Genomic DNA, 105749 nt, shown 5'->3' on the forward strand with positions numbered 1-105749 from the left:
GATGCGCGACGGCGAACGCCTCCCTCTCCACCAGACAGACCGCGCGAGCGTCCGGCATTGCCAGCTCGATTCCGAGATCGAGCCCGGCGCCTCCGGTGCAAAGACTGATGATATTGGCGGAACGTACAGCCACATTACACCACGGCCCCCGCTTCATTCTCGGCGCGGCCCCGCCCCCTCAGATCGATGACATTGTCGGCTTCGACCGCCGGTGTGTCGCTGCAGGTTTCAATCTCGTCCGCGCGCGGCAGCGGCCATGGCATCGCGCTGACGGCGTCATCTTTCGCGCCGTGCGACCACAGCCGCGGCTTGCCGAGATCGGGATGCGGCGAGATCGCAGCAATCAGGCGATCGATCACCGACATCTTCCGCATGTCGAGTTTCAGCTTCGGCCCGACCACGATCTGGCGTTTCAGATTTTCGCAGAACTGGCGCATCAGCGCCGGCGAGGCGCTCTCGAAGGCTTCGCCCAGCTTGCGCAGCGCGGCCGCCGGCAATCCGAACGGCGAGAGATAGCGGGCAAGAATCCGCTCGCGTTCCTCCTGTCCCGGCAGCTCAAGCGCGATATGAATATCGAAACGCCGCCAGATCGCCTGATCGATATGATCGCCGTGGTTGGTCGCCGCGATCAGGAAACCGTCATGCTGCTCCATTCGCTGCAGCAGCGTGTTGACTTCCTCGTTGCGGCTGTCGTCGGAAGCCTGCTCGCCGCGCCGCCGCTGACGCGAGAGAGCGTCGAACTCGTCGATGAACAGCACCATCGGAACCGGTTCGGTCGCACCGTCCAGCATGATGCCGGCGCGGGCGCACTCAAACAGACGCCCGATATTGATTCCGGTCTCGCCGACATATTTGGAAATGACGCGTTCCGGCCGCACCGCCAGCATCGGAAGCCCGAGCCGCGCCGCAAGATGGTGCGCCAGCGTCGTCTTGCCGGTGCCAGGCGCGCCGCCGAACAATGCCTTTTTTCGAGGGCCGATTCCGAGCTCGCGCAACTCTTCTTCCGACCACAGTTCGGTCAGCCACTCCATCAACGCGGTGCGAACGCTGCGCGCGAGGATTGGCTGCTGCGCCTCCTCCGGCATGAAGAGGTCGCCGAATTCCTGCGGGTTGGACTTGCGATGAGACAGGGCGAACAGCATCAGTCGTCGCCCATCCCGTCATCGCCGCTTTCGTCGCGGTAGCCTTCGTCGCATCGCGCGCGGCGCGGGTCGCCATACGGAAACGGATTCTCCGTGACCGGCTTGTTCTGCCGGTACATAGAGCGGCCATATTCATAAGCGCCGTCCTCATCGACATCAGGCACTTCGCGCGCGCGGCCCGTCGACATGGTCGACGGCTTCGGCGCGGCGGCCGAAGCATGCGGTTGATCGACGTAAGGCTCCGCCTGCGGCCTGCCATCGAGATCGCGATAGATCCGGACGGGATCGCCGCCAACCTTGACGATGACCTCGCCCTTCGGCGGACACATCAGTTTGAAGTGCTCGATCAGCTTCTCGCGGGAGAGTTCGTCCTCCGCCATCTTCTGCATGGCGCGAAAAAGCGGCGGCTCCTCCGCCATGCCCATCGCGTGCATGTAGGTGTCGCGAATCGTCTCGGCTTCCTCTCGATCGTGCGGCTTCATCTTGCGCGCCTTGACAACGTAGCGGATGCCCGCCGGCGTCAGCCCTTCGGCCTTGGCGCGCGCCATGATCTCGCCCTTGCGGTCGCGCAGATCCTTCATCTGCTCTTCGACCTTCTCGATCTCTTCGACGATGCCGCGCAGCAGCTTCGATTGGATGGTGTTCTGGCCGACCGTCATGAAAGCCCCCGGGTTTGCGAAAAGTGCCGCCGTTGATCGAGCGCGCTGCGTCCGGGCGGCGGATCGCCGAACACGGCGGCGGTGATCGATTGCGGCGCTTGCCTCCACACCGGCGCCGCCGCTGCAGAAGGACCGGATGCTGACAAGTCACGGGGCTCAACCTCAGCCGGATCGTGCCGTGCGCCGCGACTGTGGAAGTATTGCTGCTTGCAGGCGGTCGGGGTGCGGCCGGGAAAATGCGTCCTGGCGATGACGCCCCACTCGCCCATTCCACGCGCGGTCGATCCGAGCCCAATCAGCCGCTCGATTTCCTCCTCAGTCCAGGGCGCGCCGGGATCGCACCGCCTGACCACGGCGATCTCGCTCTCCGAGTGCGCATGCGTGTTCTGACGGGCGCGCAGCTTGCCGATCTGTGCCGTAACCTGCTGACGCGTTTTGCGGAGGCGCTGGGCGATCTCCTCGCGCGGCAGTTTTTCCGCCTCGAGCTGCAGCAGCCTAGCGTTCTCGTCATCGCTCCAGGTGCGGGGCTTGACCATCAGTCGCACCCCGGACCGATCTCACCGGAATTACGGCTATTGACGAACTGTTGCCAGGGTCGCCAGCCGGCCGGACAATGGAATCCCCAATCGCGCAACCGAGGCCCGGTGATGAACAGCGTCCAGCACGGGCCGGCATGGAGTTCAATGCGATGAGCCGCCCGTGCGGCGCGCAGCTTGATATCTCCGGCGCGATAGACCTTCCGTCGGTTGACGCCGCCGGCGGCGATTGTGTGCTCCGCGTACTCGCCATCGAGCAGAATCGACATGTTCCACCAGGGATGATCGTGCAACGCGCGATCGTCGTCACTTCGAAGAAATTGGTGAAGGTAGACGTTGAACAGGCGATTGCGCGGAATGATCCACCAGCGTCGCAAATAATCGTCGCCGGGTTTGCCAATTACAAAGTCCGGTGACCGCAAGTCAGCCCTCAAGCGCAGAAAAATGCGTTCACGAAAACGCTCAGGCAACCGCATGTTCATTGCACCGTCTCCGACGACGGGAGTGTCTGGCCCGCACGTCCCAGCACCACATGCGCAAGGCATGGCAGATAGCTGTCGCCGTACGCGCCGCGGCCGTAATCGGCGACAACGGCGGCGGCGATGCAGACGATCTGGTCCATCTCCATGCCGCGTCCGCGCGCGGCGAAGATCGCGTCCGAGATCGCATTGGCGAGATCGGTCGAATGTCTGCCGGAGAGAAGATAGGTCTGGTTCATGCGGCCTCGCTGGCGTCGCGCGGCGGCAGCGAGTTGTCCGGCCGGCGCTTCAGGAATGCGGGAATCTCGAGAGGTTCGGGTTCGGGAGGCGCAGCGGGAGCTGGCACCGCGCCTCCCGCGGACGCTGCCGTACATCCGGGCGCGTCCGTGTCTTTTGAAAAAGTCGCCGGGGCTTGGCTGCAGCCAACCTCAACAGCGTCCGGGTCCGCTGGCGCACGCAAATCCGGAGACGACGCGGGCCGTGCGCTGACCGCTGCCGCCTCCCCCGATTGCTCGGGCTCGGGAATGGTTGTCGCGCCACCGTCGGACGCGGGACTGAAATGCGCGTCCAGCACGTCGAGCGCGCCCTGGCCGCGCGAGGTGAGGATGTAGCCGCAGTCGACCGCGCCGGTCATGATCAGACGGTCGCTTAGCAGCAGTTCGAGGATCGGTCCCTCGATGGTGACACCGGCATCGATCGCGGCGAGCGCCTTCCAGACGGCGCGCCTCTCTTCGCGAGAGACGACGAATTCGCCGGCGGGGAGTAACGCTGAGGTGCCATCACCCCCCGCCGTGTCCGACGTCCGCCCGTCGGCGAGCCTACTCGCGGCGCCGTCCCTACCTTCCGCAGCCGGCGCTTGCGCACCCTCCGTGGCCGCGAGATCAGCATCCGCTTTCGCTGGGGAATCCAGATCGCGCGCAAGCCCCCATTCGGTGCAGCGTTGTTCGATCCATTCAAGACCGGCCCTGGCGGCGCGGCGTTCGGCTTCCGACGTCACGCTGTCGGTCGCGTCGCGACGCGCGATCAGGAAGCGTTGGGCGTGCAGGATGGCCGCGCGAAGCGCAGCCTCGAAACTGGAGAAGTCACCGTGGAAAGGACCGCCGCTGCCCGATGTCGTGAACTGGAAATTGTAGTTGTAATCGAAACGTCCATCCTCGCGATGCCGGATCCCGAAGCGCGCAACGTTCTTCCGCAAGCCCCCGATCGAAAACTCCATCGGCTCGCCGATCCTTGGCGCTGCCGGAAAATCCCCCGTCACCTGCTGCGCCGGAGCCTCATAGCCCCAGGCATCCCAGCCGTCGCGGGAGCGGCGCGCGTTCAGTTCGATCTTCGGCAGGCTGGGGAAATGAAATTCGGCGTGCTCGTATTGCTGGTCCGGCTTTTCGCTGTGCTCACCGACAGGCGCGGAGAAGGCGCTCGGAAAATGCGCGGTCGACGGCGGCACCACCTTGCCGCGCACCGCGATCAGCAGCAGTTCGTGCTCGCCGGTGACCCAATAGCCGGGACCACGCCCCGCGCCCGGCCGCTGCTTGAACCAGGCGCGCTGCGAGACGTACTTGAAGCCGCGCAATTCCAGCACGCGATGCGCGATCGCCTCATGCGGGATCGTGGTCCACATGTAGAGAACGCAGTCGTCGGCGAGACATGCGAACCGCTCCGCCGTGCGCGCCACGATCTCTTCCGGCGTGTGCGCATCCGATGCGGTCGGATAGTGGTTCGAGGGATGGCGATCCATGCCGCTGTCGCGCGACCACGGCTCGTGATCCCATTCGAAGTCCTCGATCGCGACGCCGTATTTCTTCTCCGGCATCGCCATCAGCTTGCGGCCGAGATCGGCTTCGCGCTGCTCGCGCCGCTCTTTCTTTTCCGCCTGCTTCTCGGCGCGCATTTCCTTAACAACAGGTGCTAAAGCCTTCTTCGCCTCGGCCGTGAGCCGGCCGCGTTCGTCGCGCGGCAGATTCTTGATGATCTCGGCCTGATCCTGCTGCGGCAGGCGGGAAATGGTTTCCGCTGTCGACACCGCGATCCGGCCCTGTTCGACCGCGTGCTGCAGATCCCGTGTGCCGTCCTTGAGAACCTTGCGGGCGCGCTCCACGCTGGCGCGACCGACGTTCAACATCGCAGCAGCCGCCTGTGCGGAAATTCCCTCAATTGAGGGAATATAGTCGGGCGCGGGTTCAAACGAGGGATTGAGTGGCCTGCCGACTCCAAGGTTGGCGATCTTGCCGGCTGTAATAGCCCGCTGGCTTTCGTTCAGGTGTCGTCGTTTTAGATTTTTGCTGATGACCCAGGACAGCGGGTCGCCATCGATGTCGCGGTTGAACTTCCGGAACCAGGCGTTGTCGGCGTCGAGATGCTCGACATCGAGCGGCTCGCCGGCGCGATGACCCCAGCCGGAGCCAAGCACCTCGCCGCTTTCGACCAGATGTGTCAGCACGTTGAACCGGTTGCGACCGTCGAGGATCGCGCCGTCGAGCAGCACGATCTGATCAACGACGCCGTTGAGGCGGATATCCTCGGCGAAGGCGGAGAATTCCTCGCCATCGATCAGCGGAAACAGCTCGGCGAGCGGATGCACCGGCAGCGTCATGACGCCGCCTTTCCGTTCGCGCGATCGACCAGGCGAAAGCCCTTGCCGCGCACCGGTTCGACCGCGAAATCGACGAGTCTCAAGGTCTTCAAATCACGCAGCACCATGTCGAGCATGGCGGTTACGCCGGGCGGCCTGACCTCCCACAGCCGCAAGATGATCTCGGCGTCGCTGACGGGCTCGCCTTCGGCCTGCGCCAGCAGGCGCAACAACTTGAAGCCGCGCGGCGAAACTTCGATCCACTTGCCGGCGCGGCCGACGCGCTCCTTTCCGGGTGCTGGGTCGAAATCCATTCCCCAGATTGCGACGTAACGATGCGCCGCCGGTCTCCGCGGCGCGATCCCCGGCTCCGGCGTGGCTGGCGCGGTCGTCGCCGGCCGCGCCGCCGCGCTCGCATCCCAGGGCAGAGTGACGATGACCGCTCCGGCAACCACATCCGCGCGCGCGGCGGTGGGTTTCCGCAGGTCGTCGCCGAGGAATGCGGGCACCGGAAACGCCACACACAACGAGCCGGCGCGAAGCGTCCGGGGCGTGAAATAGCCGTCGGCATCCGCTTTCACGCGGATCTTGCCAGCGTCGGCGTCGCTGCCCACGGCGACATGCACCTTGCCGCCGGCGGCAGCGATGCCGAGGCTCTCGGCGAGACTTCGGCGCAGCGTCACGAAGCAGCACAGCTGCTTGCCGCGCCATTTCACCGAGGCGACGGCGGGCGCAACGAGATTTTGCGCCTTCGGCGGAATCAGGAGATCGAACGCCATCCGATCAGCCCCTCGCCTCGTCATCCACCGGCAGCTTGGCGGTGTTGCGCACGGCTTCCGCGAGCTGGCGCTGCATCTCCCCCTTGCTCATTTCCTTGTCGGCACGGCGCAGCCCGCTGTCGAGCCAGCCGCGACCGGCTTCCCGCTTCATCTTTTTCGACCGGCTGTCCCACCTGGTCATGAGCGCGCCCTCGCCTTCGGGCCGCCGTGCGGCCGCCGCAGCTTCGGCAGGCGGCCGGCCTCGCGCGCGCTGGCCCAGATGCGCTGCACGTCGCTCGCATGAAGGACATGGCCGAACGAGGAGAAGTTGCGCGCGATCGCCGCCGCCGAACCGCCCATGAAGAAGGATTGCTCGATCGCCAGCCGCAGCGCCTGGCGGGACTGCGATGTCGCTGCGGCGCGGCTCAGTGGTTCGGAAAGAAGCTGCTCAGGCATGGCGTCCTCCGGCAGCGCGGGTGCCCGCCGGCACCGAAGGCATCGGGGGATTGCACGCCGGCGGGCATCCGCATCCGGCGCTGGAGGCGGCGCCGGACTCGAAACCGGATTGAACAGGACGCCGCGCGATCGCCTCGAGCTGCTCGCGCGAATAGACGCGCTGCAGGTCGCGGCAATAGCGCGGGTCGGGCTGATGAGATTGACGACCGGCCGGCGGGCGACGTCGCCGGCCGATCCCGGGCTCGCGCGGCGCGCGCGATGCCCAGACCGCGCATGCGAGACCCAGCGCGGTGAAAACCAAAAGAATGATGAGAGCGACGTGAAACGCGGTCATTGCGCGCCGCCATTCGTCGGCCGCGGCAATGGCTCCGACAGAAGCGCCGCTAGATGGCGCGCCTGTGCCGAATCGAGATCGAATACGATATCGTGGCCGCCATCGCTGATCTCGATGCGGCGGCCATCCTCGCGAAGCGAGAACACCTGAAGCGTGGTAAAAGCCAGCCGATAGCGCGCCAGCGAATTGCCGCCGGCGTGGACCACATCGGGAGGCGGCATGATCGGCGTTTCAGTTTCGGACATCATCAAACTCCTCGAACAGGTACCCGGCTGGAAGGCCGTGGCCGGACTTCCCAAACGGCTTGCGGAGTTGGAAGCGCGGGTGAAGGTGCTGGAGACTGGCTGTGCCAGCGCGCCAAGCCCACCACCCGGAGCGAAGGACTGTCCACTCTGCGGAGCCGTGATGCGGGTGACGGCGGAGCGTCCGCATGTGCATTTCGGTCCGCAAGGTATGAAGACGCACACGATGCTGTGCGACGGCTGCGGTAACACAGCCGAGCGGATGTATTCGCCAGCCAAGGGCTACGTGTAATCCCGACGGCACACGCGAGACCCAGCGCGGTGAAAACTGCGAAGACGCAGACGACCAGGTGAACAGGGTCAGTCATCGGATACCCCTTTCCAGGGCTTCCAGCCGCCGGGCGGCGTCGGCCTGCTGCTGCCGAAGCTTTGCGATTTCACGGACGGCGCGGAGATTGTCGGCCCATGGCGATCTGACCGATGCGATCAACGCGGCATGGACCGCGTCGCCGACGTCGCTGCGCAACAGCGCGGCCAAAGCCTGACCGTCGGGAGCGCCCTTTCGCGCCAGCCAACGCTCGACAACCTTCACCGATCGGCCCGATCTGTGAGCGATCTCGGCGGCCGAATCCCGGGGAAAAAGTTTCTGCAATTCCAAGAGGATCGGAAAAAACCACCCGCAACCTTGAGGGTTTCTACCCTCATCGATAAGGGTCAGCTTTTTTGACAGGCGTCTAGTGGTTCCAGAAGTTCGGATCATGTGCATGCGCCCACGCCGTCACCTTCCGATCGCGGACCAACACCCACCCAATCGTTCGGAGTCACCAACCCGCCAGACAGTTCGAAGAGCTGAGCCATCACGACCTTGTCCGGCTCACGTTCGCCGACGCGATAGCGCCTGATGGTTTCGCCTGACTTCCCGAGCTTTTCCCCAACGCCAGCGTTGGAGTTGCCGGTCATGTTCATCCAGTCATCAAATGTCATGCGGCAATCTCAACACCATTATGGTGTTGATTCGCAAGATGCTGACACCGCTTTGGTGTTTGATGCTCACACCAAAATGGTGCCCGCTACCGAAATGAAGGGCAAATATCCAAATGGGCTAGCAGACGCCATGGCACGGCGGCCGAAGCTCACACAGAAGGACCTCGCGGAAGCGATCGGCACGAGTCAGCAGCAAATTGGCAAGCTCCTACACGGCGAGCGCGAAATGACAGCGCTTTGGGCCGAAAAGCTTGCCCCCGTCCTGCGAACCTCTCCAGAACTATTGGTCTTTCCGGCGCTCCGGCGATATCGCGTGCCGCTGATGTCATGGGTTAGCGCCGGTCGACTTGTCAGTCAGGACGGCGTCCGAAAGTCCGACGTCAAACGATATCTTCTTGCTGCCGACCTGCCACGCGGTGATTGGGTGGGGCTCGAAGTCGAGGGCGATTCCATGAACCTGGTTGCGCCGGAGGGCAGCTACATCTTTGTCAACCGCGACGACCACCGACTTGTTAACGATGCATTCTACGTGTTCGTAACCCCCGACGGCGATACGACCTTCAAGCGATACCGCGGCGGCGCCCGACCACGGCTACAGCCGTTTTCCACAAACCCAGATCACGAAACCATCCACCCGACCAACGAACTGCATGTGTTTGGCCGGGTAGGCCGCGTGATCCACGATCTTCTCTGATTCGGATTTGCAAGCGTGATTTCGATCATCGTCATACTGGCAATCGTTGGCGCGATACTGTTCGGCGCGGTCCGGATCATTCTCGGCTGGGTCCTACCGGTAACCACCATGCGACGAGTGGACGCCATCACCAACGCAACATTCGTCTTTGTTTTCAAGCTCTGGGTCGTAGCGATGGCCGGACTGATCGTTTGGATCATCTGGTACGCAACATCTAACCCTAGCCCAGTCTAACACCGCATTGGTGTTATTCATGTTGACTTAACACCGTTTTGGTGTTGTTTGTTTCCCGTGAAACATCGGGAGACTCAAGCGTGCCCCTCGAGCTTCAAACGTCAGTAACGCCGCAAAAGCTTGTCCGCTCGCTTGCGGCGGTTCGGGGACGTAGCACCGATCCGCTCGACGAATTCGCGGGTCACTATCGCCACCCTGCCCGCCGGAGACAGACGCGAAAGCACGCCGGCCGCGTTATCGAAGACCGGCCGCGTGAACATGATCCAGCGTTTCGCCACCTCGCGATTCCACGCGAAGTCGGCGGCCTTGGAGCCGATCTGACGGCGAGCGTCGATGTAGTCCAGCATAGTGTCAATCACGGCGTCATCGAGTTCGCCGTCGGCCCGCGCGACCCAGACCAGCGCCTGGAGACCGGGCTTTGCGCGCGACATCACGGCCTCGTGCGACAGGACGACTTCGTCATCATCGTCCTCATAGAAAACCGCAAAGAATTTGCCCGGGTCGCGGATTTGCTCACCGGTACGATGGTTACGAAGTTCAAGAATGCGATCGCTTCGAAACGTGCGTTCCGCTTGCGCGAGGTAACAATGCGCCCTGATATACGCGAAGCCGTTATCGCCAGTCACCTCGTTGACCCGGATGACGCGGTCCGTGATCACACCATCCGCATCGGCATAGGTTATCTCGAAGGAAGCCCCCGATACGCTTCCACGTGGCGGCATCGGCCGTTTCTCGCGCGGCATTTCAGACGTCGACATGCTGGCGACGATGCGAAACGATGGCCCATCTCCCGCCTCCAACTCATTCGCCTCGAACGCCGCGCTCAGGCGTTCGGCCTCAGTTCTTGCCCGCCTCAGCTTTTCCGCGCGCGCCAGACGAAATGCTTCGGCATCGCTCGCGACGTCAGGCTTGCTGAACCAAGCTTGGGGGCCGTCGCGGGACGGCCGCACCGCGTCTTCCAGATCGCGGGCGACCTTTCGGAGGCGCCGGGCATCCGCTCCGCGCCGCCAGATGATGAAGGCCAGCAGTCCCGCCAGCGCCACCAGCCACCAATAGCCGCCCATTGCCCCGCACTCCTCGTCCCCTTTCCCGGACGGGATGCTGGCATGCCGCAGGCGTCTTTTCCACTGACAAACCGGGGGTTTTCATGCGTCGTTCTCGCTGCAACGTGGTCAAATCCGGCCCTTCCTTTTTCCAACCCGCCCTCACCATTCCCGCTTTCATCGATTCCGCACTGACGAGGCCCCGCGCCGGTCTGAGCGGCGAGGCCGCGACCCGCGTCATGGCCGAGGACATGCGGCAGGCCGCACAGCGCGAGGGCGGCCTGTCGCGAGACGACATGCTGCTGCTCGGCTGGACCGCGGCGCAGATCGAAACGCTGGTGCCGGCCGCCCGCGAGCGCGCCCAGGCGCTGGCCGGATTGACGGCGTGACCGCCAATGAGCAACGTCATCGTTCTGCGCGCGCCGCTTTCCAAAACACCGAACGGGACTCTTTTGGTGCGGCCAAAAGAGATTCCAGACCCGCCGCCGGCTGCGGACCGGCGGCGGGTCGCCTGCTCGATCGTCGAGAGGCCAGGCCTCGAGCCGCTTTGCGTCGCGACCTATCTCGGTCTCGTCCCCGCGCTGTGGCTCGCGCCCCTGGTCTGGCTGTGGGGCCGGCTATGAGCGATATCGTCAGCCTCACCCACCCGGACCATCTCGCCACCGCGACCCAGCTCGAGGCGACGATCGCGCTGGCCGAATGGCAGCGTTACCGCGACCGCCCGCCTTCGCGACGTCTCGCCGAGTATGACGATGTCGCCGCCGAGCGGGCTTTCGAAGCCACGCTCGATATCGTCGCTACCGAAATGGCGAGGGCGTCATGAAACTCCGTCCCCGCCCCTCCTTCGTCGCCATGGTGCTGGACGCGATCCCGGACGACGGCACGCCGGTCTCGGCGCGCGGCGTCTTCATCGCGATCGGCAGCAAATCGACGCCGGCCTATGTCCGCACCGTGCTGCGGCAACTGCATCGCACCGGGCAGATCGTCGGCATCGGGCACCCGTCCGTGCGCGTCTACCGGCGCATTCCCGATTCCACATCGGTTGATCGCGTCCCGGCCGGCGGGCAGCCGGCAGTTTCCGAAGGACACGCCCTATGAATGCGCCTGAAACCTTTGCCGCGGCCGAGCGCGTGCCGACCATCGTCAAGCGGGACCCGCGATCGCCGGCATGGCTGGTGACCGGACGCGACAGCCTGGTCATCAGGGCCGGCACGACGATCGACGGCCAGCGCTTCAAGGCCGCGAGGCAGGTCGTGCTGCCGTCCGATGGACTGACCCCCGGCGCCGATTACGGCATCGTGCTGGCCGACGGCATCCCGCATGCGTTGCGAGCGTATCGCATCCCTGCCGGCGAAGGCTGCATCGGCGGCTTTCACTTTGCGCCAGGCGGCAATGCCCGCGCGGGCAACGGCGGCGACGCCATCCCCGCGATCAATCCCTGCTCGCTGTGGGACCTGAGCTTTCGTCCCGCCTGCCGGGATCCGCGCAGCATGGCGCTGGTCGAGGCCGAGGGCGCGCGGTTCTGGTGCGACATCTATCTCACCGGCGTCGATCACATCCGGCAGGGCACCAGCCGCTATGGGGCGGCAATCGCCGACGGCCGCAATTGCCCGATCGATCCCGCGACCGGCAAGCCGTTTCTCCGCTTCGACTATGCCGCCGCCAATGCGGTCATGGCGCATCACGGCAAACAACTGCTGACCCAGCGCGAGTTCGAGGCGGCCGCCGCCGGCGTCACGGAACATTCCGCGCACGGCGTTGATCCCGAAATCACGAAGCTGGACGCGCGGCGCACCAGCCGGGCCGGCCTCGTGCAGGCGACCGGCAACATGTGGGTGTGGGGCCGCAGCAACGACGTGCAGCCGCGCGCGTCCATCTTCGGCGGCTCCTGGCTCAGCGGCGGCGACGCGGGCTCGCGCTACGCGAACCTCGACTACTGGCCGGAGCTCTCGCACGACAATTTGGGCGCCCGCGGCCGCAGTGACCACCTGCAGCCTGGCTAGGCGCTGCGACAGCAGCGCCGCGACACAAATACGCGGGGGCATTCATGACCAGGCGACAGGCGGAAAACATATTCGCTTTTACGCGGGATGCGGTCGCTGAGTTCGACTGCACCGTTTGCGGCACGCACGTCTATCGATACGGCGATCGCGATTTCACCCACACAATCTGCCGTGTCTGCGAGTTCATTGGAGAGCACCCGCAGCTTTCCGACGAGGCCAAGGCGCTGCTACGAGGCGAGCACCCATGACCAGGACCTCGATCGAATGGACGCAGCACGTCTGGAATCCGTTCGCCGGCTGCTCGATCCTCTCGCCCGGCTGCACCAATTGCTACGCCATGCAGATGGCCAGCCGGATCGAGGCATGCAGCGCCGGCCTCTCGCCTGGTCACCGCGGCGCGCCGCATTACGCCGGCACCACGAAGATCGTGAACGGCAAGCCGGTCTGGACCGGCAAGATCGGCATCGCTTCGGATGAGGTCCTGACCGCGCCGCTCAGGCGCAAGAAGCCGACCACCTGGTTCGTCAATTCGATGTCGGATCTGTTTCACGAGAACGTCCCGGACGAAGCGATCGACAAGGTCTTTGCGGTGATGGCGCTGACGCCGCAGCACACCTACCAGGTGCTGACGAAACGCAGCGCGCGGATGCGGGACTACATCAACTCCTGTTGCGCAAAGCTTGGGCGGCAGTCTGAATTACGTATCCTGATTGATCGTTTCGAGCAGCGGCCGACCGAGAACGTCCAAGGGCGGCTACGGGTCTCAGGGACGCCGGAAAGCGGGTGGAAACCGCTACCCAACGTCTGGCTCGGTGTCTCGACCGAGCGGCAGCAGGAAGCCGACGAACGGATTCCGGATCTGCTGGCGACGCCGGCCGCGGTGCGCTTCATCAGCGCCGAGCCGCTGCTTGGGCCGATCGACCTTCGGCACATTGCGCCATCTGATACGGGCTATATCAACGCTCTGAGCAGCAGCACTGGTCCAAATCTCGACCAGGTCATCGTTGGCGGCGAAAACGGCGAGCGCCCGATGCATCCGGACTGGGCGCGGTCACTCCGCGACCAGTGCGCCGCAGCCGGGACGGCGTTCTTCTTCAAGCAGTGGGGAAGCTGGTACCCGACCATAGATCGCGACAGGGACGATCCGGACTGGCGTCGCGACTATGGCTGCGCCAACCGGCAACCGAACAAATACAAGATCCTGAACCTCGCCGGCGGCTGCGGTTTTCACGGCGAGCGCGTGCACCTGATGCAGCGCAACAACAGCAAATCCACTACCGGTCGGCTGCTCGACGGCGTAGAGCACAATGGAATGCCGGAGGCGGCCAGCCTATGAAGCTCAAGCCTGAAACTGTCGGGTTTGTCCGGGGCGGCATGCTCTTTCTCGAACCGCCAGAGCGTTGGCGGGTGTGGCAGCGAGATATTTGGACCTGCGATAGCGAAGGCCATCGGCCTCGCCGTTGCGATACCAATCTTTGCGACGCGGGCGGCAATTGCATCGCCTGTAACGCTATCCAAGGTGAAGCCTGTCAGCATCCGGAGGTCGCGCAATGATGCGCACCCTGCTGTGGAAACTGCGCTGGCAAGCGCGACGGATCAGCGATCCATTCATGTCGCGCTGCCGAGTGTGCGGCGGCCGCGAGAATGTCGTGAGCTTCGATCCTCGCGGTCTGTGGGCCTATCCTACCCGCCGCACCTGGTGCCCGGATCACTGCCCCGGCCACGACTACGTCTATTCGCGTTGGGACGGCCACTACTGCAACAACTGCGGCGATCTGCCCGACCTTCAATGGTACGACGACCGCGCGCAGGACGCCGCCGAATTCGAGGCCGAGGCGGCGCGATGAAGAAGCCACGCCCAACCGACGAAGAATTCGCCGATCTCAAATGCAAGCGCGATGCGGCAATTGAGGCCACAGTTCGCGAGATTTGCGAGAAGCAGGGCTGGGATTTCGACAAGGTGAGCGTTCATCGATCCGGCGCACACGGCTGCTACTGCGCTTGTCCGGACGGCCCCTGTCAACACATCTGGGACGGCCCCGACGTCCCGATCGGCCTCGAGAACGGCGAGGACGAAAGCCAGGCGCGCGGCTGGAGCATCACATGCTCGCTCTGCGGCCAGGACGCCATGTCGCACGATATCCGGTGCGCGCCATGAATCCCCCTGGCAGTATGTCTTTGCTGACCTTTGAGCAGGCCGCGGCCCTGCTCAATATATCCGGCCGGCAATTGCGCGGACACGTGAAAGCGGGGAATATCCCGTTCATCGACGTCGGTCTGAAATCCCGTCCCAGCTATCGATTCCGGCGGTCGGACCTTGTGTCATTCGAGACTTCGCGAGTTTGTTTATGCGCAACACAGTCCGTGGAATCTACCGCCGCAAAGGCAGCGAAGAGTGGTCGTACGACGTCGTCATACGAGGTCATCGATTTTGCGGCTCAACGGGTTGCACGGAGAAGCGGGCGGCCGAAAGGTGGATCACCCGATTTCGCACCGACAAAGCGGGGGCGATAAAGGAGCTTTCTGGCCGCGCGCCGATGACATTTGGCGCCGCGTCCACCCGCTGGTGGAGCGAGCGCGGCCAATACCGGAAGGACAAGGCGAGCCTCGAGGGTTATCTCGCCCTGCTGCAAACCCGCATCGGCATGAAAACGATGTTGGCGACCATCGACGACAACACGGTCTCTAATCTTGTCGCGATGCGGCGCGCTGACGGCGTCTCTCCATCGACCGTGAACCGCTCCATGACCGAACCGCTGCGCGCGATCATGCTGCGCGCCAGGCTCTGGAAACAGCCTGTGCAGGAGATCGACTGGAAGGCTCACAAGCTGAATGAACCGGAGGGAATCGTTCGTGAGGCGTCGATCGAGGAAGAGGTAAAGGCGTTCGCCGGGCTGCGGCCCAGCCTGCGCCCGATTGCCCGTTTCCTGCTGGTGGTAGGCTGGCGGCGGGCCGAGGCCTGCCGGCTGAAATGGTCCGATATCAATTTCGAAACCGGATTCGCCACCGTGACCGGCAAAGGCGGAATCGTGCATCGACGTCCTCTCCCCGCGGTCGCGATTGCGATCCTGCGTGCCGAGGAAGGCAAGCATCCGGAATACGTCTTCACCTATGAGGTGAAGCATCCGAACGGCGGCAAGAAGGGACAGCGGCAACCGATCCTGCCTGGAACGCTCTCCACGGCCTGGTGCCGAATGCGGGACGCTACAGGCCTCTCCGGCTTGCGGCTGCACGATCTGCGCCATACCACCGCCACGCGGATTCTGCGCAAGACAGGCAATCTGGTGGCCGTCCAGAAGGCTCTGGGACATACCCGAGTCTCGACGACGCAACGATACGCCCACATGCTGGCGGAAGATGTTCGGGCTGCTCTGGATGCCGCCGCTCCCGTGGCAACGCCGGTCGAGATACCCGACAAAGAGACACCGAAAACTAAGCAGGACAAAATCTGATGAAACGCATGATGCGGGTGCGGGACATCTGCAAGCAGGCGCAATTCCCAATTCGCGACGCGGAGGCAATGGCCCACAATGCTGGCATTGTTCTGCGCGGAGCCGAAGGATCGAGATACGTCACCACGGCTGATGCCAAGAAGTTATTCCCGCTACTCCAAGAGGAAGCAACCCGACGAAGAAACCAACGTCGGCCGCCGAAAGCTAGAAATCAGAAATTCAATCAGGTCTATTTCATCCGGTGCGGCGAGTTCGTGAAGATCGGCTTCACATACGACGTCCTTGTCAGACTTGAGACTCTGCAAGCGGCCACTCCATATACCCTGGAATTGCTGGATTCCTTCGCAGGCGGCGAGTCTGATGAAAAGGAACTTCATGCCAGATTTGCCGAACACCGGGTCCGCGGCGAGTGGTTCCATCTCGCCCCAGAGATCATGAACCATATTGATCTCCGCCGCGCGCGGCGCGCCGAAAGTCCCGTAAAAAGTCCCGATGAAGCCGAATTTTATGACGAAATAAGATCTGCTCTAGAGACTGGTACTACTGTTTATTCAATAACTTAGATGGATGCTAATGAAAGCGGTGTCAATTGGGTTGGAAGGCTGCTGCTCTACCATTGAGCTACACCCGCGCAACGCAACTAGCGTTCTGATTTTATTGCCATTTGCAAATGCTTTTCGCAAGGACTTTGCGGCAAAAGACGCATAAACGCGTTATTCCGCGCTGCATAGAACTTTTCCATTTGCAGGACGTTGTCCAGTATCACCGCGCGGCTCTCGGTATTTATCGGTGATGAGAACGCCGGTTGCGCTCCCGCCTCCCTCTGTCGGAAAGGAGCGCGCCATGTCCGAGCGACGTTTCAACCCCACGCAATCCTTGAAAGAGCGTCTCTGCGTATTTGCGAGGCTTATGCGAGAGAGGGCGGCGTTGATGCCCTTTGGCGCAGAGAAAACTGCGACACTGGCAAAGGCCGAGGACGCCGAGATTGCAGCGAATGTTGAACGATGGGCAAATTCCCCGGAACTCCGGCCCCCAAAATAAAGGCGTCACGGCGTGACCCCCGCGCAACCGTCCCTGGTTCTGGAGCCTGCAATCGGCTGTCGCGAGCGGAGTTTATGCGGCGCGCTGCGTCAATTCCCAATTCTGATGCAGGCCGCTGGTATGAGCGGCGGTCCCATGATCTGCCCTGTAAGCAGCAGAGAGCAGCGCACTGAAACCTATCAGGGTCCCGACGGCCAGAATTGCTACGAGGACAATTTTAGTTTTCATGTCGACTCTCCTTCACGTCGCTGAGAGACAGGACGCATGTGGCTATCCCAATATGCGTTGGCGTTCGGCAAGTTATAAGGCCGGCTGCAGCGGATTTTCAGAAAACGCGGGCAGATGGGATTGAGCCCGCCTCGCACCAAGCGTAGCCCGAACAGTGACAGCCCTTAAACATGGCGCGAATTCGTGCCTATGATCCAGGTTCCATCGACAATGGAAGGGACAATGGAAGGAGGGGCTCGGTGTCTTGGACCGAGCGCTGTCACCTTGCTGGAAGCGCCCGCCATAGCGTTTTCGAGCGTAGCACGTCCTCGGGCTTTTGACCCGAGAACGGAGACCGGTTCGCGTCAAGAAAACGCGTCAAAAACAAAATCATGGAGCCTTTGTTTTTGATTCAATCAGAAGCGAGGCTTGAGACCTTCGAGCCTGGCCAGAAGTGGTTCAGCGCCTGATTCAAGCGAGACCACATTGGAGATTGAGGCGCGGCGGATAGAAAACTCGCCCGCGCCTTCGCTTTCGACGGCGGGCCAATGCGATGCGGCAGCCGCGCCGACGCAATCCGTTCAAGCTTTCAGCGACGACGCGCCTGAACGCTTGTGCGGATCGCGGCGAAGAGGAACGTCACATCGGAGTTGATGAACCGGTCATCATCGCGCGTTGGCGTAGTGTTCACGACGATGGTAATGGCGACGGCTCGCATAATGCCGCCCTCCTCCGCTCCAGCCGCCAAGCTGGAAATGTCCGCTATCGGCATTCGCCCACTGCTTGCCGGAAATCAACCCGCAGGAGTTTGCCAGCGCGATCTCGTTGTGAGGCATCCGCGGACGCGTGACGTTGCGCGCGTATTGATTGATGTCGAGCGCCAGACCTGCCGGATGCAGCGAGGCCCGCACGCTGCCATGCGCCCGCCATCCGCCCATGAAGCGGATCGGATAACCCTGCCGGTCAAGAGCCGAAACAAGGCACTGGAAAGCACCGGTGGCGCGGCTGGCAACATGCGCCGTGGCGCCCGAGGACGAGCGGACCACGCCGGCCACCCTCCCCGCGCCTTCGGCCAGAACCCGCGCGAGCCCTTTGGAGATTTCGCGGTGCGATCTATGACTGGATCCATGTCTGACGGCCGAATGATGGGAACGTCCGGCGGCACGATCCTCGAAATCAAACAGCGGCGCGCCATCGCCAAAGCAGGGACGCATCACATCGCAGCCGGCGCCGACCTGAATTTTTTTATGAGAATGTCTGGCAGACGAAGGTGTGGCGGCAATGCAAAGCATCGCCGATGCAATAAGCAGTCGGATCATCATATCTCCGGGAAACGCTGGAGTGAGGGAACGCAGCAACGAAGGCCCTGCTTTGAAATATCCGGTATGGAACCCCTGGCCATGATACCGGCTACCTAGGGCCGGCGGTCACGGCCTGTCTAGCTAGACCCGAAACGCCATTTGAATTAACATTGAGAGTTTAGGTTAAACGGCCCATCGGATTTGATTGCCCAGATAATAAAGTTGTTTTAAATCAAATATTTGGGTTAACTCTGTCCATTAATCCGCTCCGTCGGAGAGTCATCCTGCACGACCGCAAACCATTCAGACCAGCCGAGGAACGGACCCCCGGTTCCCGGATCCTCCGTCTTGAGGGGCAAAAAGACCCGAAACGGACCGCATGATCGGATGCGAGCTATCGCCAACCGAGGGCGGTACAGCCGTTTGCGTATGGCTGCACCATTCGCGCGCGAGCCTCACTGGCGGTCCCTGTCCACCACGCTTACCTAAGGCTGGCCTGCATTTTCCCATACGCGTTGATCTGAACGCCGGACAATGCTCGCGGAAAGCGGAAGATCCGCAAACTGGATTGCCCGAAAGGTCGGCGGCATAGCGGAAGTGAACGCGGCGTGAGACCCGTTACGATTGGACCGCATTCGTGCGGATATAAAAAAATCGCCTGACGCCGCCGGGAGAACATGGCAAGACCTCAACGGTCACTTCGATTCCGGGCTTGCGAACCTTTCTCCAATTCTCGACGAGGAACGCATTGGCTCCGTGAAAGCATCAATCGAAAACTGCTATGGCACTGAGACGACGGAGGCGTGAACAATGAACGACTTTTGGGAATGGCGCAGCTCGATGCGGGAATTCGAGGGGTCGAAAAAGAAAGGTCGTCGGAACGCCTACATTATCGGCACGTTGCTGGCGTTGCTGTTTCTCGCTTTCATCGTCGGACTGGCGATCTCCGGATAAGCGAAACGACAAGCGGGCGCGAGCGGAGCGAAAGCAATCGCGTCCGAACCCCCTCCGGCCGGATCAGGCTTGCCAGCGATCCGGCCATGCGCCGCTCACTATCAGACTCAAAATTGTACGTTCTGAGTTGGCCCCAAAGCGATCCTAAAACGCAGCAAGGTGCATTTCAGTTTGACGGGTCAGTGCGCGACCTCGGCAGACATCACAATTCAAGCTTGTTTGGCCGAGCCGTTCTAATCCCGACGACTACAAATCACCATCGACTGACTGGTTGAGTATTTCGGGATAATAGCGCGGATATCGAGAAATCTGCCCCAGACATCATGGATATAGCTATTGCTGTGCGCTACGTTGCAATTATAGGGATCGTCGTCACGGAACGCGATCACTGTTTTCCCTTCTGGAATCGTTTTCACATTCATTAGATCAGGACGAAATCCCTTGATCGAGTCTTTCAAGACGCGGTCCGGATTAGACCAACATTCATCGTTTACAACCGTGATACAGGCAATTCCGCCTTTAGCCAAAACACGCCTTAGTTCAAGCAACCAGCTTAATTCGCTTTCGTTTATGTGCGTGAACACGGAAAGCGCCGAGATAAGGTCAAAGCATTGATCTTCAATCGGCAGCGATGGAAACGACGTGTTGCAGAACGATTGAATGCCAGGAAGATATTTGAGGCAGAAATCTATCGAGACCGATTTGAAGTCACATAACCAAACATCCCAATCCCTAGATTGAAAGGCAAAATGCCGCGAGACACGTCCCGTCGAACCGCCGAAGTCGAAATATCGTCCTCCGCGGACTCCATGCGGCCTTGCAAAATCTGAAATCATCTTAAACTGCGCATATCCGCTGAGCCAGTATGCGAGATCGCGGCCCGAGGCATAACCTTCGCGGTTGGATGAAGACGGAATAGGTCTGGTATCCCGTTTCATCGCGGCGGCCAGCCCGTCCACATTCAATCCGCTTTTTTCCAGAAGAACCTTCAGTTCCTCGCTGCCGGCAATCTCACATTCAAGATCAAGGGTCTCAACCAGTTGTGATGGAGGCATGGATGGCTGGTCAGGCTTCGGAGACTCTGCATACGCAGGACTGAATTTCATCAACTCTCTGACCTGCTCTCCAATTGACTTTGGTTGCGCAGGAGCAGGCAGGCCCGAACGATCAACATTCACCTGTTTCAGGGATATGGCCGGCGATTGCCCCGCATCCATTATGATAACAGCTAGCTTATCCAGCTCATCCGAATTCAATTCGCGCGTAAACATAATGACAAACGCATGATATCCAGAACCGATATTCGCGCGAAGCAGATCCCGCCTGAAGCCATCCGCAATTGCAGAGCCTACCATTTCGTCTCCGACGCGGACCTGGATGCTAACACACGCTGCTGGAGCATCCGGATTCCAAGCCCAACCGACGATGAAAGTTGGCGCAAGCTTGTCAATTTGGACTCGAGTCGGCATGCATATCTCCGGTGTGATAAGCTACAGTGATCATTTGTAGCCACCGCACACTGACAGATCAATGTATGCTCACTGGCAGCACGACATGCATTGAGTGCTGCTATTAATTTAAAGTTGCGCAACTTTGGACGATTAATCGCTTGTCGTCTTTGACGTGCTTCCCGAACTTCCTGCTTGATAAGTTGGGTCATCCATTGGAGATAAACCACGCGGCGAAGACGCTCTACTGAAACGCAGATCATCGCGGCTATGGATCAGGCGACGGCGTTTTCTATGGCGCGAACGGAACTTTCGCAGAAAGAACTGAAAGCCATTCATCAGGCCCTGTTATCGCGGCCTATCAATTCGTTCTTCCAATTGAATAAGTGGCACCCCATGATCTTCGGTAAGCGGCGTTCCGCGGTCACCTTCCTGAAGATGTCCTGATCTGCGAGTTTGTTGGTTCTGATAGCTCTTGCGGCATGCGATAAGCGCCGTTCAGGAATCATATAGGCAATCGAGGCACGACTATAAAAAGGGTTAAGCCAGTGCTGATCACCGCTTTCACCATCCTCGGAATTGCCGTGCTGCTGGGCTCCGTGCTCGCAATTATGTATATGCCTGAACACGCTGCAGCGCCGTCCTGGCGGCTGGCGGCATTGCACGGACTGATCGCCATCGGCGGTCTCGGCTGTCTCGGTCTCGCCTTGCGTGGGCCGCCTCGTGGGCTCGATAAGGGGGCCGGCTCGTTCGGCATGATTGCAGCCGTGCTTATCGCGCTGGCAGCCGTCGTCGGCCTTACCCTCTTTTCAGCGCGCCTTCGCAAGCGGCGGCTCTCGGGCACGCTGATCGGCATTCACGCCACGCTCGCGATCAGCGGCTTTGTCGTGCTCATCGTCTACGTGACGGCTTGAGGCGGCTGAGAGCGGATCGTCCGAAAGGTTTGCCGACGCTTCGTGAGCCGGTTGATATGAATCGGTTTGGAAGATGGGCAGCGCATTCGTCTGTCCGGTCTCGACGCGCCCGAGTCCGACCAGCTTTGTCGCGGTGACGACAGCTTGCAATATCGATGCAGCGCCAAAGCAGCTAACGAGCTAGACCGCTTCATTGCGGGTAGGCCCGTAAGCTGTGAAGGCGTCGGCCGGGATCAGTACGGACGCACGGTCGCGGTGTGCTCGATCGGTAGCGCTACCTGGAAACGAGGCCGGGCTTTCGGAAATCGATAGACGCGAAGATCGCCAAGAGATACTCTGTAAATTGCTTAGCCGGATGATTAAAAGCCTTACAATGCAGTGCTAGCTTCGTGTTGATGCAAGTGCGGTCTCTTCTAGTTGGGAGCAGGCATGAAAAATCCGGTTATCGCGGCTGATGTGACGGCGGAGCCCTCGGGCAACTCCAGAGTTTTGTGGATATCGTCCCTGGCGTTTGCGCTCGGTTTTGCGGTTTGGGGAATGTTTGCCGCGCTCGCCCCTTTTCTAATCAAGTGGTACGATTTTAGCGCGACCCAGGTGCTTGTCTTGACGGCGATGGAGCCCTTTTTCGCGGCGGCGGTCAGCATCCCGCTCGGCGTCTTGACGGACAAGTTCGGTGGCCGGAGCGTTTTCACACTTCTACTTCTGAGCGTCACCCTCCCTCTGCTTTTGGGGTACTTTGCCCAAGGCTATTACGCCTTTCTGGCACTGGGGACGCTGCTCGGACTGGGCGGCGCGAGCTTCGTCGTCGGTAACGCTCATGTAGCGTCCTGGTACCCCAAATCGAAGCAGGGTACAGCCCTTGGCATCTTTGGGATGGGCAATGTCGGAATCACCGTTGGCATGGTGACTGTCACTTTCCTGATTACCCGAGTCCTGAGCGGCCCGGATGGCTGGCGTCTGATATTCCCAATCTTCGCCGTTGCTACACTGTTGATGGCTCTGGTCTACTGGTTCTTTACCTCCGATCCGCCGAACAGGAAGCTCAAGAACACGTCGCTGCGTGAAATCTTCGCCGTGTATCGTTCGGGCGCAGTAGTATGGCTGGTGCCATACCTTTACTGGGTCTCGTTTGGCACCCTTACCTTCTTCGCGTCGGCGATGCCGATCTACCTGCTCGACCAGTGGCATGTGGACGCCATACGGGCATCCATGATGTACACACCGCCATTGGTGATCTGCGTTGCGATCGCGCGGCCTATGGGTGGCTGGCTGTCCGATCGTTACGATACCTTTAAAATCCTGAGCTGGATGTTCGGCATCATGGTCGTTCTGGCCCTATTGATGGCCATGCAGATTTCGCTGCCCGTGGAGCTATTCGCCATGTACGGACTTGCGCTGCTGTCCGGCGCCGCAGCGGCTGCGGTGATCAAGCTGATCCCGATGTACTTCGTGCACGTCGGTGCGGTCAGCGGACTGGCCAAGGCCGCCGGCGCGGCCTGTGGCTTCACCATGACAATCATCCTGGCTACCAGCAAGGAGCTTCTGGGTGGCTACACGCTCGGCTTTGCTATCTGGGCGCTCATGAACGCCGCCGCGCTCTACATCGTGCTTTCACGGGTCGGTTTCAGGAATACAAAACCGCTCGCTGAACAACGGAGTAGAAGTGAAGAAATTCTAACGGCAAGACCCAGTGTGTGATCCATCGACGCTAATTGAGCATTCTGGGCCTTCCGCTCTTGCTCTTCCCTGCTTCGTAACCAGCGTCTTGCCCTTGCTGACGGATGTATTCGATGCCCTCCTATGCTGACATTCCGAAACTTTTCAACCGCTTGCGCGAGGACGCCGCATTCGAGCGCGAACAGCGAGAAGACGAAGGCAAACACAACAAAAACGAAACGCGACAGCAGGCTATGTCTTTAGCGCGCAAAGTCGGGCGGCGGCGGCGCGCCGTGTCAGTGCTGACATCACTAGTTGGGCTATGCGTGCTTGGCATCGCAATCATCGCTCAGGTAACGCCAGCGTCCACTCAGGCGGCGGCACAACCGCCCATGCAGAAGCAGACGCTGAAGCCGAAGGACATGTTTAAGGACTGCGCGAATTGCCCGGAGCTCGTGGTCGTCCCGGCCGGAAGCTTCACGATGGGATCGCCGGCAAGCGAGCCGGGGCGTTCCACCGAGGAAGGCCCGCAACATATGGTCACCATCGCTCGACCATTTGCGGTCAGCCGTTTCGAGGTGACCTTCGACGAATGGGATGCTTGCGTGGCTGACGGCGGCTGCAACGGCTACAAGCCTTCCGATGAAGGCTGGGGCCGTGGCCGTCGCCCGGTGATCAACGTTTCCTGGGACGATGCCCAGGCTTACGTCACTTGGCTGTCGAAAAAGACCGGCAAGTCCTATCGCCTGCTTTCGGGGGCCGAATACGAGTATGCGATGCGCGCCGGTACACAAACGATCTATCCTTGGGGCAACACCATCGGCACAAACAACGCCAACTGCCACGCCTGTGGCAGCCGATGGGATGCCAAGCAAACCGCGCCCGTCGGATCATTTGCACCTAACGGGTTCGGTCTCTACGACATGGTGGGCAATGTCAGGGAGTGGACGGAGGATTGCTACCACGAAACCTACAACGGCGCGCCGCCCGATGGCTCGGCTTGGATCGAAGGCGGTAACTGTTATCACCGTGTCGTCCGTGGCGGATCCTTTCTCCTCGCTCCTGCTTTCCTTCGCTCGGCGAGCCGTTACTGGTTCGCCTCCGATTATCGGCTCAGATACCTCGGTTTTCGGGTTGCCCGGGCGCTTGCACCTTAGTCCCTGCCTGAGACATTTCGAACCGCTCACGCGAGGGCGGGAAGCGCCAACTACCTATCTGCCGCCACCCCTTGCCATGCAGCGTGCAAGTTATCCCGAGGACTGAACGCCGAGGTCGGCGAGCAAACATCACCGCGCGAGCATAAAACCAGCGCACCCAGGAATCCGGCACGCCCCAAGCGTGGCCTACGAAACCCGCCGCCGGGTTGAGTCGGCAGCGGGCGTTCTGCCGGTACTCTTCCGACTTGCTCAACATGGGCACGGGAATTCTTCTGATATCATCAGAAAGCCGGGAGGGGTCCGGCAAGGGGCTGCCTGTCCGCCCCCCTACGGTCTACCGGGCCGGCAGTCCCGATCAGGCGGTTTCTATATCAGAGCAACAATCCAATAGACGCCAATCGCCATCTGAGTGGCGAAGGCAGCGAAACGACCGCTCACCGCCACGACGCTCGTCGAAATCAGATGAATGATCGATTGAGCAATGCGCGCAGCCAAGAACCATAGCGCCAGGCCGTCGGTGGCCGCGGTCTTCCCCAGGATAATTGCAAAGGCCAGCAGGCCTCCGAACACTGGCAGCCCTTCGATACAGTTGGCATGCGCTCGAGCTAGACGCTTCATAAATGGCGACAGATTACCATTATCAGGTGTGAATCCGTTTGCCGGCACCTTGCCTGCGACGACTAGGTAGGTCCGGATCGACTCCATGAGCACCAACAGGGCCAACGTCCATGCGATGAACCCAATCAAAGCAAAAGCTGTGTTGGTCAATTAAGGCTCCGTCACCGGTTTGTTTTTTTATTTTTCGTCGGCCCGCGCTGAACAGGAAGAAGCGCATGGTTCGCGATGAGGAGCATCGTATGGAATTGATCCCGAACGGCTTCGATATCATCGAGATCGCTCGCCGCCTTTATCATCCTTTTGATAGAGACCAGAGCCTGGCGTTCGTTCATCTTAAATCTCCAACGGTCCGGACTCCGCCTGATCCTGCCGAACAATCCGTGCTCGGTCAGGCCGCAGCCGGCAGGGATGAATACGAACCAGATGGCCGTCACCCTTTCCTTGCCTAATCTTCATTGGACGGTAAAGCCACCATCGACAAGAAGGGCGTGACCCGACCCGAGATGGTCACCGCCGGCACGCGGCGTGCGGCGTACACGAGTCATCTCGACGACCGAGCGCCTCGCCTGCCCCGCATGGTACGGCGTGCATGATTCGTTGCGCGACCAGCCGGTCCAGTAGCGGATCACAACGGACGGTAGCGCACCTGGCAACGGATGGTGACGGATGAACCCGAGACCCCCGCCCACACCCCGGGAACGTTGTCAGTTCGCCTCTCCGAGAATGTCGGCTTCAATTTTGTCTGTAAGATATTGATTTTATTGGTGGGGGAGGTAGGACTCGAACCTACGAAGCCATGAGGCGGCTGATTTACAGTCAGCTCCCTTTGCCACTCGGGACACTCCCCCGTAACGCCATCGGATGTCACCCACTGAAAAAGTGGCCGGACCGACCCGTGGATGACATTGATGGCACCTGCCCGGATACCGGGCCTACGGTTGCGCGCGTTTATGGGCGAAGCGGCCCGGCAAAGTCAACCGAGAGCGACCGGGATTGAGGACTTCCGCGCATCCAACGGTGGAAATTGCCATTGTTTCAGGCCCGTGAGACAAGCACGCATGAGCGATCGAGATCGAGGACCGCGATTCCGGCGGGATTCCCGGCCGTCGGGAGACAACCGCGCCGGAAAGACCGGCGACCGGAAACGTCCCCCCGGACGGGGTTCGGCTCGAAATGGCCGCGACGCCAGCCCCCACAGCCCGGCGATCCTTTACGGCTGGCACACGGTGACAGCCGCGCTGGCCAATCCCCGGCGGATCATCCGAAAGCTGCTGCTCACCGAGAACGCCGCGCGACGGCTCGCGGATGAAAACATCGACACGCGGATTGCGCCCGAGATCGTGCGTCCCGGCGCGATCGATCAACGCCTCGGCCCGGACGCGGTGCATCAGGGGCTGCTCGCGGAAGCGGATCCCCTGCCCTCGCCGGATATCGACACGCTGGCGCAGGAAGGCATCGTGCTGGTGCTCGACCAGATCACCGACCCCCACAACGTCGGCGCGATCATGCGATCGGCGGCAGCGTTTGCGGTGAAGGCGATCGTCACCACGGCGCGCCACAGTCCCGAGGCGACCGGCGTGCTGGCGAAATCCGCCTCCGGCGCACTGGAGCTTGTGCCGCTCGTGCTGGTACAGAATCTGTCGCGGGCGCTGAGCGAACTGAACGACCGCGGCTTCATGACCGTCGGCCTCGACAGCGCCGGAGGCGAGGATCTCGCCGCAATCCCTTTGCGGCAACCGCTGGCGCTGGTGCTCGGCGCCGAAGGCAAGGGTCTGCGGCAATTGACGCGGGAAACATGCAGCGCGGTCGCGCGCCTCGACATGCCCGGCGACATCAAGAGCCTCAACGTCTCGAACGCCGCAGTGCTCGCGCTCTATATCGGCGCCAGCCATCTCGACCTGATGCGCTGACAGGCACGAAAACGCCCGCTCGCATTTGCGAACGGGCGTCTGCTTTAAGAAGCGCGGCCTGTCAGTGGTGGCGGTGTGCCACCGGATGATGGTGACCGTGGGGATGATGCCGCGGTCCGTGGACATGACCATGGCGGTGCGGCGCATGGCCATACCGGAGGCCATGGCGATGGGCGTGATGCCAGCGATAGCTGTACACGACCGGGCCGGTCACGGGCGCGCCGTCATAGTAGTGATGCATGGCATGGGCGTAACGGCCGCCGTCGTAGGGATAGTAATAAGGGCGGCTGTAGGCGTTCCATCCGGAAACGGCGGCTTCCTGATAGGTCGGCACCGGCGCGAAGTTGCCCGGACCGCTGAAGGTCGGTCCCTGATTGACATAATAATACTGCGTTGGAGACGGCAGACGCTCGTAAGCGGCGATGCCGTAGCCCGCACCGTAATAGCCATGATAGCCTTGCGCACACGGGCTGCACGGCGAACACCCCGCGCTTGTGAACAGTCCCCCGCACGCCATCGCCGGCGCAGCGCTCGCCGCCATCAGGGCCGCGGCCGCGACCAATCCTGAAATCATCTGACGCATTTACTCTCTCCTGCTTTGTCTGTTTTTTGAAGTTCGATGCTACGGTTTGGACCTGCGAAACTGCGGGGTCCGATGCTGAAAGTCCTGCGGCGGACCTGTGGGCCCGATCTCGGGTGCGAGGATGATCGCAGGCGGCGTCTGCGGGATATCGGATTGCGCGGGCGTCGGATCGGAGCGGGCCGACCAGGACTGATGAAAACTTTCGGCGCGCGGCGGCAGCTTGCGGTTCGCCGGAGGTTCGATTTCGAGGCGGCCGTAACCGGGTCTCTGGCCGAGGCTCGGATAATAATGACCGACGTGCGGATCGGGATCGACGTAGCGTCCGCCATACACCGTCGGCTGCACGTGAATCCTTCGGGCGAGGCCCCAGTCGCCTTCGACGACCGCATAGGAGGCGTCGATGCCGTTGATCATGATCGGAACGCCGGGACGGCCGGGAATCACGATCACCGGACCGCTGTCGGCGAGAGCGGTCGACGACGTCCCGATCAAAAGAGCCAGCGCAAGTCCTAATCCGATACGCATTACAAGAATCCGGTTTCCGGCCGACCCTAGTCGAACCGATGTCGGCAAGGGTTAAAGCCGCCGCCGAAACTGCCGGTAAGCCTAATGTGCAAGCCTGCGCCGGCAATCAATTGCGAAGCATTCCGCTATCGAAATGTTAACGGGGCGGACGAGGTCGGGGTTCCTGCTACAGCCAGAAGCTGAGCAGAACCAGATTCACCGAGCAGGCCGCAAACAACGCAATGGCAAGCGCGAGCTGCAGGCCGTCGGTCGCCGGTGTCGGCATCGTGTCCATGACCGGATCATCAGGCGATTCCATCGCTTGAGTCCCGGTCGATATTTTCCCGGAGCGCCTGTGGAGATTCAGGAGTCGTTTACGATTGCGGGGCACGGCCCGAATCGGTCGTATGAGCCTTTCCACTTCTAGACAGGTTGCTTTCGATGGAATCAGCAACCCAGTCATGCCCGGCTTTACGCCGACATCCACGCCTTTGGAATTTCAGCGAAGGAAAACGTGGATAGCCGGGAGACCATAAGTGAGCGAAGCGACGCCGTTCTTGAACAGCTATGGGCGAGAAAAGCGACGCCGTTCTTCGAACGGCTATGCCGGCCATGACGGATCAGTTTGTTTCCATCAAAAAGCAAACCGCTTTAACGCAAGAAAGCCCCGACCCGGTCGGGTCGAGGCTCTCTCAACCAAGCCTTCTTACTTGAACTGCCATTTCTTACTTGGGCTGCCATTTCGCGTATGGCAGGGTCGGGCCGCCGCCGGTGCTGATATAGCCGACGGTGAGCGTCCCCTTGTCCATCGAAATCTTGATCACCGTGCCCTGCGCCAGGACCTCTCCGCCGCTGACCGCGTCAAGCTCGTTCATCGTCAATTCGCGCATGCCGGGATTCATCATTGTAAATCTCCTTTTGAGTTTGCGACGGACATTCGTCACGTCTGTTGATCTTTGCGGGCGTTGATCGGTGTGGGGATGAAGCCGGAATTTCTTATTTCACCGGGATCCATTCGGCGGACGGCAGCGCCGGCCCGCCGTCAATGCTGACGGTACCGATCGCCAGAATGCCCTTGCCGTTGATATCGATTAGCGTCGTTTTCCTCACCTCGGTATGGACCGTGCCGCCGCTGACCGAATCCAGTTCATCGATCGTGAGGTCGCGCATTCCGCTCGACATTGCTGATCTCCGTTCGTGCCTCGGAAGAACCATTCCCTCCGTGGCATCTGTGTAGTTCAGCAGTGCATGACGACGCCGTGATCTGGGTCACACAATTCGGACATGGCGAAACAGCCGGCCGCAAGTTGCGGGCAACAGGGCGGGATCCGCTTGGCGGCTTCCCGCCAATAGGAGTGTCCCCCGGACGCCCGAGGTCGAACCGCCGAGGATCAAAAAAGATTCCAATTTAACGCCGAGGGAATAATGGTGCCGGCGGAGAGGATCGAACTCCCGACCTTCGGTTTACAAAACCGCTGCACTACCGCTGTGCTACGCCGGCCCTCAATGAACACCGAACCCCGTGCTTATTCGGGTAATAATTCAAAATCCATGCGGATGACAGCGGCGGATGATGCCGGCCCGCGGCTGCTGCGCCTGCTTATGGCGGCTCACCGGCACTCGTCAACTGAGATTTTCGAATGGGACCAGGGGGATCGTTCATGCCCAGTGGATCATTCCACTCGATTATTTTTCATTGTACCATGTTGATATATCAGCACAAAAGCTGATACGTGGTGGATCTTGCGATGGTCGTCGCACTCCGCGCAATACGAAACCAGGCCACACGTTGTTTGCTCGGGTGAATGCGAGGCGGCGATCCGCCGACACTGATGTCGCAGATAAATTATCTGATGAAAGACGGACAATTTGTCCGCCTCTAGCGATACGCCCGCGCTAAACCATTGATATGTGGGCCTGGTATGATTGGCCGCTCATTGCCTCTGTTCACGAGCACGTGCGACGGCGCCGCCCCTTGGAACAAGGTAAACCTCCGGACCGTTTTTCTTTTCCTTGCACGTTTTCTTTGCACGTTTTTCTTTGCAACCAGAGGAGAGCAGCATGAACAGTATGAGCCCCATGGCGGACTGGGATAACCGGATCAAAGGAAACTGGACGCAGTTCAAAGGCAAGATCAAAGAGCAGTGGGGCAAGCTCACTGACGACGACTTCGATGAGATCGATGGCAAACGCGAGCGGCTCGAAGGAAAGCTGCAAAAGCTCTACGGGTATCATGAACTGCAGTCAAAGAAGGCTGTCGACGATTGGATCAAGACAGAGTTTGGAGCCCACTGAATAGAATTTGCCCTGCTTCGACGGGGCATTTTACTTTTAGCTACGCGACCCATGTCGTTGTGTTGGACCGGCCGCGCTACACCATTGACTCTCGGCAGTGCGCACTCTTCTACGGAGACCGAGCAAGGGCCGCGATATGTTGGCGATATATTGGTGTGGCGCGGTCAGCAGTTCGACAACTTTCTCGAAATCCGGTTGGAATGGCCGATGGTGAAGGGCGCGGCTTCACACCGTGTCGGCTTCACGCATAATGAAGCGCGCTGCCTTTGTGGGTTGCGATATGATCAGTTTTGTCGCTTTTGATTTCGTATTGAGGGTCTTCTTTTGAGGCATGGTGGGTGTGACCTTTGTAATCAAAGTCGCTGGTGTGAACGGCGATGATCGTACCCGATACCCGGCCAGCCTCGGAATTCCAGGCCACGTGATCGCCGATCTCGAACCTCTTCGTCATCTCACTTCTCCAGAAGACTGTCTCTTTTCCAACATCCCTGTTCCAACTGCACATGCATGCTGGACCGTCGAGCCGTTGCCGTGACAATTCGAACGGCACGCGCAACTCGACCCTGCCTTAGCATCGCCGGCGCGGCGACCGCGCATAACTATAAAATGGCGTCGAATGCGACCTGACGATGTCGCCGAACCGGCATGCTGTCGCGCATGACGATCGCGTTTGGCGCTAATCCATGTCCCGGAAAGCGTGACCGTCAGCCTTTATCCCTTCAACCACCTCCGGAGGCAGCAGATCCTGCGCGGCGGTGCCATCAAAAACCCAATCTTTCTTGTCGGCGAGATCGGGAAGGCTTGCGCCCTTGGGGACGTAAAGCCCAATGGCCGGCTTCTTGGCATTGATATAGAGATCATATTCGTCCATCTGGCACTCTCCCTGGACTCAAGACTGCGCGGCCGTTTCAAAACACCAGCAATGGCCATGCCAAACGGCGCATATACAATTTCAATAGACTGACGAATTCCGCACAGGAGGACTGAACATTCTGTCCGTGGCTGAGGGGCAAGTTGTGCACCATCGCATGAGGTGGCAACCGACTCCAACAGAGATCCACGCCGCTCAACGCCACGCCAATGCGCACGCGTCGAGAAATCATCCCAACTTGACAGGTCGGCCGGACGGCTCTTCCTCCAGGGTGACGGCGACGTCGGCGTTCGCAGAAAGACGGACCTTGTCGCCTTCCACGCCGGCCACAAAACCCATCTCAATGAAATGATGATGCCCTTCGTGGGACCCGAAACTGTCGCTTTTCTTGAGCTTGATACGATCGCCCTCGACGCGGTCAACCGTACCGACGTGAACGCCGTCGGCACCGATGACATCCATGTCGTGCTCGATCCTGTTCGTCATCATGGGCTCTCCTCTGCTCTTATACATACCTTGCGTTCAGACCGTCTCTCCTTCTTCCTTATTCATGGTGGCAATGCTCTTGCCGTTGAATGTCAAGCTACGCCTCGCTGCCGATATTTCGAATCCGCACACGTCCGGAGGCGTGCGCGGCCTTAGCTCTTCCGGGCAGCCGCCGGTCGAGCGCTCTTTGCGTCGAGGCGCTGCTGCAAACGATGGAGATCGATGATCGTGCGCTCATGCGTGCCTTTCCCGATCTCCTCGATTTCGTCATGCGCGGTTACGTCGAAAACGATGCGTCGCCCGTCGACTTTCGTGACGACGGCGGTCGCGACAACGCGCAATCCAGCCGGGGTTGCGGCAAGGTGAAGGACATCGATCGCAGTGCCGAGCGCCCGCTCGTCTGGCTTCAGGTAGCGTGAAATGGCACTCAACGCCGCATTCTCCATCACGAGGATCATGACCGGCGTCGCGAGAACATCCGGAAGCGTCGGGTTCTTGACCTGGCTGGCCAGATGTTCCGACTTCACATCAAGCGTGAAGCTTCCCGTTGTTCCAAGCGGTATGATGGACATCGCTTATGTTGCTTCCTCAAACAATGCCTCGACGATAATCGTGGAAACCACTGATGTCATCAGGCCAGCGGCTGCAATGACCGATGTAATAAGAATGTTACCAGACGTCGTAACCCTGCCACCAGCTTTTGGTTTCATCCACTTTTCAGAAATAAAGGCGATGTAGGTCCTGGCTCGCATCGTTGAAGAGTGAGGTGTTCTTTCCAACGCTGCGGACAGTTTGTCGAAATGAAACAAGACAAATTGTCCATCGCGTTCAGGATGCGATGGTCGCCACCGCGAAGCCTTCGGGTCCAGACAGCGAGTATCTCCGTCAGCTCACCTATTTATTTCTGCGGCGGTCGCGTCCCGTCGTTGGCGCATCGCCGCGATCCTCGCCCAGGAATACGGGCGCCAGATTCTCTTCGACCATGATGCGGGCTGCTTGCGGCGTCTGCTCACTGCCGACGATGTCGAGACGGGTTGCGGCGTCGAAAAGAATATCGCGTACATCGCCCGGTGACAGAACATTCTTTTCAATGAGTTTGCGGATCAAAGCCTGCATGATGAGGCTATCCATTTCCCCTCGACCCGGTCGCTCCAATCTTTCGATCATTGTCTCGATCTCCTGAGCCGGGGCCCCGGTCGCGCGCAGCTATCATCTAGGCCGACGTTCCGCGAATGTCTTTGTTCAGTTGCGCAAACGCGCGACGCATCCCATGAAGCTGATCGACGAGGTGGAGGATCACATCGATCCCCTCGTCGTTGACGCCAAATTGGCCCGTGAGATCCTGGATGAGACGCGCCCGTGCCATGTCTCTGTCGGAAAAGCTCATGCCAGCGGCGGTATCCTCCGGTATCAGCCATTGCTGCTCGAGCCAGAACTCCAGTGTCTGAATCTGGACACCTGACGATGTCAGGAATTGTTCCTTGCTCATGATCATGACGGCGTGCCTCCACGCGGATTGAATTCCTTGCCCTTCGTCCAGTTCGATACAAATGCCTCGAGCTCCGGATCCGGCGATTTCGGTAGAACAATCTTCAGCTTGACAAGTTCATCACCGCTCCCGCCGCCGCGACGCGGCGCGCCTTTTCCTTTCAAACGAAGAATCGTTCCCGTGTTCGAGCCTTTTGGTACCGACATGGTCACGTCGCCGGTCGGCGTCGGAACACGAACCTGGCCTCCGAGTACGGCTTCGGAAAGCGAGATCGGCAGCTCCAATGAGATATCGTCGCCGTCGCGTGTAAAGCGGCGGTCAGGCAAGACCTCTACCTCGATCAGGGCATCGCCGGGGCCGCCCTTCCCCGCGCCGAGCGCCCCTTTGCCTTTCAGGCGCAGGATTTGTCCGTCGATCAGTCCGGGCGGAATCTTCACTTCCAGCGTGTCGCCGTCCGGCAGGGTGATGCGCTTGCTTGCGCCGCTGATCGAGTCGACGAAATCGATCGGCAGTCGGTAATGCAGATCCTCGCCACGCCGGTTCTGGCGCGCTCGTTGTCCACGCCTCAGAAGTTCGGCCAGGGCATCATCCGTATCCATGAAGTCAGCGAAGCCGGAGGTGCTGGTGTAAGGATGTCCGTCGTCCGAGTTCGCGAAGTCTCGATAGAATTGATGTTGCGGTCGTTCTGCGCCCGACTCGTCAATCTCACCATTGTCGAAACGCTTTCGCTTCTCGGCGTCGCTAAGCAGATTGTAGGCGGCGGAAACTTCCTTGAATTTCTCTTCGGCGGTCTTATCACCGGGATTGAGATCGGGATGCAGCTTCTTCGCCAGCTTACGATAGGCCTTCTGGATATCGGCGGCGGAAGCCGACGGAGATACGCCGAGTGTGTCGTAAGGATTGCCTGCCATCTAGAGCTCCCGAGAACGGCAGATTACGATTCCGCCCGAGAGTTGCCATTCTTCGCAAGGGATGGCGCAGCCTGACTGCGGATTGATGCTATTCAACATGCCCGGGATCCACATATTCTGGATAATTCTTCGCTTGCTGTGGCGTCATTCTCGCAGGGTCCCGTTCTCCCGGAACGCCACGCGGCCAAGCTGGGTACGCGCGTTATGTCGTCGTCCGCCAGCCGTGGCTTGCCATCATCGAGTTGCCCATTGCCTCCCAACCCGGCAAACCTTTTCAATTTCAATCTCCCACCAGAATTTTAGAAGAAAGAAGCGTCCGGGAAACGATCTTCTGGAGCAAACGTTTTTTCGTGGCTGCTTCAGGCTCCCATTCTAGCATCCTCTTTATCGGCGGAAACGGTCAACATTCGGGAAAACCTCAGGCGCCGTTCGGCCCGGGCGAACGGTGCCTGCCTGTCGTCTTTTCAGCGACCTGGTTGCAAATCCATCCGCTAAAGTCCCGCCGCGATGACTACCCCGGTCTCGGCCTGCACGCTGATGGGCTGGAGTGCAATGCTGTTGTTCGAACCGCCGAGGAGTACGTTGCCACCGATGCCGACGAGGGCCGCCGCCATGGCGTCGACACCGACGTAAGTCCCGGCGATGTCCCCGTGTCCTGGCTGCGCGATTGGCGCGAACACATTCCAGGCCAGCGCAGTGCTTTCGGTAATGCCGATGTTGAGGCCAGCTGAATTTTAGCGATATAATAGTCTTCTGGCATTCCATTGATGCGCCTTGAGCCGTTGCAAAGCGAGGTGTCCCTCCTGAGGTCGATTCCTGCTCTCTCTTAAATTCGTCGGTCAGGTCGTTCACAAGCCGCATATCAAGATCTTCACCGCCAAAAACGTGGCGCCACTAGTCGACTTTACCTCGAACACACATCACCGATGTCGAGAATTAAAATATCGAAGGTGCTGCTGCCGAGATCATAGACCGCGATTTTGCTTTTGCTCTCAGCGAGGGATCTGAATCACTCCCACTCGATTGTGCCCGGCGGCTTCGACGTCACATCGTAGACGACGCGGTTGACGCCCTTCACCTCATTGATAATGCGTGTTGCGGTTTCGCCAAGGAAGCGCATGCCGAACGGATAGAAGTCGGCGGTCATGCCGTCGGTCGAGGTCACGGCGCGCAGGCCGACCACATAGTCATAGGTGCGTCCGTCGCCCATCACACCAACCGTCTTCACCGGCAGCAGCACCGCGAACGCTTGCCAGATCTCATCGTAGAGCCCGGCTTTTCGGATCTGGTCGATGTAGACGGCGTCGGCCTCGCGCAGGATGTCGAGCTTTTCGCGGGTGATCTCGCCGGGGCATCGGATCGCTAGCCCCGGCCCCGGGAATGGATGGCGGCCGACGAAAATCTCCGGCAGGTCAAGTTCACGCCCCAATACACGCACCTCGTCCTTGAAGAGTTCACGCAGCGGCTCGACCAGCTTCATGTTCATGCGATCAGGCAGACCACCGACATTGTGGTGCGACTTGATGGTCACCGACGGACCGCCGGTGAACGACACGCTTTCGATCACATCGGGGTAGAGCGTGCCCTGCGCGAGGAAGTCGGCGCCACCGATTTTTTTCGCTTCCACCTCGAACACGTCGATGAAGAGACGCCCGATGGTCTTGCGCTTCGCTTCGGGGTCGGTGACGCCGGCGAGTTCGCCCAGAAATTGCTTCGACGCATCAACGTGGACCAGCGGAATGTTGTAGTGATGGCGGAACAGATCCACCACCGTCCTGCCCTCGTCCTTGCGCAGCATCCCGTGATCGACAAACACGCAAGTGAGCTGGTCACCGATCGCCTCATGGATCAGGATCGCCGCCACCGATGAATCGACGCCGCCCGACAGGCCGCAGATCACCCGGCCCTTGCCGACCTGAGCGCGGATCTTCTCGATCGCCTCCTCGCGAAACGCGCGCATCGTCCAGTCGCCGGTCAACCCCGCGACCTTTCGGACGAAATTGCGGATCAGTTTCGCGCCGTCGGGAGTATGCACCACCTCGGGGTGGAACTGCATCGCATAGAACCTGCGCGCGTCGTCAGCAATGACCGCGATCGGCGAGCCGGGCGCCCTCGCCACCGCACGAAAACCATCCGGTAGCCCGGTGACGCGGTCGCCATGGCTCATCCAGACGTCGTATCTGCCGCCCTTCTCCCAGACGCCGTCAAACAGCGCACACCCTTCGATGACCTCGATGGCGGCGCGGCCGAATTCGCGGTGATGGCCAGCTTCGACAGTGCCGCCGAGTTGCTGGGCCATGGTCTGCTCGCCGTAGCAGATGCCGAGCATGGGCACGCCCGCCTTGAGGATCGACATCGGCGCCGCCGGTGCATCCTTGTCGAGGACGGAGGCAGGTCCGCCCGAGAGGATCACCGCCTTCGGCTTCATCTCAAGAAAGGCCGCTTCCGCCTTCTGGAACGGGACGATTTCCGAATAGACTCCCTCCTCGCGCACGCGCCGGGCGATCAGTTGCGTGACCTGGCTGCCGAAATCGACGATGAGAATTTTGTCGTGCGCCGAGGTCGCGCCGGCAGAAGGATCAGACGCTGACGTAGACGCTTTGCTGGAGGCTGTCATGGCGAGGAATTACGCGACCGGCATCGGCGTCGCAACCGCCAAAAACGCGTCATGGCCGGGCGTGTCCCGGCCATCCACGTCTTTGATGCGAGGCTGAAGGCAAGGCGTGGATGCCCGGCACAAGGCCGGGCATGACGAAAGCTTTCAGTCAACAGCTTTCAGTCAACGCTTTGCCAGAATCGAGACGAAAAACCCATCCGTTCCGGTCCGGCGCGGCGTCATCAAAAGCCCCTCGTCAGAGAGGTAAACCGCGGCGAGAAAGTCGTCGGTCCTGTCCCACAGCACGCCAGCGGTCTGCGACGGCGGCGTTACCGTGAAATCTGGATGTCGGCCGATAAACTTACGGATTTGCTCGCCATTTTCCTGCGGCAACACCGAACAGGTGATATAGGCGAGGCGGCCGCCCGGTTTGACCAAACCGGCAGCACGATCAAGCACTTCCGCCTGGTCTTTCAAACGGACTTCGAGCGCGCCCGGCCGCATCCGCCATTTCGCGTCCGGGTTGCGCCGCCAGGTGCCGGTCCCGGTGCAGGGCGCATCGATCAGCACGAGATCGGCGGATGACTTGATATCGGACAGCGGATCCTCCTCCCCCTTTGGAGAGCGGACCTCCGCGTTATGAACCCCGCCGCGGGACAGCCGTTCGTGGATCGGCGCGAGCTGCCGCTTGTCGCGATCGGTCGCAATGAGGCGGCCCCTGCCCTGCATCATGGCTCCCAGCGCCAGAGTCTTGCCACCGGCCCCGGCGCAAAGGTCGATCACCTGCTCGCCGGGTTTCGCGCCGGACAACAGCGCCGCGAGCTGCGAGCCCTCGTCCTGGACCTCGACGGCGCCCTTGATGAAATCCTCCTCGGCGTGGATGCCTGGATTGCGGGCATCGGCGCCGAGCGCGATTCTCAAACCCAGCGGCGACCACGGCGTCGCCGTCGCGCCGAGATGATGCAGCCGGCCCAGCACCTTCTCGCGTTTGGCCTTCAGCGTATTGACACGCAGGTCGAGCGGCGCGCGGCTCGCCATCGCCGCGGCCTCCGCCGCACGGTCATCGCCGAACGCCTCCGCGAGGTAGCCATCCAGCCATTCCGGATAATCACCGGCGATGTGAGCGGGCGCGTCCTCGACGCTGCGCGAGGCCAGCGCGGCCAGTTCGGCGCCGGAAAGCGGTTCGGGTGCGAAGCGGCTGCCATCGCACAGCCCCACAATCGCATCGGCGTCCAGCCCCCGCTCGAGCCTCAGCATGCCGAGCAGACGCGCGCGGGGCGTGTCGTCGTCCATGATCCAGGCGCTGGAGGCCTGACGGCGCAGCACGTCATAGACCAGCCCCGAAATCGCGGCGCGGTCGCCCGAGCCGGCGAAGCGGTGCGCTGTGCCCCATTCCTTCAGCGCCTTTGCAGCCGGCACCCGCTGACTGTCGATAGCCTCGATCACTTCAATGGCGGCGGAGAGCCGCGCGGCTGGCGTCATGGCTGACTTTCGATTGGAGACGCGGCGCTTACACGAGCAGGATGCGCAGCGCGAAATAAATCCACATCGCCATCAGCACCACCACTCACGCCATTCCCCGCCGCGGGACGTTGTTCGATGTCACAAAGATGCCGGCATGGACGAACCGTGTGAGGACAAATACCCACGACAGCACGACGATGACAAGGTCGGCGTGACGCAGCGGCAATGCCAGCGCGATCAGGACATAAAACAGCACCGGCACTTCGAACTGGTTGCTGAAGCAGTTCGCGATCTGGGTGGCGCGCACCGACCAGTTCGGTTCGCGAAGCGCGATGTCCCTGAACCGGGTCTCGCCGGACCTCAAAGACCTCGTCCGCGCGACCGCCATCCCCAACAGCAATGCGAACGCGAGCCCGATGAGCACGAACACCGGCAGCAGCACCATTTGAACAGACATTGATTAGCCCCGCTCCCCGGCGGCGAAACAACCCATCAAGCCGCAATCCTGGCCAGAACCTTGTCGAAAGCCGCCGCTGCGCTCTCCAGATCATCGAACATGAGGCCGCCGTCGGCCGACTGCTTCTGGCCGTGGTTGTCGCGGATGGCATCGATCGGCTCGCCGCGATCGAGCATCGATTGCGGCGCGATCACGAAGAACTTGTGTTCCGAAACGTCCTGATCCTTGGGCAGGAATACGCCGAGCGAAACGATATCGTTGCCGCGCCGATAGGAGATATAGCGATCGATGGCGACGAAACCGGCGCGCTGCAGTCCGCCGAGCTTGGCCTGTCCGTCGCTGCCGACGAGCTTGTGCGCGCGAAAGCCCTTCACGCCCGCCGACTTCGCCTTCGCGGTCTCCTCCGACAGATCGTATTTCTCCGCCATGCGCCTGCCCACGCCGGCAAGCTGCGCCGACATGTCGCGCTCGAAATCCTTCAACTCGGTGCGCGGCTTCGCGGCCTTGCGCGGCTTCAACGCATTGCGCTTCTCGAGTTCCGTCTGGCATCGTGCGACGAGATCCTCGACCGACTTGCGCTCCGCATTGGCAAGCAGGTTTTTCAGGTCGGAATCCGAAAGCGCTGCGATCCTGTCATCCGTCCAATCGATCATGTTCCAAATTCTCGTCTGAATGGACCCGTGATGTCATTCCAGGAAAACGACGCAACCACCCGAAGCAGAGTTGCACAACAAGGACAGTAACGGGTTTTCCCGCCTCCGTGCGGCTCAAATTGGGCGATCTTCGTCAGGCGGCGCCCGGATAGTTCGGGCTTTCGCGCGTGATCGTGACATCATGCACGTGGCTCTCGCGCAAGCCCGCGCCGGTGATGCGGACGAAACGCGCCTTGTCGTGGAATTCGGCGATGTTGCGCGCGCCGACATAGCCCATGGCCGCGCGCAAGCCGCCGGCGAGCTGGTGCATGACGTTGCCGACCGGCCCCTTGTAGGGCACCTGCCCCTCGATCCCCTCGGGCACGAGTTTCAGCGTATCCTTGATGTCCTGCTGGAAATAGCGGTCGGCCGAGCCGCGCGACATTGCGCCGACCGAACCCATGCCGCGATACGCCTTATAGGAGCGGCCCTGCCACAGATACACCTCGCCCGGCGTTTCGTCGGTGCCCGCAAGCAGCGAGCCGACCATGACGATGTCCGCGCCGGCGGCGAGCGCCTTGGCGAGATCGCCGGAATACTTGATGCCGCCGTCGGCGATGACAGGCACGTCGGCCTTCCTAGCCGCATCGACCGCATCCATGATGGCGGTGAGCTGCGGCACCCCGACGCCGGCGACGATGCGCGTCGTGCAGATCGAACCCGGGCCGATGCCGACCTTGATGGCGTCGGCGCCGGCATCGATCAACGCCTGCGCGCCTTCCGTGGTGGCTATGTTGCCGGCGATCACCTGCACCGCGTTCGACAGCCGCTTGATGCGGTTGACCGCATCCAGCACGCGGCTGGAATGACCGTGCGCGGTATCCACCACGATCAGGTCGACGCCGGCGTCGATCAGACGCTCGGTGCGCTCGAAACCGCCTTCGCCGACCGTGGTCGCCGCCGCGACGCGCAGCCGGCCCTGCGCATCCTTGCAGGCCAGCGGATGTGCCACCGCCTTCTCCATGTCCTTGACGGTGATGAGACCCACGCAGCGATATTGGTCGTCGACGACCAGCAGTTTCTCGATGCGGTGCTTGTGCAGCATCCGCTTGGCTTCTTCCTGGTTGACGCCCTCGCGCACCGTCACGAGATTTTCATGCGTCATCAGTTCGGAAACTTTCTGGCGCGGGTCGGTGGCGAAGCGGACGTCGCGGTTGGTCAGAATGCCGACGAGCCTGCCCGGCGCGGTCGCGCCGCCGCCGGTCACCACCGGAATGCCGGAGAAGCCGTGATCGCTCATCAGCGCCAGCGCGTCGGACAGCATCGCGTCGGGACCGATGGTCAGCGGATTGACCACCATGCCGGATTCGAATTTCTTCACCTGCCGCACCTGTGCGGCCTGCCCTTCCGCATCGAAGTTGCGATGGATGACGCCGAGGCCGCCGGCCTGCGCCATGGCGATCGCCATGCGCGCTTCGGTGACGGTATCCATGGCCGACGCCATGATCGGGATATTGAGCGGAATGTCGCGGGTCACGCGGGAGCGGATATCGGCCTCGGAAGGCAGGATATCGGACGCGCCCGGCTTCAGCAGCACGTCATCGAACGTGTAGGCTTCCTTGAGTTCCTGAAATCCGTTTGCACGCGCCATCGCCAACTCCATTGAGCGGCATGGGCGCCGCGAAACCTGTCAGGATGGAATGAGCCGGCCAGCGACACCTTGGCGTCGCCGTCGAATCGAGTTCCATCGGCTGGGTTGGCGGTGGTCGATAGCACGGCAGCCTCTGGAATCAAAGCGTTTGGCAGCCGTGCCGCAGGTTTTCCTGGAACGCTCAGCGCGGAAAGCCGGGCGGCGGCCCGTGCTCCCGGATCGCATCGACCACCTCGCGGTGCCGGCGATCCTCCCGCTTCATGTGGACCGCGATCAGCGCGTGGGCGGAGGGCACCAGGAGCAGGATATGGAAAACCAGCCCGAAAATCGCGCAAAACACGATCAGGATCACGTTCAAGATGGCCGAGAACGGCTGCCCGTTGAACAACAGCCCGATCGGCGGCAGCAAGGCGGCAAGCACGTAGATCATGGTTTGGCCTCCCAAAACTCCACCAAGCATTTAGGAAGGTCTTCCCGCCGCGCAATAGGCGCTGGCCCCAATCGGTGCTACAGCCCCTTCCCCGTCCGCCTGCTCGCGTGCAGCCCGCATGACCAAGGAACGCCTGATCCCGCTGATCGTCGCCGCCGCGCTGTTCATGGAGAACATGGACTCGACGGTGATCGCGACCTCGCTTCCCGCGATCGCCGCCGATATCGGCACCAGCCCGCTGACGCTGAAGCTCGCGATCACCTCGTATCTTTTGTCGCTCGCGATATTCATTCCGGCGAGCGGCTGGACCGCGGACCGGTTCGGCGCGCGCACCGTCTTCAGCGTGGCAATCGCCGTGTTCATGATCGGCTCGATCGGCTGCGCGCTGTCGTCGTCGGTGACGGATTTCGTGATCGCGCGGACCCTGCAAGGATTGGGCGGCGCGATGATGACGCCGGTCGGCCGCCTGGTGCTGCTGCGCTCGATCGACAAGAGCGCGCTCGTCAACGCGATGGCGTGGGTGACGGTGCCCGCCCTGGTCGGGCCGGTGGTCGGCCCGCCGCTCGGCGGCTTCATTACCACCTATTTCTCGTGGCACTGGATCTTCCTGATCAACATCCCGGTCGGTCTCATCGGCATCGTGCTGGCGCAACGGTTCATCGATCCGATCCGCAGCGAGAAGCCCGAACGCTTCGATCTCTACGGCATGGTGCTGGCCGGCGTCGGCGTCGGCGGCATCGCCTTCGGTCTGTCCGTCGCCGGTCTCAACCTGCTGCCATGGACGGTGGTGATCGCGCTGATCGGCCTCGGCTCGATCTCTATGGCGCTTTATGTGATACACGCCAGGCGTACCGACTCTCCGGTGCTCGATCTGACGCTGCTGCGGCTGACGACGCTGCGCGCCAGCATCTACGGCGGCTTCCTATTCCGCCTCGGCGTCGGCGCGCTGCCGTTCCTGCTGCCGCTTCTGATGCAGATCGGCTTCGGCCTGTCGCCGTTCAGTTCGGGACTCGTGACATTTTCTTCGGCCGTCGGCGCCATGGGCATGAAGACGCTTGCCGCCCGCATCATCCGCGCCTTCGGCTTCCGCAACATCATGACCGTCAACGCGGTCGTCAGTTCGGCCTTCCTGGCGGCCTGTGCGCTGTTCACCGTCACCACGCCGCTGCTGCTGATCATGATCATTCTCGTGGTCGGCGGCTTCTTCCGCTCGCTGCAATTCACCGCGATCAATACGCTGGCCTATGCCGACGTCGAGCCGGAACGGATGAGCCGCGCCACCACGCTGGTCAGCGTCAATCAGCAACTGGCGATTTCGGCGGGCGTCGCGCTCGGCGCCTTCTCGGTGGAGGCCACGATGGCGTTCCATCACAGCACGGAACTCACGGCCGCGGATTTCGGCCCCGGCTTTCTCGTGGTCTCGGTGCTGGCGGCGATGTCCACGTTTTATTTCTTCAGGATGCCCGCCGATGCCGGCCATCAGGTATCGGGGCGGCGCATGGTGGTGATCTCCGATCCCACCCGCGAGTCCGAGGCCGAGGAAGAAGCCGCCCGCGAGACCGTCACCGCGCGCGATCAGAAACTGAGCTGAAGCCTGCGAGGCAATTGGTCAGCCGTGCCTCATGCGTCGGCCAGCCTACGAAACCCCGTCGCCATCACGTAACGTTCTGATGAGTCCTGCCGGCTCGCGGCCGGCTTGACATGGCGGACCGTGCGGTAATCGCGTTTGAGTTGCGCCAGCAGATCGGCGTCCGCTCCGCTCTGAAACACCTTCGCGATGAACGTCCCTCCGGGCCGCAGCACGTCAGCCGCGAACGCCGCCGCGCTCTCCACCAGACCGACGATCCGAAGCTGGTCGGTCTTGCGATGACCCGTGGTGTTGGCCGCCATGTCGGACAGCACGACATCCGCACCGCCTTCCATCATCATGTTCAGCTTTTCGGGCGCCGCGGCATCGAGAAAATTGAGCCGGGCGAACGTCACCCCGACGATCTCCGGCATCTCAAGAAGATCGATGGCGATCACCTTGCCCTTGCCGTCGGCAGCGCCGACCCGCCGGGCCGCGACCTGGCTCCAGCCGCCGGGCGCCGCGCCGAGATCGACCACCGCCAGACCGGGTTTCAGGAAATGATACTTGTCGTCCATCTCGATCAGCTTGTAGGCGGCGCGCGATCGCCAGCCGTCGCGCCTGGCCTGCGCGACATAGGGATCGTTGAGCTGCCGCTCCAGCCAGAGTTTGGACGAGAGTTTCCGCTTGCCGCCGGTCTTGACGGTCACGCGCAGCCGGCCGGTGGTGTCTTTCGCCATGTCTAACCGTCGTGCCGGCGCCAGAGCAGTACATCTTCAAATGGAAGCGCGACTCGTCGTCGTTGCGAGCGAAGCGAAGCAATCCAGTCCTTACTTAAAGCATCTGGATTGCTTCGTCGCTTCGCTCCTCGCAATGACGAGAATAGAGACGAGAACAGAGCCCCCGATTCTATCAAAACCGGAATGGCCCTAAAGCGCAATGCGCGTCTTCGCACAGAAGTCGCGCGGGTTCCACGTCTTAGCCAACATCCGCTCTACAAGAAAGGCGTGGATGGCCGGCATAGGCGAAAGAAGCGGCCGTTCCTTGAACAGCTATGTCCCGGCCACAACAAAAACAGTCAATTCAGTTGAATGACGCCGTCCTCGCGCATCATCTCAACCAGCATGCCCTCGCGCAGGCCGCGATCCGCCACCCGCAGCCGCGGCAGCGGAAAGGCCCGCCGAATGGCATCCAGAATGGCGCACCCGGCCAGAACCAGATCGGCGCGCTCGACGCCGATACAGCCGTTGGCCACCCGCTTTTGATAATCCATGCCGCACAGCCGTGCGATGGCTTGGGTGATTTCGATGTCGTTCATCCAGATACCGTCGACCTTGCGGCGGTCATAGCGCGCAAGACCGAGATGAAGGCCGCCGAGCGTGGTCACCGTACCCGACGTGCCGAGAAGATGCATCCCGTAGAGATTGAAGCCATGCTCGGCGGCAAACGCGCCAAGGTTGGCCGTGACTTCCTCAATCATCGCTGTATAGGACTGCGGCGTCACGTCATGTCCGCCAAAGCGCTCGGCCAGCGTCACGACGCCGATCGGAATCGACATCCATGCCTTGGTATGCGGATCGCCGCCTTCGCGGTCGCGTTCGATCCGGACCAGTTCCGTCGAACCGCCGCCGATGTCGAACAGGATCGCGCCGCGCGCTTTCGGATGTATCAGCGGCGAGCAGCCGACCACAGCGAGCGCGGCTTCCGTCTCCCGATCGATCACCTCAAGCTCGATGCCGGTCGCGGCGGCGACACGGCTGCGAAAATTCTCGGAATTCGACGCCGCCCTGCACGCCTCCGTCGCGATCAGCCGCAGCCGGTCTGCTTTCCTCGCACGCATCTTGTCGCGGCACACGATGAGCGCGGCGATGGCGCGTTCGATCGCCGCCTCGCTGATGCACCCGGTGGACGAGATGCCTTCGCCCAGCCGGACGATCCGCGAAAACGAGTCGATCACGCGGAAGCTCCCGTTTGCCGGGCAGGCAATCAGCAAACGGCAGTTGTTGGTGCCGAGATCAAGCGCGGCGTAAACGCCGGCGCCGTCGACCGGCGATTCGCCGAGGGCTCTTGCCATGGTCGTGGCTGGTTCCTGCGGACTGCCGCGCGGCTCGGGGTCAGCGCGACACAGCGTATCGTCATTCATGAAATCGTCTTTCCGCGGGGGCAAACTTCAATTCGGAATACCCGCTCAACGAGCAATGCCTTTTTCACGGAAAGTTTAGCAGCGCAGCCCGCCAGTGCAACCGGCCTCATCCATCCGGATAGCCGCCCCTTCCCCGACGGAGGGGCTCGATAAGCTATCGCACTGCAAAAAAACCGGTGTCGCAATCTTCCGTGATATGGAGTAACACGCGGCTGCCACGACGCTCACAAAGCCCGATGACCCGCCGTTGACCTCCATCCGTATCTACGTTGACGCCGACGCCTGCCCCGTGAAGGACGAGATCTATCGCGTCGCCGCGCGCCATGGCCTGCCGGTCAGCGTCGTCGCGGGCGGTTATATCCGCGTACCCGACGATCCCCTGATCGAACGCATCGCCGCCGGGCCCGGCATGGATGCCGCCGACGACTGGATCGCGGCGCGCGCCGGCACGAGCGATGTCGTCGTCACGGCGGACGTCCCGCTGGCGAGCCGCTGCGTCAAGGCGGGCGCCAGCGTGATCGCGCCGAACGGAAAGCCGTTCACGGAACAGTCGATCGGCATGACGCTGGCCGTCCGCAACCTGATGACCGACCTGCGCGCGAGCGGCGAGGTCACCGGCGGCCCGCGCTCGTTCCAGCCGCGCGACCGCTCGGCGTTCCTGTCGGCGCTGGACCAGGCCATTCGGCGCATCCAGCGCGCGCATACGCAGCAGGGCTGAGACGATGGCGCCGCCCCTGATCCAGTTGAAGGATATCGCGCTGACGTTCGGCGGCACGCCGCTGCTGGGCGGCGTGGAACTCACGGTGTTCGAATCCGAGCGGCTCTGCCTGATCGGCCGGAACGGCTCCGGCAAATCAACGCTGCTGCGGATCGCCGCCGGCCTTGCCGAGCCCGACAGCGGCAGCCGCTTCGTGCAGCCGGGCGCCACCGTGCGCTATCTGCCGCAGGAACCGGATTTCGACGGATTCCAAACCACGCTCGCTTATGTCGAGGCCGGGCTCGGCCCCGGCGACGACCCCTATCAGGCGCGCTATCTGGTCGAACAACTTGGCCTCACCGGCGAGGAAGACCCCGCGCATCTCTCCGGCGGCGAAAGCCGGCGCGCGGCGCTGGCGCGGGTGCTGGCGCCCTCGCCCGACATCCTGCTGCTGGATGAACCAACCAACCATCTCGATCTCACGACCATCGAATGGCTGGAGGGAGAACTGGCGTCCCGCCGCTGCGCGCTGGTGCTCATCAGCCACGACCGGCGCTTCCTGTCCAACCTCTCGCGCAGCACAGCGTGGCTGGATCGCGGCCATATCCGGCAGATCGACCGCGGCTTCGCGAAATTCGAGGAATGGCGCGACGAGGTACTGGCCGAGGAAGAGCGCGACCAGCACAAGCTCGACCGCAAGATCGTCGCTGAGGAACACTGGCTGCGTTACGGCGTCTCGGGACGGCGCAAGCGCAACGTCAAGCGGCTGGCGGGCCTGCACGAACTGCGCCGGCAACGACGCGACTATCGCGGCACCGCCGGCAGCGCCAACCTCGCCGCGGCGGAGGCCGACAAATCCGGAAAGCTCGTCATCGAGGCGAAAGACATCGGCAAGTGTTACGGCGACCGGAAGATCGTCGACAACTTCTCGATCCGCATCCAGCGCGGCGACCGCATTGGCATCGTCGGCCCCAATGGGGCCGGCAAAACCACATTGATCAATATGCTCACGGGAGCCGATGCGCCCGACAGCGGCACGATCCGGCTCGGCGCCAACATCGAGATGGCGACGCTCGACCAGCACCGCGAAAGCCTCGACCCGAAATCGACGCTGGCGGAAGCGCTGACCGGCGGGCGCGGCGATCACGTCATGGTGGGCGGCACGCCGAAGCACGTCGTCAGTTACATGAAGGATTTTCTGTTCGCGCAGGAGCAGATGCGCACGCCGCTCGAAGTGCTGTCGGGCGGCGAGCGCGGACGGCTGATGCTGGCGCGGGCGCTGGCCAAGCCATCCAACCTGCTGGTGCTGGACGAGCCGACCAACGACCTCGACCTGGAAACGCTCGACGTGCTGGAAGACATGCTCGGCGACTACGAGGGCACCGTGATCCTGATCAGCCACGACCGCGACTTCCTCGATCGCGTCGTGACCTCGGTGATCGTTCCCGAAGGCGATGGCCGCTGGATCGAATATGCCGGCGGCTACACCGACATGCTGGCGCAGCGCGGCGCCGACCTGAAACGCGAGGCAACGCGATCTGCGCCGGTGCCCGAGGCAGAGCGCCCGGCGAAAGCGGCGCCTACGGCCTCGCCCGGCAAGCGACGCCTTACCTTCAACGAAAAACACGCGCTGGAGACGCTGCCGAAATCCATTGCGAAACTTCAGGCCGAGATTGCAAAGCAACAGCAGCGCCTGGAAGACCCGAACCTCTACGCGACAGATCGCGCGGCCTTCGACACGATCTCGCTCGCGCTGACCAGAGCGCAGGAAGAGTTGCAGCAGGCCGAGGATCGCTGGCTGGAGCTGGAAATGCTGCGAGAGGAGATAGAGGGAGTTTGAGTGCTAGTCCGCTTTGGGTCGCTTGATTGTCACCTGTCATATCTCGATAGCGGATCGCCGAGTTTGCGAGGAGAGTGACGGTGTCATGATAATAAGCCTTAACGGATGGCCCGGCGTTGGGAAGCTTACGGCGGGACTCGAGCTTGCCGACATTTTGAAAGGCAGGCTGCTGGATAGCCACACGTTATTTAATGTGGCGATTACCCTGACCGATTACCGTAGTACAGAATACTATGATGTAGCTCGCAGGGTGCGCAACATAGCTTTTGAATACGTCTTACGATTGCCCTCCGATATCCCCGTCATCTTGACAAATGTCATCGCAACCGGAGGACCGAGTGACTTCGCGGAAGAGCATTGGCAAGCGGTTTGCCGCCTTGCCCGCGATCGGAAATGTCCTCTTTACTCGGCCACCCTTGATTGCGCGCCTGACGAGCAAGTTCGTCGAATGGCTTTGCCATCACGACGGGCGCACAAAAAATTACTGAAACCTGAAATAATGCCTGAGCTACGGCAAACGCGATCCCTCTTCGACGATGGTGCAGACTATAGAAACAGATTTGATAATACCGATAGCGATCCGCACGCGACAGCAGTGGAGATTGCATCGTGGGTTCGCGCTACTTTGCCCCGATGAGTTGTCAACCGAACGTTCGTTCGAGCGCGTCACCCTTTCCGCCATGCTACATACGTGTGAAGGATGGGACCCGGAATTTGGCGGGCGCTTCCTCCGCTTGGGACTGACTGAATGATGAATGCAAGCGAATTAAGGCTACGGACGGTTGTCGGCTCATTCTATCGGTCTGTTCTAGCTGATCGAGTAGGTGATGTGCTGGCACCCCCGAGGCCAGAGAGTGCGGGCCGCTATCATCGTCCGGGACAAGCTACGCTCTACATGAGCCCTAAATTGGAATGGGCGATGATCGCGGTGTCAGGCTACATCCGTGAAGACGGTTGCCAACGTGTCGTAGTGCCATTGATGGTAAGCGAAGCCCATGTGTTCGATCAGCACGACGATGAAGCCTGCCGTATTCTGGGTATCGACCGCGATCTTTCGAATGCACAATGGCGGACAGCCTTTGAAGCCGGACTGGAATCACCGTCGTGGCACAATGCAGACGCAGTGCGTGCGGCTGGCGCAGACGGCATCATTGACCGCTCACGCATGATCCCGGGTGGATGGCACGTCAACCTATTCCGCTGGAACGGACTCGGCGGCCCGTCAGTCGAGGTTGCCGGTGATCCCGTCGCGATCCAGCTTTCGACCGATGGTCCAAAATGGGGTTTATAGCTGGTCTATAAGTGCATCTGGCCTAGCGCAGGATCGCTCCTACCATTGCTCAACCCGCATGAAGAATGGCCAAAGTATTCCGCATCGGCAAGCATGCGGCAAAGCAAAAGCGCGGCTGTGGTGTTTGGGCTGGATCATATGCGGTAGCGGGCTTGCATTTCGACCTAGCTCGACTTACGCCGCAGCCATTTCAGCGCGCCGCGCCCGGCCGCGGCACCTGTCGCAAACGATGCCTGCAGCAGATACCCGCCAGTCGGCGCTTCCCAGTCCAGCATTTCGCCGGCAGCGAACACGCCCGGCAGCAGGCGGATCATGTAATCATCATCGAGCTCGCTGAACGCGATTCCACCCGCGGACGAAATCGCGCGCGCGATCGGCGCTACTCCGGTCAGCACCACGGGAACGGCACGGATCAGCGCCGCGAGCGCCGGCGGCGGCATCGACGCTGCGCTAACGCCGCCCGCTCTCGCTGTTTCCTGCAACAGGCCGATCGCAACGGGCGAAAGACCGGCAGCCTTGCGCAGCCAGTTCGAAACGGATTGCTTTCCGCGCGGTGCGCTCAAACGCGCGGTGAGTTCTTTTGTCGCAATATCAGGCCGAAGATCGATATTCAGCACGGCGCTTCCCGACGCGTTGATGTGTTCGCGCAGTATCGCCGAAAGGGCGTAGATCGCGCCGCCCTCGATGCCGCCACGAGTGACGAGGACCTCGCCGCGCATGGTGTGCGAACCCAACGATAATACGACATTCTTCAGCGGCAGACCTTCGAAACGATCGCGAAAAACGTCGCTCCACACCACGCTGAACGCACAATTAGCCGGTTGCAGCGGCGAGACAGTAACCCCCTTGCCTGCGAGATATTCGATCCACGCGCCGTCCGAACCGAGTCGCGGCCAGCTCGCGCCGCCGAGCGCCATGATCGTCGCGTCAGCCGCAACCGCGCGCTTGCCTTCAGGCGTCTGAAATTCAAGGCGACCATCGCGATCCCAACCACCCCAGCGATGCCGCAGCGCCAGCGCCACACTGAGCGAATCGAGCCGGGTGAGCCACGCGCGCAGGAGCGGCGACGCCTTCAGCGTTTTCGGAAACACCCGCCCGCTCGATCCGACGAATGTCGGCTGTCCGAGATCGTCGGCCCACTTTCGCAAGGCCTCCGGCGAGAACGCATCAATGGCGGATTGCAAATGCGACGCCGCCGCGCCGTAGCGCGCGAGAAATTGCGGCAGCGGCTCGCTGTGCGTCAGATTGAGTCCGCCGCGGCCCGCCATCAGGAATTTGCGGCCCGCGGACGGCATCGCATCGAACACGGTCACGCGCACGCCGCCTTTCGCAAGAACCTCTGCAGCCATCAGGCCGGCGGGACCGGCGCCGATAATCGCGGCTTGGACATGGAGAACCTCAGGCATGCGATGGGTATGCCTGACTCAACCGCGTACCGCCATAACCCATAACGTCACGACGCAGCCGTAGGCCGTCAGGAAAAGTGCAGAACGGCGAGCCAGTCGGCGACCAGCGCCGACCGCTTCCCGCCCTCGATCTCGACGCTGACGGCGGTGCGCGACAGCAGTTCGCCGGGTTTGCGAAGCGTCGCCTCGGTCAGCATGAAGCGGCCCCGGACACGGGAGCCGGACTTGACCGGCGAGATGAACCGGAGGCGGTCGAAGCCGTAATTGACTCCCATGGTGACGCCCTCGATTCGCGGCATCACCTCGTATGACATGACGCTGAGCAACGACAAGGTCAGGAATCCATGTGCGATGGTGCCGCCGAACTCCGTTTCGCTTCCCGCCCGCTCGGGATCGAGATGAATGAACTGATGGTCCTCGACCACGTCGGCATAGGCGTCGATCCGCTTCTGGTCGATCAGGTGCCACGAGGAAACGCCGGTCTCCTGCCCGACCATCTGCCGATAGACATCGAGCGAAACCGGCGCGGTCTTCCAGACGTCATTCACGATTCAGATCTCCGCAGCTTTCGATTTCAGCGCTTGAAGCTCCGGAAAATCCTCTTCACAAAATTCCACTCCGCGCAACGCGTCGCCACGATCGTTGTCGCGCTCAAGGCGGCGAAGCTGGACGCGGCGAATCTTCCCCGAAATCGTCTTCGGCAATTCAGTAACGAGTTCGAGCTTGCGGATGCGCCTGAACGGCGCCATCCGCTCGGCCATGTGCCTGAAGATCGACAACGCGGTTTCGCGCGATCGCTCCGCGCCGCCGACCAATAGAACGTATGCTTTCGGGATTGCCAGCCTGATCGGATCGGGACTCGGCACCACGGCGGCTTCCGCCACCGCATCGTGTTCGAGCAGAACGCTCTCCAGTTCGAACGGGCTGATGCGATAGTCGGACGACTTGAACACATCATCCGATCGGCCGACAAATGTGAGATAGCCGTCGTCATCGACGAACACCACGTCGCCGGTGCGATAAAGATCGCCATCGGCGCCGCTCAGTTGGCCCCCCTCGCCCTGATAGCCCTGCATCAGGCCGGCCGGCCGATCCCCGCCCAGCACCAACGTCACCTCGCCCTCTCTGGCCGGATTGCCGTCCGCGTCGATCACCTTCACCTTGTAGCCCGGCATCGGCCGCCCCATCGAGCCGATCTTGACCTTCTGCCCCGGCGAGTTGCCGGCGAGCGCGGTCGTCTCGGTCTGGCCGTAGCCGTCGCGTATCGTCAAACCCCACGCCGACTTCACCCGATCGATCACCTCCGGGTTGAGCGGTTCGCCCGCGCCGCAGACTTCGCGCAGCGCGACCTTGAAGTCCGACAGCTTCTCCTGAATGAACAATCGCCACACCGTTGGCGGCGCGCACAACGTCGTCACGCCGCAGCGCCCGATGGTCGCCAGCAGACCCTTTGCCTCGAAGCGCGGCTGGTTACAGATGAAGATGGTTGCGCCTGCATTCCAGGGCGCGAAGAAGCAGCTCCAGGCATGCTTGGCCCATCCCGGCGAGGAAATGTTCAGGTGGACATCGCCGGGCTTCAGTCCGATCCAGTACATGGTGGACAGATGGCCGACGGGATAGCTGCGTTGGCTGTGCCGCACCAGCTTCGGCTTCGCCGTGGTGCCCGATGTGAAATACAACAGCATCGGGTCGTCGGCATCCGTCGCGCCATCTGGCTTGTAGCTCTCCGGAAAATCGTTCGTCGTCTCATAGGGCAGCCAGCTTGTGTGCGACGTCGACGAGGCGACGACGATGCGTATCAGACCCTCGCCACCGAGGCTTGCGAATTTCGTCACCTGATCCTGCGTCGCGACGACAGCTTTGACGCCGCCGCGATCGAGGCGGTCGCGCAATTCATCGGGCGTGAGCAAGGTCGTCGCCGGGATAATCACGACGCCGAGCTTGATGCAGGCCAGCATGGTCTCCCACAGCGGAACGACATTGCCGAGCAGCAACAGCAGGTGATCGCCGCGCTTCAGGCCCTGCGCTCGCAGGAAATTCGCAACCTGGTTCGAGCGCCGCGACATCGCCTCGAACGTCACCTTGGTCTCGATCCCGCCGGCGGCATCGACGATCCACAGCGCTGCCCGGTCCTTGCTTGCCGGTTCGGTCGCGAGAGTGGCGTCGAACCAGTCCAGCGCCCAGTTGAACGGACCGGGGTCCGGCCATTTGAAGCCGTCGACGGCGGCATCGTAATCTGTGCGATGCCGCAGCAGGAATTCGCGCGCCTCGGCAAACGTCGTCATCAGCCGCCCCTGTTGTCGGCAAGGGCGCGAATGTGGCGGATGATGCCGGAGAAATCGACGCCACCGTTTCCGGCTGCAGCGAACGTCTTGTAAATGTCCCGCGCATGCTGTCCGAGCGGCGTGACTGCACCAACAGAGGTCGCCGCTTCCTGCGCAAGCGTCAGGTCCTTGAGCATCAGCGCCGACGCGAAGCCGGGCTTGTAATCGTTATTGGCCGGCGACGACGGAACCGGACCCGGCACCGGACAATAGCTCGTCAGCGACCAGCACTGGCCCGACGAGGTCGAAGCGACGTCGAACAACGCCTGGTGCGACAGGCCGAGCTTTTCCGCCAGCGCAAAGGCTTCGCCGACCGCGATCATCGAGATGCCCAGAATCATGTTGTTGCAGATCTTGGCCGCCTGCCCCGCGCCGGCATCGCCGCAATGAACGATCTTCTTGCCCATGGCTTCGAGAATCGGCTTCGCCGCCGCGAATGCCTTATCCTCGCCGCCAGCCATGAAAGTCAGCGTCGCGCCCGTGGCGCCGCCGACGCCGCCCGAAACCGGCGCATCGATCGAAAGCAACGACGCCTTCCTCGCCAGCGCGTGGGCCTGCCGCGCGCTTTCCACGTCGACGGTCGAACAGTCGATCATCAGCGCGCTCTTCGCGACGGAAGGAACGATATCGGTCCACACCGACACCACGTGCTTGCCGGCCGGCAGCATAGTGATGACAACGTTCGCATCCTTCACCGCACTGCTCGCGCTATCGGCGACCCCTACGCCATTCGCCTTCGCCGCATCCGTCAGCGCGGGGACCAGATCGAAACCGATGACATCGTGGCCGGCCTTGACCAGATTGGCGGCCATGGGCCCGCCCATGTTGCCGAGACCGATGAACGCAATGGTCGACATGCTCACCCTCCGATCGAGGTTTCTTCTCTAGTCGAATACAAGCTCATCCGCGCCGATACTGGCAAAATAAGGCGCAATCATTTCCGGCGTAACCTCCTCGATCCGCGGCGGCGACCATTTTGGCTCGCGGTCCTTGTCGATGACGGCCGCTCGAATGCCTTCGCGAAAGTCGTCGCTCGCAAACACCGCGAGCGCTGCGCGATATTCACGCGCGAGACATTCCTCCAGCGTGGCCGACGCGCGCGCGAGCCGCAACAGCTTGAGCGTCACCACCAGGCCGCGCGGTGATTTCTCGTTCAGCGCCTTGAGCGTCGAACGTGCGAGCTCCGATCCGTCACGATGCAGGGCCGCGACGATATCGTCCATTCGACCATGGGCGAACCACGCATCGATCCGCGGCCGGATGGCCGCAACGGGGCTTGTCGCTTCGCCCGTTGCAAAGCCCGCGATCGCGGCTCTCACGCGGGCCGAATCGGCGCTGGCGCCGAGATCGAGCAGCGCCTCGCGAAGCGCGGCAAGTTTTCGCGACGGCACGACGGCATCGGCAAAACCGGCGTAGATGGCATCCGGCCCGGTCATGGGCTGGCCCGTCAGCCCGAAATACGTGCCGGTTTCGCCCGGCGCGTGCGACAACAGCCAGGTGCCGCCGACATCCGGAAAGAAGCCGAGACCGACTTCCGGCATGGAAAGCCGTGTTCTCTCGGTGACGACACGGTGCGCGCCATGCGCCGACAATCCGACGCCGCCGCCCATCACGATGCCGTCCATGAAAGCGACATAGGGCTTGGCGAGTTTCGCAATCCGCGCGTTGAGGAGATATTCCTCGCGCCACAAAATCCTGCCGAGGTTGCTTCCCTCGTTCGCGCTATCCCAGAGCGTGCGGATATCACCGCCCGCGCACAGGCCGCGCTCGCCCGCCCCCTCCAGCAGAATCAAACCGACGGCGGGGTCGCTCTCGAACTCGTCCAGCGCTCTGTCGATCCCGCGGAACATCTCCAGCGTGACGGCATTGATCGCCTTCGGTCGATTGAGGCGAATGACGCCCGCGCCTCCCTCGCGTCGTGAAATCAGATCCGGCCCGTCATCAGAAAAACCCTTCATCTTGCGCCCTCGATCAACTTGCGCGACACGATCAGGCGCATGATCTCGTTGGTACCCTCGAGAATCTGATGCACGCGCAGATCGCGCACGATCTTCTCGATTCCGTATTCGCTGAGATAGCCATAGCCGCCGTGCAGTTGCAGCGCCTGATTGGCGACCTCGAATCCGACATCCGTGGCGAATCGCTTTGCCATCGCGCACAGCATCGCGGCGTCAGTATCATGCCGGTCCAGCGCGGCGGCGGCGCGCCACAGAAACGTCCGTGCCGCTTCCAATTCGGTGGCCATGTCGGCGATCTTGAATTGCAGAGCCTGGAATTCGTCGAGCCGCTTGCCGAACGCCTTGCGCTCCTTCGTGTAGGCAAGCGCCTTGTCGAGTGCCGATTGCGCGCCGCCGAGCGAACAGGCGGCGATGTTCAGCCGCCCGCCATCGAGGCCGGCCATCGCGATCCTGAAGCCGATGCCTTCGTCGCCGATGCGATTGGCGACCGGCACGCGCGCATTCTCGAAGACCACCGCGCGGGTCGGCTGCGCGTTCCAGCCCATCTTGCGCTCGTTGGCCCCGAACGAAACGCCCGGCGTGTCGCGTTCGACCACCAGCGTCGAAATGCCGTCCGGCCCGTCGCCGCCGGTACGAACCATGGTGACATAGATGTCGCTTTGGCCCGCGCCGGAGATGAACTGCTTCTGCCCGTTGAGCACGTAGTGATCGCCGTTGCGCACCGCGCGTGTCCGCAACGCCGCCGCGTCCGAGCCGACACCGGGCTCGGTGAGGCAGTAGCTCGCCAGCATGTCCATGACGCAGAGTTTCGGCAGCCATCTGCGCCGCTGCTCATCCGAGCCATGGGCATCGATCATCCACGCGGCCATGTTGTGGATCGAAATGAACGACGAGACTGTTGGACAGCCCTGCGCCAGCGCCTCGAAGATCAGCGCGGCATCGAAACGGCTCAGCGCCGAACCGCCGACATCGTCGCGGATGGTGATGCCGCCGATACCCAGCGCCGCCGCTTCGCGCATCACATCGATCGGAAAGTGCTTCTCCTCGTCCCACTTCAGGGCGAACGGCGCGATCTTGTCGGCCGCGAATGCGCGCGCCATGTCGCGAATGGCGACCTGATCCTCGGTGAGCGCGAACTGCATGCGTGGCTGCCGATCACTTGCTGTGGAACGCGAACTGCGTCCCTTCCTTGACGCCGGAGGGCCAGCGCGAGGTCACGGTCTTGGTCTTGGTGTAGAACCGCACCGAGTCGGAGCCGTACTGATTGAGGTCGCCAAAGCCCGAGCGCTTCCAGCCGCCGAAACTGTAGTAGGCGACCGGCACCGGGATCGGCACGTTGATGCCGACCATGCCGACCTGGACCCGGGAGGCGAACTCGCGCGCGGCATCGCCGTCGCGCGTGAAGATCGCGACGCCGTTGCCGTATTCATGCTCGGACGGCAGCGTCACCGCTTCGTCGAAATCCTTCGCCCGCACCACTGACAGCACGGGGCCGAAAATCTCTTCCTTGTAGATCCGCATGTCCCTGGTGACATTGTCGAACAGACAGCCACCCATGTAGAAGCCATTTTCGTAACCCTGCAGCTTGAAGCCGCGGCCGTCGACTGCGAGCGTCGCGCCTTCCTTGACGCCGATCTCGACGTAATCCTTGACGCGCTCAAGCGCCGCCCTGGTGACGAGCGGCCCGAAGTCGGCGGACGCATCGGTGGACGGACCGATCTTCAGGTTCTCGACGCGCGGAATAAGCTTTTCCATCAGGCGATCGGCGGTAGCCTTGCCGACAGGTACCGCGACCGACACCGCCATGCAGCGCTCGCCGGCCGCGCCGTAGCCCGCGCCGACCAGCGCATCCACCGACTGGTCCATGTCGGCGTCCGGCATGATGATCATGTGGTTCTTGGCGCCGCCGAAGCATTGCGAACGTTTGCCGGCCGCCGCCGCCCGTGAATAGATGTAGTGCGCGATCGACGAGGAGCCGACGAAACCGACCGCCGAAATATCCGGGTCGTCAAGAATGGCATCGACCGCCTCCTTGTCGCCGTTGACGACATTGAGAATACCCGGCGGCAGACCGGCCTCCAGCATCAGTTCGGCCAGCCGCATCGGCACGCCGGGATCACGCTCGGAGGGTTTCAGGATAAAGGCGTTGCCGCAGGCGATCGCCGGCGCGAACTTCCACATCGGGATCATCGCCGGGAAATTGAACGGCGTGATGCCGGCGACGACCCCGAGGGGCTGACGCATCGAATAGCTGTCGATGCCGGGACCGGCGTTCTCGGTGAAGCCGCCTTTCATCAGTTCGGGAATGCCGATGGCGTATTCGACAACCTCAACGCCGCGGAAGATGTCGCCCTTGGCATCGGGAATGGTCTTGCCATGTTCGCGTGCGAGCAGCTCGGCCATCGCGTCGTTGTCGCGCGCCATCAGTTCGAGAAACTTCATCAGCACGCGGACACGGCGTTGCGGATTGGTCGCGGCCCAGGCCGGCTGCGCCGCCTTGGCGTTCTCCACGGCCTCGCGCATTTCCGCTTTCGACGCCAGCGCGACGGTGGCCTGCACATCGCCGGTCATCGGTTGATAAACGTCGGCGAACCGCCCGGACCTGCCGCTGACAGTCTTGCCGCCAATAAAATGTCCGATGGTGCGCATGTTTCCTCCTGGCGGGTCCGCAAGGTCGTCCGTGCATCCTGACCTGTATCTTCAGGTCTTGAAAGAGTTTCCGTGCGCAACCGTTTACTCGTTACCTGGCGGGCTCCAGGATCGAGACGTAGTTCGCAACAGCCGTACCGCCCATGTTGAAGATACCGGCGAGTTTCGTGTCGCTGATCTGCATGCCCTCCGGCGCTTGGCCTACGAGTTGCATCGCGCTCATCACATGCATGGAGACGCCGGTGGCGCCGATCGGATGGCCCTTGGCCTTGAGGCCACCGGACGGATTGATCGGCAGCTTGCCCTCCTTACCTGTCCAGCCTTCCTTGATGGCACGCGCGCCCTGCCCCTTCGGCGTCAGGCCCATGGCTTCGTATTCGATCAGTTCGGCGATGGTGAAGCAATCATGGGTCTCGACGAACGAGAGATCGGACAGCGTCACGCCAGCCGTCGCGAGCGCCCGCTGCCAGGCCACCGCGCAACCCTCGAAATCGAGAATGTTGCGTTTCGACATCGGCAGGAAATCCTGCGCGTGCCCGGTCGCGCGAATGGTCACCGCCTTGCGCGCGGTTTTCGCCGTCTCCGCATCCATCAGCACCAGCGCGGCCGCGCCATCCGACACCGGCGAACAGTCGGTGCGCTTCAGCGGTCCGGCGACGAACGGATTCTTCTCGCTCTCGGAGCGGCAGAAGTCGTAACCGAAATCCTTGCGTATCTGCGCGTAAGGGTTGGCGACGCCATTCCTGTGATTCTTTGCCGCGATCATCGCCAGGGCGTCCGACTGGTCGCCGTATCTCTGGAAGTAGGCCTGCGCGATCTTGCCGAACACGCCGGCGAAGCCGCCAGGAGTATCGCCGTCCTCGGGCAGGTAAGAGGCGCGCAGCAGATTGCGGCCGATCTCGGGACCGGGCGTGCGCGTCATCTGCTCGACGCCGACAACCAGCACGATCCTGGCCGCGCCCGAGGCGATGGCGCGGATACCTTGATGCACAGCCGCCGATCCGGTGGCACAGGCGTTCTCCACCCGTGTCGCCGGCTTGAAGCGAAGTGCCGGATCGGCCTGCAAGACAAGCGAGGCGGTAAAATCCTGCGGCGAGAAGCCGGCGTTGAAATGCCCAAGCACAATCTCGTCGACGTCGCGGGCGGCAACGCCGGCATCGGCCAGAGCTTCGGTCGCCACCCTCACCACGAGGCTTTCAACGGTTTCGCTGTCGAGTTTGCCAAACGGCGTATGCGCCCATCCGACAATGCTGGCGGTCATGGTCGTGCTCCCATGCGGCCTGTTATCTCCGGCCAATTACACGCCCACATATAGTCTCTCGGCAACACCGAGGTCAGGGGGATCGCGGAATTTCCATCCCGCCACAGCGGATCACAGCGGCCAAAACGGCGCGACGTCACCGTCGGCAAAAGCCACGCCGCCCATCATAAGCCCGCCGCGATCCGCGCTGTAGGGGGTATTCCGGACCGGACTGGATCAGGATCAACGTGACGGCTTGGACCGTTTTTTTGCGGTGCCGGTTTTTACAGCCGCCGATCCGGTCTTGGTTTTTCTTGTAACGGAACCGACCGCCTTATGGCCATTGAGCTTGCGGCCGCGTGCGGCTGCAGTCCGCTTTTCGGCCTTCGCTTTGAGGCGCTTCTTCTCCTCGCGCGCCGCAGCCCGCAATTTCCTGCGTTTTTTCTCGCACGCCTCGCACTTGCACCCGATCGGCTTCAGGTACTCCTTGAAGTAGTCGGTGCCGTAGTCGTAATTGATCTCCTCGCCGGGCGCGATGTCCTTGATGGCGCGGATATCGACACGCCGCTTTTTCTTGCGAACGTCGGATTCCGCATTCGGCTTGCAGGAATGGTTGATGTAGCGCGCGACGTTCTTGCGCACCGAACCGTCGATGGTCCAGCGGCTCGTGATCTGGAACAGATATTTGTTCTCGACCGCGTCATCCTTTTTCTTGTTGCAATCGAGGAGCGGCCCGAAATACCGGATGATCTTCGTGCCCTTCTTGATCGGTTTGGTGGCGAAGAGGCCGAGCCCGGTGCGAGAGCGGCCGATTCGATAAGGCTTGTTCGGAGAAATCTCGGGCATGGTCGGCTGAACTAATGCTCTGGCGAACTGGAGGAATCACAGACATCCTGTTTGCCATGATTCCGCAGGCATTGTCAGGGGGTTCGCCTTCCCGATCGGACCTTCCCACGGTTTTACAGGAGGATGCGTGGATTGACAGGCGTTTCCAACGCTGCGCCCGGCTCCGATAGCTATCGCGCCGCAACAGGGCAACGCCGCAACGATGAAGCCCTTGAAGAGCTCGCGCTGCGGTGAGAAGCCGCACTTTCATTGTCCATGCTGTCTCGATGCCGCAACCATCACACTCCGGCGGGTTTATCTTCGCTTTGGTTTCTGCGATAAGAAATTCGCGCCAAACGCGCGGCCGTTGAACTTTTGGAAAAGGATGAAGCATTGCTGAAGGCGGAATTCTCACAGATTAATCAAGCGAAAGCAGTCTTTGACGATATCTACATCCAGGATGATCCGAGGTCGTATTTCTCGGTCCTCGGCGATCTCGACTATATGATCACGGATGTAGCCGAGCCCGTTATTCGCCAGATTCTATCCGCCAAGGCTTCTGCCGCCAATGCTGAACCCGTCGTCCTCGACGTCGGCTGCTCCTACGGCATCAATGCCGCCGTGCATCGATTCCCGCTGACATTCGGAGGTTTGCGCCACCGCTATGCCCGGCGCGAAATAAAGGCGATCAGTTCCGAAGAGCTGATGCGGCTCGATTACAATTTCTATGCAAGCTGGCCCGATCACGGGCTCGCCCGCTTTATCGGCCTCGATGTTTCAGCGCCGGCCATCCGCTATGCGACGCGCGTCGGGCTTCTCGATCAGGGCGTCGTCGCCGACCTCGAAAACGAAGCGCTTTCGGCGGAAAGCGCGCGCATTGTCCGGCCCGTCGATGTCATCATGTCGACGGGCTGCATCGGCTATGTGACGGAGAAAACATTCAGCAAGCTTCTCGATGCGACGGAGAAGAAACCGTGGATCATTTCTTTCGTGTTGCGAATGTTTCCTTACGAGGCGCTCGCGAAAACATTCGCGCAACGCGGCCTGGTCACGGAACGGCTGAGCGGCGTGACCTTTGTCCAGCGCCGTTTTCGCGACGCCGAGGAGTTCGAGAACAGCCTGGCAACCCTTGCAGCCGCGCAGATCGACCCCACCGGCCTGGAGTCCGAAGGATTGCTTCATGCCGATTTGATCCTCTCGCGGCCGGAGGCTGATGTCCAGGCCGCGCCGCTTGACGAGATCGTAACGGTTGCCAGCGGACGAGGACGCCCGATCGCGCCGCGTTATGTTCACGTCGAAAGCAACGATGGCCCGCGGGTGACGCTGGAGCCCTGAATCGTGCCCTCTTTGGCCCGGCATTTCCGGAATATGTCGCGGGGAAGACGGTTTGGGATCCGAATGCGATTTCATCACCACGCGTCAACCAGCTTGATTGTTCCGTTTGGAGATCCCTGAAATGACAAGCCTGCGCCGCTGCCTCGCCGCCAGCCTCTGCCTCGCCGCCGCGATGGCCTTCTCCCCCTCGCCGGCGCGCGCCGACCGGTGCGACGATCTCGCCGCCCAGCTCAGGGGCCAGATCGACGGCCTGCATGTCGGCAAGACCGCCGCCAATGCGATCTTCCTGTCGCATCCCGCAACCAAACAACTGATCCTCGGTTGCCCGAACCGCAAGTTCACCAACGAGTTGATCGCAGGCACGGACAGCCGCAAGCCGAAGCCCGAGTTTTACGATCTGGTGGCGCAAGCCTCCGCCATCATCTTCACGATTCCGAAGGCCGACACGCTGAAAGGCGTCACCCGCTGCATCAAGCGCATGGGTCTATTGCACGGCGACGACGTTCGGACGCGCTATCGGCGACTGAACATGCATTGCACCCGCACCAGGACAAGCGCCGCCATCGCCGTGTCCCGCGGCAACGATGAGTGAACAAGATGCCGGTTCCAGGCCGCCCTGGAACTGCGCGCGGTCGGATTCGTTGTCGGCCATGACCGGATGCTGATAGGCTGCTCGCGCTGGGACGGAGAGACAAATGCCCGACGTGAAAACCTATACCGGCGGCTGTCATTGCGGTCAGGTACGCTTCGAATGCACGACGGATCTCGCGATGGTCAGCGCGTGCAACTGCTCGATCTGCACCAAGAAAGGTCTGCACTTCACGTTTCTGGCGCCGCAAAGTTTTCAGCTCCGGGCCGGCGAAGACAATCTCAAGGAATATCTGTTCAACAAGCGGGTCATCCGGCACCAGCTCTGCGTCGACTGCGGTGTCGATGTATTCGCGCGCGGCAAAAAGCCGGATGGGACCGAAGTGGTGGCACTCAATGTGAGTTGCATCGACGGCATCGAGTTGGCCCAGCTCACACTGACGCCGGTCGACGGACGCAGCTTCTAGAGTCTTTCACCGTTTCATGGAAACGGTAAAAAGACTCCAGGCTCTTCATTTGACGCGTTTTCTTCACGCGAACCGGATTCCACTTGGTTCGAGAACGCTCTAGAGATCGAGCGCCTTATAACGGCGGAAGATGCCGTCCTCATTAAAGGCAATCCGGCGGTCGCTCGCGAGATAGGCAGTGATATGCGGCCTGTGCGAAATGCGATCGTGCAAATCAATGAGCGCCGGAATATCGCTTTCGAAGCGGCTCATGCGCTTGGGGAAGGCATAGCGCAAGCCCGCCACGATCTGGAACAATGAGAGATCGACGTAAGTCAGCCGGCGGCCGATGACAAAGCTGCCGCCGCGATCCGCGAGTAGCCGCTCGAAGTATCCGAGATATTTCGGCACCCGTTCCTTCCAGAATTCGTCGGTCCGACGTTTTGCGGGCGCGCGCTGGTCCTCATAATACAACGTCGGTCCCAGCGGATGATGGGTGTCGTGAATTTCCACCACGAAGTCCATGATGGTGAGTTGCAGCTGATGAGCCCAAAGTTGGCCGGCGTCGGCTTTCGGCGCAAGGCCAAGACGTGAGCCGAGATAGAGCAGGATGTTGGCGGTCTGGCCGATCACCAGCTTGCCGGCTTTCAGGAACGGCGGTGCGAAGGGCGGTGTGCCGCTTGCCACGTCCATCATGCGCGTCATCGCGGACATGCCGCGATCCGTTCGCGCGACATCAGTGTAGTCCGCACCAGCTTCCTCGAGCGCGAGCCGCACATATTCGCCGCGACCCTGGATGCCGGGCCAGTAATAGAGCTCGTAAGTCATGGCACACTTTCACGTCGCACAGCGCGTCCGCGGGGCGAGCGCAACCCTCACTGCGCCGATCGCAAGTCCAGCCGAGCCGTCACGCCAAGGCCGGCGGCCGATCACGCCAGGGACGTCCGCGTCAGTTGACAGCGAAACAATAAAACAGCCCGTCGCCACCGGTGCTCTTGAGATCGTTCTGGCTGCAGCCGCCGTCGGGTCCGCGCGAAGAATGCGAGGAATTCCAAGACTTCGCGACAGGATCATCGCTCAAGCCCTGACGGTCGGAATGCCCGAGCATCGCCGATCCCTGCATGCTGCTCGTCCAGTTCTTGCAAGTCCGGTCGTCAGCACCTGCGAACGCCGTGCCATCAGGTTGCGACCCCGTCAGCATGTCGTGGCGGTTGGGCTTGTCTCCGCGGCCGTTGATGAGCTCGCCCTTCTCGCTCAGCGCCGTCTGCTTGGTGAGGTTGTTGGCGCCGTGAAGCTCGGCAACGTCCTTCGCGATCACGACGCCCTTGGCGTTCTGCCACGGTCCGTTGCCGATGCGATCGCGCGCGTTGATGGCCGGTTTGCCGTCGGCCGCCTGGGTCGACAGATAGGCGTGCCATGTTTTCGCGCCTGCGCCCGCAGCCTGCGCCAGCGTCTGGCAATGATTGTCAGCGCCGGCCAGTCCGCCGAGATTGCCGCCATTGCCGATTCCGACGCTGGTCACGAAGAAGCTCATGTTGGCCGTCTGCGCGCCGGCCGGCTGAGCAGCCGCCGTCAGCATTGCGGTGGCGAAGCCAAGACAAATTCGCGGAAGGATCCTGTCTGTTGCAATCATTGCCTTCTCCGATCGATTTATGGCGTCTGCGCGCTGCGGATTAATCCCGCGATAACGCGCAATCCGGTCCTTCGTTCAACGCAAAAAAGGCGCCACAAGGTTATCGTGGCGCCTTCTGTTGATAAAGTCACGGCCGCAGATCAGGTCTGCTGGATCGCCGACAGCTCCCATTTTCCGCCGCCGCGGCGCGCGAACGTCCAGACGTCGGTCACCTCCTGCGGCTGGTCGCTGCCTTCGACCACCCGGCCGCCGGCGCGCTCGATGGTCTTGTCGACCAGCGAATAGCGCAGCGCCACCGTGGCGTAATCGGTATTGGCCTCGCGCCAGGCTTCCGCAAGATCGCCCTGCAGGAGCTTGACGTTGGACACCTTGTTGACGACGCCGCGGGCTTCGTTGGCGCGAAGATCCTCGGTGAAGTACGACACCATCTCCGGGGTCGCCATCGTGTGCAGCCTGTTGACGTCCTCGTTCGACCACGCGGTCTGGATGTCTCCAAGCAGACGTTCGAAGGCCTCATAGTCCGACGGGGTGATTTCCAGCGGCGCAGCGGACGCCGTTGAACCGAAACCCAAACCGCTGCGTGGATTCGCCTGAGCACCGGGGCCAGGGGCTGGCGCCGATCCGGCATAGGCAGGCGCATTGCGTCGCTGCCACCATGACATCACCAGGCGAACGACGAGAACGATCAGGGCGATCTGAAGCAGCAGCCCGATGATGGACGACAGGCCTCCGAGACCGCTGAACAGCCCGCCGCCGAACAGCAGACCGAGCAAGCCCGCGCCGAGGAAACCGGCCGCAAGGCCGCCCAACATGCCCATGCCGGGCCGATTGAAGCCTCCGGCTGCCGCAGTGCCTGCGCCCGGACGGCCGGGCTGCGTCATGGTCCGGTCGAACGGACGCGCCGCGTTCGGCGCGGTATTGGTGACCGGAGGCGCGGAGAAGGTCCGCGAGCCGCGCGATCCGTAGCTCCTGCCGCCACCGATGCGAGCGTCGGCGGAAGAAACGGCGAGCATCAACGGAAACGCCAACGACAGGACGATGGCGAAGGCCTTCATCAAGCCGAATGCCCGCTGGGTCGATTTCATGTGGTTGTTCCTTTATTCCCCGGCAGGGGGAAGCGACTGTAACATGGGTAGCCCGGAGCAAAAAGGAAGGCTTGTCGCCCGGCGGCGCTGCGGCCCTCGGTCGCGGAGTTCGCCGATGGCGAATGCCGTCATAAAGTCGCCAGGTCCAGAAAGTGCCGCCCTGCCTTGTCTTCGATTTCCACGATCCAGGCGTCCGGATCGAACCCGACTTCCTTCGCGAGGCGCTCTTCCACCGCCTGCTCGGCAACCGGCGCGCTCGACGACGGAACAAAAACCCGCTCGATGGGCCGGCTGTCGTCGTATACGGCCTGCGGCGCCGGTGCATACAACATCGCATTGCCGTTCATAAGCGCGATCTTGACGAAGACAGCGCCGGCCTCCTCCGCACCGCGCCGGCGAACCGCACCGAAGATGCCCTCACTCTGGCAGCGGCGAAGATAGGCGGAGACCCATATGCTCGATTTCAAACGCATGAAGAGGACAATAAGCCGTTCGTGAAAGCTGCGCCAGTTCGACCCGTCTGTCCGCCGTTTGTCTCCTCACGGCGGCTCTGCTAGAGCATGATCCCGAATAGTGGAACCGGTTTTCGAATAAGATCATGCTCTATCAAAAAGGCAGGCTGGAGTCTGATTCAACAAAATTGGACCAGACTCCAAAGCGCGGCATAATTCCTGAACACCTCAAGGATCGTCGATGATCCCTCGCTACACCCGTCCGGAAATGGCTTCGATCTGGGAGCCGCAGACCCGTTTCAAGATCTGGTTCGAGATCGAGGCTCACGCGGCGGACGCCCAGGCCGAGCTCGGGGTGATCCCGAAGCAGGCGGCCGAAACCATCTGGGCCAAGGCGAAAGACGCGACCTTCGACGTGGAACGCATCGACGCGATCGAACGCGAGACCAAGCACGACGTCATCGCCTTCCTCACTCATTTGGCCGAGATCGTCGGTCCCGAGGCGCGCTTCGTGCATCAGGGCATGACGTCATCGGACGTGCTCGACACCTGCCTCAACGTCCAGCTCACCCGCGCCGCCGACATACTGATCGCCGACATCGACAAGCTGCTCGCCGCGCTGCAGACGCGCGCGTTCGAGCACAAGATGACGCCTACCATCGGACGCTCGCACGGCATCCATGCCGAGCCCGTCACCTTCGGCCTCAAGATGGCATACGCCTACGCCGAGTTCTCGCGCGCCAAAGAGCGCCTGATCGCCGCCCGCAAAGAGATCGCGACCTGCGCGATCTCAGGCGCGGTCGGCACCTTCGCGCAGATTGATCCGCGCGTTGAAGAGCACGTTGCCAGGGCGATGGGTCTCGTGCCGGAGCCGGTCTCGACGCAAGTGATTCCGCGCGACCGCCACGCGATGTTCTTCGCAACCCTCGGCGTCATTGCCTCATCGATGGAGCGGCTCGCCACCGAGATCCGCCATCTGCAACGCACCGAGGTGCTGGAGGCCGAGGAGTTCTTCTCCGAGGGACAGAAGGGCTCGTCGGCGATGCCGCACAAGCGCAATCCGGTGCTGACCGAGAACATCACAGGGCTTGCCCGCATGGTGCGCGCCTACGTGACACCGGCGCTGGAGAACGTGGCGCTCTGGCACGAGCGCGACATCTCGCACTCCTCGGCCGAGCGCATGATTGGCCCCGACGCCACGGTCACGCTCGATTTCGCGCTCAACCGGCTCGCGGGCGTCGTCGACAAGCTGCTGGTCTATCCCGCCAACATGCAGAAGAACCTCGATCGCCTCGGCGGACTGGTGCATTCGCAGCGTGTGCTGATCGCGCTGACCCAGAAGGGCGCGAGCCGCGAGGATGCCTACAGGCTGGTCCAACGCAACGCCATGCCGGTGTGGCGTGGCGAAGGCGATTTCCAGGCGCTTCTGAAGAACGACGCCGACGTGAAGAAATATCTGTCGGATGCCGAGATCGCAGAGCAGTTCGATCTCGGATACCACCTCAAGCACGTCGACACGATCTTCAGGCGCGTGTTCGGCAGCGCTTGAGCGAGGCGTCTCGTCTAACTCGCGTCTCAGCCTTGCGTCGTCGCTGCGAAGCAGGGACGACACCGTTCCAGTGAGGTCACTCAGCCCCGCCGCCGATCATCCGCGCCACCACGCGATCACGCTTGATGAATCGATGGTAGAGCGCGGCGAGGAAATGCAACACGATCAGTCCGATCAGCACGTAGGCCATCCAGATGTGCCAGTGCTCGAAGAAGCGGGCGTTGTCGCGGTTCTCTGATGTGAACTGCGGCACCCGGAACAACCCGAACCAGTCGGCATAATCCGGCTTGTGGGCGCCGGAATGGGCCCAGCCGAGCAGCGCGACGACGATCGTGATGGCATAGAGCGTCCAATGGCTGACGTGCGCCAGCGCCCGCTCCCACCACCGCGAGCCGTCCGGCGCAGCCGGCACCGGATTGAGGCCGCGCCAGATCAGTCGCAGGACCATCAGCAGCAGGATGACGTAGCCGATGTCGGCATGGATCGAGCGATGGAAGAGCTTGGCCTCCTTCGGCAGGAAATGATTGAACCATAATCCGTAGGCCAGCATGCCGATGATCGCGATGCCGAGGATTCCGTGAAAGGCGCGGGACAGAGTGCCCCAGGCAGTGGTTGAATTCCGAAGCATGACCGGCTCTTGCCCTCAGGACGGGTTAATTTCCCACCGGAAGCCACGGCCGGCAGGTTTCAACAAGTCCCGCCGACGCCACCGGAACGATTGGAATCGTTCTAAAATGTTACCCGGATGCAAGCTCCGCGTCGATCCCGGGAGAACGGTCGGATCGCTAACGCCGCGTTAACCCTGACAACCGTAGGGTTTACCAATACCGAATTATTGCCGTTCGAGCGGCGGACCGATTATGGCGTTGGCGCAGAAAATCTCAAACCTTCCAGTCGAGCGCCGGCGATTTCAGCGGGTCGGGGTTCATCTGCTGGGCCGCTATATGCTGCCGGACCGGCGCGAATATCCTTGCCAGGTCATCAATATGTCTCCCGGCGGGCTGGCCATGCTGGCTCCCGGTATCGGCAACGTCGGCGACCGGATCGTCGCCTATCTCGACCACATCGGCCGGGTCGAAGGCAAGATCACCCGGATTATCGACAGCGGATTCGCCATGAGCGTCAGCGCGACGCCCCGCAAGCGCGACAAGCTGGCGGCGCAGCTCACCTGGCTCGCCAATCGCGATATCCTCAACCTTCCCGAAGACCGCCGCCACGACCGCATCGTGCCGCGCAACCCGATCGCGATCCTCACATTGGAGGACGGCACCAGGATGACGTGCCGGATCCTCGACCTGTCCATGTCCGGCGCCGCCGTCTCGGCCGAAAAAAAGCCGCCGCTGCAGTCCCGGGTTGCGCTCGGCAAGGTGCTTGCCCGCGTCGTCCGAAATCTCGAAGACGGCTTTGCGCTCGAGTTCGTTCACGAGCAGCATCCCGAGACTCTCGAAGATAACGTCACCGCCCGGTAAACGGCGGACCCCGTAAACTCCCGTCTTCACCATGGCTGCCGGCCGCCGCCGCCCGGCCGGGGACTGCGCTTGCACCGCGATTTTTCGGTTAACGCCGAACGCATTCCGCTGAGGAAACCCCGATTCCAGCGGGCTCCCAATACTAATATCTAAAATTTGTATCAAAGGCGGTTCGTTAAAATTTTAGACGAATTCGATTCAAGTACAGATTCAATTCGCGGCGAACTTTACTTGCATTTGGCTCAAATACACTTCGACTACTTAGCCGCGATGCAAATTCTTTGTGCGAAATGTGGTCCCAACAAGAAACGGGGGCCACAATGGTCAACAGGGGACAGGGAATTGGGCTGGCAGTTGCTGCCGCCGTCCTGTGGGGGCTGGCGACGCCGGCGGGAGCCGGGGAAGCACGACAGCTTTATGCAAGTCTCGGCGATGTCACGCGGGCGCCGATAGGCTGGGTCGAATTCTGCAACGACAGTCCGAAGGAATGCGGCGGTGGCGCAACAGAGCCGCGCGACATCGTGATGACGCCCGACACCTGGCGCGATCTCTTGAAGGTCAATCGCTGGGTCAACGAAACCATCAAGCCGATGACGGACAAGGAGCACTGGGGCGTCGTCGAAAAATGGTCGCTGCCGACCGACGGCTACGGCGACTGCGAGGATTACGTCCTGTTGAAGCGCAAGATGCTGATCGACGCGGGCTGGCCGCGCGAGGCGCTGCTGGTCACGGTGGTGCGCGACAAGCAGGGCGACGGTCATGCCGTTCTGACCGTCAAAACCGACAAGGGCGAGTTCATTCTCGACAATCAGAACGAGGACGTCGTCGCCTGGACCCAGACCGGCTACCGCTTCATGAAGCGACAGTCGCAGAGCGACCCCAATGTTTGGGTTGCGCTCGACGACAACCATCCGGCCGTTGCGACGGCCAGCTCTCGATAAGGAAAACACGAGACCCGCGACCGGTCATACCCCTCCCCGTCCCAGACCGGTTCGCGAGCGGCCAGCCTTCCCCCAAGAGGCTGGCCGCACCCTTTTCTGCAGGCAGGTTGCGTTTGGTGGAAACGCACCGATCCGTCATGGTCTGACACAGCGTGGCTGCCGGTCCGCCTTCACAGCATGGCCAATAATATCGTGCGTGAGGCGCGCGGGCTGTGGCAAAGAATTAGAATAAAAACGCCACAGATTATGGTAGTCAGCGAACCCGGACGCCCGATCGCGCGCAGGATGGATATCAGATGAGTGATCAGATGAGTGATGATGAGAAGACGGACGCTACGGAAGATAAGACGATTGTCGAACAAGGCCCTTCCATCGGCGAATACCGCCGGGAGTCCATTCCCGAATACATCGTCGATTCGAACGGGGATCGGTTTGAATTTAATCGCATCGCTCTCGAGGGCGATGGCGGTCTCGAACCGTCGCAGCTCGAAAAGAACGAATGCCTCATTTCGCCCGGTTTGATCTATCGGAAGTCACGGGGCGATCCAACCTTGAACTGACGTCTTTCGATCGCGCTTCAAGGACTCACAAGCCGCCGGCGAGGTTCGGCGCAGACCAGCCGGAAGCTCGCGCGATCCACATTCGCTGAGCGCGACATGCACGCTGCAGCGAACGAGGATGGACAGGTGTCTCAGCCTCTCAGGCCGAGCAATTCGACGTCAAAGATCAGCGTGGCATTGGGCGGAATGACGCCGCCGGCGCCGCGCATGCCGTAACCGAGCTCCGGCGGAATGATGAGGGTGCGCTTGCCGCCGACCTTCATGGTCGCGATGCCTTCGTCCCAGCCCGCAATGACCCGACGCTTGCCGATGGGGAATTCGAAAGGCTCGTCGCGGTCCACCGAACTGTCGAACTTGTCTCCCTTCTGCCCGTTCTGATAGAGCCAGCCGGTGTAATGCATGATGCAGACCTGGCCGGGTTTCGGGGATGGCCCTTCCCCAATCTTGGTGTCAGTGATCTGCAAACCCGATGCTGTGGTCATGGTTTTCTCCGCGGTCTGGGCCACTGCTATAGCTGGAGCATCGATCAGTACGGCGCCGGTTGACGCAATCGCAAGCGCAAACGTCAAAACGCCCGCGCATCGAAACGTCCGCATCGCCGCATTCTCCAGCCGGTGTCCGGCGCACTTGTCTAACCCAAGCACCGGATGCGGCCAAGGCTTCTGCGGGGACTTCTGCGGAAAAAACCCCGCGCAAGTGGCGCGCGACCCTGCGCGCGCCACCCCAATCAAATCGTTCAGACGTTCGCGATCAGCCGCAAACTTCGACCCGGCGCCAGCGCCATCCATGACGGGTATGGACCCGGCGGCGGGTCAGATAGCAGTCATCATAGTAGCTGCTGTAGCCGTAGGGATAACCGTAATAATCATACGGATAACCCCAGCCATAATAGCCAAAGGGCGCAGCGAAACCGAGCCCGAGGCCCCAACCGAAGCCGCGGCGATAAAACCCGCGGTGACCAAAACCTCCACCATGGAAGCCGCCATGAAAACCACCACCGCGAAAACCGCCGCCATGGAAGCCATGGAAACCGCCGTGGAAACCGCCGCCATGAAAACCGCCAAAACCGCCACGCGCGACGGCGGTCGTCGGCGCGACGAGTCCCAATGCGAGAGCCGCCAGCAATGCGATCATCGTTTTACGCATCATCAAACTCCGTCCAACTTCCTTGCGTCCCGCTGATGACATACGCCGCCTGCGCCTGATTGTTTCTCCCGACGGCATTCATTTGCTGGAATTTTGGCTCAATTCTCCGCGATCCGCGCAAGATTTCGCCGGAATCTCAACCGATCCGCTTCAGACCCTTTTTGAAACGCAGCCCGTTCGCGGCATAGAATTTCGCGCCCTCTCCCATTGCCTCGACCTCGGCCGGCTTCAGCGTGCGGATCGCGCGGGCGGGCGCGCCGACAATCAGGGAATATTCCGGGAATTGCTTGCCTTCGGTGATGAGCGCACCGGCGCCGACGATGCAATGACGCCCGACCTGCACGCCGTTCATGACGATCGAGCCCATGCCGATCAGAGCGCCATCCTCAATGGTGCAGCCATGCAGAATAACGTTATGGCCGATCGTGCAGTTGGCTCCGATCGTCAGCGGAAAGCCTTCATCGGTGTGGCAGATGCTGCCGTCCTGGAGATTTGATCCCTCGCCGACCTCGATCCACTCGTTATCGCCGCGCAGCACCGCCCCGAACCAGATGCTCGCGTTCTCGCGCAGGCGAACCTTGCCGATGACAGCGGCGGTGTCGGCGATGAAATAACGTCCGCTTTCAGGAAGGTCGGGCGCTTGCCCGTCGAGTTCGTAAATCGCCATGCTGGCCTCCCTGCTGATGGTCCGATTTTAACATTTGCAATCCCATTGCGGCAGACGCTCCTGCAAATGCTGGAATCAAAGAACCACTAGCAGATATAGATTCGAGTGGAGTTTTGGATTTGACATCGCTTCTCGCGTTCACTGCAAACCGCGTCGCGAATGTCAATTTCACTCCGCCAGAGGCGATCATGCCTTGGCGCAATTCAGGCGAGCAACCCGAAAGCCCGCAGCGTCATGACCACGCAGGTGCCTGACATCAGGCTCCAGAACCCGGCGATCACGGTCGCCATCATGACGAATTCAAAGCGCCGGCGTTCGATGCGCCGTCCGCGAAGCGTGTTGCGCATGATGATGAAGGGCGCAGCAAAGACCAGGAACGGGACCGCGGCGAAGGCCTTCGCCACGACGCCCTGCTGCAGCAGTCCGAAGCTGGCCGGATGTTTGACGAATAGCTGATAGCCGCTGGTCAGCGCTCCCGCGATGGCGAACCCGATGCCCAGGGAAAAGAAGGAATTCAACGTATCCGGCGACATCGAAAGGACATCCGCTGCACGACAACGAAGTCTCTTGCTTCGCAAAATACCGGCTTCCCCGCCACCTTATCCTTAAGGAAGGGTTAACACGGGGCCCGCCGTAATCTGCGTGGTCCGCTCGGTTCCGGCCGACCGCCACACGAAAACTCCATAATGCGTGTCATAGTCGCGGCTGATTCGCCGTCCTCGGAAATAGTCTCGTCTGCCGCATGACCCTGCTGTCGTCCGCTCCGCGCCGATCGCGTGAATTCGATAAACTGCGGCGGGGTCACTTCGCTCCGCTTCTGGTTTCCGCGCTGATTGCGGCGACCGCGCTGACCCTGATCGCCTGGCTGTTGTGGCCGACCTGGGCACCCAAAGCCTTCGACAACAATGAGCGGCTTCCGGTCAGCATCGGCGAGACGTTGTTCAATATCCCGCCTCATGCCTTCCGACGGAAAGTGCAGCGACACTCGGGACCGCAGGAAAGTGTCGACCTGAATTTCGTCTATCCATCACTGGCAACGCCGGGCGCACCCATGCGCGTCACCGCCGAGACCGTCGAACAGACGCCGCTGCCGGTCGACCGCATCTTCCTGTCGATCGCGGCACATCACGATACGTTGGCGCCCGACGTTCGCCTTCGCACGATCTATCCTCGCTATCTTGACGAGACCCGAAGCGAGCCTCAGGACGGGCTATCGATCCACGCATTTCGCGACCGCACGCCGTATGCCGGCGAGGACCTGTTCATCGCCGAAACGCCGGCGCTGGTGGCGCGCTGCACCCGCGACGCGGCAACGCCGGGCATGTGCCTGAGCGAACGCCGCATCGGCGGCGCCGATCTGACGTTCCGCTTTCCGCGACAATGGCTGGCAGACTGGCGCGAGGTGGCCGGCGCGATGGAGCGACTGACGCAGCAGTTGCGCGGACCGCAAAACTAGAGCGGGCATTGCAATCAGTTGTCACTGCGATGAGCGCGACAGCGGCTTTTCGAAGGAGCTTCCCGATTGCTTTGCCAGGCGCAATTGGCAAGCGCCAGTTTTGTCGCAAACTCGAAGCGACGGGAAAGCCGATCCCGCCTCAAACTGTCACGATCTAGCCGACGTCGGCCAGATCCTCCTCGAGGATCGCCATCTGAAACTGGAATGAGCGGTCGTCGTCCTCGTCATCGACGAACAGCACGCCGATGAACTCCTCCCCGATATACACCTCGGCGGAGTCGTCCTTCTTCGGCCGCGGCACCACGCGAATCCTGGGATTGCCGAACACGCGCTTGAGATAGGCGTCGAGCTTCCTGACTTCCTGAACGTCCACGGCGGTCTCCGCTGTAATCTGAGGGCTCGAAATTTCTAAAGCATTTCGCTTCTGATCGAATCAGAAGCGAGGCTCCAGATGTTGCATTGAGGCGTTTTCTTCACGCCAACGGTATCCGTCCTCGGGTCAAGTCCGAGGACATGCTTCGCTCGAAAACGCTATAGATCGAGACGGCTCGCGCCGCCACAGGTTTGTTCGGATTTCAAATATTCGAAGAAAATTTTTAGCGATCAAAGTCCCATTGCATTGAGCATCTGGTTCATCGTGCGTGACGGTTCCGAGCAACCGGCCGCGCCGACGATTTTGGCCGGCACGCCCGCGACGGTGACGTTATTCGGCACAGGCTTGACGACGACCGACCCGGCGGCGATGCGCGCGCAATGTCCGACCTCGATATTGCCGAGAATCTTCGCGCCTGCGCCGATCAGCACGCCGTGACGTATCTTCGGGTGCCGGTCCTCGTTTTCCTTGCCGGTGCCGCCGAGCGTGACGCCATGCAGGATCGAGACGTCATCCTCGATGACGGCGGTCTCGCCGACCACGAACCCGGTTGCATGGTCGAGGAAGATGCCGCGACCGATCTTGGCGGCGGGATTGATGTCGACCTGGAACACCGATGAGGAGCGGCTTTGCAGATAATAGGCGAAATCCTTGCGGCCCTTCTGATGGAGCCAGTGCGCCAGCCGATGAATCTGGATGGCGTGAAAGCCCTTGAAGTAGAGCAGCGGATCGATGAACCGCGAAGTCGCCGGGTCGCGGTCGAACACCGCGACCAGATCGGCACGAAACGCATTGCCGATATCGGGATCGTCGCGCAACGCCTCCTCGAACGTCTGACGGATCAGATCGCCCGACAATGCCGAATGGTCGAGCCGCTCGGCGACGCGATGAACCACCGCGGCCTCAAGGCGATCGTGATGCAGAACAGCCGAATAGATGAAGGACGCCAGCTCGGGTTCGCGGCGAACGATGTCCTCGGCCTCGCCGCGGATCCGATCCCAGATCGGATCGAGCGTCGCAAGCTTCGAACTCTGCGGGTTGACGTGCTGCATCGCCATAGTCGTCTCGCACCTTGAAAAACGTCCCGAAGCATAACATGACGCAACGTCGTTGTCCCCGCCGTTCAGCCCGTAATCGTCCGGACCGACTTTGGTTAAACGACGCTAAGCAATTGAACGGCCGCATGATATTGTCCCGCGGCAGGACTTCTGACCGGCTCCCGCTGGCCCTGATCTTCACGGTTCAAGCCACCTTCAGACCAATTTACGTCAAACAAGTTATGCATTTGCGCCAGACACTCAATATGCAAAAATGGCGTGCCGGCACCGGAGAACATCCCCATTTCTACCCGAGTCCTCAACAGGCGCGCCACGGAAGCACCTTGGGCCTGGATCGCGGCGATCGTCATTCCCGTTCTCCTGCTCGCCCCAGCGATCTGGAACGGCTATCCGCTGCTCGAATACGACACCGGCGGCTATCTGGCGCGATGGTATGAAGGCTATCTCGAGCCAAGCCGTTCGACCGTGTACGGCATCTATCTTCATTTGGGAAAGGACTCGTTTTTCTGGCTTAATCTGGGATTTCAGGCGCTGCTGACGCTGTGGATCCTGCACCTGACGCTCCGCGTGCTCGGCATGGCGCAGCCGCTGCGGCTTCTCGGCATCGCCGTGATCCTGATCCTCGGCACCGCGCTGCCGTGGCTCGCCAGCATGCTGCTGACCGACATTTTCGCGGGCCTTGCCGTGCTCGCGCTGTTTATCCTCGTCGTGCACAACGGCAAGCTCTCGACGACCGAAAAGGTTTCGCTGTTTCTTTACACGTCATTCGCGGCTGCGACCCACACAGCAACCTTCGGCGTGCTGTTCGGCCTGTGCTGCGCCGGATGGGTCATCAAGCCGTTTCTCGGCCGAAGACTTCCGGTCGCCGGACTGGTTCAGGGCTGCCTGACGCTCGTCGCGGGCGCGGCCATGCTGCTGGCTGCGAATTACGCGCTGTCAGGCCGACTTGCGTGGACGCCGGGAGGCGCCGGCGTCTCGTTCGGACGCATGATGCAGGACGGCATCGTCGCGCGCTACCTCAACGACCATTGCGACAAGATCAAGCTGAAGCTCTGTCCCTATCGCAACCAACTGCCGGCGACGGCCGACGATTTTCTCTGGGGCAACGACAGCATATTCAACAAGCTCGGTCGCTTCGAAGGCATGAACGACGAGATGGAATTCATCGCCACGAAAGCATTGGCCGCCTATCCGCTGTGGCAGACCGAAGCCGCTGTCGAAGCCACGGCCGAACAACTCGTGCAGGTCGGCACCGGCGAAGGCAGCAGCGGGTGGATTCCACATACCTATGGCATCATCGAGCGCTATCTGCCCGAACAGGTGAAGGCCATGCGCGCCGCCCAGCAGCAGCACTGGAATATCAAATTCGCCGCTATCAACTGGATTCACGTCCCGGTCGCACTCGCCTCGATGCTGTTGCTCGCCGGGATCGCCCTGGCGGCTTTATGGCGACGGCGCATCGACGACCTCGAACTACTTGCCATAACGGCTTGCGTCGCGCTACTGGGCAACGCCTTCATCTGTGGCGTGATATCGGGCCCGCACAACCGCTACGGTGCGCGCATGGTCTGGATCGCGACATTCGTGGTGCTGATCGCGGCGTCGCGATCTCTCGCCAAGCGCTACGGGTCGGCCTCACGGCCGGTGTGACAGGAACTTCAGCACGCCTTCCTTGTAAACCTTGTCGCCGACCGCGCGCATATGATCGCGATTGGGAATGTCCAGAACTTCAGCGCCCACTATGACGTTCGCAAGCGCCTGCGCCGATCCTGCGATCTCGTCTTTGGTGCCGACGGCAATCAGCGTCGGCGCCTTGATGCTGGCGACCTCCGCTTCCGTCATCAGCCGCCGCGATCCACGCAAACACGCCGCCAGCGCGCGACGGTCGGAGCGGGTCTGATCGGCGAACACGCGGAACGTACGCCCGAACGGATCGGTCACGTCGTCGAGTGAGGGCGCCTCCAGCGCTCTGGCGACGCTTTCGCCGGGGCCGCCGCCTTCGATCAGGCCGATTCCCAGGCCACCGAAAATCGCTGAACGCACCCGCTCCGGCCGGGTCTGCGCCAGAATTCCCGTCATCCGCGCGCCGAGCGAATAACCCATGACGTCGGCGCGCGCGATGCCAAGGTGATCCATCAGCGCGATGATGTCGCTCGTCATCGTACCGATGTAGTAGTCTTCCGGATCGTAGAGCTTGCTGGAGTCGCCGTGACCGCGATTGTCAAACGCGATCGCCCTGAAGCCGTTCTTGCGCAACTCCGACACCCAGGCCGGATACACCCAGTTCACGTTCTTGCTCGATGCGAAGCCATGCACGAGGACGACGGGATCGCCCTCGCCCTCGTCGAGGTAGGAAATTTCAACGCCGCCGTGATGAAAGTTCGGCATCAGCAATTCCATGAACGGGATGGAAACGGGATGGTCGGCAAACGACCGATGAACGCTTATGCCGGCGCGCCGCTGCCGGCAGACTGCGCAGCAAGCTGCCGCCGCAAACGCCTGGCTTTTGAGCGTTGCAGCCACGACAACGTCAGGCGCTCGGTCGTGGCCTTGATCGATGACAGGAAGCCGAACAACGCGAGCACCGCGCTGAACACCCACACCGCGAGATTGAACGCGCCGGCAGTCAGCAGCAGCGCGCCGCGTCCCAGAAGCTTGATAATCGCACGGGTCTGGCCGCCCTTGGCTTCGGCGAGCCGCGCCGCACGCACGACATCTTTCGGTCCTTCCGCGATCCGCAGCGTATCGAGCGCGCCCCGCGTCCCGGTCTTCTCGCCGATGCGGCCGACATCCTTGGCAAGACGCACCAACCCGCCAGCCTTCTCGGCGCGGATCGCCGCCTTCAGCGCGACGGCGGTCTGACGCGGCCGTGCCAGCGTGCCCGCCGCGGCCGCATTTTGCAGTTTCCGCAGATCGATCATGTCGCGCGCCGAACGGCCCACCCACCGGCTCAGCCCCTCGCCGAGCCGCCCGGTCTTCCGGGCATCCTTGACCAGCGTGAGGCCGGCGCGGACCGGAGCCGCACCGCCGACCGACACGAAGGTAGCCGCCGTCACAGCGAGACCCGTGGCGGCAAGCCCGAGCAGGAGCCGGTCGGTCTGCTCGCCCATCGCGAGGTGCTTGCTCTCGCGCATGATGTCCCGGACATCACCGAACGCACTCAGATCGCCGGCGACCGTGCCAGAAAGGCTTGCGCCGTCATCAGCATTGCCAGTGACCAGCCCGATGAAAAATCTCTTGGCCATGGATTCGGTAGAATTTTCTTCTCTCACGGCTGCGGCGACGCGTTGAGACAGTTCGTCAGGCGTCGATATTCCTCTCGCCGCAGCAAGGTCGATAAAGCTGTTCGCGAGATCGGCATCGTGCGCGGCGAGCGCGGCTTCGATGTTTGCCGCCGCCAGCGCCGGATCGTTCCGGAACGCGGAATCGAGTCGAAGATCGGAGAGACGGGCGGGATCGTCCTGTGCGCTCAGCACAGCGCCGGCGTCCCGGGCATGCGGCCATAGCAGGGCGAACGCCGTCGCGCACATCGCCGCTCCCGTCATCGCGCCGCCAATTCGCCATCGCATCATCGAAATCCCGTAAAATCCGCCTTTGTCATATGTAAAAAGGTGGTGTGCCGGTTTTCAATCACAACTTCCCCGACGAAAGAAGGGCTTCTCCCAACGACAGGATTATGTCGAATTTGTATGGATAATTGACCCGCTAATTTTTCCGAATCCGTTTCCGGCGAGCTAGGAATCGAAGCCGCCGGCCAGTATGGTGCCGCGCGATGTCGTTGCGTATCCGGCGCGTGTCGAATGCCACGCAGCGAACCAAGGTGGAAAGCATGTCTGATCACGTAGTCCCTCACTTTCATAACGATGCAGGCGTGGCCGTCATCCAGATCGGCTCCCGGGAATTCATGTGTGTCGGAGCCAATCCACCGTTCGACCATCCGCACGTCTTTCTCGATCTCGGCAACGACAGCGAAATCATCTGCCCGTATTGCTCGACGCTGTACCGCTTCTCAGCCGATCTCGGCGCCGGACAAGCGCGACCTCCGGAGTGCGTGGTGAGAGACAAGGTGGCCTGATCTGCCTGTGACCTCGTCGCGCACGGTCGTTATCGCCGGTGCCGGAATCGGAGGTCTGACGGCATCGCTTGCACTGGCCGCCAAGGGCTTTCGCGTTCTCATCATCGAGACAGCCGGGCGCCTCGAAGAAATCGGCGCGGGCCTGCAACTCTCGCCGAACGCCACACGCATCCTGATCGGCCTCGGCCTGCACGCGCGGCTGTCCGCACGCGCGCTGGTGCCCGAGGCCATCAGCATCATGAGCGCGCGGCACGGCGGCGAGATCTGCCGCCTGCCGCTCGGCGAGACGGCTACGTTGCGCGCAGGCGCGCCCTACTGGGTGATGCATCGCGGCGGCCTGCAGGCGGCGCTGCTGGAGCAGGTTCGCGATCATCCCGACATTGAATTGCGCCTCGGCGCTGCGGTCGAAGACGCGACCTCCCATGCTGACGGCGTCACCGTGAATTTGCGCGGCGGCACAGATCGCGCAAAGACCGCATGGGCGCTGATCGGCGCCGATGGCATGTGGTCCGCGCTCCGCACTCGATTGTTTCCAGATGCGAGCCCGCGATTTTCCGGCCTGATCGCATGGCGCGGCACCGTCGAGGCGTCTCAGTTGCCGCACGACATGATCACGCGCCGCGTGCAGCTCTGGATGGGACCGCACGCGCATCTCGTATCCTATCCGATGCCCGGCGGAAGGCAGGTCAACATCGTCGCGGTGGTGCCGGACACATGGAATCAGCCCGGCTGGAGCGCCTCCGGCGACGCCGCCGACATCAAGCACAGGTTCGCGCAAGCGCGCTGGTCTGAGCCGGCACGCATGTTGATCGATGCCGTAGCCGCAGACGGCTGGCGCAAATGGGCATTATTTACGATTCCGCCGATGGCCGCGTGGCACCGTGATGCAATGGCTCTCCTCGGGGATGCCGCCCATGCGATGCTGCCGTTTGCCGCGCAAGGCGCGGGCATGGCGATCGAGGATGCCGCGATACTCGCTCAATGTCTCGGCGAGGCCGCGAACGAGAATGCCGCTGGCGCCGCGGCTGCGCTTGCGCGTTACACGAACTTGCGTCGCGCGCGCGTCGCACAGGTGCAGGCGCTTGCGGAACGAAATGGGCGGATCAGCCATCTCGCGGGAGCCGCCGCGCTGGCGCGCGATCTCGTCATCAAGGCAATCGGACCGCAGCTCATGCTGGCGCGTCAGGACTGGATCTACAATTGGCGACCCTGAATCAGGCGGAGCGCAGTGACGTCATTTCCGGTTCGCCGGAGATCCATCGACAGCGCCGCGGGAGCCTCCCGCCTGCGGCGCGCTGCCCGGACTGATCGCCGCGGGGGCCGCCGGTGCGGCCGTCTCATGACATTTGTTCCGTTGCCATTCCTCTTCGGCGAGTTTGGCGGAAGCGCGAGTGGTAATGTAGTCGTTGCGATACGCCACCTCGGCAACGACGGTGCCGGCAGCGCCGGTACGAGCCTTGTCGATCAGCCGCTGCAACTGGGCCGTGCGGGCGGCCAGAGACTTGCGTTGCGCGTCAAGCTGCGCGCAGTCATAGAGCGCGTATTTCGCGGGATCGACGAACGCACCCGACATCGCGCCATCGCCGAGGTCGGCACAACCGCCAAGACCGCTGCCCGCGATCATCAGCGCAATCGCGGCGGTCAGAACGGGATGAGGAAAAGCGTGGCGTGGTTTTCCGCCCACATCCCGCTCGAGGATATTGGAATCGATCACGTTCATGATTTTGGGTCGGCTCGATCCAAAATCATCGTGATCCATCATCCCCGAACAGCGGTCTTTGGCGATGCGATCCGACATGGTCCCCTGAGCCTGTCATCGAATTACGCTGAGCATGATCGAAGCTGCGTAGAGCACCGGCTCGTGACCGCATTGAGGCCATGCGGCCAGGTGCAGGCGGCTTACGCCCACTCCCCTTTACGGAAGACAGGAACGCGGCGGCCGTCACTGGTGATGCCGTCGATATCGGTTTCGCCCGATCCGATCATCCAGTCGATGTGAATGAAGCTCTTGTTGCCGCCCTGCGCCGCAATCTGCTCCGGCGACAGCTTGCCGCCATCGACGAAGCACTTCGAGTAGCACTGGCCGAGCGCGATGTGACAGGCCGCGTTCTCGTCGAACAGGGTGTTGTAGAACAACAGCTCACTCCTGGAGATCGGCGAGGAATGCGGCACCAGCGCCACCTCGCCGAGCCGTCGCGCGCCCTCGTCCGTATCCAGCACCTTGTTCAGCACGTCGGCGCCGCGCGACGCCTTCGCTTCGACGATGCGGCCCTTCTCGAATCGCACCGCGATATCGTCGATCAGCGTGCCCTGATACGACAGCGGCTTGGTGCTGCGCACGTGCCCATCGACGCGCAACGCATGCGGTGTCGTGAACACCTCCTCGGTCGGAATATTCGGATTGCAGATGATGCCGTTTTTCGCCATGGAAGCGCCGCCGACCCATTCATGGCCGTCGGCCAGGCCAACCGTGAGGTCGGTGCCGGGGCCGGAGTAATGCAGGGCATGGAAGCGCTGACCGTTGAGCCAGTCGGTGCGCTGGCGCAAGGCGGCGTTGTGCGCGGTCCAGTTCGCGATCGGATCATCATTGTCGACGCGCGAGGCGGAAAAAATGGCGTCGGCAAGTTTCGCCACCGCTTCGCTCTCGCCATCGTCGGGGAACATCAATTTCGCCCACGCCGCGCCGGGATAAGCGACGATGTTCCAGTTGACGTCGAAGCCGACGATTTTCTCGAGCGCCGGCTGATAGGCCATGGAATTCGCCTTGTTGGCGCGCGCGACTTTCGCGGCATCCTCACCAGACAGCAGCATCGGATTGTCGCCGACCACGGCGAGCCGCGCGGTGTTCGCGCCAAACGCCTTCGCCATGCCCTCATAGAGCCAGCCGGCGGCCCGATCGAAACTCTCATCCGGTCCGAACCTGTAGCGCGACAGCGTGATCTCCTCATCGGAAAAGAACGGCGTCACCAGTCCCGCGCCGACCTTATAGGCATGTTCGGCAATCCGCCGCACCAGCGGCAGCGCGGCGGCGGGCGCGGTAATCAGGAGGTCCTGCCCTCTTGCGAGCTGCAGGCCGACCTTGACCGCGACTTCGGCCAGACGGTCCAGCTTCACCGGATCGATCGGCGTGACAATATTGCGCTGGTGCTGGGTCATTGAACTTATCCTGGAAGTGGTGCGGGCAGCCGGACTCGAACCGGCACAGCTCGTGCGAGCCGAGGGATTTTAAGTCCCTTGCGTCTACCGATTCCGCCATGCCCGCGCGCTTTTCTTTTCAAACACTTAGAGCCGAAATGCAATGGCCGCCCTGCAAAACATTCCCCGCGTTTTGCAAATCGCGTTCATCTCCCGTTCTTCGGAGATAGCGCGGGGAGCGCGCGGCCGCTTTTCTGCCGGAGGTCTGCCGGATAGACGAAGCAGGCGGTTGATGCCGCCTGTCGCATTGACGATTGTCGAAGTATTTTCGTGGCTGGTTTGAGATGCAGGAGACGACGATGCCCTCGAGCGAGGATGTGGACGCGCTGATCGAGAGGTTGCGGCAGGACGCCGAAATGCTCAGTGACGGCTACCAGCGCAACCTCACCGAACTCTGGCACGGTGTCGTGGTGAAGGATGCGGCGAAGGCTTGCGCGGCGGCCGCCGACCTCATCGAGTCGCAATCCAGGGCGCTGAGCGACGCCGCGGCGGAATGGGATGCTCTGGATCAATCCCACCGTTCAATCGGCGAGCAACTCGGCCGCGAAGGCAGGCGTCGCATTGCTGCTGAGACCAGGCTGAAGGAAGCCGAGAAGATGATCGAGCTGATCGCGGCGATGCGAACGGACGACGCCAAACATGCGGAACTGATTGCGCGCGCTCGCGCGTTTCTCAGTCCAAGAAGGGGGTAAGGACGCGCGTTCGCAGAACGTCCGTGCGCGAACGTGCGAGCATCATGCCGCCTTCTTTCGTTGCAGCACTTCGCGGATCAGCGGCAGGCGGTCGTTGCCGAAATACATATCGGTCTTGTTCAGGAAGATCGTCGGCGACCCGAACGCGCCGCGCGCGATCGCCTCGTCGGTATTTGCCTTAAGCTCGTTCTTGATGCCTTCATCGCCGATGCCGGTCAGAAGTTTCTCCGGATCGATCTCGAGCGATTTGCAAATCTCGGCGAGCACCGGCTCGCGCGAGATGTCCTTGTCGTCGCGCCAATAGGCTTCGAACACCGCCTTCGCGAACGGAACCATCGCATCGTTACCGAGCCAGAGACAGCCGCGCATGGCCTTGACGCTGTTCACCGGAAACACCGTCGGCGGCATCTTGATCGTGAGACCCGCGAGCCGCGCCCAATCGGCGAGATCCTTGTACATGTAACGGACTTTCGCCGGCACCGGATGTTCCCGCGAAGCATAAACGCTCGGATTGACGGAATTGAATATCCCTCCCACCAGCATCGGCCGCCACGAGATCTTTTCGCCGAACTCTTTCGCCAGCGGCTGGATGTTGTGAAAGGCGAGATAGGTCCAGGGACTGGAGCAATCGAAAAAGAATTCGATCATAGCGAGCTTCCTCTGTTTCGTGTGATCGGATTGGCCCGGTCGTCCATGTCCTGTCAACTGTTGCTCCCGACAAACCTGGATGGCAACACAAACCCGGCATACAGCGGCGGAATCTCACATATCTTTCTTCTGTTGTGGAACCGAGCTCGCCACACTCTCGTGCAGCGTCGCGCGATAACCGGCCTGCAACGCTCGCATCGTGGATGGCGGCGTGATCAGCCGCGCATCGGCGAGCGGCAAACTAACCTCGCGATAACCGTCGAAGGTCCACAGCAATGGTCGTGTGTCTGCTATCAGATAGCTCTCGCCGCCTGCCTGCACCATCGCGCCGTCGGGCAATTCGTTGAGCGGTATCGGCAGCAGGTGCAGCCGCTTCGCGCGGCCATCAAGCCGTTCCTTATGAAGCACCGAGTCGATCTTGGGCGCGCGCGCATTGCCGAGCCCATTGCCGCGCTCACACGCCAGACGAAATGCGTCGGCATTCGCGCGACGGCAATAATAGCACGGACGATGTCCTGCCGCGAGCGCGGTCGCTTCGTCGAGAAAGAACAGTTCGGTCCAGCTCCGCGTCGCCATAACGTCGCGGCGACGGCCACGAAACTCGCAGACGCAGATGATCCAGGCCTTCGTGGTCCAGCGACGCTTCAAAAGCGTCCGCGTCGCCGGATCGTGAATGATCCCACGATTGCCAGTGAAGGTGCCGCGCTGAGGCACGGCGACGATATCGCCTGTCGGCGTGACGCGATTTTGCAGGGGCACCGGTCGACCTTGCCCTTGGGCTTTGCCTATTCCAACATGCTGGATGCACTCCAATCACGCCGCGCCGTCGCGCAGCGGCGGAGCAAAGGCGAGGCCGAGATCCCACGGAAAGTAAATCCAGGTATCCTGCGAGACCTCGGTGATGAACGTATCGACCAGCGGCTTGCCGAGCGGCTTGGCGTAGACGGCGGCAAAATGCGCATCCGGAATCATGGCGCGCACCATCCGCGCCGTCGCTCCGGTATCGACGAGGTCGTCTACAATCAGGAGTCCCTTCCCGGTGCCGCCGCCGAGCTGCGCGGTCGCATCGGAAATGCCCTTCAGCACCGTCAGCTTGCTTTGCTTGGTGTGATCATAGCTCGCGATACAAACCGTATCGATGACGCGGACGCCGAGTTCGCGCGCCACGATCGCCGCGGGCACCAGTCCGCCGCGGGTAATCGCGACCACCGCATGAAATGGTCCGGTCTCGTTGAGTCGCCAGGTCAGCGCCCGGCAGTCGCGGTGGAACTGATCCCAGGACACCGGAAAAGCCTTGTCGGGAGTCTGGATCACATGAGTCCTTGTCGTCGTTCCGGAACACAAGCGCATTTGCGCGAGTGAACTCATAATCCTGTTTCAATCATATTCAAATTCCGAAGCTGCGCGTGAGAACGCGCATCCGGAATACAGGGACAAGGATAGTCTACTGCCCCACTTTGAGTCCCGCCAGCATCGCGTTCACCGCATCCATCGCCGCCGTCAGCTTGGCCTGATCGCGCGAGCGTACCACAAGGCTCGTGTTCGGCCGGCCGTTCTCGTCGAGGAACGGGTAGCTACCGATGGTGGTGTCCGGATGCGCCTCGGCGATGGCGCGCAGTGGCGTGCCAATGTCGCCTTCGCGGCAATTGCCGCGCACCGATTCCGACAGCATCCGCTCGCCAGCCTGCAGCGTCGGCGCGACGATATCCATCATCGCCTGCATGATCGAAGGCACTCCAGCCATGACGATGACGTTGCCGATCCTGAAACCGGGCGCGAGAATGGTCGCGCTCTGAATAAGCTCGGCGCCTTCGGGAATGCGCGCCATGCGCAACCGCGCCTCGTTCAATTCACCCGGATTCCTGTAGCGCTCCTTGAACCGCGCCACCACCTCGGGGTGATAATCGACGCTGACGCCAAACGCCTTCCCGACGCTGTCGGCGGTGATGTCATCATGCGTGGGGCCGATGCCGCCGGTGGTGAAAACATAGGTGTACCGGCCGCGAAGCGCGTTCAGCGCCGCGACGATATCGGCTTCATCATCGGCGACGACGCGAGCTTCCTTGAGGTCGATTCCGATATTCGTCAGGTATTCGGCGATGAAGCCGATGTTCTTGTCCTTGGTCCGCCCGGACAGGATTTCATCGCCGATCACCAGAACGCCCGCGGTGATGATGTCACCCATGACCTCTCCTTGACGTCAGCAGCGATCATGACATGACGCGCGGCCGCTCCAGCGTCAAGACGGCGAACATGGCTCCTCTATTGCACGGAAATATGCGACGCTTCCAGCGATGCGCGTCTCATCGCGTCACCGCTGACGACGCCACGTCACGGCGGCACCGCTCAATGCAGGCGGAACACGCCATCCACCGCGCGCAGTTCTGCAGGCTTGATCAGTCTCGAATGGGCGACCGTCACTGACACCAGCGGTCCTTCGAGTTGCCTCTCCCAAAAGGCGAGGAAATCGCACAGTGCCGGGAATTTCGGAAACAGGTCGTAGTTTTGCCAGACGTAGCTTTGCAGCAGCCACCGCCGGTCCGGCCGGCGGTACAGGATTTCCGCCGTGGTCAATCCGTAACCCGCCACCTGCTTGCGGAAGTCGTCTGAAACTCCGCGGGATTGCACTTCACCTTTCGAGACCATGCCCAATCTCCCTTGGAGGGAGGCAGCGCTATCGACAAAAAATGGCGACCGTCTTTTTCAATAACGCTCCAGCCCCTCGATGAACCCGCCCTCCGGGACTGGCGCTGTGGCCGCCAGCCCCAAGGAGGGCCCATAAACAAATGTGACTCACGAGATGCCAATCACAAGCCTAAAAATTCAATAGATTGCTAATAAACTCAGTGCTGGCAGCGTCTTACTGCGTCTGCTAACAGTATTGCGGGCCGGGCACCGAGATTGACCCGACCGGACAGGGCAATCGCCTTCTTTGAGTCTCTAAAAAATCTGTCTTCTGCCCTTGCCCGGGTCTTCCCGACGGCTTATGTCCTGTCCGGTCGCTTTGGCACTCGTTGGCCGCGACTGCCAAAAATTCAGAAATATCATCTATCTTCATAAACTTAACTTAGGAGGACTGCATGAAATTCCGTCCGCTTCACGACCGCGTCGTGGTCAAACGCATCGACGCCGAAGAGAAGACCGCTGGCGGCATCATCATTCCGGATACGGCTAAAGAGAAGCCCTCGCAGGGTGAAGTCCTGGCCGTCGGCCCCGGGGGCCGTGACGAGACCGGCAAGCTGATCCCGATCGATCTCAAGGTCGGCGACAGGGTGCTGTTCGGCAAGTGGTCGGGCACCGAGGTCAAGATCGACGGCCAGGACCTCCTCATCATGAAGGAGTCCGACATCATGGGCGTTCTCACCGACGCCGCTCCCGCCAAGAAGAAGGCCGCCTGAGCGCCATCAGCAAGATCCAAAGGAAAATCCAAACATGTCAGCCAAAGATGTCAAATTCGGCGTCGAAGCCCGCGACAGGATGCTGCGCGGCGTCGACATCCTCGCCAACGCCGTGAAGGTCACGCTCGGTCCGAAGGGCCGCAACGTCGTGCTCGACAAGTCGTTCGGCGCACCCCGCATCACCAAGGACGGCGTCACCGTCGCCAAGGAGATCGAGCTTGACGACAAGTTCGAGAACATGGGCGCGCAGATGGTGCGCGAAGTCGCCTCCAAGTCCGCAGATGCTGCCGGCGACGGCACCACCACCGCTACCGTTCTGGCGGCAGCGATCGTGAAGGAAGGCGCCAAGTCGGTCGCCGCCGGCATGAACCCGATGGACTTGAAGCGCGGCATCGACCTCGCCGTCGAAGCCGTGGTCGCCGATCTCGTCAGGAACTCCAAGAAGGTCACCTCGAACGAGGAAATCGCCCAGGTCGGCACCATCTCCGCCAACGGCGATTCCGAAATCGGCAAGTTCCTCGCCAACGCCATGAAGAGGGTCGGCAACGAGGGCGTCATCACTGTTGAAGAAGCCAAGTCGCTCGAAACCGAACTCGACGTCGTCGAGGGCATGCAGTTCGACCGCGGCTATATCTCGCCCTACTTCGTCACCAACGCCGAAAAGATGCGCGTCGAGATGGACGACGCCTACATCCTGATCAACGAGAAGAAGCTCTCCTCGCTGAACGAGCTGCTGCCGCTGCTGGAAGCCGTTGTGCAGACCGGCAAGCCGCTGGTGATCGTCGCGGAAGACGTGGAAGGCGAAGCGCTTGCGACTCTGGTGGTCAACCGCCTGCGCGGCGGCCTCAAGGTCGCGGCCGTCAAGGCGCCCGGCTTCGGCGATCGCCGCAAGGCCATGCTGCAGGACATCGCCATCCTGACCGGCGGCCAGGCGATCAGCGAAGACCTCGGCATCAAGCTCGAGAACGTCACGCTGCAGATGCTCGGCCGCGCCAAGAAGGTGATGATCGACAAGGAGAACACCACCATCGTCAACGGCGCCGGCAAGAAGGCCGACATCGAGGCGCGCGTGGCGCAGATCAAGGCGCAGATCGAGGAGACCACCTCGGACTACGACCGCGAGAAGCTGCAGGAGCGTCTGGCCAAGCTCGCCGGCGGCGTCGCGGTGATCCGCGTCGGCGGCGCGACCGAGGTCGAGGTGAAGGAGCGCAAGGATCGCGTGGACGACGCGATGCATGCGACCCGCGCCGCGGTCGAGGAAGGCATCGTACCGGGCGGCGGCGTCGCCCTGCTGCGCGCCTCCGAGCAGCTCAAGCGTATCAAGACCCAGAACGACGACCAGAAGACCGGCGTCGAGATCGTGCGCAAGGCGCTGTCGGCGCCGGCCCGCCAGATCGCGATCAACGCAGGCGAGGACGGCAGCGTCATCGTCGGCAAGATCCTCGAGAAGGAGCAGTATTCCTACGGCTTCGACTCGCAGACCGGCGAATATGGCAACCTGATCTCCAAGGGCATCATCGACCCGACCAAGGTCGTGCGCACCGCGATCCAGAACGCCGCTTCGGTCGCCTCGCTCCTGATCACCACCGAAGCGATGGTCGCGGAGTTGCCGAAGAAGAACAGCCCTGCCCCGGCGATGCCGGGCGGCGGCATGGGCGGCATGGATTTCTGACGCACAGCGTCAGAAATCGCCGCCCCTGAACCAAAAATGCTGAAAGCCGGACAAGCCCGGCTTTCAGTGGCAGCATGGTTTCTGATCCACGCTTCTCGGTCGGTTACATGCAAAAGGCCCGGTCCATGCCGGGCCTTTTTTTTGGCTCAAAACCGGCCACCTGCGCGCTCAACGCTGCGCATCACGCCGGACCGCTGACGCGATGCCGTTACTTGGCCATGCCGTTCGAAGGCCTCGTCGATCTGCCGACTGTAGCAGAGCCACGGTGTTCGTCCATCTGCTGCGCCATCGAGAGGTGATGCTTGAGCGTCGGCAGGGTTTGGCCAGCCCAGTTCTTCAGCTTGGCATTGTCGCCGCTCGTGGCATAGCGATCGAACAGCGACACTGCATCTTCATGAGCACTCACCTGCATCGGATCGTAAATTCCGGCGAAGTCCTGAGATGACGCAGCCCTCAGCTTGTCAAGCTTGCCTTGCGCGGAACTGTCGAGCATCGTCGGCAACTCCGCCTTCACCTCGCCGTCCTTCACCATGCCCTTGAGATCGTTCGAGGTCTTGGTGTGATCTGTGATCATCTGTTCGGCGAACTTCTTTTCCTCGTTGTTACCTTTCTGCTGCGCGATTCTTGCCGCCTCGATTTCCAGCATGTCACTGGTGGCAGCCTGCTTAACAAAGTCGGCCGTGGACGGCGCAACACCGAGCGCGGAGTTGACGCCGGTTTTCTCGCCGAGAGACTGGGCATATGCGGCCCCGGTCAATGCGGTAGCTGCCGCAAGGGCGATCAGAATTTTTTTCATGGCTTGAATCCTTGTATCGGGAGGACGTTCGACCGCGGAACAGCACCCGTCCCGCGGATCATCCGGCGACAACGGCTCGCGTGCGGCGTGGTTCCTGGCCCGGCGCGGGAACCTTTGCCGCAGCGGACGCTAATCGAGTTCCGCCGGCAATGGCTCCAGCACGTTGCCCTTGGGGTCCGCCACTACGTCGATCTCGAATGTTTCGACCGTCAGCGGGCCACGCTTGCGTTCGAGCGTTGCGACCTTATCGATGTGATTGAAATACTGCGCGAGGCGTGGCCAGTTGTCCGATCCGTCATCGACATAAAGCAACCTGCCCGTGAGTTGGTCCGCGTCCGGCGGCGGCGCGTTGATCCAGCGGATGCGCTCGAAGTGCTGCGCGACGCATGTGCCCTTCGGCAGATAGAACCGAAGCCAGCTCGTCACGCCATACCCTTGAGCGAGCACGCAGCGCGCGCCGGCTTTGACGCGCAACGCCTCGATCTCGGCGGCAAGCTCGCGCCAGCCGACGCCGACGCTGCGCACGGAGGCGTCGCGCCGATAGCGGGAGAGAACGCCGGTGTTCACCTGCACCACCAGCGCCACCAGCATCGCAACGCCCACCGGCACCGCGCAGCGCCGGCAGAGATCGGCGAAACGCCGCCCGCGCTGCTGCCAGCGCGTGATATCGGACGCCACCGCCGCCGCGATCGCCAGCGCCGGGTAGACGGGTGCGAACCAGTTGGCCTCGACACGGCCGTGCAGAGAGTGCCAGACGAAATAAAGCACGAGCGTCCACACCGTCGCGCTGACCAGCACTCGCGCGGCTCGCGTACCCTCCTCCCGCTTCCACAAGGCAAACAATCCCATCGCGGCGAGAGCGAATACCGGCGGCGTCGCGAAAACGATCTGCGTCGGGATCAGCTCGACGACATAGCGAAGGGTGAACTGGTCAACGCGCGCGCGGCCGAACTGCTTGGCGAAGGATGCCCAGTGATGATCGGCGTTCCACATGATAACCGGCGAAAAGATCGCGAGCGCGACCAGTCCGCCGAGATATGGCCACGGCGAGCGCAGCCAGCGCCGCAGTTCAGGCACGACGAGCAGCCAGATCAGGATCACCGGACCGAAGAACAGCGCGGTGTATTTTGACAGCAGCGCCACCCCCACAGCCGCGCCCACCGCGAGCCACCACGCGCCGCGTCCGCTCACAAGCAATTTGGCGAGACCCAGCAGCACGAAACTCGACGCCGCCATCAGCGGTGCGTCCGGCGTCACGATCACGGTGCCGGCCGCGACCATCAGCGTGACGTTAAGAAGAACGGTCGCCGATGCGGCCGCGCGCGCGTTGTCGAACAGCAGCACAGTCGCGCGATAGACCGCGAAGCTCATCGGCAGCGCCAGCAGGATCGACACGAGCCGAACGCCGAACTCGGTATCGCCGGCGAGCATGGTGCCAAGGCGGATCACGACCGCCACCAGCGGCGGATGATCGTAATAGCCGCCGGCCAGATGCTTCGACCACGTCCAGTAATAGGCTTCGTCGAACGTGAGCGGCGTCAGCGCCGCGCAAACGAGTCTCAACCATACCAGCGCAAGGACCGTGACAACAACGGCGCGGACGGTCCGCGTCTCGGTCATCGCCGTGCTATCGTCTGCGCCAGACGAACAGGCTGGACACCGCGTAATTCCAGACCACGCCCATCAGCGCGCCGGCAGCGCCCGCCAGCCACCAGATCGGCTCCTGATCGTAGACCGAGAATGCGACGCCGACATTGGCGAGCAGGCCGACGCTGCACACCAGGTAGAAAACAAGAAGCCCGCGCAGGATCCCGAACCCTTTCAGGCGCTGGTCGCGATAGGTCAGGAAATTGTTGAGCAGGAAATTGCTGGTCATCGCCAGGACCGCGCCAAAGGCCTGCGAATGCGGGAACGGCCATCGCAACGCGTCAAGCGCAACGAGCAGGCCGACGAAATGCACGACGACGCCGACCGATCCGACCAGTGCGAACAACAGGAACCGTAACGACACCGCGTCGCGCGTCAGCTTCGCCAGCACGAGGCCGAGGAAGTCCAGTGCGACCATCGAATCCAGCTTGCTTTCTCCGTGCATCCGCGAACCGAAGGTGAAAGGAATTTCCGTGATGCGCAGTTGACCGTGCGCAGTGGCGATCACGTCGAGCAGGATCTTGAATCCCTGGATCGAAAGCTCAGGCGCAAGCTGTTCGAAGCGGTCGCGGCGGATCATGAAAAAGCCGCTCATGGGGTCGGCGACCTCGACGCGCAGCAGCTTTCTTGCAACCGAGGTTGCGAGCATGCTGAATCCGGCGCGCTGCCTGTCGAAGCTGTCGGCACTGCCACCTTCAATGTAACGGCTGCCGACGACGAGGTCGGCGACGCCGTCTTCCAGAAGCGCGAGCATCTTCGGCAACCGGGTTTCATCGTGCTGAAGATCGGCATCCATTACCGCAGCGCACGGCGCACTCGAAGCCAGAATGCCCTCGATGCAGGCGCCCGACAGGCCGCGCCTCCCGATCCGCCTGATGCAGCGTACGCGCGGATCGCTCGCGGCCAGTTTCCGCAGTACCGCGGAGGTGCCGTCGGGCGAATTGTCATCGACATAGATGACTTCCCACGCAATTCCCGCCAGCGCGGTGGACAGCTTGCGGTACAGCGCGACGACGTTGTCGCGCTCGTTGAAGGTCGGCACGACGACGGAAAGCCGGGGCGTCATGCTGGCTGTCAGGTCGACCGGATCCGGTCTGATGGCTTCATTCATGGCGCCAGCATATATCCGTGGCGGCCGCGGATGCCAAGGCGACGGGAATCAAGGCGACCGGCGTCAGGACAGCCGAATCAGCGCTGTCTCGACATCTTCCAAAAGCCGAAAATGTATGGAAATCAGGCTGAACGCCAATAACCGGAACAACAACGACCACGAACAACAGGGCGCGCGTACATCCGGCGCAGCCGAGTTATCCCGTGGTCGTTCCGGCGATGGAGCGGGCTTCGACATCGCCGTTGGTACTGAGATAGGTACGGCCGTAACATTCGCAAGGGGATGTCAGATGGCAGGCAAGGCAGGCAGGATCTACATCGGCATCGGCGGCTGGACCTTCGCGCCGTGGCGCGGCGTTTTCTATCCGGACAAGCTGGCGCAGGCGAAAGAGCTCGCCTACGCCGCCTCGAAACTCACCTCGATCGAGATCAACGGCACGTATTACGGGTCGCAGAAGCCGGAAAGCTTTCGCAAATGGGCGCGCGAGGTGCCCGACGGCTTTGTGTTCTCGCTCAAAGGGCCGCGCTTCGCCACCAATCGGCGCGTACTGGCCGAGGCCGGCGATTCGGTGAAACGTTTTTATGATTCCGGCGTGCTGGAACTGGGCGACCGTCTTGGACCGGTGCTGTGGCAGTTCGCCCCGACCAAGACGTTCGACGAAGCCGATTTCGGCAAGTTCCTGGAGCTGTTGCCGCGAAAGCTGGAAGGGCGCGCGCTGCGGCATGTGGTCGAAGTCCGCCACGACAGCTTTTGCACGCCGGCGTTCATCGCGCTGCTGCGGCAATTCGAAGTTCCCGTGGTTTTCGCCGAGCACGGCAAATATCCGGCGATCGCCGACGTCGTTGCGGATTTCATCTATGCCCGCCTGCAGAAGGGAAGCGACGACATCGAGACCTGTTATCCATTCAAACAACTCGACGCCTGGGCCGAGCGGTTTCGGACCTGGGCCGCGGGCGGCGAGCCGGACGACCTGCCCCGCATCGACACTGCCAGGCCGAAGAAAACGCCGCGCGACGTCTTCGCCTATGTGATCCATGAAGGCAAGGTACGCGCACCCTCAGGCGCCATGGAGCTGATCGAACGCGTCAGGTGACGGGAGAATACGACATGACGGCGGAGAGCCGGCTCTTCACCATTGGCTATGAGCAGATGCCAGCAAGCGCCGTGCTGGACGAACTGGAACGGGCCGGCGTCAGGCTGCTGGTCGATGTCCGCGCCGTGACATCGTCGCGCCGTCCCGGCCTTTCAAAGAACCAGCTCGCCACGAACCTCCACAGCCGCGGCATCACCTATCGGCACCTGCGCGGACTTGGGACGCCGAAGCAGGGCCGGCTGGCCCGGCGGCGCGGCAAGTTCGACGTGCTGCATGACATCTACACAGCACATCTGAAGACACCGCAGGCGCGCGAGGAACTGGACGAACTCTCAGCGCTCGTTAAGCAAGCCGGGCCGGTCTGCATTCTCTGCTATGAGCGCGATCATCAGCATTGCCACCGCCGCTGGATCGCCGAGGTCATCACCGAGCGCACGGGTGCCAGGGTCGAGAACCTGGTGGCCCGTTTCTAGCATTTCGCATCTAAAACCAAAACCTGGAGCCGCGTCTGATTCCATCAGAAGTAGGCTCTGGCCATGTGGAAGTTCGCTCATTGTTCCCTTACGCGCCCTCGCAGCCGCCTGCTATCAGTAGTTGTACGGATGGGCATTCGGGCTTCGGGGGGCTCAGTGCGTTGGGAAAAGCGCGCAATAGCTTTGGCCGCCGCGCTGGCCTGCACGGTGACGGATGGGCCATTGGCCCAGCCTGCAGCCGGTCCGCCGTTGGCCGATACGCTCGTCGGCGGCTCTAAACCCGAACGTTTCCTGTTTTTCAGCGGTGTCGATCTCTGGCGCAACGGCCAGGCCGGCTATGCAGGGATGCTGCTGGCGCCGCAAGGCGGCCTGAATAACGACGGCTTCCTCGTCCGCCTGTTCATGTCCGACGATTTCGAGCGCTACGATACGCCGGCGCAGCGCTTCACCACCAACATCTTCCGCGCGTCGGTCCTGCCGGGATGGCGCGTCAAGCGCGGCAATGTCGAGATCAAGATATTCGCCGGACCGGCCGTCGAAAGCCATGCCTTGAAGCCCGACATCCCGACCGACAAGCTGCGCGGCAGCCACTTCGGCGCTCGCATCGCGACCGAGTTATGGTGGGAGCCCATGCCCGCGATAATGGTGGCGGCGGCCGCCTCGGCCACGACGATCGGATCGGGATACAGCGCTCGCGCGGCGGCGGGCTGGCGCCTGCTCGATCGATTCTGGATCGGGCCTGAAATCTCCGCATCCGCCGACGAGTATTCCACCCAGTACCGGATCGGCGCGCACCTCACGGGTTTCAAGACCGGACCGGCGGAATGGTCGGTCGGCGCCGGCTTCCTTGAGGACAGCTTCGACCGAAGCGGCGTTTACGGCCGGATCGGCGTTCTGCTCCGCCGGTGAAGCTCCGAAAACGCCGTCCCGCGCCTCCTCCAGAGTCTGTTTCAACTGCGTTGAATCAGACTCGTCACTTATCTTTTTGATTGAGCATGATCCTTCCCGAAAACCGGTTTCCACTTTTCGGGATCATGCTCTAATCCAGCGTGCGGCGGAATCGCGTCACCGCGATCACCATGGCCACCAGCATCAGCGCCAGCAATGCGAGCGTGTCGTACTGCAGGTTTTGCAGCGTGGCGCCCTTCAGCATGATGGCGCGGACGATCCGGATATAATGCGTCAGCGGCAGGGCTTCACCGATGTACTGCGCCCAGACCGGCATGCCGGCGAACGGAAACATGAAGCCGGACAGCAGGATGCTCGGCAGGAAGAACATCATCGACATCTGCATCGCCTGGAGCTGGTTCTGCACGATGGTCGAGAACGTGTATCCAACGGCAAGATTGGTCGTGATGAACAGCGTCGACAGCAAGGCCAGCAGCGTCAGGCTTCCCTCGATGGGAACGCCGAACAGCAGCGCCCCGATGCCGATGATCAACGCCGCCTGGATGAATCCCACCAGCACGTAGGGCAGGATCTTGCCGATCATCACCTCGACCGGTGTGATCGGCATCGACAGCAGGCTTTCCATGGTGCCCCGCTCGATCTCGCGCGTGACCGACAAGGCCGTGAAGATCAGCATGGTCATGGTGAGGATGGTGCCGACAAGCCCGGGCACGATGTTCAGCCGCGAGGACGCCGCGGGATTGTAACGCGCATGCGCACGGATTTCGAATGGCGGATCGGGTGGATTGCCGATGAACAGATCGTGCGCGAGCGCGGTCTGCACGATCGGGCCGAGCGCACCCAGCGCGGAGCCGGCGGCGACGGGATCGGTGGCATCGGCGGCAACGAGCAACGCCGGACGGTCACCACGCCGCACGCCGCGCTCAAAGCCGCGCGGAATCTCGACCCCGAACAGCACCTTGCCCGACTTCAGCAGATTGTCGAAGGTATCGACGTCATGCACCTCCTGCGTGAAGCGGAAATAAGACGTGTTCTCCAGCGCCTTTAGAATCGAGCGCGCGAGATCGCTATCCTCCTGAATCAGGACCGCGGTGGGCAGATGGCGCGGCGTGGTGTTGATGGCATAGCCGAACAGCAGAAGCTGCATCACCGGAATCATCACGATCATCGCGAACGAGACGCGATCACGCCGAAGCTGGATGAACTCTTTCACCAGCATCGCGTAGCTGCGCCGCCAGAAACCGAACGGCATCTCCCTTTCAGCGGAATGGTCGTCCGTGGCGCTCATTGAAAATTGTCCCTGGAGCGACTCATGAGTTCGATGAACACGTCTTCCAGCGACGGCTCGCTCTGCTGCCAATGCAGATCGCCACGCCCGCGATACGGCGCGATCGTGGCTTCGAGCGCGGCCTTGTCGCGGCCGGAAACATGCAGGCTGGTGCCGAACGGCGCGGCCATGTCGATGCCCGGCTTGCCTGCGAGTTCGGCCGACAACTCGTTGATGTCGCCGCCCGAGACCGTATAGGTGGTCAGCGCCGACCTTGCGATGACCTCTTCCACCGTCCCATGCACAAGCAGGTGGCCGTAGGCGATGTAGGCGATCTCGTGACAGCGTTCGGCCTCGTCCATGTAGTGCGTCGAGACCAGTACCGTCAGGCCATCCGCGGCCAGCGCATGTATCTCGTTCCAGAACTCGCGTCGCGCCTTGGGATCGACGCCGGCGGTGGGCTCGTCGAGCAAAAGCAGTTGGGGATTCGGCAGCGTGCAGGCCCCGAGCGCGAGGCGCTGCTTCCAGCCACCGGACAATTCGCCCGCGAGCTGCTCCTCGCGGCCATTGAGACCGAGCCGTTTGATCATGGCCATCGCCGCGCGCGGCGCATCACGCATGCCATAGAGCCGTGCGACGAACTCCAGGTTCTCGCGCACCGACAGGTCCTGATACAGGCTGAAGCGCTGGGTCATGTAGCCGACCCGGCGCTTGATCTTGTCCGCGTCGCGGCGGATGTCATAGCCGAGGCAGGTGCCCTCGCCGCTATCCGGCGTCAGCAGTCCGCAAAGCATGCGGATGGTGGTGGTCTTGCCCGAACCATTGGGACCAAGGAAGCCGTAGATCATTCCGCGCTTCACTTGCATGGACAGATCGTGCACGACCTCGCGACCCTTGAACGACTTCGACAGGCCGGAAACCTCGATCGCGATGTCGGATGCTTTCATGGCTGCCTGGCTCATGGCGCAACCCTCAGTTTGTCGCGGCGTCGAGATGAACGCTGACCGGCTGGCCGACGCGGAGACTGTCCGGCCTGCTGGGCCGCGCCTGAATCAGGAACACCAGCTTGTTGCGCTCATCGAGACTGTAGATCACCGGCGGCGTGTATTCGGCCTGGGTGGCGACGAAATAAATCTTTGCCGTCAGGTCGGGCGCACAGTTGTCGCAGGTGATGCGGACCTCCTGCCCGATCTTGAGTTTCGGCAAATCGGGTTCCGGCACAAAAAACCGGATCTTCATGTTGCCCGGCGGCATGATCGACAGCACCGGCCGTTGCGCCGGCACCATCTCGCCTTCACGAAAATAGATTTGCTGGATAGTCCCTGCGACCGGCGCAAAACCCCTGCGGCGCGCCAGCCGCGTTTCCGAAGTGTTGACCCGCGCTTCGGCGACACGCAGCGCCGAAACGGCGGAGTCCAATGTCGCCTGCGTGCCCGCCCCGGTTTTCCTCAGCGAGGCCGCGCGGTCATAAGTCTGCTGCGCATTCGCCAGCGTCGCCTTGTTCTGATTGTGATCGGCCTGCTGCAGGTCGTCGTCGACCGAATAGAGTAGGTCGCCGACCTCGACAGCGTCGCCTTCGCGCACATTCAGTCTGGTGACGCGGCCGCTCTCGTCGGGGCTGACAAAAATCATGTCGGCCTCGACCCAGCCCTGATAACCCGGCGGCGACTTCGGACCACAGCCGGCAACGAGAACCGTCAACGCCAACACGGCGCCGGCACGCACGATGAAGCGCAGCGGGGTCATGACACTCTCCGTTCGCCAAAGATCAGATCGAGATGGACCTTCAGCATCGCCACGGCATCGAGCGGCGCATACCGGCCGAACAGGCCCTGCCACATCACGGCGACAAGGGCGGGCGCAACGACGATCTGGGGAAATTCGGCAAGGCGCTCATTGTTGATCTCTCCGCGTGCGATACCGCTCTCGATCAGTTTGCGCATGGCCGCGAGGCCGCGCGAAACGACCTCACGAAAGTAGAAATCGGCGAGCGACGGAAAGCGGGCGCCCTCCGCGACGATCAGGCGAACGATATCGCCGCGCTTGGTCTCGGCGATCTCGCGCACGAAAGCCTCGGCGAAGCGTTCCAGGATTTCGCGCACCGATCCACCGGCGGCGGGCGCGGCCGCAAGGTTTCCAATCAGCGGCACGAGCGCCGTTCTCACCAGTTCCTGGAACAGCGCCTCCTTGTCCTTGAAGTGCAGATAGATCGTGCCTTTGGCGACTCCGGCGCGCCTGGCGACGTCGTCCAGGCGGGTGGCCGCGAAACCGCGCGCGGTGAATTCATCGAGGCCCGCCGCGATGATCGCCTCCCGCCGCTGCGCCGCGCGCGCCGCACGGTTCGGAGGCTTGGCGGCCCTGCCAGTCTGCGCGGACGCCGCACCACTCGCCGTGCCTGCACCTGTCCGAGTTTTGACAGAGCTTGCAGTTGCGATTTTTCGTGGTTTTGCTTTTGCAGCTTTCATGGGTACAAATATGACTGACTAGTCAGTCATATTCAAGATGGGGCGTTTTACACGAGCGGTCAATCCGCCGTGATGGCAATTATCTCCCTGTATCGTCGAGTGAATTTCAGGCGCGGCCCTGCAGCGTCCTGCCTGAATATCTCCTCGGGATCTGGCGGAAATCGCAGGCTTACCGCGGCATGGGCTGCTTCGGGAGGCGCGATCAGCCGCGCTGCATCGCCGCCAACGCCTGCGGCGTGTCGATGTCGAGGAACGCGCCTTGATCTTCGACCACGACTTCCGCCACGACCTCCGTGTGCTGCGCGATCAGGTTGCGCGCCCCGATATCGCCCTCGAGCGACATCAGTTCTCCGAAGAACCGCCGCGACCACAGCACCGGATTGCCGCGGCTGCCATCGCTGACGGGGACCGCGATCAGCATGCCGCGATCCGGCGCGAAGGCCGCGATCAGCCGATCGAGAAGACGGGCGTCGATCAGCGGCATGTCACCGAGGCAGATTAAGGCGCCGCCCGCCTCTTTCGGAACCACGCCGATGCCGGCCTTGAGCGAACTGGCCAACCCCGTGGGGAAATCCGGATTGTACACGAACGTCACGTTCAGCCCGCGCAGCGCGCGCTCGACTTCCGCGGCCTGATGGCCGGTGACGACAGTCACGCTTGATACTTTCGACGCCAGCACCTGCTCCGCCACGACGCGAACCAGCGGCTTGCCGTGCAGTTCCGCCAGCAGCTTGTTATGACCGCCCATGCGGGTCGAACGCCCGGCCGCGAGGATCACCGCCGCGATATTGTTGTTGCTGTCGGCCCCCGGCGAGAGACGCGGTTGCGGCCGCGTCACGATCTCCATCAGCAGGCCGCCCACCCCCATCCCGGTCAGGTCGCGTCGCGCGACCTTCAATCCGGCGAGCAGGCGCATCAGCACCCAATCAAAGCCGTTTTCAACGGGAGAACGAGCACAGCCCGGCGCGCCCAGAACCGGCACGCCGCGCGCCTTTCCGATCAGAAGCAGGTTACCGGGATCGACCGGCATGCCGAAGTGCTCGATCACGCCGCCGGCGGCGGTGAGAGCCGCGGGAATGACATCGCGGCGATCGGCGATTGCGGATGCGCCGAACACGATGACCAGTTCAGCGCCGAGATCGAGCATGTCCTTGATCGCAGCCGACAACACGGCCTGATCGTGCGGCACCCGCCGCTCGGCGATCATCGTCGCGCCGGTGGGCGCAAGACGGTCGGCGGTCACGCGCAATGTCTTGTCGATCACCTTCGGCGCCAGGCCGGGAAGGATGGTGGAAACGACACCGACCCGTTTGATGCGGTAAGGCGCGACGCGCAAGACGTCCCGGCGCGCGGCCGCCACCGCCGCGTCGCGCAGTTCCGCCTGAACACCGAACGGAATCAGCTTGACGGTGGCGATCATCTCGCCCTGAACCACCGGCTTGTAGGCCGGAAGCGTTGCAAACGTGATGGCTTCGTCGACATTGTTGATACGGTTGACCGCCGCGCGATCGATCACCAGCACGCCAGCCCGCGCCGCGAACAGGTTGGCGCGGCCGGTGAAGGCTCGCTCGACCGTGACGCCCTCGCCGGCGACGGCCTTGGCGACATCCGACGCCGCTTCGTCCTCCGACACATCGCCGTCCTCGAGACGGACGACGACCACCTCCTTCACGCCCGCCCTGTTCAGAGCCTCGACCTCCACGGGTCCGATGGTGGTGCCCTTCTTGAGCACGAAGGCGCCCTGACGCAGGGTGTGAACGGTGACGCCGCCGATCGCATCGTCCGGGGCAGCAGGACCAAATTTCATGCCGCGCTCGCTTTCGGCAGCCGTAGCTGCGCCGTGATTTCCGCCATGATGGCCACTGCGATCTCGGAGGGCGAAATGGCCCCTATCTCCAGCCCGATCGGCGCATGGATGCGCGCGATGCCGGCGTCGGTAGCGCCCTGCGCTTTCAGGCGGTCGGCGCGCCTTTCGTGGGTTTTCGGCGAGCCCAGCGCACCGATGTAAAAGCAATCGCGCTCAAGAGCGTGAAGCAGCGCCGGATCGTCGATTTTGGGGTCGTGGGTGACCGCAGCAAAGGCAGTATAGTGATCGATATCGAGCGGCGGAAGCGCGACGTCCGGCCATTCGGCGATCAGCGGCACGTCCGGAAACCGCTCAGGACTTGCAAATGCCGTGCGCGGATCGACCACCGTGACCTCGTAGCCGAGCGACCGCGCGAGAGGCGCCAGCGCCTGGCTGATGTGGACCGCCCCGACGATCACAAGCCTCGCCGTCGGCGCATAGACATTCAGGAACAGCTTTCGGCCGCCGATTTCGACCGTTCCGCTCTTGCCCATGCGCAGGTGTCTGTCCAGCTCCGCATGGAGAGGATCGCCGGCGAGATCGGCCGCCTTGACGATACGCTGCTCGCCGTTGGCGATATCGGTCACCACGATCACCGGCCGCCGCGCGGCCCGCTCCCTGTTGATCTCTGCGAGCGTGGCGAGTTTCATTTTACGCTCAGCCGACTTTCTCGACGAACACACGGATGGTGCCGCCGCAGGACAGTCCGACCTTCCACGCCGTGTCGTCAGCAACGCCGAACTCCAGCATCCTGGGCGTGCCGCTTGAGATCACGTCCAGCGCCTCGGTCACCACGGCGCCTTCGACGCAGCCGCCGGAGACCGAGCCAAGAAACGTGCCGTCATCGTTGACGACGAGGCTCGAACCGGCGGGACGCGGGGCCGATCCCCAGGTTTCGACCACCGTCGCGAGCGCGACGCCGTGACCGGCTTTCCGCCAGTCCTCGGCCGCCTTCAGGATATCCTCGTCGCGATCGAGCATGGCGGATTACTCTAGTCAGGCTGCGGGGCGGAAAAGATCGCGGCGACGCGGTACCGGCGCCGGGGATAGCGCGGCCATCAGCCCCTTGATAGACGACAAATTATGCACCGGACGAAATTCGTCAACGTGCGGCAGCATCAATTTAATTCCTTGCGCCTTCGGTTCAAAGCCATCATAGCGCAATAGAGGGTTGAGCCACATCAGCCGGCGGCAGGAACGGTGCAGCCGGTCCATCTCGAACGCCAGTCTGGAGTCGGCCTCACGCTCCAGCCCGTCGGTGATCAACAGCACGATCGCGCCCTGCGCCAGCACGCGCCGGCCCCACAGCTTGTTGAAATTATGCAGCGAGGTCGCGATCCGCGTTCCGCCGGCCCAGTCCTCGACCGCGGACGAGCAGGCGGCCAGCGCCTCGTCCGGGTCGCGCGTCCGCAGCGCGCGGGTCACGTTGGTCAGCCGCGTCCCGAACAGAAAGACCGAGACGCGCTTGCGCGCATCAGTGATGGCATGAAGGAAATGCAGGAACAGTCGGGTATATTCGCTCATGGAGCCCGATATATCGAGGAGCGCCACGATCGGAGCCGGCTTGTCGACGAGGCCAAGGCGATGGATATCGACGATATCGCCACCGGTGCGCAGGCTGCCGCGCAGCGTCCGGCGCAGATCGAGCCGCAGCCCGCGGTGATCGGGCCGGGTGCGCCGGGTGCGAAGCTCGGCCTGCGGCAGCCTCATCTTCGCGATGACCTGCGTGACTTCGGCGATCTCGGCCGCGCTCATCTGGGCAAAGTCTTTTTTCTGCAGCACCTCGCTGTCGGAGACCGAGAGCCGGACCTCCCGCTCATCCGACACCTCGTTTTCGCCGGCGGTCGCCGGCTGCGCCAGCGCCTCATGAACGCGCCGCGCGGCCGGCGGCGGTGACTTTTTTGCCTGAACAGGCAGCGGGACCGAATCCAGCATGCTCTTCCATTCCTCCGCAACGCGAAAGAACAGATCGAAGACCTGGGCAAAGATCAGCGCGTGATCACGGCGCGTCACAAAAACCGATTCAAGCGTGGTGAAGACATCCGCGCGCTTTCCGATCTCGATCAGGCGCAAGGCGTTCAGCGCGTCGATCACGGCGCCCGGCCCGACCGGAAGGCCTGCGGCGCGCAGCGTGCGCGCAAAGCCGACGACGTTGTCCGCGATCTGTCCGGCTGGCGGATCGAGATGATTGAGAGCCATACCCTGTACCCTGGTTGTCATTCCGGGGCGCGCGACTTAGCGAACCCGGACATGACGCCCTACTCGCTGTTTGCTTCCTTCAATACCTTCCGCAAGGTATCGCCCTGCATACGGCCGATATCGTCCTGATATTTCAGAAGTGCGCCAACGGTGTCGCCGATAACCTGCGGCGTCAACGAACGCGCGTCGAGTTCGGTCAGCGCCGTCGCCCAGTCGATGGTCTCGGCAACGCCCGGATTCTTGTAGAGATCCTGATTGCGCAGCGCCTGCACGAAATCGACCACCTGCTGCGACAGCTTCGCCGAAATGCCCGGCACCCGCGATTTGACGATCGCGAGTTCCCGCTCGGCCGAGGGATAATCGATCCAGTGATAGAGGCACCGCCGCTTCAATGCGTCGTGAATCTCGCGGGTCCGGTTTGACGTCACGATGACGATGGGCGGCGTCGACGCCTTGACGGTGCCGAATTCGGGGATCGTCACCTGGAAGTCGCTGAGGATTTCCAGAAGATAGGCTTCGAAAGCTTCGTCGGCGCGATCAAGCTCGTCGATCAGCAGCACCGGCGGGCCGGCGACATCCGGCTCCAGCGCCTGAAGCAGCGGCCGTTTGATCAGATACCGCTCGGCAAAGATGTCACTGGACAACTGCTCGCGATCGGTGTCGCCGGCTGCTTCCGCCAGCCGGATTGCAATCATTTGCGCGGCGCTGTTCCACTCGTAGAGGGCAGATGCGATATCGAGACCCTCGTAGCATTGCAGCCGGATCAGCCTGCGTCCCAGTGCGGTGGACAGCACTTTCGCGATCTCGGTCTTGCCGACGCCGGCCTCGCCTTCGAGAAACAGCGGCCGACCCATGCGCAGCGAAAGAAACACGACCGTCGCCAGGGAACGCTCGGCGAAATAGTGATGCTTCGCCAGCATATCGAGCGTCGCGTCGACGGACGGTGGCAATGCTGATGTCGTCATCATGATGAAACCTGACGAGATACGGCAAGCATGCGCATGTCATGCCCTGCCATTCGCAGCATCGACGGCGCGCCGCGCAAGCACTCCGATGAGATGCGCGCGATAGTCCGCGCTGCCGTGCAGGTCGCTGTTGAGGCCCGTGGCCGGCATCGACAACCCTTCGAGAGCCTTCGACTTGAAGCTCTTCTTCAAAGCTTCCTCGAACGACGTTACGCGGAACACACCGTCTTCGCCGGCACCTGTGACCGCGACGCGCACATCCGACGGACGCCGGGCGACAAACACGCCGACCAGCGCATAGCGCGAGGCCTGATTGCGGAATTTCTGATAGGCCGCCTTCTTCGGCAGCGGAAACATCACGCGGGTGATGATCTCGTCGCTCTCCAGCGCCGTGGAAAACATCCCCTGGAAAAACTCCTCCGCCTTGAGGCGGCGCTTGTTGGTGACGATGGTGGCGCCAAGCGCCAGACAAGCCGCCGGATAATCGGCGGTCGGATCGTTGTTGGCGAGCGAGCCGCCGATGGTGCCCTTGTGGCGCACGGCCGGATCGCCGATCAGCCCGGCGAGTTCGGCCAGCGCCGGGATTGCCTCGCCCACGACCGGCGAGCCCGCGACGTCGGCGTGCTTTGCGGTCGCGCCGATCACGAGCGAGCGTCCCTTCATCTCGATGCCGTCGAGGCCTTCGATGTGGGAGAGATCGATCAGATGCGCCGGGTTGGCGAGCCGCTGCTTCATGACCGGCAGCAGCGTGTGGCCGCCGGCGATCAGCTTGGCGTCTTCGTTCCTGACCAACAGGTTGGCGGCCTGCCGCACCGTCGCCGGTCGATGATATTTGAATTCGTACATGGCTCAGGTTTCCGGCTTCATCGCGCCGTGTCGTGACGCCGGGCTCATGCAGGATCCGATTTCGCCATCGCCATGGCTCCGGCTGCAATCGATTTGACGATGTTCTGATAGCCGGTGCAGCGGCAGAGATTGCCCTCCAGTTCGTCGCGAATGGTTTGATCGTCGAGTTCGTAGCCCTTGCGATTGACCATATCGATCGCGGTCATGATCATGCCGGGGGTGCAGAAGCCGCATTGCAAACCATGATGCTCGCGAAAGGCTGCCTGCATCGGATGCAACGGCGCGCCGTCCGCGGCGAGGCCCTCGATGGTCGTGACCTCGTGCCCGTCCGCCATTACCGCCAGCATGGTGCAGGACTTCACGGCCTTGCCATCAAGATGGACGATACAGGCGCCACATTGCGAGGTGTCGCACCCGACATGAGTGCCGGTCAGGCGCAGGTTTTCGCGCAGGAACTGCACCAGCAGCGTGCGGGGATCGATATTGGCGGCCGTCGGCTTGCCATTCACGATCAGCGAAATCTTGGCCATCGGCGCTCTCTTGGAATCCAGTGCCGCACATCCGAACAATCGTTTGCAAGGCCGCGTATGATATGGGCCATCCCGGTAATGAGCAACCTCGCGGACGTGCGGCAGGACGGCCATGACAGCGCTAACCGTTAGGCCTGCTCCTGAACAGCTTTGACGAAGTTCGCGAAAAATTCGTCGGCGAGCTTCTTGGCCGTACCGCCGATCAGCCGTTGCCCCAGTTGCGCCAGTTTGCCGCCGGTCTGCGCTTCCACATCGTATTTGAGCAGGGTGCCGCCGTCCTGATCGATCAGCACCACCGTCGCATCCCCCTTGGCAAAACCGGCGACGCCGCCCTCTCCTTCGCCCGAAATCCTGTACCCGTTCGGCGGGTCGAGATCGCTGAGCGTCACCTTGCCCCTGAAGCGGGCGGATACCGGGCCGACCTTCATTTTGACGACGGCCTGAAATTCGTTCGCGTCGATCCTGGTCAATTCCTCGCAGCCCGGAATGCAGGCTTTCAAAACCTCGGGATCGTTGAGTCTCGCCCAGACCGCTTCGCGGGACGCCGGAAGCTGGACTTCGCCGTTCATCGTCATCGCCATGCGTTGCCTCTCGATCGTCTGCCGCTCCGCTCGACGGCGGTGATCCTTTCAGGTAGGCGACGGCGCACGCAAAAGAAAGACCCGATGGCCGCAAGGCGCGGTGCGCCATGCCTTGTGAGGCACGATCTCTGCGACGTCCTGACCAACGATGCGCGCGCGTCACAGCGCGTTTAAGTCTGAGGATTCCAGGGGTGGAATTGCCGGACTTGACCCGGCAATCCATCATCTTCTGAAATATCTTTGGAAGATTGATGGATACGCGGGTCAAGCCCGCGTATGACGTCTGAACGTTTGGACGGAGAATACCCGATGCCCATGATCGATGCCGACGGCTGCCTGCTGAACGTCTCCGTCGAGGGGCGCGACGGCGGCCCGACCCTGATGCTGTCACACGCGCTCGGCTGCACGATGCAGATGTGGGAGCCGCAGATCGCACCATTATCGAAACTGTTCCGCATCGTCCGCTATGACCGGCGCGGCCATGGCAAATCCGGCGTGCCGCCTGGCCCTTATTCGATGGAGCGGTTCGGCCGTGACGTGCTGGCGATTCTGGACGATCTCAACATCGCGAAGACGCACTGGTGCGGATTGTCCATGGGCGGCATGGTCGGGCAATGGCTTGGAGCCAACGCGCCGGAGCGTTTCGACCGCATCGTTCTCGCCAATGCCGGTTGCTATTATCCGGATCCGGCCAACTGGCACGCCCGCATCAAGGCAGTCAGGGACGGCGGCCTCAAAGCGATCGCCGACACCGTGATCAGCGGCTGGCTGACCGCGGATTTTCGCGAACGCGAACCGCAGACCGCGGCGAAGATAAAAGCCATGCTGAGCGCGTCACCGCCGGAAGGCTACATCGCCTGCTGCGAGACGCTGAGCACGCTCGACCAGCGCGCGCTGCTGCCGCGGATCAAGAGCCCGACGCTCGTCATCGCCGGCCGGCACGACAAGTCGACGCCAATTGCAGGGGCTGAATATATCCGCAGCCAGATTCCCGAGGCCAGCATGACCATCCTCGACGCCGCGCACATCTCCAATGTCGAACAATCGCACGCCTTCACGGAGGCCGTGGCCGGCTTCCTGATGCAACGGTAACCGCGTCCCGGGCGCGCTGCGGCGTTCTATGCCGCCTCGCCGCGACGCGACCGCTCAGGAACCGGGATTGCCTAAAGGGCGGATTTCCGGCTGCGGCGGCCATGGCCGCATCGGCGCCGAAGCGCGCTGGAACGGCGGCTCGATCGCCATCAGGATCGCACCGCCGACCAGCAACAGCAGTTCGGTCGCGTGCAGGCGCAGCGCCGCCATCTCGCCGACCCGTGACGCCATCACCATGCTGCCGAATGTGATGAGGCTGCCGATACCGAGCGCCAGCGCCAGCGCCTCGTCGCAGCCGCCGGATTTCCGGACCGAGGCCCGCATCGTCATCAGCAGGAACACCGCGAAGAACGCGACCACGGTGATCTTGCCAAGCGCGAGAAGCCAGGCC

General features: G+C 62.0%; 131 protein-coding genes, 3 tRNA genes and 2 pseudogenes (2 of these 136 cut by a window edge). 46 read left to right on the forward strand and 90 right to left on the reverse strand.

Annotated features, from left to right (window positions below; translation table 11 throughout):
- The 4 genes in view from ACS3WA_RS08525 to ACS3WA_RS08540 are tightly spaced (each overlapping or abutting the next) and all read right to left on the reverse strand, a layout consistent with a single transcriptional unit that may run on beyond the window.
- On the reverse strand, positions 1 to 157 hold the start of the coding sequence (locus tag ACS3WA_RS08525; RefSeq protein WP_438278103.1) for a DNA cytosine methyltransferase. 779 nt of this gene lie to the left of the window's left edge; the window shows 157 of its 936 coding nt (coding positions 1–157); it begins with the start codon at positions 155 to 157; the stop codon falls past the left edge of the window.
- The gene (locus ACS3WA_RS08530) at positions 135 to 1142 is read right to left on the reverse strand and encodes an AAA family ATPase (RefSeq protein WP_438278104.1); all 1008 of its coding nucleotides are present in this window, start codon (positions 1140 to 1142) and stop codon (positions 135 to 137) included. Before ACS3WA_RS08530 ends, ACS3WA_RS08525 begins: the two co-directional genes overlap by 23 nt.
- Positions 1142 to 1801: a GapR family DNA-binding domain-containing protein gene (locus ACS3WA_RS08535; RefSeq protein WP_438278105.1), complete on the reverse strand. Its 660-nt coding sequence runs from the start codon at positions 1799 to 1801 to the stop codon at positions 1142 to 1144. Before ACS3WA_RS08535 ends, ACS3WA_RS08530 begins: the two co-directional genes overlap by 1 nt.
- Positions 1798 to 2337: an SANT/Myb-like DNA-binding domain-containing protein gene (locus ACS3WA_RS08540; RefSeq protein WP_438278106.1), complete on the reverse strand. Its 540-nt coding sequence runs from the start codon at positions 2335 to 2337 to the stop codon at positions 1798 to 1800. The genes ACS3WA_RS08535 and ACS3WA_RS08540 overlap by 4 nt, the downstream gene beginning before the upstream one ends.
- A gap of 137 nt (positions 2338 to 2474) precedes the next feature.
- Here ACS3WA_RS08540 and ACS3WA_RS08545 point away from each other — a divergent pair, with 137 nt between their 5' ends.
- Positions 2475 to 2753: a hypothetical protein gene (locus ACS3WA_RS08545; protein ID WP_438278107.1), complete on the forward strand. Its 279-nt coding sequence runs from the start codon at positions 2475 to 2477 to the stop codon at positions 2751 to 2753.
- Positions 2754 to 2815: 62 nt separating this feature from the next.
- Here the strand turns inward: ACS3WA_RS08545 and ACS3WA_RS08550 are convergent, their stop codons facing one another.
- The 7 genes from ACS3WA_RS08550 to ACS3WA_RS08580 are packed head-to-tail and all read right to left on the reverse strand — an operon-like array spanning position 2816 to position 7178.
- Positions 2816 to 3055, reverse strand: a complete 240-nt coding sequence (locus ACS3WA_RS08550; protein WP_438278108.1) for a hypothetical protein — start codon at positions 3053 to 3055, stop codon at positions 2816 to 2818.
- A complete protein-coding gene (locus tag ACS3WA_RS08555) occupies positions 3052 to 5406 on the reverse strand; it encodes an MT-A70 family methyltransferase (protein ID WP_438278109.1) in 2355 nt (784 codons plus the stop codon). Before ACS3WA_RS08555 ends, ACS3WA_RS08550 begins: the two co-directional genes overlap by 4 nt.
- Positions 5403 to 6164: a helix-turn-helix domain-containing protein gene (locus tag ACS3WA_RS08560; RefSeq protein ID WP_438278110.1), complete on the reverse strand. Its 762-nt coding sequence runs from the start codon at positions 6162 to 6164 to the stop codon at positions 5403 to 5405. The genes ACS3WA_RS08555 and ACS3WA_RS08560 overlap by 4 nt, the downstream gene beginning before the upstream one ends.
- 4 nt (positions 6165 to 6168) lie before the next feature.
- The gene (locus tag ACS3WA_RS08565) at positions 6169 to 6345 is read right to left on the reverse strand and encodes a hypothetical protein (RefSeq protein ID WP_438278111.1); all 177 of its coding nucleotides are present in this window, start codon (positions 6343 to 6345) and stop codon (positions 6169 to 6171) included.
- Positions 6342 to 6599, reverse strand: a complete 258-nt coding sequence (locus ACS3WA_RS08570; RefSeq protein ID WP_438278112.1) for a hypothetical protein — start codon at positions 6597 to 6599, stop codon at positions 6342 to 6344. The genes ACS3WA_RS08565 and ACS3WA_RS08570 overlap by 4 nt, the downstream gene beginning before the upstream one ends.
- On the reverse strand, positions 6592 to 6933 hold the full coding sequence (locus ACS3WA_RS08575; protein ID WP_438278113.1) for a hypothetical protein: 342 nt from the start codon (positions 6931 to 6933) through the stop codon (positions 6592 to 6594). The genes ACS3WA_RS08570 and ACS3WA_RS08575 overlap by 8 nt, the downstream gene beginning before the upstream one ends.
- Positions 6930 to 7178, reverse strand: coding sequence for a hypothetical protein (locus ACS3WA_RS08580; RefSeq protein WP_438278114.1), 249 nt, complete (start codon positions 7176 to 7178; stop codon positions 6930 to 6932). Before ACS3WA_RS08580 ends, ACS3WA_RS08575 begins: the two co-directional genes overlap by 4 nt.
- Here ACS3WA_RS08580 and ACS3WA_RS08585 point away from each other — a divergent pair.
- A complete protein-coding gene (locus tag ACS3WA_RS08585) occupies positions 7153 to 7467 on the forward strand; it encodes a hypothetical protein (protein ID WP_438278115.1) in 315 nt (104 codons plus the stop codon). The two genes, ACS3WA_RS08580 and ACS3WA_RS08585, sit on opposite strands and share 26 nt — an antisense overlap.
- Positions 7468 to 7539: 72 nt before the next feature.
- On the opposite strand, the gene ACS3WA_RS08590 is transcribed toward ACS3WA_RS08585, so the two are convergent.
- Together ACS3WA_RS08590 and ACS3WA_RS08595 are read right to left on the reverse strand one after the other, a co-directional pair.
- A complete protein-coding gene (locus ACS3WA_RS08590) occupies positions 7540 to 7767 on the reverse strand; it encodes a hypothetical protein (protein WP_438278116.1) in 228 nt (75 codons plus the stop codon).
- Positions 7768 to 7931: 164 nt separating this feature from the next.
- Positions 7932 to 8159, reverse strand: a complete 228-nt coding sequence (locus ACS3WA_RS08595) for a hypothetical protein (RefSeq protein WP_438278117.1) — start codon at positions 8157 to 8159, stop codon at positions 7932 to 7934.
- Here ACS3WA_RS08595 and ACS3WA_RS08600 point away from each other — a divergent pair.
- Positions 8134 to 8853, forward strand: coding sequence for a LexA family protein (locus ACS3WA_RS08600; RefSeq protein ID WP_438278118.1), 720 nt, complete (start codon positions 8134 to 8136; stop codon positions 8851 to 8853). The genes ACS3WA_RS08595 and ACS3WA_RS08600 overlap by 26 nt on opposite strands.
- 15 nt (positions 8854 to 8868) lie before the next feature.
- Positions 8869 to 9087, forward strand: coding sequence for a hypothetical protein (locus tag ACS3WA_RS08605; protein ID WP_438278119.1), 219 nt, complete (start codon positions 8869 to 8871; stop codon positions 9085 to 9087).
- Positions 9088 to 9188: 101 nt separating this feature from the next.
- On the opposite strand, the gene ACS3WA_RS08610 is transcribed toward ACS3WA_RS08605, so the two are convergent.
- On the reverse strand, positions 9189 to 10151 hold the full coding sequence (locus tag ACS3WA_RS08610) for a hypothetical protein (protein ID WP_438278120.1): 963 nt from the start codon (positions 10149 to 10151) through the stop codon (positions 9189 to 9191).
- Positions 10152 to 10234: 83 nt separating this feature from the next.
- On the opposite strand from ACS3WA_RS08610, the gene ACS3WA_RS08615 reads away from it, so the two are divergent.
- The 12 genes and pseudogenes from ACS3WA_RS08615 (at position 10235) to ACS3WA_RS08670 (ending at position 16148) form a co-directional block, all read left to right on the forward strand.
- Entirely contained in the window at positions 10235 to 10519 is a 285-nt protein-coding gene (locus ACS3WA_RS08615; RefSeq protein ID WP_438278121.1) for a hypothetical protein, read from the forward strand.
- A gap of 6 nt (positions 10520 to 10525) precedes the next feature.
- The gene (locus ACS3WA_RS08620; RefSeq protein ID WP_438278122.1) at positions 10526 to 10753 is read left to right on the forward strand and encodes a hypothetical protein; all 228 of its coding nucleotides are present in this window, start codon (positions 10526 to 10528) and stop codon (positions 10751 to 10753) included.
- The gene (locus ACS3WA_RS08625; RefSeq protein WP_438278123.1) at positions 10750 to 10953 is read left to right on the forward strand and encodes a hypothetical protein; all 204 of its coding nucleotides are present in this window, start codon (positions 10750 to 10752) and stop codon (positions 10951 to 10953) included. The genes ACS3WA_RS08620 and ACS3WA_RS08625 overlap by 4 nt, the downstream gene beginning before the upstream one ends.
- Positions 10950 to 11228, forward strand: coding sequence for a hypothetical protein (locus ACS3WA_RS08630; protein WP_438278124.1), 279 nt, complete (start codon positions 10950 to 10952; stop codon positions 11226 to 11228). Before ACS3WA_RS08625 ends, ACS3WA_RS08630 begins: the two co-directional genes overlap by 4 nt.
- Complete coding sequence (locus tag ACS3WA_RS08635) at positions 11225 to 12133, forward strand: phage major tropism determinant (RefSeq protein WP_438278125.1); 909 nt, start codon at positions 11225 to 11227, stop codon at positions 12131 to 12133. Before ACS3WA_RS08630 ends, ACS3WA_RS08635 begins: the two co-directional genes overlap by 4 nt.
- A gap of 44 nt (positions 12134 to 12177) precedes the next feature.
- A complete protein-coding gene (locus ACS3WA_RS08640; RefSeq protein ID WP_438278126.1) occupies positions 12178 to 12381 on the forward strand; it encodes a hypothetical protein in 204 nt (67 codons plus the stop codon).
- Entirely contained in the window at positions 12378 to 13469 is a 1092-nt protein-coding gene (locus ACS3WA_RS08645) for a phage Gp37/Gp68 family protein (protein ID WP_438278127.1), read from the forward strand. Before ACS3WA_RS08640 ends, ACS3WA_RS08645 begins: the two co-directional genes overlap by 4 nt.
- Before the next feature lie 214 nt (positions 13470 to 13683).
- Entirely contained in the window at positions 13684 to 13980 is a 297-nt protein-coding gene (locus ACS3WA_RS08650) for a hypothetical protein (protein ID WP_438278128.1), read from the forward strand.
- Positions 13977 to 14291 carry a hypothetical protein gene (locus ACS3WA_RS08655; protein WP_438278129.1) on the forward strand — a complete coding sequence of 105 codons (315 nt, stop codon included), beginning with the start codon at positions 13977 to 13979 and terminating at the stop codon, positions 14289 to 14291. Before ACS3WA_RS08650 ends, ACS3WA_RS08655 begins: the two co-directional genes overlap by 4 nt.
- 14 nt (positions 14292 to 14305) lie before the next feature.
- Positions 14306 to 14452: pseudogene (locus tag ACS3WA_RS08660) on the forward strand (helix-turn-helix domain-containing protein); the annotation flags it as partial.
- A 29-nt stretch (positions 14453 to 14481) separates the two neighbouring features.
- Positions 14482 to 15585 (forward strand): tyrosine-type recombinase/integrase, encoded by a 1104-nt coding sequence (locus ACS3WA_RS08665; RefSeq protein ID WP_438278130.1) that lies wholly within the window; start codon positions 14482 to 14484, stop codon positions 15583 to 15585.
- The gene (locus ACS3WA_RS08670) at positions 15585 to 16148 is read left to right on the forward strand and encodes a GIY-YIG nuclease family protein (protein ID WP_438278131.1); all 564 of its coding nucleotides are present in this window, start codon (positions 15585 to 15587) and stop codon (positions 16146 to 16148) included. Before ACS3WA_RS08665 ends, ACS3WA_RS08670 begins: the two co-directional genes overlap by 1 nt.
- 550 nt (positions 16149 to 16698) lie before the next feature.
- Here the strand turns inward: ACS3WA_RS08670 and ACS3WA_RS08675 are convergent.
- Both ACS3WA_RS08675 and ACS3WA_RS08680 read right to left on the reverse strand, forming a co-directional pair.
- Positions 16699 to 16854, reverse strand: coding sequence for a hypothetical protein (locus tag ACS3WA_RS08675; RefSeq protein WP_438278132.1), 156 nt, complete (start codon positions 16852 to 16854; stop codon positions 16699 to 16701).
- 644 nt (positions 16855 to 17498) lie between these two features.
- Positions 17499 to 17879, reverse strand: a complete 381-nt coding sequence (locus tag ACS3WA_RS08680) for a hypothetical protein (protein WP_438278133.1) — start codon at positions 17877 to 17879, stop codon at positions 17499 to 17501.
- Positions 17880 to 18944: 1065 nt separating this feature from the next.
- Here ACS3WA_RS08680 and ACS3WA_RS08685 point away from each other — a divergent pair.
- Entirely contained in the window at positions 18945 to 19088 is a 144-nt protein-coding gene (locus tag ACS3WA_RS08685) for a hypothetical protein (protein WP_438278134.1), read from the forward strand.
- A gap of 233 nt (positions 19089 to 19321) precedes the next feature.
- Here the strand turns inward: ACS3WA_RS08685 and ACS3WA_RS08690 are convergent, their stop codons facing one another.
- Positions 19322 to 20557: a class I SAM-dependent methyltransferase gene (locus ACS3WA_RS08690; protein WP_438278135.1), complete on the reverse strand. Its 1236-nt coding sequence runs from the start codon at positions 20555 to 20557 to the stop codon at positions 19322 to 19324.
- Between the two features lie 527 nt (positions 20558 to 21084).
- Here ACS3WA_RS08690 and ACS3WA_RS08695 point away from each other — a divergent pair.
- From ACS3WA_RS08695 to ACS3WA_RS08710, 4 genes are all read left to right on the forward strand, one after another.
- Entirely contained in the window at positions 21085 to 21450 is a 366-nt protein-coding gene (locus ACS3WA_RS08695) for a hypothetical protein (protein ID WP_438278136.1), read from the forward strand.
- Between the two features lie 66 nt (positions 21451 to 21516).
- Entirely contained in the window at positions 21517 to 21762 is a 246-nt protein-coding gene (locus ACS3WA_RS08700) for a thermonuclease family protein (protein ID WP_438278137.1), read from the forward strand.
- Between the two features lie 117 nt (positions 21763 to 21879).
- Entirely contained in the window at positions 21880 to 23148 is a 1269-nt protein-coding gene (locus ACS3WA_RS08705) for an MFS transporter (protein ID WP_438278138.1), read from the forward strand.
- A gap of 92 nt (positions 23149 to 23240) precedes the next feature.
- Complete coding sequence (locus ACS3WA_RS08710; RefSeq protein WP_438278139.1) at positions 23241 to 24263, forward strand: formylglycine-generating enzyme family protein; 1023 nt, start codon at positions 23241 to 23243, stop codon at positions 24261 to 24263.
- Between the two features lie 366 nt (positions 24264 to 24629).
- Here the strand turns inward: ACS3WA_RS08710 and ACS3WA_RS08715 are convergent, their stop codons facing one another.
- The 3 genes from ACS3WA_RS08715 to ACS3WA_RS08725 form a co-directional block, all read right to left on the reverse strand.
- Positions 24630 to 25031: an MAPEG family protein gene (locus tag ACS3WA_RS08715; RefSeq protein ID WP_438278140.1), complete on the reverse strand. Its 402-nt coding sequence runs from the start codon at positions 25029 to 25031 to the stop codon at positions 24630 to 24632.
- Between the two features lie 11 nt (positions 25032 to 25042).
- The gene (locus tag ACS3WA_RS08720) at positions 25043 to 25213 is read right to left on the reverse strand and encodes a hypothetical protein (protein WP_438278141.1); all 171 of its coding nucleotides are present in this window, start codon (positions 25211 to 25213) and stop codon (positions 25043 to 25045) included.
- Between the two features lie 430 nt (positions 25214 to 25643).
- Positions 25644 to 25729: transfer RNA gene (locus ACS3WA_RS08725), tRNA-Tyr, on the reverse strand.
- 210 nt (positions 25730 to 25939) lie between these two features.
- Here ACS3WA_RS08725 and ACS3WA_RS08730 point away from each other — a divergent pair.
- Positions 25940 to 26791: a TrmH family RNA methyltransferase gene (locus ACS3WA_RS08730; RefSeq protein ID WP_438278142.1), complete on the forward strand. Its 852-nt coding sequence runs from the start codon at positions 25940 to 25942 to the stop codon at positions 26789 to 26791.
- A gap of 61 nt (positions 26792 to 26852) precedes the next feature.
- On the opposite strand, the gene ACS3WA_RS08735 is transcribed toward ACS3WA_RS08730, so the two are convergent.
- From ACS3WA_RS08735 to ACS3WA_RS08760, 6 genes are all read right to left on the reverse strand, one after another.
- Positions 26853 to 27374, reverse strand: coding sequence for a hypothetical protein (locus tag ACS3WA_RS08735; protein ID WP_438278143.1), 522 nt, complete (start codon positions 27372 to 27374; stop codon positions 26853 to 26855).
- A 39-nt stretch (positions 27375 to 27413) separates the two neighbouring features.
- Entirely contained in the window at positions 27414 to 27899 is a 486-nt protein-coding gene (locus ACS3WA_RS08740; RefSeq protein ID WP_438278144.1) for a hypothetical protein, read from the reverse strand.
- A 166-nt stretch (positions 27900 to 28065) separates the two neighbouring features.
- Positions 28066 to 28197: a hypothetical protein gene (locus ACS3WA_RS08745; protein WP_438278145.1), complete on the reverse strand. Its 132-nt coding sequence runs from the start codon at positions 28195 to 28197 to the stop codon at positions 28066 to 28068.
- A 406-nt stretch (positions 28198 to 28603) separates the two neighbouring features.
- The gene (locus ACS3WA_RS08750) at positions 28604 to 28783 is read right to left on the reverse strand and encodes a hypothetical protein (RefSeq protein WP_438278146.1); all 180 of its coding nucleotides are present in this window, start codon (positions 28781 to 28783) and stop codon (positions 28604 to 28606) included.
- A 91-nt stretch (positions 28784 to 28874) separates the two neighbouring features.
- Positions 28875 to 29060: a hypothetical protein gene (locus ACS3WA_RS08755; RefSeq protein WP_438278147.1), complete on the reverse strand. Its 186-nt coding sequence runs from the start codon at positions 29058 to 29060 to the stop codon at positions 28875 to 28877.
- Between the two features lie 244 nt (positions 29061 to 29304).
- Positions 29305 to 29379, reverse strand: a tRNA-Thr gene (locus tag ACS3WA_RS08760).
- 560 nt (positions 29380 to 29939) lie between these two features.
- Between ACS3WA_RS08760 and ACS3WA_RS08765 the strand changes: the two genes are divergently transcribed.
- Entirely contained in the window at positions 29940 to 30173 is a 234-nt protein-coding gene (locus tag ACS3WA_RS08765; protein WP_438278148.1) for a CsbD family protein, read from the forward strand.
- A 241-nt stretch (positions 30174 to 30414) separates the two neighbouring features.
- Here ACS3WA_RS08765 and ACS3WA_RS08770 read toward each other — a convergent pair whose 3' ends face one another.
- The 16 genes and pseudogenes from ACS3WA_RS08770 to ACS3WA_RS08845 form a co-directional block, all read right to left on the reverse strand.
- On the reverse strand, positions 30415 to 30624 hold the full coding sequence (locus tag ACS3WA_RS08770) for a DUF2945 domain-containing protein (RefSeq protein ID WP_438278149.1): 210 nt from the start codon (positions 30622 to 30624) through the stop codon (positions 30415 to 30417).
- 225 nt (positions 30625 to 30849) lie between these two features.
- A complete protein-coding gene (locus tag ACS3WA_RS08775; RefSeq protein WP_438278150.1) occupies positions 30850 to 31044 on the reverse strand; it encodes a hypothetical protein in 195 nt (64 codons plus the stop codon).
- A gap of 228 nt (positions 31045 to 31272) precedes the next feature.
- A complete protein-coding gene (locus ACS3WA_RS08780) occupies positions 31273 to 31530 on the reverse strand; it encodes a DUF2171 domain-containing protein (protein ID WP_438278151.1) in 258 nt (85 codons plus the stop codon).
- Positions 31531 to 31682: 152 nt separating this feature from the next.
- Positions 31683 to 32102 carry a thioesterase family protein gene (locus tag ACS3WA_RS08785; protein WP_438278152.1) on the reverse strand — a complete coding sequence of 140 codons (420 nt, stop codon included), beginning with the start codon at positions 32100 to 32102 and terminating at the stop codon, positions 31683 to 31685.
- A 3-nt stretch (positions 32103 to 32105) separates the two neighbouring features.
- Positions 32106 to 32339 (reverse strand): hypothetical protein, encoded by a 234-nt coding sequence (locus ACS3WA_RS08790; RefSeq protein WP_438278153.1) that lies wholly within the window; start codon positions 32337 to 32339, stop codon positions 32106 to 32108.
- Positions 32340 to 32424: 85 nt separating this feature from the next.
- Positions 32425 to 32697 (reverse strand): hypothetical protein, encoded by a 273-nt coding sequence (locus ACS3WA_RS08795; RefSeq protein WP_438278154.1) that lies wholly within the window; start codon positions 32695 to 32697, stop codon positions 32425 to 32427.
- Positions 32698 to 32743: 46 nt separating this feature from the next.
- Positions 32744 to 33025: a chaperone modulator CbpM gene (locus tag ACS3WA_RS08800; RefSeq protein WP_438278155.1), complete on the reverse strand. Its 282-nt coding sequence runs from the start codon at positions 33023 to 33025 to the stop codon at positions 32744 to 32746.
- A complete protein-coding gene (locus ACS3WA_RS08805) occupies positions 33022 to 33930 on the reverse strand; it encodes a DnaJ C-terminal domain-containing protein (protein WP_438278156.1) in 909 nt (302 codons plus the stop codon). The genes ACS3WA_RS08800 and ACS3WA_RS08805 overlap by 4 nt, the downstream gene beginning before the upstream one ends.
- Before the next feature lie 491 nt (positions 33931 to 34421).
- Positions 34422 to 34610, reverse strand: a complete 189-nt coding sequence (locus ACS3WA_RS08810; protein ID WP_438278157.1) for a DUF992 domain-containing protein — start codon at positions 34608 to 34610, stop codon at positions 34422 to 34424.
- A 93-nt stretch (positions 34611 to 34703) separates the two neighbouring features.
- Positions 34704 to 34924 (reverse strand): annotated as a pseudogene (locus tag ACS3WA_RS08815) (Hsp70 family protein); the annotation flags it as partial.
- A 15-nt stretch (positions 34925 to 34939) separates the two neighbouring features.
- A complete protein-coding gene (gene guaA, locus ACS3WA_RS08820) occupies positions 34940 to 36547 on the reverse strand; it encodes a glutamine-hydrolyzing GMP synthase (RefSeq protein ID WP_438278158.1) in 1608 nt (535 codons plus the stop codon).
- 162 nt (positions 36548 to 36709) lie between these two features.
- The gene (locus ACS3WA_RS08825; RefSeq protein ID WP_438278159.1) at positions 36710 to 38008 is read right to left on the reverse strand and encodes an RsmB/NOP family class I SAM-dependent RNA methyltransferase; all 1299 of its coding nucleotides are present in this window, start codon (positions 38006 to 38008) and stop codon (positions 36710 to 36712) included.
- 85 nt (positions 38009 to 38093) lie between these two features.
- Positions 38094 to 38447 (reverse strand): MAPEG family protein, encoded by a 354-nt coding sequence (locus ACS3WA_RS08830; protein WP_438278160.1) that lies wholly within the window; start codon positions 38445 to 38447, stop codon positions 38094 to 38096.
- A 35-nt stretch (positions 38448 to 38482) separates the two neighbouring features.
- Positions 38483 to 39100, reverse strand: coding sequence for a hypothetical protein (locus ACS3WA_RS08835; RefSeq protein ID WP_438278161.1), 618 nt, complete (start codon positions 39098 to 39100; stop codon positions 38483 to 38485).
- A 133-nt stretch (positions 39101 to 39233) separates the two neighbouring features.
- On the reverse strand, positions 39234 to 40730 hold the full coding sequence (gene guaB / locus ACS3WA_RS08840) for an IMP dehydrogenase (RefSeq protein ID WP_438278162.1): 1497 nt from the start codon (positions 40728 to 40730) through the stop codon (positions 39234 to 39236).
- Positions 40731 to 40911: 181 nt separating this feature from the next.
- The gene (locus ACS3WA_RS08845; protein WP_292609916.1) at positions 40912 to 41160 is read right to left on the reverse strand and encodes a hypothetical protein; all 249 of its coding nucleotides are present in this window, start codon (positions 41158 to 41160) and stop codon (positions 40912 to 40914) included.
- A 118-nt stretch (positions 41161 to 41278) separates the two neighbouring features.
- Between ACS3WA_RS08845 and ACS3WA_RS08850 the strand changes: the two genes are divergently transcribed.
- A complete protein-coding gene (locus ACS3WA_RS08850) occupies positions 41279 to 42751 on the forward strand; it encodes a DHA2 family efflux MFS transporter permease subunit (protein ID WP_438278163.1) in 1473 nt (490 codons plus the stop codon).
- Positions 42752 to 42780: 29 nt separating this feature from the next.
- Here ACS3WA_RS08850 and ACS3WA_RS08855 read toward each other — a convergent pair whose 3' ends face one another.
- Positions 42781 to 43467: an RlmE family RNA methyltransferase gene (locus ACS3WA_RS08855; protein ID WP_438278164.1), complete on the reverse strand. Its 687-nt coding sequence runs from the start codon at positions 43465 to 43467 to the stop codon at positions 42781 to 42783.
- Positions 43468 to 43805: 338 nt separating this feature from the next.
- Positions 43806 to 44870, reverse strand: a complete 1065-nt coding sequence (locus ACS3WA_RS08860; RefSeq protein ID WP_438278165.1) for a Ppx/GppA phosphatase family protein — start codon at positions 44868 to 44870, stop codon at positions 43806 to 43808.
- A gap of 247 nt (positions 44871 to 45117) precedes the next feature.
- Between ACS3WA_RS08860 and ACS3WA_RS08865 the strand changes: the two genes are divergently transcribed.
- The 4 genes from ACS3WA_RS08865 to ACS3WA_RS08880 all read left to right on the forward strand — a co-directional run bounded on the left by ACS3WA_RS08865 (position 45118) and on the right by ACS3WA_RS08880 (position 48698).
- A complete protein-coding gene (locus tag ACS3WA_RS08865) occupies positions 45118 to 45588 on the forward strand; it encodes a YaiI/YqxD family protein (protein WP_438278166.1) in 471 nt (156 codons plus the stop codon).
- A 4-nt stretch (positions 45589 to 45592) separates the two neighbouring features.
- Positions 45593 to 47407: an ABC-F family ATP-binding cassette domain-containing protein gene (locus ACS3WA_RS08870; RefSeq protein WP_438278167.1), complete on the forward strand. Its 1815-nt coding sequence runs from the start codon at positions 45593 to 45595 to the stop codon at positions 47405 to 47407.
- Between the two features lie 85 nt (positions 47408 to 47492).
- Entirely contained in the window at positions 47493 to 48044 is a 552-nt protein-coding gene (locus tag ACS3WA_RS08875) for a hypothetical protein (RefSeq protein WP_438278168.1), read from the forward strand.
- 114 nt (positions 48045 to 48158) lie between these two features.
- A complete protein-coding gene (locus ACS3WA_RS08880) occupies positions 48159 to 48698 on the forward strand; it encodes an RES family NAD+ phosphorylase (protein ID WP_438278298.1) in 540 nt (179 codons plus the stop codon).
- Positions 48699 to 48862: 164 nt separating this feature from the next.
- Here ACS3WA_RS08880 and ACS3WA_RS08885 read toward each other — a convergent pair whose 3' ends face one another.
- From ACS3WA_RS08885 to ACS3WA_RS08925, 9 genes are all read right to left on the reverse strand, one after another.
- Positions 48863 to 50104: an NAD(P)/FAD-dependent oxidoreductase gene (locus ACS3WA_RS08885; RefSeq protein WP_438278169.1), complete on the reverse strand. Its 1242-nt coding sequence runs from the start codon at positions 50102 to 50104 to the stop codon at positions 48863 to 48865.
- A gap of 68 nt (positions 50105 to 50172) precedes the next feature.
- Positions 50173 to 50652 (reverse strand): MaoC family dehydratase, encoded by a 480-nt coding sequence (locus ACS3WA_RS08890; RefSeq protein WP_438278170.1) that lies wholly within the window; start codon positions 50650 to 50652, stop codon positions 50173 to 50175.
- A 3-nt stretch (positions 50653 to 50655) separates the two neighbouring features.
- Complete coding sequence (locus ACS3WA_RS08895) at positions 50656 to 52389, reverse strand: AMP-binding protein (RefSeq protein WP_438278171.1); 1734 nt, start codon at positions 52387 to 52389, stop codon at positions 50656 to 50658.
- Positions 52389 to 53285: a 3-hydroxyisobutyrate dehydrogenase gene (gene mmsB, locus ACS3WA_RS08900; protein ID WP_438278172.1), complete on the reverse strand. Its 897-nt coding sequence runs from the start codon at positions 53283 to 53285 to the stop codon at positions 52389 to 52391. Before mmsB ends, ACS3WA_RS08895 begins: the two co-directional genes overlap by 1 nt.
- A gap of 27 nt (positions 53286 to 53312) precedes the next feature.
- Entirely contained in the window at positions 53313 to 54386 is a 1074-nt protein-coding gene (locus tag ACS3WA_RS08905) for an enoyl-CoA hydratase/isomerase family protein (protein WP_438278173.1), read from the reverse strand.
- Complete coding sequence (locus ACS3WA_RS08910; protein WP_438278174.1) at positions 54383 to 55528, reverse strand: isobutyryl-CoA dehydrogenase; 1146 nt, start codon at positions 55526 to 55528, stop codon at positions 54383 to 54385. Before ACS3WA_RS08910 ends, ACS3WA_RS08905 begins: the two co-directional genes overlap by 4 nt.
- 13 nt (positions 55529 to 55541) lie before the next feature.
- Positions 55542 to 57035, reverse strand: coding sequence for a CoA-acylating methylmalonate-semialdehyde dehydrogenase (locus ACS3WA_RS08915; protein WP_438278175.1), 1494 nt, complete (start codon positions 57033 to 57035; stop codon positions 55542 to 55544).
- A gap of 91 nt (positions 57036 to 57126) precedes the next feature.
- Positions 57127 to 58296 (reverse strand): acetyl-CoA acetyltransferase, encoded by a 1170-nt coding sequence (locus ACS3WA_RS08920; RefSeq protein ID WP_438278176.1) that lies wholly within the window; start codon positions 58294 to 58296, stop codon positions 57127 to 57129.
- 222 nt (positions 58297 to 58518) lie between these two features.
- Positions 58519 to 59121: an SET domain-containing protein gene (locus tag ACS3WA_RS08925; protein WP_438278177.1), complete on the reverse strand. Its 603-nt coding sequence runs from the start codon at positions 59119 to 59121 to the stop codon at positions 58519 to 58521.
- Between the two features lie 483 nt (positions 59122 to 59604).
- On the opposite strand from ACS3WA_RS08925, the gene ACS3WA_RS08930 reads away from it, so the two are divergent.
- From ACS3WA_RS08930 to ACS3WA_RS08940, 3 genes are all read left to right on the forward strand, one after another.
- On the forward strand, positions 59605 to 60435 hold the full coding sequence (locus ACS3WA_RS08930) for a class I SAM-dependent methyltransferase (protein ID WP_438278178.1): 831 nt from the start codon (positions 59605 to 59607) through the stop codon (positions 60433 to 60435).
- A 121-nt stretch (positions 60436 to 60556) separates the two neighbouring features.
- The gene (locus tag ACS3WA_RS08935; protein WP_438278179.1) at positions 60557 to 61027 is read left to right on the forward strand and encodes a hypothetical protein; all 471 of its coding nucleotides are present in this window, start codon (positions 60557 to 60559) and stop codon (positions 61025 to 61027) included.
- 103 nt (positions 61028 to 61130) lie between these two features.
- Positions 61131 to 61490 carry a GFA family protein gene (locus tag ACS3WA_RS08940; protein ID WP_438278180.1) on the forward strand — a complete coding sequence of 120 codons (360 nt, stop codon included), beginning with the start codon at positions 61131 to 61133 and terminating at the stop codon, positions 61488 to 61490.
- 99 nt (positions 61491 to 61589) lie between these two features.
- Here the strand turns inward: ACS3WA_RS08940 and ACS3WA_RS08945 are convergent, their stop codons facing one another.
- From ACS3WA_RS08945 to ACS3WA_RS08960, 4 genes are all read right to left on the reverse strand, one after another.
- The gene (locus ACS3WA_RS08945) at positions 61590 to 62297 is read right to left on the reverse strand and encodes a glutathione S-transferase (RefSeq protein WP_438278181.1); all 708 of its coding nucleotides are present in this window, start codon (positions 62295 to 62297) and stop codon (positions 61590 to 61592) included.
- A 121-nt stretch (positions 62298 to 62418) separates the two neighbouring features.
- The gene (locus ACS3WA_RS08950) at positions 62419 to 63048 is read right to left on the reverse strand and encodes a lectin (protein WP_438278299.1); all 630 of its coding nucleotides are present in this window, start codon (positions 63046 to 63048) and stop codon (positions 62419 to 62421) included.
- A 194-nt stretch (positions 63049 to 63242) separates the two neighbouring features.
- Positions 63243 to 64187, reverse strand: a complete 945-nt coding sequence (locus ACS3WA_RS08955; RefSeq protein ID WP_438278182.1) for a Tim44 domain-containing protein — start codon at positions 64185 to 64187, stop codon at positions 63243 to 63245.
- Between the two features lie 128 nt (positions 64188 to 64315).
- A complete protein-coding gene (locus ACS3WA_RS08960; protein WP_438278183.1) occupies positions 64316 to 64660 on the reverse strand; it encodes a DUF1491 family protein in 345 nt (114 codons plus the stop codon).
- A gap of 220 nt (positions 64661 to 64880) precedes the next feature.
- On the opposite strand from ACS3WA_RS08960, the gene purB reads away from it, so the two are divergent.
- Positions 64881 to 66188 (forward strand): adenylosuccinate lyase, encoded by a 1308-nt coding sequence (gene purB, locus ACS3WA_RS08965; RefSeq protein WP_438278184.1) that lies wholly within the window; start codon positions 64881 to 64883, stop codon positions 66186 to 66188.
- A 76-nt stretch (positions 66189 to 66264) separates the two neighbouring features.
- Here the strand turns inward: purB and ACS3WA_RS08970 are convergent, their stop codons facing one another.
- Positions 66265 to 66816, reverse strand: coding sequence for a cytochrome b (locus tag ACS3WA_RS08970; protein ID WP_438278185.1), 552 nt, complete (start codon positions 66814 to 66816; stop codon positions 66265 to 66267).
- Between the two features lie 232 nt (positions 66817 to 67048).
- Between ACS3WA_RS08970 and ACS3WA_RS08975 the strand changes: the two genes are divergently transcribed.
- From ACS3WA_RS08975 to ACS3WA_RS08985, 3 genes are all read left to right on the forward strand, one after another.
- Positions 67049 to 67657 (forward strand): PilZ domain-containing protein, encoded by a 609-nt coding sequence (locus ACS3WA_RS08975; protein ID WP_438278186.1) that lies wholly within the window; start codon positions 67049 to 67051, stop codon positions 67655 to 67657.
- A gap of 320 nt (positions 67658 to 67977) precedes the next feature.
- On the forward strand, positions 67978 to 68598 hold the full coding sequence (locus ACS3WA_RS08980) for a transglutaminase-like cysteine peptidase (RefSeq protein WP_438278187.1): 621 nt from the start codon (positions 67978 to 67980) through the stop codon (positions 68596 to 68598).
- 296 nt (positions 68599 to 68894) lie between these two features.
- Positions 68895 to 69158, forward strand: coding sequence for a hypothetical protein (locus ACS3WA_RS08985; protein WP_438278188.1), 264 nt, complete (start codon positions 68895 to 68897; stop codon positions 69156 to 69158).
- 131 nt (positions 69159 to 69289) lie between these two features.
- Here ACS3WA_RS08985 and ACS3WA_RS08990 read toward each other — a convergent pair whose 3' ends face one another.
- The 4 genes from ACS3WA_RS08990 to ACS3WA_RS09005 all read right to left on the reverse strand — a co-directional run bounded on the left by ACS3WA_RS08990 (position 69290) and on the right by ACS3WA_RS09005 (position 71504).
- Positions 69290 to 69754, reverse strand: a complete 465-nt coding sequence (locus tag ACS3WA_RS08990) for an FKBP-type peptidyl-prolyl cis-trans isomerase (RefSeq protein ID WP_438278189.1) — start codon at positions 69752 to 69754, stop codon at positions 69290 to 69292.
- 154 nt (positions 69755 to 69908) lie between these two features.
- Positions 69909 to 70304: a hypothetical protein gene (locus ACS3WA_RS08995; protein WP_438278190.1), complete on the reverse strand. Its 396-nt coding sequence runs from the start codon at positions 70302 to 70304 to the stop codon at positions 69909 to 69911.
- 136 nt (positions 70305 to 70440) lie between these two features.
- A complete protein-coding gene (locus tag ACS3WA_RS09000) occupies positions 70441 to 70971 on the reverse strand; it encodes a gamma carbonic anhydrase family protein (RefSeq protein ID WP_438278191.1) in 531 nt (176 codons plus the stop codon).
- A gap of 203 nt (positions 70972 to 71174) precedes the next feature.
- Positions 71175 to 71504, reverse strand: a complete 330-nt coding sequence (locus ACS3WA_RS09005) for a DUF6949 family protein (protein ID WP_438278192.1) — start codon at positions 71502 to 71504, stop codon at positions 71175 to 71177.
- A gap of 209 nt (positions 71505 to 71713) precedes the next feature.
- Between ACS3WA_RS09005 and ACS3WA_RS09010 the strand changes: the two genes are divergently transcribed.
- Positions 71714 to 72427, forward strand: a complete 714-nt coding sequence (locus ACS3WA_RS09010; protein ID WP_438278193.1) for a hypothetical protein — start codon at positions 71714 to 71716, stop codon at positions 72425 to 72427.
- Positions 72428 to 72581: 154 nt separating this feature from the next.
- Here ACS3WA_RS09010 and ACS3WA_RS09015 read toward each other — a convergent pair whose 3' ends face one another.
- The gene (locus ACS3WA_RS09015) at positions 72582 to 72800 is read right to left on the reverse strand and encodes a DUF3126 family protein (RefSeq protein ID WP_011511027.1); all 219 of its coding nucleotides are present in this window, start codon (positions 72798 to 72800) and stop codon (positions 72582 to 72584) included.
- A gap of 230 nt (positions 72801 to 73030) precedes the next feature.
- Positions 73031 to 73858 carry a serine O-acetyltransferase gene (gene cysE / locus ACS3WA_RS09020; protein WP_438278194.1) on the reverse strand — a complete coding sequence of 276 codons (828 nt, stop codon included), beginning with the start codon at positions 73856 to 73858 and terminating at the stop codon, positions 73031 to 73033.
- Between the two features lie 258 nt (positions 73859 to 74116).
- On the opposite strand from cysE, the gene ACS3WA_RS09025 reads away from it, so the two are divergent.
- A complete protein-coding gene (locus ACS3WA_RS09025) occupies positions 74117 to 75508 on the forward strand; it encodes a hypothetical protein (protein ID WP_438278195.1) in 1392 nt (463 codons plus the stop codon).
- Here the strand turns inward: ACS3WA_RS09025 and ACS3WA_RS09030 are convergent.
- Entirely contained in the window at positions 75494 to 76246 is a 753-nt protein-coding gene (locus tag ACS3WA_RS09030; protein ID WP_438278196.1) for an alpha/beta fold hydrolase, read from the reverse strand. The two genes, ACS3WA_RS09025 and ACS3WA_RS09030, sit on opposite strands and share 15 nt — an antisense overlap.
- Positions 76247 to 76302: 56 nt before the next feature.
- Complete coding sequence (locus ACS3WA_RS09035) at positions 76303 to 77427, reverse strand: hypothetical protein (RefSeq protein ID WP_438278197.1); 1125 nt, start codon at positions 77425 to 77427, stop codon at positions 76303 to 76305.
- A 260-nt stretch (positions 77428 to 77687) separates the two neighbouring features.
- On the opposite strand from ACS3WA_RS09035, the gene ACS3WA_RS09040 reads away from it, so the two are divergent.
- Both ACS3WA_RS09040 and ACS3WA_RS09045 read left to right on the forward strand, forming a co-directional pair.
- Positions 77688 to 77933: a zinc-finger domain-containing protein gene (locus ACS3WA_RS09040; protein ID WP_292617350.1), complete on the forward strand. Its 246-nt coding sequence runs from the start codon at positions 77688 to 77690 to the stop codon at positions 77931 to 77933.
- A gap of 7 nt (positions 77934 to 77940) precedes the next feature.
- Positions 77941 to 79146, forward strand: coding sequence for an FAD-dependent monooxygenase (locus ACS3WA_RS09045; RefSeq protein WP_438278198.1), 1206 nt, complete (start codon positions 77941 to 77943; stop codon positions 79144 to 79146).
- 21 nt (positions 79147 to 79167) lie between these two features.
- Here ACS3WA_RS09045 and ACS3WA_RS09050 read toward each other — a convergent pair whose 3' ends face one another.
- From ACS3WA_RS09050 to ACS3WA_RS09060, 3 genes are all read right to left on the reverse strand, one after another.
- Positions 79168 to 79653: a twin-arginine translocation pathway signal gene (locus ACS3WA_RS09050; RefSeq protein ID WP_438278199.1), complete on the reverse strand. Its 486-nt coding sequence runs from the start codon at positions 79651 to 79653 to the stop codon at positions 79168 to 79170.
- A gap of 179 nt (positions 79654 to 79832) precedes the next feature.
- Complete coding sequence (locus ACS3WA_RS09055; RefSeq protein ID WP_438278200.1) at positions 79833 to 81089, reverse strand: aminopeptidase; 1257 nt, start codon at positions 81087 to 81089, stop codon at positions 79833 to 79835.
- A gap of 17 nt (positions 81090 to 81106) precedes the next feature.
- A tRNA-Leu gene (locus ACS3WA_RS09060) sits at positions 81107 to 81195 on the reverse strand.
- 232 nt (positions 81196 to 81427) lie between these two features.
- Between ACS3WA_RS09060 and ACS3WA_RS09065 the strand changes: the two genes are divergently transcribed.
- Entirely contained in the window at positions 81428 to 81820 is a 393-nt protein-coding gene (locus ACS3WA_RS09065) for a hypothetical protein (protein WP_438278201.1), read from the forward strand.
- A gap of 42 nt (positions 81821 to 81862) precedes the next feature.
- Here ACS3WA_RS09065 and ACS3WA_RS09070 read toward each other — a convergent pair whose 3' ends face one another.
- The 5 genes from ACS3WA_RS09070 to ACS3WA_RS09090 all read right to left on the reverse strand — a co-directional run bounded on the left by ACS3WA_RS09070 (position 81863) and on the right by ACS3WA_RS09090 (position 85114).
- A complete protein-coding gene (locus ACS3WA_RS09070) occupies positions 81863 to 82468 on the reverse strand; it encodes a 2-hydroxychromene-2-carboxylate isomerase (protein WP_438278202.1) in 606 nt (201 codons plus the stop codon).
- 114 nt (positions 82469 to 82582) lie between these two features.
- On the reverse strand, positions 82583 to 83227 hold the full coding sequence (locus tag ACS3WA_RS09075; RefSeq protein ID WP_438278203.1) for a hypothetical protein: 645 nt from the start codon (positions 83225 to 83227) through the stop codon (positions 82583 to 82585).
- A 54-nt stretch (positions 83228 to 83281) separates the two neighbouring features.
- Entirely contained in the window at positions 83282 to 83782 is a 501-nt protein-coding gene (gpt, locus tag ACS3WA_RS09080) for a xanthine phosphoribosyltransferase (RefSeq protein WP_438278204.1), read from the reverse strand.
- Between the two features lie 130 nt (positions 83783 to 83912).
- On the reverse strand, positions 83913 to 84653 hold the full coding sequence (locus tag ACS3WA_RS09085) for a competence/damage-inducible protein A (RefSeq protein ID WP_438278205.1): 741 nt from the start codon (positions 84651 to 84653) through the stop codon (positions 83913 to 83915).
- A gap of 161 nt (positions 84654 to 84814) precedes the next feature.
- Positions 84815 to 85114, reverse strand: a complete 300-nt coding sequence (locus ACS3WA_RS09090; protein WP_438278206.1) for an usg protein — start codon at positions 85112 to 85114, stop codon at positions 84815 to 84817.
- 434 nt (positions 85115 to 85548) lie between these two features.
- Between ACS3WA_RS09090 and ACS3WA_RS09095 the strand changes: the two genes are divergently transcribed.
- Complete coding sequence (locus ACS3WA_RS09095; RefSeq protein ID WP_438278207.1) at positions 85549 to 85866, forward strand: co-chaperone GroES; 318 nt, start codon at positions 85549 to 85551, stop codon at positions 85864 to 85866.
- 34 nt (positions 85867 to 85900) lie between these two features.
- Entirely contained in the window at positions 85901 to 87538 is a 1638-nt protein-coding gene (gene groL / locus ACS3WA_RS09100) for a chaperonin GroEL (RefSeq protein WP_438278208.1), read from the forward strand.
- 208 nt (positions 87539 to 87746) lie between these two features.
- Here the strand turns inward: groL and ACS3WA_RS09105 are convergent, their stop codons facing one another.
- The 3 genes from ACS3WA_RS09105 to ACS3WA_RS09115 all read right to left on the reverse strand — a co-directional run bounded on the left by ACS3WA_RS09105 (position 87747) and on the right by ACS3WA_RS09115 (position 91092).
- Complete coding sequence (locus ACS3WA_RS09105) at positions 87747 to 88334, reverse strand: DUF4142 domain-containing protein (RefSeq protein ID WP_438278209.1); 588 nt, start codon at positions 88332 to 88334, stop codon at positions 87747 to 87749.
- Positions 88335 to 88463: 129 nt separating this feature from the next.
- Complete coding sequence (locus ACS3WA_RS09110) at positions 88464 to 89954, reverse strand: glycosyltransferase family 39 protein (protein ID WP_438278210.1); 1491 nt, start codon at positions 89952 to 89954, stop codon at positions 88464 to 88466.
- Positions 89955 to 89961: 7 nt separating this feature from the next.
- Positions 89962 to 91092, reverse strand: a complete 1131-nt coding sequence (locus ACS3WA_RS09115; protein ID WP_438278211.1) for a glycosyltransferase — start codon at positions 91090 to 91092, stop codon at positions 89962 to 89964.
- A 289-nt stretch (positions 91093 to 91381) separates the two neighbouring features.
- Between ACS3WA_RS09115 and ACS3WA_RS09120 the strand changes: the two genes are divergently transcribed.
- The 3 genes from ACS3WA_RS09120 (at position 91382) to bcsS (ending at position 93567) form a co-directional block, all read left to right on the forward strand.
- Complete coding sequence (locus ACS3WA_RS09120) at positions 91382 to 92185, forward strand: DUF72 domain-containing protein (protein WP_438278212.1); 804 nt, start codon at positions 91382 to 91384, stop codon at positions 92183 to 92185.
- 14 nt (positions 92186 to 92199) lie between these two features.
- The gene (locus tag ACS3WA_RS09125; protein ID WP_438278213.1) at positions 92200 to 92658 is read left to right on the forward strand and encodes a DUF488 domain-containing protein; all 459 of its coding nucleotides are present in this window, start codon (positions 92200 to 92202) and stop codon (positions 92656 to 92658) included.
- A 222-nt stretch (positions 92659 to 92880) separates the two neighbouring features.
- A complete protein-coding gene (bcsS, locus tag ACS3WA_RS09130; RefSeq protein ID WP_438278214.1) occupies positions 92881 to 93567 on the forward strand; it encodes a cellulose biosynthesis protein BcsS in 687 nt (228 codons plus the stop codon).
- Between the two features lie 130 nt (positions 93568 to 93697).
- Here the strand turns inward: bcsS and ACS3WA_RS09135 are convergent, their stop codons facing one another.
- The 12 genes from ACS3WA_RS09135 to ACS3WA_RS09190 form a co-directional block, all read right to left on the reverse strand.
- Positions 93698 to 94855: an ABC transporter permease gene (locus ACS3WA_RS09135; RefSeq protein ID WP_438278215.1), complete on the reverse strand. Its 1158-nt coding sequence runs from the start codon at positions 94853 to 94855 to the stop codon at positions 93698 to 93700.
- A complete protein-coding gene (locus ACS3WA_RS09140; protein ID WP_438278216.1) occupies positions 94852 to 95796 on the reverse strand; it encodes an ATP-binding cassette domain-containing protein in 945 nt (314 codons plus the stop codon). Before ACS3WA_RS09140 ends, ACS3WA_RS09135 begins: the two co-directional genes overlap by 4 nt.
- A 10-nt stretch (positions 95797 to 95806) precedes the next feature.
- Positions 95807 to 96580 carry an HlyD family secretion protein gene (locus ACS3WA_RS09145; protein WP_438278217.1) on the reverse strand — a complete coding sequence of 258 codons (774 nt, stop codon included), beginning with the start codon at positions 96578 to 96580 and terminating at the stop codon, positions 95807 to 95809.
- Positions 96577 to 97299: a TetR/AcrR family transcriptional regulator gene (locus ACS3WA_RS09150; RefSeq protein WP_438278218.1), complete on the reverse strand. Its 723-nt coding sequence runs from the start codon at positions 97297 to 97299 to the stop codon at positions 96577 to 96579. The genes ACS3WA_RS09145 and ACS3WA_RS09150 overlap by 4 nt, the downstream gene beginning before the upstream one ends.
- Positions 97300 to 97501: 202 nt before the next feature.
- Positions 97502 to 99106, reverse strand: a complete 1605-nt coding sequence (locus ACS3WA_RS09155; RefSeq protein WP_438278219.1) for an NTP transferase domain-containing protein — start codon at positions 99104 to 99106, stop codon at positions 97502 to 97504.
- Positions 99103 to 99795: an XdhC family protein gene (locus ACS3WA_RS09160; RefSeq protein WP_438278220.1), complete on the reverse strand. Its 693-nt coding sequence runs from the start codon at positions 99793 to 99795 to the stop codon at positions 99103 to 99105. Before ACS3WA_RS09160 ends, ACS3WA_RS09155 begins: the two co-directional genes overlap by 4 nt.
- A gap of 7 nt (positions 99796 to 99802) precedes the next feature.
- Positions 99803 to 100126 carry an XdhC family protein gene (locus ACS3WA_RS09165; protein ID WP_438278221.1) on the reverse strand — a complete coding sequence of 108 codons (324 nt, stop codon included), beginning with the start codon at positions 100124 to 100126 and terminating at the stop codon, positions 99803 to 99805.
- A gap of 15 nt (positions 100127 to 100141) precedes the next feature.
- On the reverse strand, positions 100142 to 101344 hold the full coding sequence (locus tag ACS3WA_RS09170) for a vWA domain-containing protein (RefSeq protein WP_438278222.1): 1203 nt from the start codon (positions 101342 to 101344) through the stop codon (positions 100142 to 100144).
- Positions 101345 to 101403: 59 nt separating this feature from the next.
- Positions 101404 to 102309, reverse strand: a complete 906-nt coding sequence (locus ACS3WA_RS09175; protein WP_438278300.1) for an AAA family ATPase — start codon at positions 102307 to 102309, stop codon at positions 101404 to 101406.
- 39 nt (positions 102310 to 102348) lie between these two features.
- The gene (locus ACS3WA_RS09180) at positions 102349 to 103155 is read right to left on the reverse strand and encodes an FAD binding domain-containing protein (RefSeq protein WP_438278223.1); all 807 of its coding nucleotides are present in this window, start codon (positions 103153 to 103155) and stop codon (positions 102349 to 102351) included.
- 44 nt (positions 103156 to 103199) lie between these two features.
- On the reverse strand, positions 103200 to 103685 hold the full coding sequence (locus ACS3WA_RS09185) for a (2Fe-2S)-binding protein (protein WP_438278224.1): 486 nt from the start codon (positions 103683 to 103685) through the stop codon (positions 103200 to 103202).
- Between the two features lie 128 nt (positions 103686 to 103813).
- The gene (locus ACS3WA_RS09190) at positions 103814 to 104266 is read right to left on the reverse strand and encodes an SRPBCC family protein (RefSeq protein ID WP_438278225.1); all 453 of its coding nucleotides are present in this window, start codon (positions 104264 to 104266) and stop codon (positions 103814 to 103816) included.
- Positions 104267 to 104575: 309 nt separating this feature from the next.
- On the opposite strand from ACS3WA_RS09190, the gene pcaD reads away from it, so the two are divergent.
- A complete protein-coding gene (gene pcaD / locus ACS3WA_RS09195) occupies positions 104576 to 105358 on the forward strand; it encodes a 3-oxoadipate enol-lactonase (RefSeq protein ID WP_438278226.1) in 783 nt (260 codons plus the stop codon).
- Positions 105359 to 105412: 54 nt separating this feature from the next.
- Here pcaD and ACS3WA_RS09200 read toward each other — a convergent pair whose 3' ends face one another.
- On the reverse strand, positions 105413 to 105749 hold the 3' portion of the coding sequence (locus ACS3WA_RS09200) for a hypothetical protein (RefSeq protein WP_438278227.1). The gene runs 194 nt beyond the window's last position; the window shows 337 of its 531 coding nt (coding positions 195–531); its start codon lies beyond the right edge, outside the window; it ends in the stop codon at positions 105413 to 105415.

The sequence above is a fragment of the Nitrobacter sp. genome (assembly GCF_051535235.1).
Classification (GTDB): Bacteria; Pseudomonadota; Alphaproteobacteria; order Rhizobiales; family Xanthobacteraceae; genus Nitrobacter.

What these genes read in the sequence shown, in the direction of transcription:
- ACS3WA_RS08985 (WP_438278188.1), top strand. Translation starts at nt 68,895, where the DNA reads ATGAGTGATCAGATGAGTGATGATGAGAAGACGGACGCTACGGAAGAT.
- purB (WP_438278184.1), top strand. Translation starts at nt 64,881, where the DNA reads ATGATCCCTCGCTACACCCGTCCGGAAATGGCTTCGATCTGGGAGCCG.
- ACS3WA_RS08855 (WP_438278164.1), bottom strand. Translation starts at nt 43,467, where the DNA reads ATGGCGAAAGACACCACCGGCCGGCTGCGCGTGACCGTCAAGACCGGC.
- ACS3WA_RS09125 (WP_438278213.1), top strand. Translation starts at nt 92,200, where the DNA reads ATGACGGCGGAGAGCCGGCTCTTCACCATTGGCTATGAGCAGATGCCA.
- ACS3WA_RS08750 (WP_438278146.1), bottom strand. Translation starts at nt 28,783, where the DNA reads ATGATGAATCCCGGCATGCGCGAATTGACGATGAACGAGCTTGACGCG.
- ACS3WA_RS09040 (WP_292617350.1), top strand. Translation starts at nt 77,688, where the DNA reads ATGTCTGATCACGTAGTCCCTCACTTTCATAACGATGCAGGCGTGGCC.
- ACS3WA_RS08640 (WP_438278126.1), top strand. Translation starts at nt 12,178, where the DNA reads ATGACCAGGCGACAGGCGGAAAACATATTCGCTTTTACGCGGGATGCG.
- ACS3WA_RS08690 (WP_438278135.1), bottom strand. Translation starts at nt 20,557, where the DNA reads ATGCCGACTCGAGTCCAAATTGACAAGCTTGCGCCAACTTTCATCGTC.
- ACS3WA_RS09155 (WP_438278219.1), bottom strand. Translation starts at nt 99,106, where the DNA reads ATGAAATTTGGTCCTGCTGCCCCGGACGATGCGATCGGCGGCGTCACC.
- ACS3WA_RS08910 (WP_438278174.1), bottom strand. Translation starts at nt 55,528, where the DNA reads ATGCAGTTCGCGCTCACCGAGGATCAGGTCGCCATTCGCGACATGGCG.
- ACS3WA_RS09180 (WP_438278223.1), bottom strand. Translation starts at nt 103,155, where the DNA reads ATGTACGAATTCAAATATCATCGACCGGCGACGGTGCGGCAGGCCGCC.
- ACS3WA_RS08580 (WP_438278114.1), bottom strand. Translation starts at nt 7,178, where the DNA reads ATGTCCGAAACTGAAACGCCGATCATGCCGCCTCCCGATGTGGTCCAC.
- ACS3WA_RS08795 (WP_438278154.1), bottom strand. Translation starts at nt 32,697, where the DNA reads ATGATCGAAAGATTGGAGCGACCGGGTCGAGGGGAAATGGATAGCCTC.
- ACS3WA_RS08940 (WP_438278180.1), top strand. Translation starts at nt 61,131, where the DNA reads ATGCCCGACGTGAAAACCTATACCGGCGGCTGTCATTGCGGTCAGGTA.
- ACS3WA_RS08805 (WP_438278156.1), bottom strand. Translation starts at nt 33,930, where the DNA reads ATGGCAGGCAATCCTTACGACACACTCGGCGTATCTCCGTCGGCTTCC.
- ACS3WA_RS09055 (WP_438278200.1), bottom strand. Translation starts at nt 81,089, where the DNA reads ATGACCCAGCACCAGCGCAATATTGTCACGCCGATCGATCCGGTGAAG.
- ACS3WA_RS09095 (WP_438278207.1), top strand. Translation starts at nt 85,549, where the DNA reads ATGAAATTCCGTCCGCTTCACGACCGCGTCGTGGTCAAACGCATCGAC.
- ACS3WA_RS08615 (WP_438278121.1), top strand. Translation starts at nt 10,235, where the DNA reads ATGCGTCGTTCTCGCTGCAACGTGGTCAAATCCGGCCCTTCCTTTTTC.
- cysE (WP_438278194.1), bottom strand. Translation starts at nt 73,858, where the DNA reads ATGGCGATGCAGCACGTCAACCCGCAGAGTTCGAAGCTTGCGACGCTC.
- ACS3WA_RS08980 (WP_438278187.1), top strand. Translation starts at nt 67,978, where the DNA reads ATGGTCAACAGGGGACAGGGAATTGGGCTGGCAGTTGCTGCCGCCGTC.
- pcaD (WP_438278226.1), top strand. Translation starts at nt 104,576, where the DNA reads ATGCCCATGATCGATGCCGACGGCTGCCTGCTGAACGTCTCCGTCGAG.
- ACS3WA_RS08635 (WP_438278125.1), top strand. Translation starts at nt 11,225, where the DNA reads ATGAATGCGCCTGAAACCTTTGCCGCGGCCGAGCGCGTGCCGACCATC.
- ACS3WA_RS08565 (WP_438278111.1), bottom strand. Translation starts at nt 6,345, where the DNA reads ATGACCAGGTGGGACAGCCGGTCGAAAAAGATGAAGCGGGAAGCCGGT.
- ACS3WA_RS08600 (WP_438278118.1), top strand. Translation starts at nt 8,134, where the DNA reads ATGTTCATCCAGTCATCAAATGTCATGCGGCAATCTCAACACCATTAT.
- ACS3WA_RS08990 (WP_438278189.1), bottom strand. Translation starts at nt 69,754, where the DNA reads ATGCGGACGTTTCGATGCGCGGGCGTTTTGACGTTTGCGCTTGCGATT.
- ACS3WA_RS09035 (WP_438278197.1), bottom strand. Translation starts at nt 77,427, where the DNA reads ATGCGATGGCGAATTGGCGGCGCGATGACGGGAGCGGCGATGTGCGCG.
- ACS3WA_RS08650 (WP_438278128.1), top strand. Translation starts at nt 13,684, where the DNA reads ATGATGCGCACCCTGCTGTGGAAACTGCGCTGGCAAGCGCGACGGATC.
- ACS3WA_RS08735 (WP_438278143.1), bottom strand. Translation starts at nt 27,374, where the DNA reads ATGCGTCAGATGATTTCAGGATTGGTCGCGGCCGCGGCCCTGATGGCG.
- ACS3WA_RS08870 (WP_438278167.1), top strand. Translation starts at nt 45,593, where the DNA reads ATGGCGCCGCCCCTGATCCAGTTGAAGGATATCGCGCTGACGTTCGGC.
- ACS3WA_RS08535 (WP_438278105.1), bottom strand. Translation starts at nt 1,801, where the DNA reads ATGACGGTCGGCCAGAACACCATCCAATCGAAGCTGCTGCGCGGCATC.
- mmsB (WP_438278172.1), bottom strand. Translation starts at nt 53,285, where the DNA reads ATGTCGACCATTGCGTTCATCGGTCTCGGCAACATGGGCGGGCCCATG.
- ACS3WA_RS09000 (WP_438278191.1), bottom strand. Translation starts at nt 70,971, where the DNA reads ATGGCGATTTACGAACTCGACGGGCAAGCGCCCGACCTTCCTGAAAGC.
- ACS3WA_RS08555 (WP_438278109.1), bottom strand. Translation starts at nt 5,406, where the DNA reads ATGACGCTGCCGGTGCATCCGCTCGCCGAGCTGTTTCCGCTGATCGAT.
- ACS3WA_RS08885 (WP_438278169.1), bottom strand. Translation starts at nt 50,104, where the DNA reads ATGCCTGAGGTTCTCCATGTCCAAGCCGCGATTATCGGCGCCGGTCCC.
- ACS3WA_RS08975 (WP_438278186.1), top strand. Translation starts at nt 67,049, where the DNA reads ATGGCGTTGGCGCAGAAAATCTCAAACCTTCCAGTCGAGCGCCGGCGA.
- ACS3WA_RS08950 (WP_438278299.1), bottom strand. Translation starts at nt 63,048, where the DNA reads ATGCTGACGGCGGCTGCTCAGCCGGCCGGCGCGCAGACGGCCAACATG.
- ACS3WA_RS08595 (WP_438278117.1), bottom strand. Translation starts at nt 8,159, where the DNA reads ATGACATTTGATGACTGGATGAACATGACCGGCAACTCCAACGCTGGC.
- ACS3WA_RS08730 (WP_438278142.1), top strand. Translation starts at nt 25,940, where the DNA reads ATGAGCGATCGAGATCGAGGACCGCGATTCCGGCGGGATTCCCGGCCG.
- ACS3WA_RS08740 (WP_438278144.1), bottom strand. Translation starts at nt 27,899, where the DNA reads ATGCGTATCGGATTAGGACTTGCGCTGGCTCTTTTGATCGGGACGTCG.
- ACS3WA_RS08530 (WP_438278104.1), bottom strand. Translation starts at nt 1,142, where the DNA reads ATGCTGTTCGCCCTGTCTCATCGCAAGTCCAACCCGCAGGAATTCGGC.
- ACS3WA_RS08880 (WP_438278298.1), top strand. Translation starts at nt 48,159, where the DNA reads ATGAATGCAAGCGAATTAAGGCTACGGACGGTTGTCGGCTCATTCTAT.
- ACS3WA_RS09145 (WP_438278217.1), bottom strand. Translation starts at nt 96,580, where the DNA reads ATGACCCCGCTGCGCTTCATCGTGCGTGCCGGCGCCGTGTTGGCGTTG.
- ACS3WA_RS09175 (WP_438278300.1), bottom strand. Translation starts at nt 102,309, where the DNA reads ATGACGACATCAGCATTGCCACCGTCCGTCGACGCGACGCTCGATATG.
- ACS3WA_RS09120 (WP_438278212.1), top strand. Translation starts at nt 91,382, where the DNA reads ATGGCAGGCAAGGCAGGCAGGATCTACATCGGCATCGGCGGCTGGACC.
- ACS3WA_RS08775 (WP_438278150.1), bottom strand. Translation starts at nt 31,044, where the DNA reads ATGGACGAATATGATCTCTATATCAATGCCAAGAAGCCGGCCATTGGG.
- ACS3WA_RS08930 (WP_438278178.1), top strand. Translation starts at nt 59,605, where the DNA reads ATGATCACGGATGTAGCCGAGCCCGTTATTCGCCAGATTCTATCCGCC.
- ACS3WA_RS08845 (WP_292609916.1), bottom strand. Translation starts at nt 41,160, where the DNA reads ATGATCTACGTGCTTGCCGCCTTGCTGCCGCCGATCGGGCTGTTGTTC.
- ACS3WA_RS08585 (WP_438278115.1), top strand. Translation starts at nt 7,153, where the DNA reads ATGATCGGCGTTTCAGTTTCGGACATCATCAAACTCCTCGAACAGGTA.
- ACS3WA_RS09085 (WP_438278205.1), bottom strand. Translation starts at nt 84,653, where the DNA reads ATGGGTGACATCATCACCGCGGGCGTTCTGGTGATCGGCGATGAAATC.
- ACS3WA_RS08770 (WP_438278149.1), bottom strand. Translation starts at nt 30,624, where the DNA reads ATGACGAAGAGGTTCGAGATCGGCGATCACGTGGCCTGGAATTCCGAG.
- ACS3WA_RS09030 (WP_438278196.1), bottom strand. Translation starts at nt 76,246, where the DNA reads ATGCCGAACTTTCATCACGGCGGCGTTGAAATTTCCTACCTCGACGAG.
- ACS3WA_RS08630 (WP_438278124.1), top strand. Translation starts at nt 10,950, where the DNA reads ATGAAACTCCGTCCCCGCCCCTCCTTCGTCGCCATGGTGCTGGACGCG.
- ACS3WA_RS08610 (WP_438278120.1), bottom strand. Translation starts at nt 10,151, where the DNA reads ATGGGCGGCTATTGGTGGCTGGTGGCGCTGGCGGGACTGCTGGCCTTC.
- ACS3WA_RS08560 (WP_438278110.1), bottom strand. Translation starts at nt 6,164, where the DNA reads ATGGCGTTCGATCTCCTGATTCCGCCGAAGGCGCAAAATCTCGTTGCG.
- ACS3WA_RS09185 (WP_438278224.1), bottom strand. Translation starts at nt 103,685, where the DNA reads ATGGCCAAGATTTCGCTGATCGTGAATGGCAAGCCGACGGCCGCCAAT.
- ACS3WA_RS08955 (WP_438278182.1), bottom strand. Translation starts at nt 64,187, where the DNA reads ATGAAATCGACCCAGCGGGCATTCGGCTTGATGAAGGCCTTCGCCATC.
- ACS3WA_RS08710 (WP_438278139.1), top strand. Translation starts at nt 23,241, where the DNA reads ATGCCCTCCTATGCTGACATTCCGAAACTTTTCAACCGCTTGCGCGAG.
- ACS3WA_RS08550 (WP_438278108.1), bottom strand. Translation starts at nt 3,055, where the DNA reads ATGAACCAGACCTATCTTCTCTCCGGCAGACATTCGACCGATCTCGCC.
- ACS3WA_RS08575 (WP_438278113.1), bottom strand. Translation starts at nt 6,933, where the DNA reads ATGACCGCGTTTCACGTCGCTCTCATCATTCTTTTGGTTTTCACCGCG.
- ACS3WA_RS08785 (WP_438278152.1), bottom strand. Translation starts at nt 32,102, where the DNA reads ATGTCCATCATACCGCTTGGAACAACGGGAAGCTTCACGCTTGATGTG.
- ACS3WA_RS08935 (WP_438278179.1), top strand. Translation starts at nt 60,557, where the DNA reads ATGACAAGCCTGCGCCGCTGCCTCGCCGCCAGCCTCTGCCTCGCCGCC.
- ACS3WA_RS08780 (WP_438278151.1), bottom strand. Translation starts at nt 31,530, where the DNA reads ATGACGAACAGGATCGAGCACGACATGGATGTCATCGGTGCCGACGGC.
- ACS3WA_RS08755 (WP_438278147.1), bottom strand. Translation starts at nt 29,060, where the DNA reads ATGTCGAGCGGAATGCGCGACCTCACGATCGATGAACTGGATTCGGTC.
- ACS3WA_RS08620 (WP_438278122.1), top strand. Translation starts at nt 10,526, where the DNA reads ATGAGCAACGTCATCGTTCTGCGCGCGCCGCTTTCCAAAACACCGAAC.
- ACS3WA_RS08850 (WP_438278163.1), top strand. Translation starts at nt 41,279, where the DNA reads ATGACCAAGGAACGCCTGATCCCGCTGATCGTCGCCGCCGCGCTGTTC.
- ACS3WA_RS09190 (WP_438278225.1), bottom strand. Translation starts at nt 104,266, where the DNA reads ATGGCGATGACGATGAACGGCGAAGTCCAGCTTCCGGCGTCCCGCGAA.
- ACS3WA_RS09010 (WP_438278193.1), top strand. Translation starts at nt 71,714, where the DNA reads ATGACCCTGCTGTCGTCCGCTCCGCGCCGATCGCGTGAATTCGATAAA.
- ACS3WA_RS08835 (WP_438278161.1), bottom strand. Translation starts at nt 39,100, where the DNA reads ATGATCGATTGGACGGATGACAGGATCGCAGCGCTTTCGGATTCCGAC.
- ACS3WA_RS08625 (WP_438278123.1), top strand. Translation starts at nt 10,750, where the DNA reads ATGAGCGATATCGTCAGCCTCACCCACCCGGACCATCTCGCCACCGCG.
- ACS3WA_RS09135 (WP_438278215.1), bottom strand. Translation starts at nt 94,855, where the DNA reads ATGAGCGCCACGGACGACCATTCCGCTGAAAGGGAGATGCCGTTCGGT.
- ACS3WA_RS09070 (WP_438278202.1), bottom strand. Translation starts at nt 82,468, where the DNA reads ATGATCGAATTCTTTTTCGATTGCTCCAGTCCCTGGACCTATCTCGCC.
- ACS3WA_RS08915 (WP_438278175.1), bottom strand. Translation starts at nt 57,035, where the DNA reads ATGCGCACCATCGGACATTTTATTGGCGGCAAGACTGTCAGCGGCAGG.
- ACS3WA_RS08705 (WP_438278138.1), top strand. Translation starts at nt 21,880, where the DNA reads ATGAAAAATCCGGTTATCGCGGCTGATGTGACGGCGGAGCCCTCGGGC.
- ACS3WA_RS08875 (WP_438278168.1), top strand. Translation starts at nt 47,493, where the DNA reads ATGATAATAAGCCTTAACGGATGGCCCGGCGTTGGGAAGCTTACGGCG.
- ACS3WA_RS09005 (WP_438278192.1), bottom strand. Translation starts at nt 71,504, where the DNA reads ATGTCGCCGGATACGTTGAATTCCTTCTTTTCCCTGGGCATCGGGTTC.
- ACS3WA_RS09105 (WP_438278209.1), bottom strand. Translation starts at nt 88,334, where the DNA reads ATGAAAAAAATTCTGATCGCCCTTGCGGCAGCTACCGCATTGACCGGG.
- ACS3WA_RS08825 (WP_438278159.1), bottom strand. Translation starts at nt 38,008, where the DNA reads ATGACGCCAGCCGCGCGGCTCTCCGCCGCCATTGAAGTGATCGAGGCT.
- ACS3WA_RS08970 (WP_438278185.1), bottom strand. Translation starts at nt 66,816, where the DNA reads ATGCTTCGGAATTCAACCACTGCCTGGGGCACTCTGTCCCGCGCCTTT.
- guaA (WP_438278158.1), bottom strand. Translation starts at nt 36,547, where the DNA reads ATGACAGCCTCCAGCAAAGCGTCTACGTCAGCGTCTGATCCTTCTGCC.
- ACS3WA_RS08765 (WP_438278148.1), top strand. Translation starts at nt 29,940, where the DNA reads ATGAACAGTATGAGCCCCATGGCGGACTGGGATAACCGGATCAAAGGA.
- ACS3WA_RS08670 (WP_438278131.1), top strand. Translation starts at nt 15,585, where the DNA reads ATGAAACGCATGATGCGGGTGCGGGACATCTGCAAGCAGGCGCAATTC.
- ACS3WA_RS08925 (WP_438278177.1), bottom strand. Translation starts at nt 59,121, where the DNA reads ATGCCCGAGATTTCTCCGAACAAGCCTTATCGAATCGGCCGCTCTCGC.
- guaB (WP_438278162.1), bottom strand. Translation starts at nt 40,730, where the DNA reads ATGGCGCGTGCAAACGGATTTCAGGAACTCAAGGAAGCCTACACGTTC.
- ACS3WA_RS09115 (WP_438278211.1), bottom strand. Translation starts at nt 91,092, where the DNA reads ATGAATGAAGCCATCAGACCGGATCCGGTCGACCTGACAGCCAGCATG.
- ACS3WA_RS08830 (WP_438278160.1), bottom strand. Translation starts at nt 38,447, where the DNA reads ATGTCTGTTCAAATGGTGCTGCTGCCGGTGTTCGTGCTCATCGGGCTC.
- ACS3WA_RS08895 (WP_438278171.1), bottom strand. Translation starts at nt 52,389, where the DNA reads ATGACGACGTTTGCCGAGGCGCGCGAATTCCTGCTGCGGCATCGCACA.
- ACS3WA_RS08655 (WP_438278129.1), top strand. Translation starts at nt 13,977, where the DNA reads ATGAAGAAGCCACGCCCAACCGACGAAGAATTCGCCGATCTCAAATGC.
- ACS3WA_RS08645 (WP_438278127.1), top strand. Translation starts at nt 12,378, where the DNA reads ATGACCAGGACCTCGATCGAATGGACGCAGCACGTCTGGAATCCGTTC.
- ACS3WA_RS08720 (WP_438278141.1), bottom strand. Translation starts at nt 25,213, where the DNA reads ATGAACGAACGCCAGGCTCTGGTCTCTATCAAAAGGATGATAAAGGCG.
- ACS3WA_RS08745 (WP_438278145.1), bottom strand. Translation starts at nt 28,197, where the DNA reads ATGGAATCGCCTGATGATCCGGTCATGGACACGATGCCGACACCGGCG.
- ACS3WA_RS08860 (WP_438278165.1), bottom strand. Translation starts at nt 44,870, where the DNA reads ATGAATGACGATACGCTGTGTCGCGCTGACCCCGAGCCGCGCGGCAGT.
- ACS3WA_RS08945 (WP_438278181.1), bottom strand. Translation starts at nt 62,297, where the DNA reads ATGACTTACGAGCTCTATTACTGGCCCGGCATCCAGGGTCGCGGCGAA.
- ACS3WA_RS08545 (WP_438278107.1), top strand. Translation starts at nt 2,475, where the DNA reads ATGGAGTTCAATGCGATGAGCCGCCCGTGCGGCGCGCAGCTTGATATC.
- ACS3WA_RS08995 (WP_438278190.1), bottom strand. Translation starts at nt 70,304, where the DNA reads ATGCGTAAAACGATGATCGCATTGCTGGCGGCTCTCGCATTGGGACTC.
- ACS3WA_RS08800 (WP_438278155.1), bottom strand. Translation starts at nt 33,025, where the DNA reads ATGATCATGAGCAAGGAACAATTCCTGACATCGTCAGGTGTCCAGATT.
- ACS3WA_RS09050 (WP_438278199.1), bottom strand. Translation starts at nt 79,653, where the DNA reads ATGAACGTGATCGATTCCAATATCCTCGAGCGGGATGTGGGCGGAAAA.
- ACS3WA_RS09150 (WP_438278218.1), bottom strand. Translation starts at nt 97,299, where the DNA reads ATGAAAGCTGCAAAAGCAAAACCACGAAAAATCGCAACTGCAAGCTCT.
- ACS3WA_RS08570 (WP_438278112.1), bottom strand. Translation starts at nt 6,599, where the DNA reads ATGCCTGAGCAGCTTCTTTCCGAACCACTGAGCCGCGCCGCAGCGACA.
- ACS3WA_RS09110 (WP_438278210.1), bottom strand. Translation starts at nt 89,954, where the DNA reads ATGACCGAGACGCGGACCGTCCGCGCCGTTGTTGTCACGGTCCTTGCG.
- groL (WP_438278208.1), top strand. Translation starts at nt 85,901, where the DNA reads ATGTCAGCCAAAGATGTCAAATTCGGCGTCGAAGCCCGCGACAGGATG.
- ACS3WA_RS09160 (WP_438278220.1), bottom strand. Translation starts at nt 99,795, where the DNA reads ATGAAACTCGCCACGCTCGCAGAGATCAACAGGGAGCGGGCCGCGCGG.
- ACS3WA_RS09090 (WP_438278206.1), bottom strand. Translation starts at nt 85,114, where the DNA reads ATGGTCTCGAAAGGTGAAGTGCAATCCCGCGGAGTTTCAGACGACTTC.
- ACS3WA_RS09065 (WP_438278201.1), top strand. Translation starts at nt 81,428, where the DNA reads ATGCCCTCGAGCGAGGATGTGGACGCGCTGATCGAGAGGTTGCGGCAG.
- ACS3WA_RS08685 (WP_438278134.1), top strand. Translation starts at nt 18,945, where the DNA reads ATGAACGACTTTTGGGAATGGCGCAGCTCGATGCGGGAATTCGAGGGG.
- ACS3WA_RS08905 (WP_438278173.1), bottom strand. Translation starts at nt 54,386, where the DNA reads ATGAAGGGTTTTTCTGATGACGGGCCGGATCTGATTTCACGACGCGAG.
- ACS3WA_RS09140 (WP_438278216.1), bottom strand. Translation starts at nt 95,796, where the DNA reads ATGAGCCAGGCAGCCATGAAAGCATCCGACATCGCGATCGAGGTTTCC.
- ACS3WA_RS09165 (WP_438278221.1), bottom strand. Translation starts at nt 100,126, where the DNA reads ATGCTCGATCGCGACGAGGATATCCTGAAGGCGGCCGAGGACTGGCGG.
- ACS3WA_RS08675 (WP_438278132.1), bottom strand. Translation starts at nt 16,854, where the DNA reads ATGAAAACTAAAATTGTCCTCGTAGCAATTCTGGCCGTCGGGACCCTG.
- ACS3WA_RS08960 (WP_438278183.1), bottom strand. Translation starts at nt 64,660, where the DNA reads ATGCGTTTGAAATCGAGCATATGGGTCTCCGCCTATCTTCGCCGCTGC.
- ACS3WA_RS08920 (WP_438278176.1), bottom strand. Translation starts at nt 58,296, where the DNA reads ATGACCGCCAGCATTGTCGGATGGGCGCATACGCCGTTTGGCAAACTC.
- ACS3WA_RS08540 (WP_438278106.1), bottom strand. Translation starts at nt 2,337, where the DNA reads ATGGTCAAGCCCCGCACCTGGAGCGATGACGAGAACGCTAGGCTGCTG.
- ACS3WA_RS08665 (WP_438278130.1), top strand. Translation starts at nt 14,482, where the DNA reads ATGCGCAACACAGTCCGTGGAATCTACCGCCGCAAAGGCAGCGAAGAG.
- ACS3WA_RS09170 (WP_438278222.1), bottom strand. Translation starts at nt 101,344, where the DNA reads ATGGCTCTCAATCATCTCGATCCGCCAGCCGGACAGATCGCGGACAAC.